127 protein-coding genes, 4 tRNA genes and 1 pseudogene (1 of these 132 running past the window's edge) are annotated in these 115343 nt (G+C 31.2%); 121 read left to right on the plus strand and 11 right to left on the minus strand.

Going from position 1 to position 115343, the window contains the following annotated elements; translation table 11 throughout:
* Positions 1 to 242 precede the first annotated feature (242 nt).
* The 3 genes from RH915_RS00005 to RH915_RS00015 all read left to right on the plus strand — a co-directional run bounded on the left by RH915_RS00005 (position 243) and on the right by RH915_RS00015 (position 1865).
* Complete coding sequence (locus RH915_RS00005) at positions 243 to 674, plus strand: NUDIX hydrolase (protein ID WP_310477154.1); 432 nt, start codon at positions 243 to 245, stop codon at positions 672 to 674.
* 132 nt (positions 675 to 806) lie between these two features.
* Complete coding sequence (locus tag RH915_RS00010) at positions 807 to 1469, plus strand: YigZ family protein (protein ID WP_310477155.1); 663 nt, start codon at positions 807 to 809, stop codon at positions 1467 to 1469.
* 12 nt (positions 1470 to 1481) lie between these two features.
* On the plus strand, positions 1482 to 1865 hold the full coding sequence (locus RH915_RS00015; protein WP_310477156.1) for a CoA-binding protein: 384 nt from the start codon (positions 1482 to 1484) through the stop codon (positions 1863 to 1865).
* Between the two features lie 120 nt (positions 1866 to 1985).
* Here the strand turns inward: RH915_RS00015 and RH915_RS00020 are convergent, their stop codons facing one another.
* On the minus strand, positions 1986 to 2339 hold the full coding sequence (locus RH915_RS00020; RefSeq protein ID WP_310477157.1) for a sulfite exporter TauE/SafE family protein: 354 nt from the start codon (positions 2337 to 2339) through the stop codon (positions 1986 to 1988).
* On the minus strand, positions 2336 to 2701 hold the full coding sequence (locus RH915_RS00025; protein WP_310477158.1) for a sulfite exporter TauE/SafE family protein: 366 nt from the start codon (positions 2699 to 2701) through the stop codon (positions 2336 to 2338). Before RH915_RS00025 ends, RH915_RS00020 begins: the two co-directional genes overlap by 4 nt.
* A gap of 154 nt (positions 2702 to 2855) precedes the next feature.
* Here RH915_RS00025 and nadE point away from each other — a divergent pair, with 154 nt between their 5' ends.
* From nadE to RH915_RS00040, 3 genes are read left to right on the plus strand one after another with little or no spacing between them, the layout of a single operon-like run.
* Complete coding sequence (gene nadE / locus RH915_RS00030; RefSeq protein ID WP_331618220.1) at positions 2856 to 3602, plus strand: NAD(+) synthase; 747 nt, start codon at positions 2856 to 2858, stop codon at positions 3600 to 3602.
* A 43-nt stretch (positions 3603 to 3645) separates the two neighbouring features.
* Positions 3646 to 4359, plus strand: a complete 714-nt coding sequence (locus tag RH915_RS00035; RefSeq protein WP_310477159.1) for a YebC/PmpR family DNA-binding transcriptional regulator — start codon at positions 3646 to 3648, stop codon at positions 4357 to 4359.
* Positions 4360 to 4402: 43 nt separating this feature from the next.
* Positions 4403 to 4855 (plus strand): S-ribosylhomocysteine lyase, encoded by a 453-nt coding sequence (locus RH915_RS00040; RefSeq protein ID WP_310477160.1) that lies wholly within the window; start codon positions 4403 to 4405, stop codon positions 4853 to 4855.
* 16 nt (positions 4856 to 4871) lie between these two features.
* Here the strand turns inward: RH915_RS00040 and RH915_RS00045 are convergent, their stop codons facing one another.
* Complete coding sequence (locus RH915_RS00045; RefSeq protein ID WP_310477161.1) at positions 4872 to 5438, minus strand: lytic transglycosylase domain-containing protein; 567 nt, start codon at positions 5436 to 5438, stop codon at positions 4872 to 4874.
* Positions 5439 to 5528: 90 nt separating this feature from the next.
* On the opposite strand from RH915_RS00045, the gene RH915_RS00050 reads away from it, so the two are divergent.
* From RH915_RS00050 to RH915_RS00360, 63 genes and pseudogenes are all read left to right on the plus strand, one after another.
* Positions 5529 to 6449, plus strand: a complete 921-nt coding sequence (locus RH915_RS00050) for a hypothetical protein (RefSeq protein WP_310477162.1) — start codon at positions 5529 to 5531, stop codon at positions 6447 to 6449.
* Positions 6450 to 6469: 20 nt separating this feature from the next.
* Positions 6470 to 6823, plus strand: coding sequence for a hypothetical protein (locus RH915_RS00055; protein ID WP_310477163.1), 354 nt, complete (start codon positions 6470 to 6472; stop codon positions 6821 to 6823).
* A 12-nt stretch (positions 6824 to 6835) separates the two neighbouring features.
* On the plus strand, positions 6836 to 7255 hold the full coding sequence (locus tag RH915_RS00060) for an ATP-binding protein (protein ID WP_310477164.1): 420 nt from the start codon (positions 6836 to 6838) through the stop codon (positions 7253 to 7255).
* Between the two features lie 31 nt (positions 7256 to 7286).
* Positions 7287 to 7622 (plus strand): DRTGG domain-containing protein, encoded by a 336-nt coding sequence (locus RH915_RS00065; RefSeq protein WP_310477165.1) that lies wholly within the window; start codon positions 7287 to 7289, stop codon positions 7620 to 7622.
* A 2-nt stretch (positions 7623 to 7624) separates the two neighbouring features.
* The gene (locus RH915_RS00070; RefSeq protein WP_310477166.1) at positions 7625 to 8335 is read left to right on the plus strand and encodes a PHP domain-containing protein; all 711 of its coding nucleotides are present in this window, start codon (positions 7625 to 7627) and stop codon (positions 8333 to 8335) included.
* A 31-nt stretch (positions 8336 to 8366) separates the two neighbouring features.
* Positions 8367 to 8912 (plus strand): ATP-binding protein, encoded by a 546-nt coding sequence (locus tag RH915_RS00075; RefSeq protein WP_310477167.1) that lies wholly within the window; start codon positions 8367 to 8369, stop codon positions 8910 to 8912.
* A gap of 141 nt (positions 8913 to 9053) precedes the next feature.
* Complete coding sequence (gene rsxC / locus RH915_RS00080; protein ID WP_310477169.1) at positions 9054 to 10382, plus strand: electron transport complex subunit RsxC; 1329 nt, start codon at positions 9054 to 9056, stop codon at positions 10380 to 10382.
* 25 nt (positions 10383 to 10407) lie between these two features.
* Entirely contained in the window at positions 10408 to 11349 is a 942-nt protein-coding gene (locus RH915_RS00085; protein ID WP_310477170.1) for an RnfABCDGE type electron transport complex subunit D, read from the plus strand.
* A 1-nt stretch (position 11350) separates the two neighbouring features.
* Positions 11351 to 11920 (plus strand): RnfABCDGE type electron transport complex subunit G, encoded by a 570-nt coding sequence (locus tag RH915_RS00090; RefSeq protein WP_310477171.1) that lies wholly within the window; start codon positions 11351 to 11353, stop codon positions 11918 to 11920.
* Positions 11921 to 11937: 17 nt separating this feature from the next.
* Complete coding sequence (locus RH915_RS00095) at positions 11938 to 12540, plus strand: electron transport complex subunit E (protein ID WP_310477172.1); 603 nt, start codon at positions 11938 to 11940, stop codon at positions 12538 to 12540.
* Between the two features lie 11 nt (positions 12541 to 12551).
* On the plus strand, positions 12552 to 13130 hold the full coding sequence (gene rsxA / locus RH915_RS00100; RefSeq protein WP_310477173.1) for an electron transport complex subunit RsxA: 579 nt from the start codon (positions 12552 to 12554) through the stop codon (positions 13128 to 13130).
* Positions 13131 to 13142: 12 nt separating this feature from the next.
* Positions 13143 to 13958 carry an RnfABCDGE type electron transport complex subunit B gene (locus tag RH915_RS00105; RefSeq protein ID WP_310477174.1) on the plus strand — a complete coding sequence of 272 codons (816 nt, stop codon included), beginning with the start codon at positions 13143 to 13145 and terminating at the stop codon, positions 13956 to 13958.
* Positions 13959 to 14144: 186 nt separating this feature from the next.
* The gene (locus RH915_RS00110) at positions 14145 to 14666 is read left to right on the plus strand and encodes a Gx transporter family protein (protein ID WP_310477175.1); all 522 of its coding nucleotides are present in this window, start codon (positions 14145 to 14147) and stop codon (positions 14664 to 14666) included.
* Positions 14667 to 14684: 18 nt separating this feature from the next.
* Positions 14685 to 14933: a DUF4321 domain-containing protein gene (locus RH915_RS00115; RefSeq protein ID WP_310477176.1), complete on the plus strand. Its 249-nt coding sequence runs from the start codon at positions 14685 to 14687 to the stop codon at positions 14931 to 14933.
* A complete protein-coding gene (locus RH915_RS00120) occupies positions 14934 to 15518 on the plus strand; it encodes a Maf family protein (protein ID WP_310477177.1) in 585 nt (194 codons plus the stop codon).
* A 24-nt stretch (positions 15519 to 15542) separates the two neighbouring features.
* Positions 15543 to 16238 (plus strand): RadC family protein, encoded by a 696-nt coding sequence (gene radC, locus RH915_RS00125; RefSeq protein WP_310477178.1) that lies wholly within the window; start codon positions 15543 to 15545, stop codon positions 16236 to 16238.
* Between the two features lie 21 nt (positions 16239 to 16259).
* Complete coding sequence (locus tag RH915_RS00130; RefSeq protein WP_310477179.1) at positions 16260 to 17288, plus strand: rod shape-determining protein; 1029 nt, start codon at positions 16260 to 16262, stop codon at positions 17286 to 17288.
* Positions 17289 to 17302: 14 nt separating this feature from the next.
* Positions 17303 to 18130, plus strand: a complete 828-nt coding sequence (gene mreC, locus RH915_RS00135) for a rod shape-determining protein MreC (RefSeq protein ID WP_310477180.1) — start codon at positions 17303 to 17305, stop codon at positions 18128 to 18130.
* A 28-nt stretch (positions 18131 to 18158) separates the two neighbouring features.
* On the plus strand, positions 18159 to 18650 hold the full coding sequence (mreD, locus tag RH915_RS00140) for a rod shape-determining protein MreD (RefSeq protein WP_310477181.1): 492 nt from the start codon (positions 18159 to 18161) through the stop codon (positions 18648 to 18650).
* Positions 18651 to 18667: 17 nt separating this feature from the next.
* A complete protein-coding gene (locus RH915_RS00145) occupies positions 18668 to 21619 on the plus strand; it encodes a penicillin-binding transpeptidase domain-containing protein (protein ID WP_310477182.1) in 2952 nt (983 codons plus the stop codon).
* Positions 21620 to 21727: 108 nt separating this feature from the next.
* Complete coding sequence (gene minC, locus RH915_RS00150; protein ID WP_310477183.1) at positions 21728 to 22372, plus strand: septum site-determining protein MinC; 645 nt, start codon at positions 21728 to 21730, stop codon at positions 22370 to 22372.
* Positions 22373 to 22396: 24 nt separating this feature from the next.
* Positions 22397 to 23191, plus strand: a complete 795-nt coding sequence (minD, locus tag RH915_RS00155) for a septum site-determining protein MinD (RefSeq protein WP_310477184.1) — start codon at positions 22397 to 22399, stop codon at positions 23189 to 23191.
* 16 nt (positions 23192 to 23207) lie between these two features.
* Complete coding sequence (gene minE / locus RH915_RS00160; protein WP_310477186.1) at positions 23208 to 23495, plus strand: cell division topological specificity factor MinE; 288 nt, start codon at positions 23208 to 23210, stop codon at positions 23493 to 23495.
* 146 nt (positions 23496 to 23641) lie between these two features.
* Positions 23642 to 24283 carry a M23 family metallopeptidase gene (locus RH915_RS00165; protein ID WP_310477188.1) on the plus strand — a complete coding sequence of 214 codons (642 nt, stop codon included), beginning with the start codon at positions 23642 to 23644 and terminating at the stop codon, positions 24281 to 24283.
* A 129-nt stretch (positions 24284 to 24412) separates the two neighbouring features.
* On the plus strand, positions 24413 to 25207 hold the full coding sequence (locus tag RH915_RS00170; protein WP_310477189.1) for a M50 family metallopeptidase: 795 nt from the start codon (positions 24413 to 24415) through the stop codon (positions 25205 to 25207).
* On the plus strand, positions 25204 to 27036 hold the full coding sequence (locus RH915_RS00175) for a TIGR03960 family B12-binding radical SAM protein (RefSeq protein WP_310477191.1): 1833 nt from the start codon (positions 25204 to 25206) through the stop codon (positions 27034 to 27036). Before RH915_RS00170 ends, RH915_RS00175 begins: the two co-directional genes overlap by 4 nt.
* Positions 27036 to 27749 (plus strand): TIGR03936 family radical SAM-associated protein, encoded by a 714-nt coding sequence (locus RH915_RS00180; RefSeq protein WP_310477193.1) that lies wholly within the window; start codon positions 27036 to 27038, stop codon positions 27747 to 27749. Before RH915_RS00175 ends, RH915_RS00180 begins: the two co-directional genes overlap by 1 nt.
* A gap of 34 nt (positions 27750 to 27783) precedes the next feature.
* Entirely contained in the window at positions 27784 to 29274 is a 1491-nt protein-coding gene (locus tag RH915_RS00185) for an Rne/Rng family ribonuclease (protein ID WP_310477194.1), read from the plus strand.
* A 122-nt stretch (positions 29275 to 29396) separates the two neighbouring features.
* On the plus strand, positions 29397 to 29708 hold the full coding sequence (gene rplU, locus RH915_RS00190) for a 50S ribosomal protein L21 (protein ID WP_310477195.1): 312 nt from the start codon (positions 29397 to 29399) through the stop codon (positions 29706 to 29708).
* A 10-nt stretch (positions 29709 to 29718) separates the two neighbouring features.
* The gene (locus tag RH915_RS00195) at positions 29719 to 30051 is read left to right on the plus strand and encodes a ribosomal-processing cysteine protease Prp (RefSeq protein WP_310477196.1); all 333 of its coding nucleotides are present in this window, start codon (positions 29719 to 29721) and stop codon (positions 30049 to 30051) included.
* 3 nt (positions 30052 to 30054) lie between these two features.
* Entirely contained in the window at positions 30055 to 30357 is a 303-nt protein-coding gene (gene rpmA, locus RH915_RS00200; protein ID WP_310477197.1) for a 50S ribosomal protein L27, read from the plus strand.
* A 251-nt stretch (positions 30358 to 30608) separates the two neighbouring features.
* On the plus strand, positions 30609 to 31499 hold the full coding sequence (gene spoIIGA / locus RH915_RS00205; RefSeq protein ID WP_310477198.1) for a sigma-E processing peptidase SpoIIGA: 891 nt from the start codon (positions 30609 to 30611) through the stop codon (positions 31497 to 31499).
* 24 nt (positions 31500 to 31523) lie between these two features.
* Positions 31524 to 32258 carry an RNA polymerase sporulation sigma factor SigE gene (sigE, locus tag RH915_RS00210; RefSeq protein WP_310477199.1) on the plus strand — a complete coding sequence of 245 codons (735 nt, stop codon included), beginning with the start codon at positions 31524 to 31526 and terminating at the stop codon, positions 32256 to 32258.
* Between the two features lie 219 nt (positions 32259 to 32477).
* The gene (gene sigG / locus RH915_RS00215) at positions 32478 to 33251 is read left to right on the plus strand and encodes an RNA polymerase sporulation sigma factor SigG (RefSeq protein WP_310477734.1); all 774 of its coding nucleotides are present in this window, start codon (positions 32478 to 32480) and stop codon (positions 33249 to 33251) included.
* Between the two features lie 140 nt (positions 33252 to 33391).
* Positions 33392 to 33712, plus strand: coding sequence for a YlmC/YmxH family sporulation protein (locus tag RH915_RS00220; protein ID WP_310477200.1), 321 nt, complete (start codon positions 33392 to 33394; stop codon positions 33710 to 33712).
* A gap of 68 nt (positions 33713 to 33780) precedes the next feature.
* The gene (gene nrdR, locus RH915_RS00225) at positions 33781 to 34239 is read left to right on the plus strand and encodes a transcriptional regulator NrdR (RefSeq protein WP_310477201.1); all 459 of its coding nucleotides are present in this window, start codon (positions 33781 to 33783) and stop codon (positions 34237 to 34239) included.
* A gap of 143 nt (positions 34240 to 34382) precedes the next feature.
* Positions 34383 to 35123: a DUF1614 domain-containing protein gene (locus RH915_RS00230; RefSeq protein WP_310477202.1), complete on the plus strand. Its 741-nt coding sequence runs from the start codon at positions 34383 to 34385 to the stop codon at positions 35121 to 35123.
* Positions 35113 to 36273, plus strand: a complete 1161-nt coding sequence (spoIIP, locus tag RH915_RS00235; RefSeq protein WP_310477204.1) for a stage II sporulation protein P — start codon at positions 35113 to 35115, stop codon at positions 36271 to 36273. The genes RH915_RS00230 and spoIIP (RH915_RS00235) overlap by 11 nt, the downstream gene beginning before the upstream one ends.
* A 16-nt stretch (positions 36274 to 36289) precedes the next feature.
* Positions 36290 to 37183, plus strand: a complete 894-nt coding sequence (locus tag RH915_RS00240; RefSeq protein WP_310477205.1) for a YIEGIA family protein — start codon at positions 36290 to 36292, stop codon at positions 37181 to 37183.
* A gap of 11 nt (positions 37184 to 37194) precedes the next feature.
* Complete coding sequence (locus RH915_RS00245; protein WP_310477206.1) at positions 37195 to 37389, plus strand: capping complex subunit for YIEGIA; 195 nt, start codon at positions 37195 to 37197, stop codon at positions 37387 to 37389.
* Positions 37390 to 37404: 15 nt separating this feature from the next.
* The gene (locus RH915_RS00250; protein WP_310477207.1) at positions 37405 to 37662 is read left to right on the plus strand and encodes a hypothetical protein; all 258 of its coding nucleotides are present in this window, start codon (positions 37405 to 37407) and stop codon (positions 37660 to 37662) included.
* A gap of 22 nt (positions 37663 to 37684) precedes the next feature.
* Positions 37685 to 38149 (plus strand): DUF3189 family protein, encoded by a 465-nt coding sequence (locus tag RH915_RS00255; protein WP_310477208.1) that lies wholly within the window; start codon positions 37685 to 37687, stop codon positions 38147 to 38149.
* 77 nt (positions 38150 to 38226) lie between these two features.
* A complete protein-coding gene (locus tag RH915_RS00260; RefSeq protein WP_310477735.1) occupies positions 38227 to 39600 on the plus strand; it encodes a DUF512 domain-containing protein in 1374 nt (457 codons plus the stop codon).
* Positions 39593 to 40915, plus strand: coding sequence for a ribosome biogenesis GTPase Der (gene der, locus RH915_RS00265; protein WP_310477209.1), 1323 nt, complete (start codon positions 39593 to 39595; stop codon positions 40913 to 40915). Before RH915_RS00260 ends, der begins: the two co-directional genes overlap by 8 nt.
* 3 nt (positions 40916 to 40918) lie before the next feature.
* On the plus strand, positions 40919 to 41512 hold the full coding sequence (gene plsY, locus RH915_RS00270) for a glycerol-3-phosphate 1-O-acyltransferase PlsY (protein ID WP_310477210.1): 594 nt from the start codon (positions 40919 to 40921) through the stop codon (positions 41510 to 41512).
* A gap of 17 nt (positions 41513 to 41529) precedes the next feature.
* A complete protein-coding gene (locus tag RH915_RS00275; RefSeq protein ID WP_310477211.1) occupies positions 41530 to 42561 on the plus strand; it encodes an NAD(P)H-dependent glycerol-3-phosphate dehydrogenase in 1032 nt (343 codons plus the stop codon).
* Between the two features lie 168 nt (positions 42562 to 42729).
* The gene (gene spoIVA / locus RH915_RS00280) at positions 42730 to 44205 is read left to right on the plus strand and encodes a stage IV sporulation protein A (protein ID WP_310477212.1); all 1476 of its coding nucleotides are present in this window, start codon (positions 42730 to 42732) and stop codon (positions 44203 to 44205) included.
* Between the two features lie 116 nt (positions 44206 to 44321).
* Positions 44322 to 44398: transfer RNA gene (locus RH915_RS00285), tRNA-Pro, on the plus strand.
* Between the two features lie 73 nt (positions 44399 to 44471).
* Positions 44472 to 44726, plus strand: coding sequence for a TIGR03905 family TSCPD domain-containing protein (locus RH915_RS00290; protein ID WP_310477213.1), 255 nt, complete (start codon positions 44472 to 44474; stop codon positions 44724 to 44726).
* A 792-nt stretch (positions 44727 to 45518) separates the two neighbouring features.
* Positions 45519 to 45998: pseudogene (locus RH915_RS11475) on the plus strand (M15 family metallopeptidase); the annotation flags it as partial.
* 644 nt (positions 45999 to 46642) lie between these two features.
* A complete protein-coding gene (locus tag RH915_RS00300; RefSeq protein WP_310477217.1) occupies positions 46643 to 47902 on the plus strand; it encodes an HlyD family efflux transporter periplasmic adaptor subunit in 1260 nt (419 codons plus the stop codon).
* A 7-nt stretch (positions 47903 to 47909) separates the two neighbouring features.
* Positions 47910 to 48596 (plus strand): YggS family pyridoxal phosphate-dependent enzyme, encoded by a 687-nt coding sequence (locus tag RH915_RS00305; RefSeq protein WP_310477219.1) that lies wholly within the window; start codon positions 47910 to 47912, stop codon positions 48594 to 48596.
* A gap of 18 nt (positions 48597 to 48614) precedes the next feature.
* Entirely contained in the window at positions 48615 to 49046 is a 432-nt protein-coding gene (locus tag RH915_RS00310) for a cell division protein SepF (protein ID WP_310477220.1), read from the plus strand.
* A 14-nt stretch (positions 49047 to 49060) separates the two neighbouring features.
* On the plus strand, positions 49061 to 49330 hold the full coding sequence (locus RH915_RS00315) for a YggT family protein (RefSeq protein ID WP_310477222.1): 270 nt from the start codon (positions 49061 to 49063) through the stop codon (positions 49328 to 49330).
* An 8-nt stretch (positions 49331 to 49338) separates the two neighbouring features.
* Positions 49339 to 50124 carry a YlmH family RNA-binding protein gene (locus RH915_RS00320; RefSeq protein ID WP_310477224.1) on the plus strand — a complete coding sequence of 262 codons (786 nt, stop codon included), beginning with the start codon at positions 49339 to 49341 and terminating at the stop codon, positions 50122 to 50124.
* A 13-nt stretch (positions 50125 to 50137) separates the two neighbouring features.
* Positions 50138 to 50593, plus strand: a complete 456-nt coding sequence (locus tag RH915_RS00325) for a DivIVA domain-containing protein (protein ID WP_310477226.1) — start codon at positions 50138 to 50140, stop codon at positions 50591 to 50593.
* Positions 50594 to 50680: 87 nt separating this feature from the next.
* Positions 50681 to 51379, plus strand: coding sequence for a 5'-methylthioadenosine/adenosylhomocysteine nucleosidase (locus tag RH915_RS00330; RefSeq protein WP_310477227.1), 699 nt, complete (start codon positions 50681 to 50683; stop codon positions 51377 to 51379).
* A gap of 98 nt (positions 51380 to 51477) precedes the next feature.
* Positions 51478 to 51771: a DUF5665 domain-containing protein gene (locus RH915_RS00335; protein WP_310477228.1), complete on the plus strand. Its 294-nt coding sequence runs from the start codon at positions 51478 to 51480 to the stop codon at positions 51769 to 51771.
* 10 nt (positions 51772 to 51781) lie between these two features.
* Positions 51782 to 52429: a TraR/DksA C4-type zinc finger protein gene (locus tag RH915_RS00340; protein ID WP_310477229.1), complete on the plus strand. Its 648-nt coding sequence runs from the start codon at positions 51782 to 51784 to the stop codon at positions 52427 to 52429.
* Between the two features lie 89 nt (positions 52430 to 52518).
* Positions 52519 to 52968, plus strand: a complete 450-nt coding sequence (lspA, locus tag RH915_RS00345) for a signal peptidase II (protein ID WP_310477231.1) — start codon at positions 52519 to 52521, stop codon at positions 52966 to 52968.
* A gap of 5 nt (positions 52969 to 52973) precedes the next feature.
* Complete coding sequence (locus tag RH915_RS00350; RefSeq protein WP_310477233.1) at positions 52974 to 53882, plus strand: RluA family pseudouridine synthase; 909 nt, start codon at positions 52974 to 52976, stop codon at positions 53880 to 53882.
* A gap of 23 nt (positions 53883 to 53905) precedes the next feature.
* The gene (gene pyrR / locus RH915_RS00355; RefSeq protein ID WP_310477235.1) at positions 53906 to 54442 is read left to right on the plus strand and encodes a bifunctional pyr operon transcriptional regulator/uracil phosphoribosyltransferase PyrR; all 537 of its coding nucleotides are present in this window, start codon (positions 53906 to 53908) and stop codon (positions 54440 to 54442) included.
* An 84-nt stretch (positions 54443 to 54526) separates the two neighbouring features.
* Positions 54527 to 55729, plus strand: a complete 1203-nt coding sequence (locus RH915_RS00360; protein ID WP_310477237.1) for a uracil-xanthine permease family protein — start codon at positions 54527 to 54529, stop codon at positions 55727 to 55729.
* Positions 55730 to 55794: 65 nt separating this feature from the next.
* Here the strand turns inward: RH915_RS00360 and spoVB are convergent, their stop codons facing one another.
* Positions 55795 to 57333, minus strand: coding sequence for a stage V sporulation protein B (gene spoVB, locus RH915_RS00365; protein ID WP_310477239.1), 1539 nt, complete (start codon positions 57331 to 57333; stop codon positions 55795 to 55797).
* Between the two features lie 168 nt (positions 57334 to 57501).
* Between spoVB and RH915_RS00370 the strand changes: the two genes are divergently transcribed.
* Both RH915_RS00370 and RH915_RS00375 read left to right on the plus strand, forming a co-directional pair.
* Positions 57502 to 58131 (plus strand): GGDEF domain-containing protein, encoded by a 630-nt coding sequence (locus RH915_RS00370; RefSeq protein ID WP_310477240.1) that lies wholly within the window; start codon positions 57502 to 57504, stop codon positions 58129 to 58131.
* Positions 58132 to 58171: 40 nt separating this feature from the next.
* On the plus strand, positions 58172 to 58852 hold the full coding sequence (locus RH915_RS00375; protein ID WP_310477241.1) for a hydrolase: 681 nt from the start codon (positions 58172 to 58174) through the stop codon (positions 58850 to 58852).
* Here the strand turns inward: RH915_RS00375 and RH915_RS00380 are convergent.
* Positions 58847 to 59647 (minus strand): histidinol-phosphatase HisJ family protein, encoded by an 801-nt coding sequence (locus tag RH915_RS00380; protein WP_310477243.1) that lies wholly within the window; start codon positions 59645 to 59647, stop codon positions 58847 to 58849. The genes RH915_RS00375 and RH915_RS00380 overlap by 6 nt on opposite strands.
* Before the next feature lie 155 nt (positions 59648 to 59802).
* Between RH915_RS00380 and RH915_RS00385 the strand changes: the two genes are divergently transcribed.
* Together RH915_RS00385 and RH915_RS00390 are read left to right on the plus strand one after the other, a co-directional pair.
* Complete coding sequence (locus RH915_RS00385; RefSeq protein WP_310477245.1) at positions 59803 to 59991, plus strand: hypothetical protein; 189 nt, start codon at positions 59803 to 59805, stop codon at positions 59989 to 59991.
* Positions 59992 to 60121: 130 nt separating this feature from the next.
* Complete coding sequence (locus RH915_RS00390) at positions 60122 to 65506, plus strand: diguanylate cyclase (protein WP_310477247.1); 5385 nt, start codon at positions 60122 to 60124, stop codon at positions 65504 to 65506.
* Between the two features lie 61 nt (positions 65507 to 65567).
* On the opposite strand, the gene RH915_RS00395 is transcribed toward RH915_RS00390, so the two are convergent.
* Positions 65568 to 65852: a hypothetical protein gene (locus tag RH915_RS00395; protein ID WP_310477248.1), complete on the minus strand. Its 285-nt coding sequence runs from the start codon at positions 65850 to 65852 to the stop codon at positions 65568 to 65570.
* Positions 65853 to 66098: 246 nt separating this feature from the next.
* Here RH915_RS00395 and RH915_RS00400 point away from each other — a divergent pair, with 246 nt between their 5' ends.
* From RH915_RS00400 to RH915_RS00425, 6 genes are all read left to right on the plus strand, one after another.
* The gene (locus RH915_RS00400; RefSeq protein ID WP_310477250.1) at positions 66099 to 66911 is read left to right on the plus strand and encodes a hypothetical protein; all 813 of its coding nucleotides are present in this window, start codon (positions 66099 to 66101) and stop codon (positions 66909 to 66911) included.
* Positions 66912 to 67059: 148 nt separating this feature from the next.
* Positions 67060 to 67230, plus strand: coding sequence for a DUF896 domain-containing protein (locus tag RH915_RS00405; protein ID WP_310477251.1), 171 nt, complete (start codon positions 67060 to 67062; stop codon positions 67228 to 67230).
* A gap of 14 nt (positions 67231 to 67244) precedes the next feature.
* Positions 67245 to 67697 carry a chemotaxis protein CheW gene (locus RH915_RS00410; protein WP_310477253.1) on the plus strand — a complete coding sequence of 151 codons (453 nt, stop codon included), beginning with the start codon at positions 67245 to 67247 and terminating at the stop codon, positions 67695 to 67697.
* A gap of 118 nt (positions 67698 to 67815) precedes the next feature.
* Positions 67816 to 68280 (plus strand): hypothetical protein, encoded by a 465-nt coding sequence (locus RH915_RS00415; RefSeq protein WP_310477254.1) that lies wholly within the window; start codon positions 67816 to 67818, stop codon positions 68278 to 68280.
* 80 nt (positions 68281 to 68360) lie between these two features.
* Positions 68361 to 69509, plus strand: coding sequence for a sensor histidine kinase (locus tag RH915_RS00420; protein ID WP_310477256.1), 1149 nt, complete (start codon positions 68361 to 68363; stop codon positions 69507 to 69509).
* 17 nt (positions 69510 to 69526) lie between these two features.
* Positions 69527 to 70171, plus strand: a complete 645-nt coding sequence (locus RH915_RS00425) for a response regulator transcription factor (RefSeq protein WP_310477257.1) — start codon at positions 69527 to 69529, stop codon at positions 70169 to 70171.
* Between the two features lie 17 nt (positions 70172 to 70188).
* On the opposite strand, the gene RH915_RS00430 is transcribed toward RH915_RS00425, so the two are convergent.
* Complete coding sequence (locus tag RH915_RS00430) at positions 70189 to 71112, minus strand: cation diffusion facilitator family transporter (RefSeq protein WP_310477259.1); 924 nt, start codon at positions 71110 to 71112, stop codon at positions 70189 to 70191.
* Positions 71113 to 71233: 121 nt separating this feature from the next.
* Here RH915_RS00430 and RH915_RS00435 point away from each other — a divergent pair, with 121 nt between their 5' ends.
* Positions 71234 to 71674, plus strand: a complete 441-nt coding sequence (locus RH915_RS00435) for a hypothetical protein (protein ID WP_310477261.1) — start codon at positions 71234 to 71236, stop codon at positions 71672 to 71674.
* 201 nt (positions 71675 to 71875) lie between these two features.
* Here the strand turns inward: RH915_RS00435 and RH915_RS00440 are convergent.
* Positions 71876 to 71962: transfer RNA gene (locus RH915_RS00440), tRNA-Leu, on the minus strand.
* A gap of 432 nt (positions 71963 to 72394) precedes the next feature.
* Between RH915_RS00440 and polA the strand changes: the two genes are divergently transcribed.
* The 7 genes from polA to RH915_RS00475 all read left to right on the plus strand — a co-directional run bounded on the left by polA (position 72395) and on the right by RH915_RS00475 (position 79623).
* Positions 72395 to 75082, plus strand: coding sequence for a DNA polymerase I (gene polA / locus RH915_RS00445; RefSeq protein WP_310477262.1), 2688 nt, complete (start codon positions 72395 to 72397; stop codon positions 75080 to 75082).
* Between the two features lie 13 nt (positions 75083 to 75095).
* A complete protein-coding gene (gene coaE / locus RH915_RS00450; protein WP_310477264.1) occupies positions 75096 to 75701 on the plus strand; it encodes a dephospho-CoA kinase in 606 nt (201 codons plus the stop codon).
* Between the two features lie 14 nt (positions 75702 to 75715).
* Positions 75716 to 76294 (plus strand): lytic transglycosylase domain-containing protein, encoded by a 579-nt coding sequence (locus RH915_RS00455; protein WP_310477266.1) that lies wholly within the window; start codon positions 75716 to 75718, stop codon positions 76292 to 76294.
* A complete protein-coding gene (locus RH915_RS00460) occupies positions 76294 to 77895 on the plus strand; it encodes an ABC transporter substrate-binding protein (protein WP_310477267.1) in 1602 nt (533 codons plus the stop codon). The genes RH915_RS00455 and RH915_RS00460 overlap by 1 nt, the downstream gene beginning before the upstream one ends.
* A gap of 193 nt (positions 77896 to 78088) precedes the next feature.
* Positions 78089 to 78173: transfer RNA gene (locus RH915_RS00465), tRNA-Leu, on the plus strand.
* A 6-nt stretch (positions 78174 to 78179) separates the two neighbouring features.
* Positions 78180 to 78255, plus strand: a tRNA-Val gene (locus RH915_RS00470).
* A 282-nt stretch (positions 78256 to 78537) separates the two neighbouring features.
* Positions 78538 to 79623: an ATPase gene (locus RH915_RS00475; RefSeq protein ID WP_310477269.1), complete on the plus strand. Its 1086-nt coding sequence runs from the start codon at positions 78538 to 78540 to the stop codon at positions 79621 to 79623.
* A 20-nt stretch (positions 79624 to 79643) separates the two neighbouring features.
* On the opposite strand, the gene RH915_RS00480 is transcribed toward RH915_RS00475, so the two are convergent.
* Complete coding sequence (locus RH915_RS00480) at positions 79644 to 80636, minus strand: hypothetical protein (RefSeq protein WP_310477271.1); 993 nt, start codon at positions 80634 to 80636, stop codon at positions 79644 to 79646.
* A gap of 168 nt (positions 80637 to 80804) precedes the next feature.
* Here RH915_RS00480 and RH915_RS00485 point away from each other — a divergent pair, with 168 nt between their 5' ends.
* Together RH915_RS00485 and RH915_RS00490 are read left to right on the plus strand one after the other, a co-directional pair.
* Positions 80805 to 81083 (plus strand): ACT domain-containing protein, encoded by a 279-nt coding sequence (locus RH915_RS00485; RefSeq protein WP_310477273.1) that lies wholly within the window; start codon positions 80805 to 80807, stop codon positions 81081 to 81083.
* Between the two features lie 11 nt (positions 81084 to 81094).
* Positions 81095 to 82465, plus strand: a complete 1371-nt coding sequence (locus tag RH915_RS00490) for a PFL family protein (RefSeq protein ID WP_310477275.1) — start codon at positions 81095 to 81097, stop codon at positions 82463 to 82465.
* Positions 82466 to 82549: 84 nt separating this feature from the next.
* On the opposite strand, the gene RH915_RS00495 is transcribed toward RH915_RS00490, so the two are convergent.
* Positions 82550 to 83428, minus strand: coding sequence for a ComEC/Rec2 family competence protein (locus RH915_RS00495; RefSeq protein ID WP_310477276.1), 879 nt, complete (start codon positions 83426 to 83428; stop codon positions 82550 to 82552).
* A 111-nt stretch (positions 83429 to 83539) separates the two neighbouring features.
* Between RH915_RS00495 and RH915_RS00500 the strand changes: the two genes are divergently transcribed.
* The 5 genes from RH915_RS00500 (at position 83540) to holA (ending at position 88542) form a co-directional block, all read left to right on the plus strand.
* Positions 83540 to 84796: a tetratricopeptide repeat protein gene (locus RH915_RS00500; RefSeq protein WP_310477277.1), complete on the plus strand. Its 1257-nt coding sequence runs from the start codon at positions 83540 to 83542 to the stop codon at positions 84794 to 84796.
* Between the two features lie 62 nt (positions 84797 to 84858).
* Positions 84859 to 85596: an MBL fold metallo-hydrolase gene (locus tag RH915_RS00505; RefSeq protein WP_310477279.1), complete on the plus strand. Its 738-nt coding sequence runs from the start codon at positions 84859 to 84861 to the stop codon at positions 85594 to 85596.
* A 72-nt stretch (positions 85597 to 85668) separates the two neighbouring features.
* Complete coding sequence (locus RH915_RS00510; protein WP_310477281.1) at positions 85669 to 85956, plus strand: hypothetical protein; 288 nt, start codon at positions 85669 to 85671, stop codon at positions 85954 to 85956.
* 275 nt (positions 85957 to 86231) lie between these two features.
* Complete coding sequence (locus tag RH915_RS00515) at positions 86232 to 87521, plus strand: ComEC/Rec2 family competence protein (protein WP_310477736.1); 1290 nt, start codon at positions 86232 to 86234, stop codon at positions 87519 to 87521.
* Positions 87511 to 88542, plus strand: a complete 1032-nt coding sequence (gene holA / locus RH915_RS00520) for a DNA polymerase III subunit delta (protein ID WP_310477282.1) — start codon at positions 87511 to 87513, stop codon at positions 88540 to 88542. The genes RH915_RS00515 and holA overlap by 11 nt, the downstream gene beginning before the upstream one ends.
* Before the next feature lie 73 nt (positions 88543 to 88615).
* On the opposite strand, the gene rpsT is transcribed toward holA, so the two are convergent.
* Complete coding sequence (gene rpsT / locus RH915_RS00525; protein ID WP_310477283.1) at positions 88616 to 88879, minus strand: 30S ribosomal protein S20; 264 nt, start codon at positions 88877 to 88879, stop codon at positions 88616 to 88618.
* Between the two features lie 331 nt (positions 88880 to 89210).
* Between rpsT and gpr the strand changes: the two genes are divergently transcribed.
* From gpr to era, 27 genes are all read left to right on the plus strand, one after another.
* Positions 89211 to 90182: a GPR endopeptidase gene (gene gpr / locus RH915_RS00530; RefSeq protein WP_310477284.1), complete on the plus strand. Its 972-nt coding sequence runs from the start codon at positions 89211 to 89213 to the stop codon at positions 90180 to 90182.
* 66 nt (positions 90183 to 90248) lie between these two features.
* The gene (gene spoIIP / locus RH915_RS00535; RefSeq protein WP_310477285.1) at positions 90249 to 91430 is read left to right on the plus strand and encodes a stage II sporulation protein P; all 1182 of its coding nucleotides are present in this window, start codon (positions 90249 to 90251) and stop codon (positions 91428 to 91430) included.
* Between the two features lie 45 nt (positions 91431 to 91475).
* Positions 91476 to 91703, plus strand: a complete 228-nt coding sequence (locus RH915_RS00540; protein ID WP_310477286.1) for a hypothetical protein — start codon at positions 91476 to 91478, stop codon at positions 91701 to 91703.
* Positions 91704 to 91937: 234 nt separating this feature from the next.
* The gene (gene lepA / locus RH915_RS00545; protein WP_310477287.1) at positions 91938 to 93743 is read left to right on the plus strand and encodes a translation elongation factor 4; all 1806 of its coding nucleotides are present in this window, start codon (positions 91938 to 91940) and stop codon (positions 93741 to 93743) included.
* An 84-nt stretch (positions 93744 to 93827) separates the two neighbouring features.
* Positions 93828 to 94967 (plus strand): radical SAM family heme chaperone HemW, encoded by a 1140-nt coding sequence (gene hemW / locus RH915_RS00550; RefSeq protein ID WP_310477288.1) that lies wholly within the window; start codon positions 93828 to 93830, stop codon positions 94965 to 94967.
* A 103-nt stretch (positions 94968 to 95070) separates the two neighbouring features.
* Positions 95071 to 96102 carry a heat-inducible transcriptional repressor HrcA gene (hrcA, locus tag RH915_RS00555; RefSeq protein WP_310477289.1) on the plus strand — a complete coding sequence of 344 codons (1032 nt, stop codon included), beginning with the start codon at positions 95071 to 95073 and terminating at the stop codon, positions 96100 to 96102.
* A gap of 74 nt (positions 96103 to 96176) precedes the next feature.
* Positions 96177 to 96725, plus strand: a complete 549-nt coding sequence (gene grpE / locus RH915_RS00560) for a nucleotide exchange factor GrpE (RefSeq protein ID WP_310477290.1) — start codon at positions 96177 to 96179, stop codon at positions 96723 to 96725.
* A gap of 41 nt (positions 96726 to 96766) precedes the next feature.
* On the plus strand, positions 96767 to 98605 hold the full coding sequence (gene dnaK / locus RH915_RS00565; protein ID WP_310477291.1) for a molecular chaperone DnaK: 1839 nt from the start codon (positions 96767 to 96769) through the stop codon (positions 98603 to 98605).
* A gap of 66 nt (positions 98606 to 98671) precedes the next feature.
* Entirely contained in the window at positions 98672 to 99805 is a 1134-nt protein-coding gene (gene dnaJ / locus RH915_RS00570; RefSeq protein WP_310477292.1) for a molecular chaperone DnaJ, read from the plus strand.
* 169 nt (positions 99806 to 99974) lie between these two features.
* Positions 99975 to 100928, plus strand: coding sequence for a 50S ribosomal protein L11 methyltransferase (gene prmA / locus RH915_RS00575; protein WP_310477293.1), 954 nt, complete (start codon positions 99975 to 99977; stop codon positions 100926 to 100928).
* Positions 100921 to 101682: a 16S rRNA (uracil(1498)-N(3))-methyltransferase gene (locus RH915_RS00580; RefSeq protein WP_310477294.1), complete on the plus strand. Its 762-nt coding sequence runs from the start codon at positions 100921 to 100923 to the stop codon at positions 101680 to 101682. The genes prmA and RH915_RS00580 overlap by 8 nt, the downstream gene beginning before the upstream one ends.
* Entirely contained in the window at positions 101683 to 102981 is a 1299-nt protein-coding gene (gene mtaB, locus RH915_RS00585) for a tRNA (N(6)-L-threonylcarbamoyladenosine(37)-C(2))-methylthiotransferase MtaB (protein WP_310477295.1), read from the plus strand.
* Positions 102982 to 103058: 77 nt separating this feature from the next.
* On the plus strand, positions 103059 to 103406 hold the full coding sequence (locus RH915_RS00590; RefSeq protein WP_310477296.1) for a histidine triad nucleotide-binding protein: 348 nt from the start codon (positions 103059 to 103061) through the stop codon (positions 103404 to 103406).
* 129 nt (positions 103407 to 103535) lie between these two features.
* Positions 103536 to 103718: a 30S ribosomal protein S21 gene (rpsU, locus tag RH915_RS00595; protein WP_310477297.1), complete on the plus strand. Its 183-nt coding sequence runs from the start codon at positions 103536 to 103538 to the stop codon at positions 103716 to 103718.
* Positions 103719 to 103750: 32 nt separating this feature from the next.
* Positions 103751 to 104194, plus strand: coding sequence for a GatB/YqeY domain-containing protein (locus RH915_RS00600; protein ID WP_310477298.1), 444 nt, complete (start codon positions 103751 to 103753; stop codon positions 104192 to 104194).
* 97 nt (positions 104195 to 104291) lie between these two features.
* Entirely contained in the window at positions 104292 to 105590 is a 1299-nt protein-coding gene (locus RH915_RS00605; RefSeq protein ID WP_310477299.1) for an NfeD family protein, read from the plus strand.
* 19 nt (positions 105591 to 105609) lie between these two features.
* A complete protein-coding gene (gene floA / locus RH915_RS00610; RefSeq protein WP_310477300.1) occupies positions 105610 to 106599 on the plus strand; it encodes a flotillin-like protein FloA in 990 nt (329 codons plus the stop codon).
* A 30-nt stretch (positions 106600 to 106629) separates the two neighbouring features.
* Positions 106630 to 107142: a hypothetical protein gene (locus RH915_RS00615; RefSeq protein WP_310477301.1), complete on the plus strand. Its 513-nt coding sequence runs from the start codon at positions 106630 to 106632 to the stop codon at positions 107140 to 107142.
* Between the two features lie 120 nt (positions 107143 to 107262).
* On the plus strand, positions 107263 to 107535 hold the full coding sequence (gene yqfC, locus RH915_RS00620) for a sporulation protein YqfC (RefSeq protein ID WP_310477302.1): 273 nt from the start codon (positions 107263 to 107265) through the stop codon (positions 107533 to 107535).
* Positions 107536 to 107550: 15 nt separating this feature from the next.
* Positions 107551 to 108762: a sporulation protein YqfD gene (gene yqfD / locus RH915_RS00625; RefSeq protein ID WP_310477303.1), complete on the plus strand. Its 1212-nt coding sequence runs from the start codon at positions 107551 to 107553 to the stop codon at positions 108760 to 108762.
* The gene (locus tag RH915_RS00630; RefSeq protein WP_310477304.1) at positions 108759 to 109721 is read left to right on the plus strand and encodes a PhoH family protein; all 963 of its coding nucleotides are present in this window, start codon (positions 108759 to 108761) and stop codon (positions 109719 to 109721) included. The genes yqfD and RH915_RS00630 overlap by 4 nt, the downstream gene beginning before the upstream one ends.
* A gap of 34 nt (positions 109722 to 109755) precedes the next feature.
* Positions 109756 to 111870 carry an HD family phosphohydrolase gene (locus RH915_RS00635; protein WP_310477305.1) on the plus strand — a complete coding sequence of 705 codons (2115 nt, stop codon included), beginning with the start codon at positions 109756 to 109758 and terminating at the stop codon, positions 111868 to 111870.
* Entirely contained in the window at positions 111854 to 112300 is a 447-nt protein-coding gene (gene ybeY / locus RH915_RS00640; RefSeq protein WP_310477306.1) for an rRNA maturation RNase YbeY, read from the plus strand. Before RH915_RS00635 ends, ybeY begins: the two co-directional genes overlap by 17 nt.
* A 15-nt stretch (positions 112301 to 112315) precedes the next feature.
* Entirely contained in the window at positions 112316 to 113014 is a 699-nt protein-coding gene (locus RH915_RS00645; RefSeq protein ID WP_310477307.1) for a diacylglycerol kinase, read from the plus strand.
* Between the two features lie 18 nt (positions 113015 to 113032).
* Complete coding sequence (locus RH915_RS00650) at positions 113033 to 114091, plus strand: DUF3048 domain-containing protein (protein WP_310477308.1); 1059 nt, start codon at positions 113033 to 113035, stop codon at positions 114089 to 114091.
* A gap of 23 nt (positions 114092 to 114114) precedes the next feature.
* Complete coding sequence (locus RH915_RS00655; RefSeq protein WP_310477309.1) at positions 114115 to 114522, plus strand: cytidine deaminase; 408 nt, start codon at positions 114115 to 114117, stop codon at positions 114520 to 114522.
* A protein-coding gene (era, locus tag RH915_RS00660) for a GTPase Era (RefSeq protein ID WP_310477310.1) crosses the window boundary here: on the plus strand, positions 114522 to 115343 show its 5' portion. The gene runs 66 nt beyond the window's last position; only the first 822 of its 888 coding nucleotides appear in the window; the start codon lies at positions 114522 to 114524; its stop codon lies beyond the right edge, outside the window. Before RH915_RS00655 ends, era begins: the two co-directional genes overlap by 1 nt.

Here is a 115343-nt window from a genome sequence, read left to right on the forward strand (position 1 = left end):
GGTATTTTCAATAAGTGCATTATTTTTTGAATAAAAAATGCTGGAGTGTTAACCACCCCAACATTTATTATAGAACCAGAAGTAATTGCTTTTCTTATATTACTATTTAAATCAAATAAATTAAATAAAAATAAGGATAGCTTCATAGTTTTTGCTATTTCTATAAATAAAAATCGGAATTTATTGTTAAATTTATGTTAAGCGCATATAATAATTGTAAGACAATGGAAGGGGGTTTTCCAATGATATTTAGAAATTGTGCTGGTGGAGTAGTATTTTATGCTAACCAAGTGTTTTTACTGAAAAATGAAAAAAATGAGTGGGTATTACCTAAAGGGAAAATTCGTAATAGTGACCTATCCAGTGATGTAGCATTAGACCGTGTTAAGTTTGAAGGCGGTGTTGATGCAAAAATACTATCAACTGCTGGCGGTACTTGTTACGAATTTTTTTCTATTTCTAGGAATCAACCAGTTTGCAACTCTATAACATGGTATATAATGTGTGCAGATTCTAAACAATACAAAATAAATGAAAAGGCTGGTTTTAGGGATGGAGGCTTTTTTTTAGTAGATGATGCATTAGATATGATTACTTACAGTCAAGATAAATCTCTAGTAAAGCTGTCTTATAAACGATTTAAACAAATGATGAAACAAAAACTAGCAGTCTAAATTTAAAGAAAAAATATAAACCAGCTGGACCTCAATCTTACAATTGAGACTAGCTGGTTTAACATTATTAAATTTGAAATTTTAATAGATTTATGGTTCACTAGGAAAGAGAAACATTTAAAGGAGAAAAAAATGATACTAGAATATAAAACAGTTCATATGGATGGAGAAGTAGAAATTATTATAGAAAAGTCTAAATTTATTGGTTATGTACGACCAATCAAAACTGAAAGTGAAGGGAATAATTTTATAGAAGAAATAAGGACAAAACATCATAATGCTACACATAATGTAACAGCATATATGCTTGGATGGAATGATGAAATACAAAAATATAACGATGATGGTGAGCCTACGGGAACTGCTGGAGTACCAGTATTAGAGGTAATAAAGAAGGAAAGTCTTAAAAATGTTGCAATTGTAGTTACACGTTATTTTGGAGGCGTAAAGCTTGGTAGCGGTGGGTTAATTAGAGCTTATACGAAGACAGCCAAACAGGCCCTAGATGCAGGAAGAATAATAACCAGGTATTTATTTAAACTAGTAGCTATTCAAGTGGAATATACACTTAGTGGGAAATTACAAAATGAATTAATTAAGTACCAATATTTAATTAAGAATATAGAATATACGGAGAACGTAAAAATTTATGTTTATGTTAAGGCAGATCGGGTAGAAAATTTAAAGAAACATGTTATTGATTTTACAAGCTCAAGGTGCACATTTACTACAATAAAAGAAGAATATTTAACAGAATTAGATGGAAAGATAATGATGGATAAGAATATTAAATGAGGAGGGTATAACATGCAAAATAATATAAAAGAAATGTTAGATCAAAAAGTTTGGACGGTAATTGGTGTAACTCCAGATAAAAATAAGTTTGGATATAAAATCTATAACAAATTAAAAAATCATGGCTATACTGTTTACGGAGTCAATCCAAAATATAATGAGGTAGACGGTGAAAAAATATATAGTACACTAGACGAGCTCCCAGAAAAACCAACATGTGTTAATATGGTTGTTTCACCCCATATATCAATACAAGTTTTAGATGAGATAAAAAAACAGGGCATTAAATACGTTTGGTTTCAACCAGGCACATTTAATAATGAAGTAATTGAAAAAGCTGAAGAACTAGATTTAAATATTGTGCATCATGCTTGTGTATTAGTTGAATTAGGATAAGTGTATTACATAGTTTTTTGATTATGCAAAATCTATTTTTAAATATAAGTTTATAAAAACCTAGCTAAAAAAGCTAGGCTTTTTATATAATAGGTAAGTTCTCTTTCCTGTTATATAAAACTATGACTTTTTCTTAAAGAAAAGCTCGTAACAACCCATAAACAAAAGAAAAACACCAAAAAGCTTGCGAAGTAAATCAGAAGAAGTAATAGAAGCAATTTTTGAACCAACAAATGCACCTAATAACCCAAAAACAACAATAGGGATAGTAAATTTTAGTAGTACATTTTTGTTTTTAAAATGGATAAAAAGCGCGATGAATGCTACTGGTATAAAAGATAAAAGGTTAATACTCTGTATAGTCTGTTGTTTAAGGGAAGTAAAGAATACTAAACCGGGTATTAGAATAGTTCCACCACCAATACCCATCCCGCCAATGATCCCTGCAAACAAACCTAAAAGAAATAGTATCAAGAAAACACCATCCTTATTGCTGCAATAATCATAAAGGTACCAAAAATCTTTCTAAGTGTATTATCGGAAAACTTAGTAAGAGATTTAGAACCGATATAGCTACCTATAATGCCACCAATAGCAACCTTAAATGTTGTTGGTAAGTCTACAAATCCTTTTGTATAATAAACAATACTACTTAATATTGCAAAAGGCAAAATAATTGAAATAGCAGTAGCTTGTGCTTTGTGTTGTGGTACATCAAAAAAATTGGTAAGGGCAGGAACAACGATAATTCCGCCACCTGCACCAAAAACACCGTTGATTAAACCTGCGATAAAACCTATAATAATCATTTTAGACCATGAACGAATATTTCTCATTTTAGTTTCCTCATTTGTAATTTTTAAATATCATACATATAATTAATTTAACCACCATGAAATAAAGTATACACCAGTAATTGATACGCTTGACTCAAGTAAAATTTATAGATATAATTCACACATAATATAAACCAAAAGGAGTGATACATTAGTGGATGAAATCAATAAAAAAATTGATAAAACAGTAAATTGGCTACGAGATCAAGTGGAACAATCTAAAACTAACGGATTGCTTGTAGGGATTTCCGGAGGAATAGATTCTGCAGTTGTCGCTTGTCTGATTAAAAAAGCTTTTCCGGAAAATTCTTTAGGAGTTATATTGCCGATTAAGAGCAACAAAACAGATGTTGAAGACGCACTAGCTTTAATAGAAGCATGTGGAATATCCTATATAAGTGTTGATGTTTCTGAAGAGCATACAGGCATTCAAAATAAAGTATTAAAAGAACTAAAAAATAAAAAGCTATACAAAAACAAAAATGATAAATTAACCGATGCAAACTTAAGAGCAAGATTAAGGATGAGTACATTGTATACAGTTGCTAATAATATAAACTATTTAGTGGTTGGAACAGACAATGAGGCCGAGATCTACACAGGATACTTTACAAAATATGGTGATGGTGGTGTGGATGTATTACCTATCGCATCCTTAAAGAAATCAGAGGTTTATCAATGGGCAGAGGCATTGGGTGTACCTAGGCAAATTCTAGATAGGCCTCCGTCAGCTGGTTTATGGGAAGGTCAAACAGATGAAGCAGAGATGGGAACAACTTATAAGTATATCGATGATTTTTTATCAGGTAAGGAAATTCCAGATAAAGATCGAGTTTTAATTGAAAGGTTACATAGACAAACGAAACATAAGCGAGAAACGCCACCTATGTTAAAACTATAATTAAGTAAAAACAAATATAGAGTATAAATTAGGAGATGGAATTATGGGACGGATTGGAAATATTAAAGACAGAAAAGCTAAGCAAGATTCAAAAAGAGCTAAGATATATACTAAGCTTGCTAGGTTAATTACGGTAGCAGCTAAAGAGGGTGGCATAGATCCTGAATATAATGCCAATTTAAAAAATGCTATCGATAAAGCCAAGTCACAAAATATGCCGAATGATAATATAGATAGAGCGATAAAAAAAGCTTCTAATGATAGTGAAAGCAACAAGTTTGAAAAAATAACTTATGAAGGTTATGGACCAAATGGCGTTGCTGTTATTGTTGAAGCCTTAACAGATAATCGAAATAGGACTGCTGGGGATGTTAGGCATGCCTTTGATAAAAATGGGGGCAATCTAGGAACAACAGGTTGTGTTGCCTTTATGTTTGACCTGAAAGGACAAATAATTTTGGAAAAGAAAGCAGCTATAGATGAGGACACCCTAATGATACAAGCCTTAGATGCTGGAGCAGAGGATTTTATTTCTGGAGAAGATGCTTATGAAATTATAACTGCACCTGATGATTTTACTCAAGTTAAAGATACGTTACTAGAAGAAGGGTATGAATTTATAAACGCTGATATTGTAAATATTCCTCAAACAGAGGCAATATTACAAGGGGAAGAGATAAAAAAAATGAGTCGGTTAATCGATATGTTAGAGGACAATGACGATATACAGGCTGTGCACCATAACTGGGTAGAATAATAAATAATTAAAAGGTATAAAATTTAATTGGGGAGGAATAGAAATGAAAGTGATCGTTGAAAGTTTTACGATGGACCATACAAAAGTTAATGCACCCTTTGTAAGAAGGTGTGGACATGTAACAACCCCAAAAGGAGATATAATAACAAAGTTTGACTTAAGATTCACTCAACCCAATAAAGAAAGCATACCTACTGCAGCTATACATGCAATAGAACACTTAATGGCAGGATATATAAGAGAGGAATTAGAAGATGTTATCGACATTTCCCCAATGGGTTGCCGGACAGGATTTTATTTAATTGTATTAGGGGAAAGGGAAGAAAAAGAAATTCTTAGTGTATTGATTAAAGTGTTAGAAAAAGTAATTGAATCTAAAGATGTTCCAGCGGCCAATCCTATTCAATGTGGTAATTATAGGGACCTATCCTTACATGGAGCAAAAGAATATGCAAAGGATGTATTAAAAAAATTAAATAAAAGCTATAAAAAATGACTTGATTATAATCAAGTCATTTTTTATTATACATTTTATAACGTTCTGTGACGGTTTTTACATAGTTTTGTGTTTCAGAAAAGGGAGGAATACCATTATATTTTTGTACATTTCCTGGACCTGCATTATAAGCCGCTAAGGTAAGGCTAAGATCTCCGTTATATTGATTCATTAGTTGTCTTAAGTATTTTGTTCCGCCCTCTATATTTTGAACAGGATCCCATACATTTGTAACCCCTAAACCTCTAGCTGTTCCAGGCATGAGTTGCATTAAACCCTGGGCACCAGCGTGAGAAACTGCCCTTGGATTAAAACTAGATTCAGTATGAATCACCGATTTAATAAGTGCAGACGGAATATTATATTTTACAGATGCCTTATTGATGATATCATCAAAGTCTCTTCCCTCCGTAGTGGGCTGGAGTATACTAGACGGATGCGTGCTAGTTTGAGCAACATGCTTACTTAGTATTTCTTCGAAATTATTGCGTTCAACAGGGGTTATATTTAGTTTTACTGGAATTTTTTTTTCGATAGCAGATATTTTAGCTGCAAAAATTTGATCCACATAATTCCTAACCATAAAATCACCCTTCAAGGAATATTTTTACTTTAATCTATTATATATATATTATAGCTAAAATGCAATAAAAGAAAAACGGGGGGATTTTTGATGAGAAGAAGAAAAGGATTTAAATCGCGCAGGAAAAAAGTACAGTTTAATCAAGGAATTATTATAGGAATTATTTTTTGTATTGCATTACCTTTTAGTGCCATTTATCTTGGACTAAAGATTACTGAAAACTTTATCGTTCCAGTTTTTAATACAAGCCTAGTGTTCGAAGAAGAAGGCTCACAAAAAGAAGAAAGTTCGGAAGAGTCTATGATATTTAATGAAGATGAAGAAAATCAAGAAGGAATAAAAGAGGAGAATCAAGAAGAAATAGAAGAAATAAAAGAAGCATATGAAGCATCTGATAACATATCTAACTTAACCGTATATCTAATTCAGATAGCAAGTGTTACAGATGCATCAAACATTAATACTTTAATAGAAGCGCTTAATGAAAACGATTTACCCCATGCTATATACGAAGAAAATGACCAATCAAAAGTATATACATTTGGTTCTACTAAACGCGTACATGTTGAAGAAAAGATTGAGATGGTTCGTGAGTTTTACCCTGAAGCCTTTATTAGTGAATTTAATCTACCCCAACAAGAAGTTGGTTTTAATTCAAGTGAGGAGGAGTATGTTGTTAAGCTAATTAACGACATAAACAACATTGTAGAACTAATAGATAAACAGTCTCAAGCATGGTATAATAATCCTATAAATGAAGAGAAAGAGTTACATATTAATTTATTAAAGGAGCATAAAAATTTGGTAGAAAATCTAGAAGAAAAACTAGGGGAAAAGAAATTAAGTGACACTACTTTAAGCAAAGAACACATTGAAAAATTTGTTTTATATCAACAGAATAATATTAATACATCCCTAGAATTAATAGATGATGAAAAAGAGCAATATCGCTTACATGGGCTTCTATTAGATAGTTTATTTAAAGTTGCTGAGTTGACAAATTCAAATTGATATCAAGTGGGGGTGATCAGGTGAACTTAAGACAAGTTGTAGCACTACTAAATGCAGATGTTTTAACGGGAAAAGATTTTCTAGACAGAGAAGTACATACGGCTTTTGCTTGTGATTTGATGAGTGACGTACTTACTTTTTCGGAGAATAGCACCATACTTTTAACCGGATTAGTTAATACCCATACCGTAAGAACTGCTGAAATGATGGATATAGGTGCTATTGTTTTTGTAAGAAATAAAAAGCCAGATAAAGAAACCTTAAAATTAGCCGAAGAGATCGGAATTGTGACCATGACCACAGAAAAAATTCTTTATACTAGTTGTGGTATTTTATTTAATCAAGGCTTAAAAGGTGCTTATATACATAGGTAGATAAGGAAGGAAGTGAGAATTATTAAATTATTATACGAAATTGAAAAGGAAGATTTTGTAAAAGCCGGACAAGCCTCAAGTGAAGTAAAAAAGGTATTAAAACAATTAGGCGTGTCATCGGAAATAACAAGGAGAGTTTCAATTGCTACTTATGAAGCCGAAATGAATATAGTAATTCATTCCTTCGGTGGCAAGATTGAAGTTGAAATAGATATAAATAAAATTATTATTACTGCTAGAGATCGGGGACCAGGAATTGAAAATATTGATTTAGCTATGCAAGAAGGATATACAACAGCCTCTGAAAAAGTGCGTGAATTAGGTTTTGGTGCTGGCATGGGACTTCCTAACATAAAAAGGTGTGCTGATGAGTTTTACATTAATTCCATAATTGATGAGTATACTGAACTAAAAATTACAACTTATCTGTAATAAATATATGTATTAAAGGGGGAATACAAAAGTGATAGATGTAAAACAGTTAATAAAAGAATTAGATCTTGAAATAGTAAGCGGAGAAGACGGTCTTAGTAATATTATAAAAGGTGTTTATATAGGAGATTTACTTAGTTGGGTAATGGCAAAGCTTAAAGAAGGGGATATATGGATTACAATACAAACACATGTAAATGTAGTAGCAGTAGCGTCACTAGGAGAAGCTGCCTGTATAATAGTGCCAGAAAATGCGCAAATAGATGAAAATACAACTGAAAAATCTAATGAACAAAATATACCTATATTAAGAAGTGATCTTACAGCGTATGAACTTTCTTTAAAACTAGGTCCGTTGGTTGATTAATAATGGAAGTTGCTGTAGACTTACATATTCACAGTGGGTTATCACCATGTGCAGACAATACTATGACCCCAAATAATATTATAAATATGGCATTGTTAAAAAAGCTTGATGTTCTTGCAATTACAGATCATAACTCCACAAAGAACCTATCTGCTTTTTTAAATATTGCAAATAAAAAAGGCATTATATGTATACCAGGTATAGAAATTACCACGAAAGAGGAAGTACATCTAACAGCGCTATTTCCCAGCTTAGATAATGCACAAAGATTTCAAAAAATAGTAGACGCTCACTTACCCAGAAGAAAAAACAATGCAAGTTTTTTCGGAAATCAATTAATATTTAAGGAGGATGATAGTGTTAAAGAGGAAGAAGAAATTCTTTTGTCTAACGCATTAACATTAAGTATTGAAGATTCAATAGATGAAATAAGAAAAGCAGAGGGTATACCAATAGCAGCCCATATAGATAAAGACAAGTTTAGTATAATTAGCAACTTAGGATTTATTGATAAACATTTAGAACTAAAAGTTATTGAATTTGGAAAGAATACTGAGAGTGACATCTTTGTTAATAAACATGCTTATCTTTCTGCTTATACACAGATTAAAAGTTCTGATGCACATTACTTAGGAGATATACTAGAAAGAGAATTTTTCTTAGATGTTGAATCTAAGTCTATAGAAGGGGTATTAAATGCATTAGAAGTGTAGGTTTGCAATAAAATATTGGGGTCGTGATACTGTGAAGGAATTGTCACTTCATATACTAGATATTATTCAAAATGCAATAGCAGCAGAAGCCGTAGAAGTACATATAGAAATCAATGAAGATCTAAGTAAAGATTTGCTAGAAATTATCGTGTCTGATAATGGTTTTGGAATGGACGAGGAGTTTGTAAGAAATGTTACGGATCCTTTTACAACAACAAGAAAAACAAGAAAAGTTGGATTGGGAATACCCTTATTTAAAGCAAGTGCACTACAGTGTGATGGAGACTTTAAAATAAAATCAAAATTAGGTCAAGGAACTACAGTCCATGCTATGTTTAAACATAGTCATATTGATAGACCTCCAATTGGAAAAATTACAGATACAATTATTACATGTATACTTTCAAATGATAATATTGATTTTAAATATATACATAGGTATAATCAGAATCATTTTATTTTTAATACGAAGCAAATAAAAAGCTATTTAGATGGTGTGTCAATTTCAGACTATGCAGTTATAAATTGGATGAAAGATTACATCGAAGAAAACCTAACTCAACTTGTTAAATTTTAAAATTTATAATATGATTATTATGGTTGTTTTATGAGTATTAGATTAATGGAAGTGATCGATGTACATATGCTTGTTAACGAAATAACTTTCCATTTAAGAAGAATCCTAGGATAAAATTTAAGAAAATAGAGGTGAATCATTATGAAATTATTAAGTTTTAAGCTTGGTATTCATCCTCCAGAAAGGAAAGAATCAACAGAACATCTGAAGGTTGAAAAAGCAGTTGAACCGAAAATCGTAACAATACCACTTCAACAGCATATAGGTGCTGCCTGTGAGCCCCTAGTAAAAGTCGGTGATATTGTTAAACTTGGGCAAAAAATCGGAGAACCACAAGGTTTCGTATCTGCAGCTGTTCACTCAAGTGTTAGTGGTACAGTAAAAGCAATAGCTGAAAAACCTGCAGCTTCTGGTGGTGAAGTTTTATCAGTTGTGATTGAATCTGATGGTAACAACGAAATAGATCCATCTATTCAGCCAAAAGGAGATATAACATCTCTTGATCCAAAAGAAATTATTAATATTATAAAAGATGCTGGGATTGTCGGTATGGGTGGCGCTGCATTTCCAACTCATGTAAAACTATCACCTCCACCAGATAAAAAAGTAGACTTAATTATCTTAAATGGTGCGGAGTGTGAACCATATTTAACTGCAGATCATCGACTTATGTTAGAAAACCCAGAAGACATTATTTATGGACTAAAGGCGATGATGAAAGCAACTGGTGTTAAGAATGCAATAATTGGTATAGAAAACAATAAAATGGATGCAGTTAAAGTAATGCATGAAGCTGTTCAAAAAGAAGAAGGTATTAAAGTAGCAGTACTACAAACAAAATACCCACAAGGTGCAGAGAAGCAACTTATATATGCTTGCACAAAGAAAGAAGTACCCTCTGGCGGATTACCTATGGATGTAGGAGTAATTGTAAACAATGTTGCAACTGCTGCTCAAATAGCGAAAACAATCAAAACAGGGATGCCTTTAATTGATAGAATTACAACAGTTGCAGGAAAATGTATAAAAAATCCTAAAAACCTACTTGTAAAAGTTGGGGTATCTATTAAAGAAGTTATTGATCAGTGTGATGGTTATAAGGAAAAACCCGGAAAGATTATAATGGGTGGACCAATGATGGGACTTGCTCAATATACGGATGAAGTGGCACTAACAAAAGGATCATCAGGGGTAATTGTATTTGATGAGAAAGAAGCTACAACACCGGACCCTTCAAATTGTATTAGATGTAGTAGATGTATACAAATATGTCCAGCATTTTTAAGGCCGGTACAAATTGCTGAAAACTCAGCCCACAATATGATGGAAAATGCAGAGAAGTATCGTGCATTAGATTGTATTGAATGTGGTTCATGCTCATATATCTGTCCTTCTAAGCTTCCATTGCTACACTCAATTAGGGTAGCTAAAAGAAGTATTTTAGCTAAAAAGAGACAGCAAAAAGGTTAGAAAATACGTTTATGGAGGTAAACTAATGGATGAAAAATTAATTGTTACGTCGTCTCCTCATTTTAGGGACGATAGTACAGTTCACAAAATTATGTTGGATGTCATTATTGCTTTATTACCTGCTACTTTAGCAGGGATATATTATTTTGGTATGAACGCAGCAAGAGTGCTATTTTTAGCAGTCATAACTGCGGTGATAACAGAAGCAGTTATACAAAAACTTCTTAAAAGACCAGTTACGATTAACGATATGAGTGCGGCACTAACAGGTCTACTACTAGGATTAAACTTAGCACCTTCGGTTCCATGGTGGATACCTGTAGTTGGTTCAGCTTTTGCCATTGCATTAGTAAAACAGCTCTTTGGTGGGATTGGTCATAACTTTATGAATCCAGCTTTGGCAGCAAGAATTTTTCTTACGATTTCTTGGACAGGTAATATGACTGACTGGAGAGCACCAGGTGTTGATGCTGTATCTACAGCAACACCATTAAGTTTTGTAAAAGGGGCTACAGAGGTACCAAATGCAGCTCCATCCTTATTTGATGCTTTTGTAGGAAATATTGGAGGATCATTAGGTGAAACTTCAGCAATTTTACTTATATTAGGTGGGGTGTATTTAGTATATAGAGGTGTTATATCAGCTAAAATACCACTAATTTATGTAGGAACTGTAGCGGCAGCTACTTTAGTATATGGTGGATTTGATCTATACTTTATGGCATACCATGTATTTTCTGGTGGATTGATGATTGGCGCAATTTATATGGCTACTGACTATGCTTCCGGCGCAATAACACCAAGAGGTAGAATCATTTTTGCATTCGGTTGTGGTGTTCTAACCTCGATAATTAGGTTGTTTGGTGGTTATCCAGAAGGTGTTGGTTTTTCAATATTACTAATGAATGTTGCTGCGCCACTAATTGACAAGTATACAAGTCCTCGAGTATTTGGGGAGGTGAAGTAGTATGAAAGACATGTTAAAAATGGGTTTAATACTATTGGCTTTCACAGCTGTATCTGGGATGATACTAGGATTAACCAATGATGTGACACAGGGCATCATTCAAGAAAGATTAGAAGAAGAAAATATACAAGCAATAGCGGGGCTACTACCAGAAGCAGAAGATTTTAATAATTTAGAGGACGAAGCTATTTTACAGCGGGATTTAATCGTTGAAGTATATGAAGGCCAAAAGGAAGATGAAACTGTAGGATATACAGTTAGAGCTAATCCAATAGGATATGGCGGAAGAGTGGTTGTAATAACGGGCATATCGGTTGACGGTGAAATACTTGGTGTGGAAATCGCAGCCCAATCTGAAACGCCAGGATTAGGGGATAAGATTACAGATAATGAATACTTAGATCAGTATGTAGGGAAAAGTACTGAAGAAGAGCTAGTTACAACAAAAGGTGGAGAAACAGGGGAAAAATATATCAATGCGATAACCGGTGCAACCGTATCATCGGAAGCCGTTACAGATGGCGTAAATGCTGCAAGAGCATTGTATGAAGAAGTACTAAAAAGTCGTTAATTCCGGAGGTGAACATATTGAAACTAAATAGGATTTTTATAAAAGGGTTACTATTTGATAATCCGGTATTTATACAATTACTAGGGATGTGCCCTGTACTTGCTGTAACAAACACTGCGGAGAATAGTTTATTTATGGGTATGGCAACCACAGCTGTATTATTAGGATCTAACATTGTTATTTCATTGTTAAAGAAGTTTATTCCGACGAAAATTAGAATACCTATATTTATAGTCGTAATAGCAACCTTTGTTACGATAGTAGGAATGGTATTAAATGCCTACTTCCCAGCTATTCATGCGAATTTAGGGATTTTTATTCCACTAATTGTTGTAAACTGTCTAATACTAGCAAGAGCAGAATCTTTTGCATCAAAAAGCTCAACAGTAGGATCAGTCGTCGATGGTTTAGGAATGGGAATAGGATTTACTATAGCGTTATTTGTCCTAGGGTCAGTAAGAGAGGTATTAGGATATGGAACATTTTATAACATTGCCTTATTTGGTGACGGTTTTCAACCTGCTACAATAATGGCTATGCCACCTGGTGCATTTTTAGCATTAGGGCTATTAATGGGATTGTTTAATAAAATTATTTCAAAAAATGTTAATGAGCTGTAGGGGGTGAAGACTTGAGTTTAGAATCAATATTTATCATACTTATAAGTGCAATTCTAGTAAACAACTTCATATTATCAAGATTTTTAGGTATTTGCCCTTTCTTTGGTGTTTCTAAACAAGTAGAAACTGCCTTTGGAATGGGTATGGCAGTTACTTTCGTTATGACTTTAGCTTCAATCATAACATATGTGGTATATGGGCTATTAGACCACTGGAATATAGAGTATATGCAAACTATTGCATTTATTCTTGTAATAGCATCACTGGTTCAACTAGTAGAAATGATTATTCAAAAAACGAGTCCAACTTTATATCAATCTTTAGGTGTGTTTTTACCACTAATAACTACAAACTGTGCGGTGTTAGGCTTAACGATTCTAAATATTGATTATGATTATAATATGGGTAGTTCAATTGTACATGCTATCGGAGCTGCAATCGGATTTACTTTAGCAATTGTTTTATTTGCTGCAATACGTGAAAGACTTGAATTAGCAGCTGTCCCAGAAGTTTTCAAAGGATTTCCAATAGCTTTGGTTACTGCGGGATTAATGTCTTTAGCTTTTCTAGGTTTTGCAAATCTAGTATAGAGAGGTGATTATATGAATATAGAAAGCGTACTTTATCCTGCTCTTCTTTTAGGGGGATTAGGGTTACTATTCGGTATAGGACTTGCGTATGCATCAAAGAAATTTGCAGTAGAATTAGATCCAAGAATTACAGCTATTCGTGATGTATTACCTGGAGCAAATTGTGGAGGCTGTGGAATCCCTGGGTGTGATGGATTTGCCAAAGCAGTTGTAGACGGCGAAGCAGGAGTAGGGGATTGTCCAGTAGGTGGACCAGACTGTACAAAAGCCATTGCAAAAATAATGGGTGTTGAAGCAGATACAAAAGAAAGACAAGTAGCAAAGGTTATATGTAACGGAGACACGCATAAATGCAAAGAAAAATATGAATATCAAGGGATAAATGATTGTGTTGCTGCTTCACTAGTTTCGGGGGGGAGTAAAGCCTGTGACTATGGATGCTTAGGGTTAGGAACATGTGTAAGGGCCTGTCAATTTGATGCAATTGAGATTGTTGATGGAAGAATTGCTAAGATTATTCCTGAAAAGTGTACGGCCTGTAAAAAATGTGTTGAATCCTGTCCTAAGGACGTAATTGACATGGTTCCTTATGAACAATCTGTTGTAATAACATGTAATAATAATGAAACTGGCAAAGTTGTAAGACCAAAATGTAGTGTGGCATGTATAGCATGTAAAATTTGTGTAAAAGCTTGTCCTTTTGATGCAATTGATTTTGAAAATAACTTAGCGTTTATAGACTATGAAAAGTGTACAAATTGTTTTGTATGTGTGGAGAAATGTCCAACCAAAGCAATAGAAGGTCGGTTGGAGAAAAAGGAAGTATAGTATAAATTAAAAGTATAAGCGTAAAGGCGACCAATAGTGTCGTCTTTACGCTTGTTTATTGAAAAATATTACTACTTGTAAGTTATATTTTTTAATGATAAACTTTTAATGATAAAAGTATGTGTTGAGTTAGAAGAAATGTAAATACTATATTATATACTCATATTATATTAGGAATGTGGAAAAATGAAAATAAAACAAATTATATATTTAGCGTTATTAACAACTATAGGATTGGCTCTGCATATTTTAGAAGGAATGATTCCTAATCCATTTTTAGGAATAGCACCAGGAGCAAAGTTAGGTCTTGCGAATATCATTGGATTAATTACATTAGGAATATTTGGGCTTAAATACGCATTAATAGTTAATGTATTAAGATGCATAATTGCTGGGCTTGTAATAGGTGCAATAACTTCTATGTTTTATAGCATAGCAGGGGCTGTTGTAAGTACATGCCTTATGTGGATTATATATAGGTATTTAAGTAAATATTTTAGTCTAATTGGGGTTAGTGTGTTTGGAGCATTGGGGCATAATATTGCCCAGTTACTGGTTGCTGCAGCGATAATCAATAATATAAGAATATTTGTTTATTTACCTGTTATGATGTTAACAAGTATATTTACAGGTATTTTTATTGGGATAACTGCTAATTACACATTAGAAAAAACAAGAATACACATGAAGAATATTATAAGTAATTAACTTATTAAGGGGGCACATATGAGTAAATATCGTAGTTCTTTTTTATTAATTTTGATGATTTTTACTGGTGTGATTTTGGGTAGTTTGATAGGATCTTTTCTAGGCAATTCAATACCAATACTTGCCTATGGACCAGAACCCTTTGGAATAAAAGGTTTTCAATTGGATTTGGGAATAATAAGGCTAAGCTTGACATTACTTATAGATATAAATGTCGCAAGTTTATTAGGCTTAATATTTGCAGTAATGATATTTAAAAGACTGTAGGTGAAAAATTTGAAACAAATCATTTTAGCATCAAAGTCTCCTAGGAGAAAAATGCTTCTAGAAAACTTAGGAGTAAGCTTCGATGTCGTAGAAAGCAATATAGATGAAAAACTAAACTGTGTAGGATCCGCAGATAAAATAGCAAAAGAATTAGCTTTGAGAAAAGCCAAAAAAGTTGCTGAATTGCATAAATCTGCTATTGTTATTGGCGCGGATACTGTTGTTGTTTCAGATGAGATACTAGGAAAACCTGAATGTAAAGATGATGCAAGAAAAATATTACGTTCCTTATCTGGTAAATCACATGAAGTAATTACGGGTCTCGCCCTAATAAATAAGGATAATAACAAAACTGTCATAGCTGCTGCAAAAACGAGAGTGTACTTCAAATACCTAACTAATGAGGAAATTGAAAAGTACCTATCTCATGATGAGTATAAAGATAAAGCGGGATCATATGCTATCCAAGGAAAAGCATCGTTATTTATAGAAAAAATTGAAGGAGATTATAACAATGTTGTAGGTTTACCATTGTTTAAACTTGAACAGTTACTACGGGAAAATTTTAATATAACATTAATTTAAGTAGTTATTTTCAGGGGGATAGGAATGAAACAAGATTACTGTATTACGATAAAAAAAATGCCCGAATGTGAGAGACCGCGAGAAAAAATGGTAAGTGTGGGTCCTGAAAGACTGTCCAACGCAGAGCTTATGGCAATTATTCTTTCTACAGGAACAAAAGATATGACTGCAATAGATTTAGCACAACAAGTATTATACCATTCAAAAGAAGGTTTAACTTTCTTAGCAAATGCCTCACTAGAAGAGTTAAATGAAATAAAAGGAATTGGCTTGGCTAAAGCTTGTCAGTTAATGGCTTCAGTAGAGCTAGGAAAACGTATATCCTTAACAACAAAAGCAAATAAATATAAAATAACAAGTCCAGAAGATGCTTCAAATTTAATGATGGATAGGATGAGACTTTTAAAAAAAGAACACTTTGAAATAATTTTGTTAAATACAAAAAATGAACTGATAGGCATAGAAAATATTTCAATTGGTAGTCTTTCAGCTTCAATAGTACATCCTAGAGAGGTTTTTGTTACGAGTATCAAAAGAAGTGCTTCATCAATAATACTTGTTCATAATCATCCTAGTGGAGATCCAAGTCCAAGTAAAGAAGATGTTGAAATTACAAAAAGATTAGTTGAAGCTGGAAAAATAATAGGGATTCGTGTTTTGGATCATATTATAATTGGAGATAATGTTCATTATAGTTTAAATGAAATGCAGATGATGTAATTTTAGAGGAGGAAAGTATAGATGGGGATTTTTAGTTTTATGTCTAGAGATATGGGAATAGATCTAGGTACTGCAAATACATTGGTATTTAAAAAAGGAAAAGGGATAGTATTAAGGGAGCCGTCAGTAGTAGCGATACAAAATGATACAAAAACAGTTTTAGCGGTAGGAGAAGAAGCAAAGAGAATGATCGGCAGAACTCCAGGAAATATTGTAGCAATAAGACCTATGAAAGATGGTGTAATTGCAGATTTTGATGTTACTCAGAGTATGTTAAAATATTTCATAAAAAAAGCCTATGCTCGCAAATCAATGATACGTCCAAGGGTTGTTGTCTGTGTACCTTCAGGAGTAACTGAAGTTGAAAAACGAGCAGTAGAAGAAGCAGCTTTGCAAGCAGGAGCAACTGAGGCTTATTTAATCGAAGAGCCGATGGCTGCAGCTATTGGTGCTGGGCTACCAGTTGAGGAGCCTACTGGTAGTATGGTGGTAGATATTGGTGGTGGAACTACAGAGGTAGCGATTATATCATTAGGTGGTATTGTAACTTCTAAGTCTATAAGAATTGGTGGCGATGAATTAGATGAATCCATTGTCCAACACATAAAAAAAGCTTATAATTTAATGATAGGTGAAAGAACAGCTGAAGAGATTAAGGTTACCATTGGCTCAGCTTATCCTAAATCTACAGAACAAAAAATGGTTGTAAGAGGTAGAGATCTAGTTTCAGGGCTACCAAAAACCCTTAATATCACATCTACAGAAATAATGGATGCTCTGAAGGAGCCAGTTATGCAGATTGTTGAAGCAATTAAGTTTACTTTAGAGAAAACACCACCAGAGCTGGCGGCAGATATTATGGAAATAGGGATTATGTTAACAGGCGGAGGCGCACTACTAGATGGCCTTGACAAACTTGTAAAAAAAGAAACAGGTATGCCCGTAAGAATCGCAGAAAATGCATTGGATTGTGTGGTACTTGGAACCGGAAAAGCACTAGAGGGCATTGAAACAACCAGAGTGTTAATCACCCCAAAAAAACTCAAATAAAGATGGTGATATAGATGAAAAAAAACACCAAAAATCGTTCTTTAATTACTGTAGTTATTGTGGCAATTATTCTAATAGGTACTATTGGATATACTGCAGAACAAAGAGAAGAAATAACCATGTTAGAAAACTGGGTTGGAGGGATTTTAACTCCAATCCAAAGTGTAATAAGCTCGGGAACTTCTTTTGTTGGTAACCTAGCAAATCCTATTGTAAATTATTCTAAGGTAGTTAGAGAAAGTGAACGTCTTAATGAAGAAGTAAGTGATTTAAGAGATCAATTAATAAAGGCAAGGCTTACACGGGATGAGCTAGAAGAATTACGGAGTTTAAAGTATGCATTAAATTATGTAGAGGAAGAAGCAAAATATAATACAAAGGCAGTAAAAATAGTTGGAAAAAGTCCAAGCAATTGGTTTGATACGTTTACAATTGATGCAGGTAAAAATCACGGCTTATCTGTTGATAATATTGTTATTTCATCAAATGGTCTAGTTGGAACTATTTATGAGGTTGGAGATACATGGGCTAAAGTTGTTAGTATTATTGATAGTAGTAGTGCTATAAGTTTTCAAATACTACGTAATAATGACTTTAAAGGAGTTGTATCAGGTAGTATTGACCACGAACTTTCAGGATATTTATTTGATCCTTCAGCCGAGGTAATTGTTGGAGATAAACTCATTACATCTGAGTTAGGAAAACATCCAAAAGGAATTTTAATAGGAGAAGTAACAGAAGTTGGATACACAGCAGATCGATTACTTAGAACTATTGAAGTTGAGCCTTCAGTAAACTTTAGAAGACTAAACACGGTATTAGTAATAATACCTAATAACTAAATAAAATAACAACTAAAGGGGACAAGAAATGAATGTTTTTATCATTTCTCTTATTATAATTTTAAATTTTATATTTCAAAGTACACTATTGCAATATTTAAGTATAATGGGCGTTATACCCAATACAGCTTTAATATTGGTTGTTTGTTTTTCTTTATTTTTAGATAAAAACAAAGCTGCTACCTATGGCTTCGTGACAGGAATGTTACAAGACATATTATATAGCGGCTTTTTAGGCATGTATAGTTTAATATATTTAATATTAGGATACGTAGTGAGTAGCTTTAGTTATAAAATATTTAAAGAGAATATTTTTATATCTTTTACACTAACAGGAATGTCAACAATTTTCTATATTTTAATGAATATAACTATTCTATATCTGTTTGGATTTGAAACAGATAGTGGTTATATTTTCAGAATGAATACCTTATATCAAATTATTTATAATGCTATTTTATCCATTTTGATTTACATGTATGTATTAAGATTGTATAAACGAAAATTTTTTAATTACTAGAGAGAATGGTGATAATAATGTTTGAAAAGTTACAAGACAGATATAATGTTGCTATTCTTGTGTTTTCTATAATTATTTTAATAATTTCTTTAAGGCTTGTTTCGCTGATGATTGTGCAAGGAGAGGATTATAGAGTTCGAGCTGCGAATAGCATACTACGAGAAGATAATATTATAGCTCCTAGAGGGCCAATTTATGATAGGTATGGTCGATTATTAGCAGGAAATAGACCTAGTTTTACTGTGCAATTAATTAGAAATCAAGTCCCAGATGACCAAATCAATGAGGTTTCACTAAATCTTATTAATATTTTAGAAATGAATGAAGATACCTATAATGATAAGTTTCCAATTGTTATAACGAGTGAAGGGGAGTATATATTTACTTATGATCAAAATATAGAAAGATGGAAAGAGCGAAATAATCTTGAACACGTAGAGACAGCTAAAGAAGCATTTGAAGCAGTTAAATTACGTTATAACATTCAAGAATCAGATCCCCTGGAAGCACAACGAAAGATGATAGAAGAAGGGGTTAATCCTCCTATATCTATTCATAGTTGGAAATTTACTGAACAGCTAAATAAAGAAAGATGGCTTGAAAGTTATAGAATTACGGATGAAAGTATTAGTGCAAAAGATACCTTTCAATTATTAAGAAATCAGACTTTTAATATCCCTACCATGTATAATAATACTGATGCTAGAAAGATTATGGTTGTTCGGGATTTAATGCGACAGCAAGGATTTCTACAGTATAGACCATTAACAATTGCACAAGACATTTCAGAAATATCTGTGACACAATTAAAAGAAAATGTATCTGGGTTACCAGGAGTAGATGTTGTTGTCGAACCTGTTAGGTATTATCCCAATGGGCAACTTGGAGCACATGTTCTAGGATATATGGGTAAAATCGCTACGCAAGCCGAGATAGACTACTTTGTAAATCAGTTAGGGTATATGCGGAGTGATATGATTGGGAAAACAGGTATTGAACAAATATTTGAAGAACACCTTAAAGGCCAAGATGGTTATAGGAGAGTTACTGTTGATTCTAGAGGTAGGTTAGTAAACAAAATTGATGAAGTAGACCCTACACCTGGAGGGGAACTTCATTTAACGATTGATGCAAATTTACAGAAAGTTGCTGAGCAAACGTTAGAAGACGTACTTAAAACAATGCAAGTAGGTGGAATTTACGAAACAGAATGGGGTTCAGACAGACTAACTTACAATAACCGAGCTTTACAAAATGCAGCATCTGGAGCTGTCGTTGTGACAGATATAAAAACTGGAGAAGTACTTGCTTTAGCAAACTATCCATCTTATGATCCAAATTTATTTTCAACAGGTATTAGTGGAGAAGACTGGCAAAGTATTCAGTCTGCTAATCCAAGGGACTCCTTAGCGCCAAACCCTCAAAGAAGTATAGCAACAAGAACCGCTGTACAACCAGGGTCGACCTTTAAAATGGCCGTCGGTTTAACAGCATTAGAAGCAGGTTTAAGTCCTGATTATAGAATTAGAGATACAGGATTTATAACGGTAGGAAATAGAGTGTTTAGAAACTGGTTGTATGGTCGTAATGGTGGAACATTAGGATGGCAAAATATCCATGAAGCCATAGCTGACTCAAATAATGTTTATTTTTACTCATTAGTACATGGTCATGATTATGGGTTAAACAGATCATTACCACATAATGCAAAAATTGATGATTTTGTAGAATATGCCCGTAATTTTGGATTAGAAGGGTCGACGGGGATTGAAATTGGAGATGCGCCAGGAAGAGTTCATAGTCCAGATAGAAAAGTTAGTTTACACAGAGGCATCCTGCGAAACTATCTATTAAATGAAGAAACCGAAGGACACTTGCGAATATCAGATATAGATGAGGTATATCTAGAATCCCTTATGGATGAACGAATAAATTTAGAGGAATTTGAAAATCTTGAAGAGAGGGCCAAAGACGAGTATCTAAATGATGTAAAAGAACAAATAAGAAGAGAAAAAGTTAGTGAAATTGTAAGTTGGTTAAATGTAGGGGAAGTTCCTAATAATAGAGAAATACGAGGTAAATTAATCAATTTAGGTCTTACAGAAGATAAAGTGAATTATTACACTAGAATAAGAACAAGTGGCGATTTAGAACACTCTATTTTATGGGAACGATTTAGAGATGCACAGTGGACAAGAGCAGATGAGGCGAACTTTGCAATCGGTCAAGGAGAGCATGCCTTCACACCATTGCAAATGACAAATCATATGGCGATGATTGCAAATGGAGGAGAGCACTATAACTTAAGTTTAGTTAGAAGAACTGTAGATGCAGAAGGGACGGTTGAAGCGTATCTGCCAGAACTAGTAGAAGTAGTAGAATTAAAAAACCCTGATAACTTAGAGCATATCCGTTATGGCATGTACGAAGTAACAAAAACTGGTTCCGCAAGAAGTTACTTTAGAAATTTTCCTGTTGACGTAGCTGGTAAAACGGGTACTGCAGAAAGGTCCGGGACGATACCACCAAAGGATGAAGTAGAATATCTTGAAACCAACATGCGTAATTTTGGACTTAATTTAGCAACAGTACAAGAATTAACAGAGCAAAAAATGCAAGAGGTCATATACGTAGAAAATAATGATGAAGAAGAAGATGAAGATCAAGTGCAGCCAAAGTACAGAGATAAAGCAGCAGCAATGAAAAGTGCTATGCGAGAACTGAATCCTTCATTAAGGGTTAGAAGTGGCGAAGATCCTATTGATCGATACAAAGAGAGAAACGATAACTTCTCATGGTTCACAGGATATGCACCATACGAAGACCCACAAATAGCTATTTCTGTTCTTCTTGTTCGTGGCGGTGGTGGTGGTCTATCAGCACCAATATTTAGAGAAATAGTAGCAGAATATATGGGTTTAAATGGAACAGTCGATGATTTAACAATAGAAAACAAGCTATCTAGATAACAGATAGCTTGTTTTTTTGTAAATTTAAATTAAAAGAAGGATTTACATAATTAGTGGAGAATATTTTAATAGTATATTAATTTGCTTAATTCTTTGGAGGAACAATGAATGATTGGAAAAGACATAATTGAATTCAAGGGCACTAAAAATGGTATATATATTCATATTAAGCCCGATTTAAAATTTGAAAAAATAGAAGCAGTACTCATTGAAAAAATGGAGAAAGCTAAATGTTTTTTTAAAGGTGCAAAAATTTGTGATATTAAGTGCGATACGTTATCTGAAGAAGAAAAAAGATTATTGAAAAACATTATGGTATCACAGTATGAGATGGATATTGAAAATAAAACCCCAGATATAATAGAGGAAGATATAAATCAAAGGGGCAATGATGAAATTTTCACTGGTATTACTGAAGGAAAGACCAAGTTTATAAAAGGAACGGTTAGGTCAGGTCAAAGGCTTTATTATGAAGGAAACATCGTTATTCTTGGTGATGTTAATCCTGGAGCACAAATTATAGCATTAGGAAATATAATTGTTATGGGAACATTGAGAGGTATAGCACATGCTGGAGCAAATGGAAATCAAGAAGCAGTTGTAGTAGCCATACATCTTGATCCGACACAACTGAGAATAGCAGATTTTATTGCTCGACCACCGGATGGAGACTATGAAAAACCCAGTGTTCCAGAACTTGCAAAGATTAAATCAGATACAATATATATTGAGCCATATTTACTTAAAAAATAGGAGAAGGAATAGGAGGCAAATTAAATGGGAGAAGTAATTGTTATAACATCAGGAAAAGGTGGCGTAGGTAAAACAACAACAGCTGCAAATATAGGAACAGGTTTAACGAAACTAGGTCATAAAGTAGCCATTGTTGATGCGGATATTGGCTTACGTAATCTAGATGTAGTTATGGGACTAGAAAATCGTATTGTTTATGATATTGTAGACGTTGTAGATGGGGTATGTCGTCTTAAGCAAGCGCTTATTAAAGATAAAAGATATGATGGATTATACTTATTACCTGCTGCTCAAACTAGAGATAAAAATGCGATCAATCCAGAGCAAATGCAGAAGCTAACAAATGAATTAAAAGAAACATTTGACTTTGTACTTATAGATTGTCCAGCTGGAATTGAACAAGGGTTTAAAAATGCAATTGCAGGAGCAGATAGAGCTATTGTTGTAACAACACCTGAAATTTCTGCAGTACGAGATGCAGACAGAATAATTGGTTTACTTGAAGCAGCCGAGCTATCAGATCCAAAACTAATTATAAATCGAATTAGAGTTGATATGGTTAAAAAAGGTGAAATGATGAACATTGAAGATATGATTGATATATTAGCCATAGATCTAATAGGTATTGTACCTGATGATGAGACAATTGTTATATCGACTAATAAAGGAGAACCGGTTGTAACCGTACAAAATTCTTTAGCAGGACAGGCTTACAGAAATATAACAAGGCGTATAACAGGAGAAGAAGTACCGTATATCAATATGGAAGAAGTAGATGGATTTATAACAAAATTAAAAAAGATATTTAGTTTTAAATAATAAGGGAGGGATTGAGATGGATTTTTTTAAGTTCTTTAACAGAAATAACGGGACAAGTAAAAACTTAGCTAAAGAAAGACTAAAACTTGTGTTAGTACATGATAGAACGAACTGCTCTACTCATTTTCTCGATATGGTAAAAGACGATATGATAAAAGTAATTTCTGACTACATGGAAATAGATGAGAGTGGACTAGAGATTAAGTTAACAAAAACAAAAAGAGATCATGATGATGCTAGTATACCTGCTCTTGTGGCAAATATACCGATTAAAAAGATGAAAGATCGAAGTCGTATAGACTAGAAGACTGTGAAAGCAGTCTTTTTTTATTGTCTTATTTAGTCTCTATATTATAAAACTTAAGTGGATAATACTTTTACTTTATGTATAGGGAATAAATTAAAATAACAATCAATATATTGTAGTAAACCCTAAATGGAGGGAACTAAATGTCGATTCGACCTAATTATTATAAAAAACATACCATTTACAAACTATTTTTAAATAAAATTAATATTAAGTTTTGGGTTAATCAAACCTTACGCAGGATATTTATATGTGTAAGTATTTTTATAGTGATTTTTTCCATGAGTACAATTAACGTTAATAGTACAAACGATATTATTAAAGTGGTGAATAAAAGTATTAATAGCAATTTTGAATTAGCTGACTACATACTTATAGGAAATAGTATTAAAACTTTTATTTTTGAAAAAGGACAATTAGCATTACAACCATTAGAATTTTTCAGTAATACTGAGTATAGTTTTGCTATGCCAGTAAATATGGATACTACTACTTATATTAATACAAAAAGTGGAGTAGTATTTCTTACTAATATGCAGCATAAAGTGCATGCTAGCCAGGCTGGCGTTGTGATAGACTTGGGAAAAGACAAAGAATATGGTAAGTATATTGTTATAAAACACAAGGGAAACTGGTTAAGTGTATATAAGCATATAGATAAAGTTGAGGTGGAGCTAAACAAGCGTGTAGAACAAGGGCAGTCTATTGGAAAAATTAAAAAAAAGTTAGTATTTGAGTTATGGAATAATAATGAGTTAATTGACCCATTAGAACTTCTAAAATAATAAAATATCTAATTAAGGTTTGATATAATGATAAAGATAATAAGACTCTTTAATATTGACATACAAATTGGATATTCTCTATTACCTATATTTGCTTTAGCAATATATTTTAATTATTTAAGTCGTTTTTTGATAGTAATATTAGTTATAATAATTCATGAACTTGCACACTGTATGGTATCAATTTTTTTTAGTGTGAAGGTAGAAAACATTGAGTTGTTTTTTTTCGGTGGAGTAATAAAAAGTGAAAAAACCTTCGTAGTAAATCCACAAAAAGAAATACTAATCTCTATTGCTGGACCTGTATCTAATTTATTAATGTTTTTAGTAGCTTACGTTATCAATTGTTATATATATACACATGAATTGATTTACTTTTTTATAACTTTAAATTTATCTATAGGAATTTTTAATATGATCCCAATATTACCTTTGGATGGAGGTAGGATTTTAAGAGCACTCATAAATATAGTGTACAATAGAAATAAGGCTACGTATGTAGCTGTTGTAATAGGAAAAGTTTTATGTCTTGCTTTTCTTGTAATAGGTATATTTATAATGGTAGAATCATATGTGGGGTTTATAATAATAATTTTTTCCATATTTTTACATACAAATTGTCATAACGAAAAAAAAATGGCGCCATATACGCATATGAGGGACATAATAATGAAACAAATAAATTATGACAATTTAACTATAAGAAATATAAGGGAATACGAGTGTGCTACTGTGGTTTCTGTTTTAAAAAAAATAACAACAGGTAATTACTGTATAATAAGTGTATTTAGTAAAAGAGGTAGATACCTGGGAGAATTAACCGAAAAACAGATTTTGGAGGCTATTATAAACCATGACAGTATGCTAACACTTGGTGAATTAATAAAGATGAATAATACATTAAGAACTGGAGGAAAAAAATGAAAGTTGATATACAAGATATACTTTATAACGTAGAAAAGCCTGCTCGATACTTAGGAAATGAAATTAATAGTATACACAAGGAAATCGATGAAAAAACAATACGATATGCTTTTTGTTTTCCAGATGTGTATGAAATCGGTATGAGTCACTTAGGGATGCAGATTATGTATCATTTGCTAAACAGCAAAGACAATATTTTTTGTGAAAGAGTGTTTGCTCCAGCACTAGATATGGAAGAACAAATGAGAAAAAATAAAATACCTCTTTTTGGTTTAGAAAGTAGACAAGCATTAGACAAATTTGATTTTATAGGCTTTACACTACAATATGAACTAAGTTACACAAATATTTTAAATATGCTTGATATGGCTAATATACCTTTATATAGTTCGGAAAGAAAATCAAGGGATCCTATAATAATGGTTGGTGGGCCATGTGCATATAACCCTGAGCCAATAGCTGACTTTGTTGATATTGTTATATTAGGTGAAGGGGAAGAAGTTACATTAGAATTGATGGAATTATATGAGCAAGAAAAGAAACTTAATTACAGTAAAGAAGCTTTCTTAGAAAAAGCTGCCTTGATAAGGGGCGTATATGTTCCATCCTTATACAAGGTTAGTTACACCGAGGAAGGATGTATAAGTGAGTTTAAGCCACTAAAAGATAGCATACCGACACAAATAAAGAAAAGAATCATTCACGATCTGGATAATGTATATTATCCAGAAGCGCTAATAGTTCCTTATTTAGACGTAGTACATAATCGTATTATGTTAGAAATATTCAGAGGTTGTATGAGGGGATGTAGATTTTGTCAAGCTGGCATGATTTATAGGCCTGTTCGTGAAAAATCGGTTGATAAACTAACTGAATTAACTAAAAAATTGATTGATTCTACGGGATATGAGGAAATTTCTTTAGCATCTCTAAGTACAAGTGACTTTACACAACTAGAAGAGATTGTAAGGCATCTAATAGATACCTATAGCAAAGACAAGGTTGGAATTTCACTACCTTCCCTAAGGCTTGATAACTTTTCATTGGAAATTATAAAAGAAATACAAAAAGTTAGAAAAACAGGATTAACCTTTGCTCCTGAAGCAGGTAGTCAAAGACTAAGGGATGTCATAAATAAGGGATTAACTGAAGAAGATTTAGTTAATGCTGTAGAAAAAGCATTTGCATCAGGGTGGAGTAATGTAAAGTTGTATTTTATGATGGGATTGCCAACAGAAACCGATATTGATTTGCTTGGAATAAAACAAATGGCGCAAAAAGTTTTAGAAGTTTTTAAGAACACGCCAAAAGAAGTTAGAGCAAAAAGTATCAATGTTACTGTTAGCACATCTACCTTTGTACCTAAGCCTTTCACACCTTTCCAATGGGAACCACAAATATCACAAGAGGAAATTAGCCGTAGACAAGCTTTACTTTCTGATGAACTTAAAATTAAAAATGTAAAGTATAATTACCATGATTCACAGACCAGTTTCCTTGAGGCAATATTTGCAAGAGGGGATAGAAGACTAAGTAAGGTCCTTGAAGCAGCATATAGGTTAGGGTGTAAATTTGATGGATGGGGAGAACATTTTAATTATAGTAAATGGATGGAAGCGTTTGAAAGCGTTAATTTAGATCCAGACTTTTATATTAGAAAAAGAAGCTATGAAGAAATATTACCCTGGGATCATATTAGTGTAGGCGTAACCAAAAAGTTTCTTATTAAAGAAAATGAGAGAGCAAAAGAAGAAAAATTAACGGAAAATTGTAGAAAAAGCTGCTCTGCATGTGGTATAAATCAGAATTTTACAGGGGGCGTTTGTTAATGTTTAAAATTCGTTCTAAATTTTATAAAAAAGATGATATGGTATTTATATCGCATTTAGACCTGTTAAGAGTTTTTGAAAGAGCTATGAGAAGAGCACAAATTCCTATTGCATATAGCCAAGGATTTAATCCACACCCTATAATGGCGTTCTCATCAGCCCTTAGTCTTGGAGTATCAAGTGATTCGGAATATGTAGATATAACATTACTTGAAAGTTTACAAGAAGAAGATTTTACAAAAAAACTAAATGAAGTATTACCACCCGGACTTAAAATTATTTTTAGCAGAAGTGTAGGAATAAAGGAAAAAGCTTTAATGGCGGAAGTATGTAGTTCTATATATTTCACCCGGTTTTTATTAACAGAAAAATATTCAGAAGATAATTTTAGTAAAAATTTAAAAGAATTTATGAGTTTAGATGAAATTATTATAAAAAAGGAAAAGAAAAAACGAAAAGGTCGAAAAAAAATAAGTATAGTAAAAGAGATTGATCTTAGAAAATTAGTTTTCGATATGGAGTTATCAAAATTAGAATCAAATGAAGTTATTTTAAAACTAGTATTATCTGCAGGTGAAAAGGGAAATGTAAAACCAGAAACTGTGATTAATGAGCTAATAAATCGGTTTGAAATGCCAATTGAATTAAAATCACTCAGAATCCACCGAGGTGCTTTATTAAATGAAGAAGGACAAGAACTAATGCAGCCTTAAATAACTAAAATCGTTTGAAAGTTAGGTGTGCCAAATGAAACAAATACTTGTAGATGTTGGAGTTAGTGAATCAAGACTAGCCTTACTTGAAGATAATAATCTTGTAGAATTTTATATTGAGAGAAAAAATAATAAAAAGATTGTAGGCAATGTATATAAAGGTCGAGTTATAAATGTTTTGCCGGGTATGGAAGCAGCCTTTGTTGATATTGGTTTAGAAAAAAATGGATTTCTTCATGTGAAAGATGCAATACCAGAATTTAGTGAATCAAATAATATTAATTATGAAAACATTCACATAAAAGATTACATTAAACAGGGACAAGAAATAATTGTACAAGTAATTAAGGATCCAATAGGATCAAAAGGAGCTAGATTGACCACGCATATCACTTTGCCCGGACGATTTATTGTCCTCATGCCAACTACAGACTATATTGGTGTTTCTAGACGTATAGTGAGCGATACAGAAAGAGATAGGCTTAGAGAAGAAATAGAACAAATTAAGCCCAATAACATGGGTGTTATAGTTCGAACTGTTGCAGAAGGAAAGACTAAGGAAGATTTTAATGATGATATAAAATTTTTATTGAAGCTTTGGCAAAAAATTGAAAAAGAAAAGCTTCTCGGTTATGCACCAAGAAGAATTTATAAAGAATTTGACCTTATTAGTCGAAATATAAGAGATAAACTAACCACTGAAATCGATGAGTTTATAATTAATGATGAAGATGAATTTAGCCAAGCCCAGGAGTTAATTGAGCTACTTTCCCCATCTTTAAAGAATAGAATAAAGCTTTATAGCGACGACATGGAACTATTTGAAAATTATACAGTGGAATCACAGTTAAGCAAAAACTTAAATAGAAAGATATGGCTAAAAAGTGGCGGATATATAGTTATAGATTCAACAGAAGCACTTACAGTTATAGACGTGAACACAGGGAAATATGTAGGCAGTACAAATTTATCAGAAACCATATTAAAGACAAATATTGAAGCCGCTCAAGAGATTGGAAAACAATTAAGATTAAGAGACATCGGCGGGATTATTATCATTGATTTTATTGATATGATTAAAATAAAAGATGGAGAAGTTGTATTATCAGAGTTAGAAAAAGTTTTATTAAAAGATCCAACAAAAACGAAGATTTTAGGATTAACGCAACTAGGATTAGTAGAACTAACCCGTAAAAAAGTTCGAGAACGATTAGAGTCTGCTCTGAAAAAAGATTGTATATGTTGTGAGGGGACAGGTAAAGTATTATGTGAATATGTTGGTATTCAAAAAATTGAAAAAGAATTAGTGCGATTAAAAACCCATACAAATGCTGAAGCAGTGATTTTTGAAGTACATACCGATACCCTCAAATTAATAAATAAAGACACACATATTTTATCTGACATTGAGAATAAAACTAAAATTAAAAGTTTTTTTCTAATAAATGACAAACTACGGCTTGATGAGTTTAAAGTAAAATTAATTGGAAGATATGAATTTATTAAAAAGGAGTTAAGTAAGTAAAAAGCCTATGTTGACATGAATAAATAGATATGATATTATCTATATCTGTAGGTAGCCGCACAAATAAGGTTTTAAAACATAGTACCTATATTTGGCGAGACTGGTTTGAGGAGGTGTAAGACATGTATGCAATAATTGAAACAGGCGGGAAACAATATACAGTAAGAGAAGGTGACACAGTTTTTGTTGAAAAAATTGATGCTGTAGAAGGTGACGTTGTTACTATTCAGAATGTATTAGCTGTTTCTAAAGATGGTAACTTACAAGTAGGGAACCCACAATTAGAAGGTGCCAATGTTGAAGCAAAAGTTGAAAAACAAGGCAAAGGCAAAAAAATTATAGTTTTTAAGTACAAGCGTAAAAAAGACTATCGTAGAAAACAAGGTCATCGTCAGCCATTTACTAAGTTAGTAGTAGAAAAAATTAACGCTTAGGAATAAGACAATGATAAAAATTGAAATATTTCGAAACAAACAAAAAGAAGTAAATAAATATGTAGTTTCAGGCCATGCTCAGGCAGCTGAATATGGGCAAGATATTGTTTGCTCGGCAGTTTCTGTATTGAGTCAAACAACATTATTAGGGCTGTATGAAGTTGCAGAAATCAAAGTAGATTATGAAATTCAAGATGGTTACTTGCGATGCAGTGTACCAGAAAGTATTTCCAGTGAGGCACGAAAAAAGGCTAATCTATTAATTGACACAATGATTATTGGCATGAGGAATATAAGCGAAAGTTATTCTAAATATATCGATTTCCATGACAAGGAGGTGTAGGTCATGTTACTAAAAATTAATTTACAGTTATTTGCTAGTAAAAAAGGAGTAGGTTCTACTAAAAACGGACGTGACAGTATAGCAAAAAGACTAGGCGTTAAAAGAGCTGATGGTCAATTTGTTACAGCTGGAAATATTTTAGTTAGACAAAGAGGAACTAAAATCCATCCAGGGACTAATGTTGGGATTGGTGGAGATGATACACTATTTGCATTAGTTGATGGAGTTGTGAAGTTTGAAAGAAAAGGCAGAGATAAAAAACAAGTAAGCATTCAACCAAAAGAATCAGAAGTTGTTGCTCAATAATTAAAATAAAAAAAAAGTGGCTATAGAAATATTTTATTTCTATAGCCACTTTTTTTATTTTATAAATAATGAAAAGTACTGGATTTCATAAGGTTGAGTATAGATTTAAAACAAATTTAATCTTAGAAATATAAACTTCGACTTCATGAAATGACAAAAAAATTAATACACTTTATATATAATATACATAAGTTGCAAGTTTTTAGAATATAACTCATATAAAATTGATGTCCCAGTTAGGGTGATGGAAAGTGATTGTTTATGCAGAGTATGTATTGTTAGAAAATTTTATAATGAACTATATAATATTACATATGACTAGTAAGTTTAGTAAATACCCGTCAAAGAAATATAAGTTATTAATTGCTGCATTTATTAGTGCGTTATACGCTTTTATAATTTTTATCCCATCATTACACTTTTTGTTTACCGTAATTATGAAATTAGCTTGTTCAATGGTTATAATTGTGCTAGCTTATACACCTCATAAATTTAAAGATTTTTTTCGGTTACTGGGGATATTTTATTTAATTACTTTAATATTTGGAGGTGCAGGTTTTGCAATATTTTATTTTACAAATTTTAATGGAATAATAAGCAACGGGATTTTTTATACTACAGATGTCTCAGCTAAAAATATATTTATAGCTGGTGGAACAGCATACTTACTTATACATTTTGTCTGGGGATATATTACAGACCAAGTAAAGAAAGATAAAATTTTTTTAAAAGTAAAAATACAAATAAAAGATACTATTGTTGAATGTGTTGGTTTAGTTGATACGGGTAATGCATTGAAAGATCCACTTACTAATTATCCTGTTATGGTTGTAGAGTATAAGGCTTTAGAACATATTTTACCACTTGAAATAACAGATGTATTCTCAAGTTCTAAATATCCAAGTTTAGAGCAATTATCAGAGATATTTAATCACAATGAATGGATTACAAGAATAAGGATGATACCATTTAAGGCGCTAGGAACAGAAAATGGAATGTTAATAGGCATAAAACCGGATATGGTCTTTATTGAAAAAGACCAGGATGTTAAAAATATAAAAGATATTATTGTAGCAGTATATAATAATGAACTTTCGAAAGATGGGAATTATAAGGCACTACTTCATCCGGACTTATTATAGACCACATTATTAGGAGGTAGAAAAATGGTTGTTTTTTTAAAAAAGCTTAAACTTGTAATAAGATACAATGCAGTGAAGTTACTTAAAAAGTTTAATATATCTACTGAAGATACGATTTATTATATTGGTGGTAGTGAGACATTGCCTCCTCCATTGTCTAACGATGAAGAAAGTTATTTAATACAAAAATTAAAAGATGATAGGAGTACAGCACGTTCAGTACTAATAGAAAGGAATTTAAGATTAGTAGTGTATATTGCAAGAAAATTCGAAAACACTGGTATAGGAGTTGAAGATTTAATATCTATTGGTACAATTGGTTTGATTAAAGCAGTGAACACATTTAATCCAGATAAAAATATAAAATTAGCTACTTATGCTTCAAGGTGTATAGAGAATGAAATTTTGATGTATTTACGAAGAAATAATAAAGTAAGAATGGAAGTTTCTTTTGATGAGCCATTAAACATTGATTGGGATGGAAATGAGTTACTGTTATCAGATATTCTTGGTACAGAAAATGATGTAACCTATAGGTTGTTAGAGGAAGAAGTGGATAGGAATTTATTAAAAGATGCATTAAGTAAATTAAATAATAGAGAGAAAAAGATTATGGAGTTAAGATTCGGTTTAAGTTCAGGAAAAGAGCGGACACAAAAAGAAGTGGCTGACCTATTAGGCATTTCACAGTCGTACATATCAAGGTTGGAAAAAAGAATCATAGTAAGGTTACAAAAGGAAATAAATAAGTTAATATAAAATCTACATGGAGTTTCGTTGCATTGGTATAAGGCGTATTTGAGTATAACTCGAATATGCTTTTTTATATTTTTTTGTAATTTTAATATATAAAATAAACTAGGAAATGTTGTTAATATTTTCTGTTTATTTTAGTGTTAATTACAGTATAAAAATAACTAACAGGTCAATAATCTAAGTATACTAAAGGGGTAATTCATAGTGAAAGGACGAAATACAATGCATATTAACAAAGTTGAAATCTGCGGAGTTAACACATCCGAATTACCAGTATTGACAAACAAAGAAATGAGAGGATTATTTGACTTAATAAAAGCAGGGGACAATGAAGCAAGAGAAAAATTTGTTCAAGGAAATCTTAGATTAGTTTTAAGTGTAATACAACGCTTCAATAATAGAGGGGAGCATGTAGATGACTTATTTCAAGTAGGATGTATTGGATTAATCAAGGCTATAGACAACTTTGATTTAAGTCATAATGTTAAATTCTCAACATATGCAGTACCGATGATTATCGGAGAAATTCGGAGATACTTAAGAGACAATAACTCTATACGAGTAAGTAGATCTTTGAGAGATACAGCCTATAAAGCTTTACAAGTTAGAGATCAGCTCATTAATCAAAATTCAAAAGAACCAACTATATCAGAAATTGCTTCAAAACTTGATATGCCAAGAGAAGATGTTATTTTTGCTTTAGATGCCATCCAAGACCCAGTATCATTGTTTGAGCCCATTTACCATGATAGTGGAGATACAATATATGTAATGGATCAGGTGAGCGATAAGAAAAGTGAAGATGAAACTTGGATAGACGGTATTGCTTTAAGTGAAGCAATGCGTAAGTTAAATGAAAGAGAGAAACTAATTCTTAACTTAAGATTTTTTCAAGGAAGAACACAAATGGAGGTTGCCGAAGAAATAGGAATTTCACAAGCTCAGGTATCTAGACTTGAGAAAACAGCAGTAAGACATATGAAAAAGTATGTATAATAACGTAAGAGCTCTAATTTTCAGAAGATAACTTATTAAAGTTATCTTTTTTTTCTGAAAAAGTAATAATATCCTATTATATCTAATAAATTTAAACTAGGGTTTGTACAAGAATATTAATGATTGTTAGGAGGAAAATAATGATTAAAGCAACTGATTTAACACAGAAAGAAGTTATCAGTCTTAGTGATGGACGTAGGCTGGGTTTAATATCAGACTTAGAAGTAGATTTAAAGAGAGGAAGAATTAATGCGATAATTGTACCTAGTGAAGAAAAAGGATTTAACTTTCTAAATAAAGAAGCAGATCAAGAAATAAGATGGGGGCAAATTAGAAAAATTGGTTTTGACGTTATATTAGTGGAGTTAATAAATAATACAGATGTAAATAAAGAAGATAGCGCTTTATTAATAAAAAGTGAGAAACATATAATAGATATAGAAGATGATGGTAAAGAATAAATTATTTAGACATCAAGTTAGAACTATATTATAATAATGATACAAAGAGAACAAAAGGAGGAGATTCAATGAATTGTCCTTTTTGTGGATATTCAGATTGTAAAGTAGTGGATTCAAGACCAACAGAAGAAGGACAGGCAATTCGACGAAGAAGAGAATGTATTGATTGTAACAAAAGGTTTACAACTTATGAAAAAATAGAGCAAGTTCCTCTAATTGTTATTAAAAAAGGTGGAAATAGAGAGCCCTTTGATAGTAATAAAGTAATTAATGGTATTATAAGATCTTGTGAAAAAAGACCCGTATCATTAAAAGACATTGAGATGATTATAAGTGAAATTGAAAAAGAAGTATATAATTCTCTAGAGAGAGAAATTACAACAGAGCTAATCGGTGAACTAGTAATGATTCATCTAAAAAAACTTGATGAAGTCGCTTATGTTAGATTTGCATCTGTATATAGAGAATTCAAAGATATTAATACCTTTTTAGGCGAATTAAAAAAATTATTAGATGAAAAACATTAACGTTAAAATACTCTATCAAAGAGTATTTTTTTTTGTTGCTTAAAACCTTTAAAGCTTTGGAATATATTGTTGTTCATATATTTATTTTCTAAAGGGAATGATAAAAACAACTAAGACAAAATAATTTTAAGGAGGAAAAAATTATGTCTTTAGGTATGATTCTATTAATGATCGTCACAGTTTTAATTTTCATGGGTTTAGCAGAACGTGTTCTAGATAGATTAAGATTAAGTGATAAAGCTGCTATTGTAATTATAATAGCAATGGTTTTATCCACTATATTTATACCAGATATAAATATTACAGAAAACGTGTCATTTAATATTGGTGGTTTTATAATACCTGTTGCATTAGGGATATATTTATTTATAAAAGCAGGTACAAACAAAGAGAGATTCAGAGCAATAATGGCAGCAATTGTAGCAGGAGCAGTCATTTATATTACGCAAAGATATGTATTGCCAGCAGAACCTGAGGCTCAATACGTTGATCCAAACTATGTATATGGAATTCTCGGTGGCTTGATTGCATATGTTATGGGCCGATCAAGAAGGTCAGCTTTTATTGCTGGAATTTTTGGGATTGTAATAGCTGATGTGATCCAGCTGATAATAAATACAATAAATAATGTTCCAGCCCCTACAAGATTTGGTGGTGCAGGTGCTTTTGATACAACAGTTATGGCGGGTATATTAGCTGTTATAATAGCAGAGGTAGTTGGTGAAGCGAGGGAAAGATTACAGGGGGGAACAAGTAAAAAAAATATGCATTTTGAAAATGGAGAATTTGTGAGTTCCTTAGGAAAAAAGAAAGATGAAAAAGACAATAAGGTTATTGATATTAAGAAAGATAAAGACGATGGAGGTGACTTAGATGAAAAATAAAAGCATATTTGTCATAATTATGACTGTACTTTTAATAGTGACATCGATCCCTCTGAGTTATGCAGATGATCTATATAGAAATTCAAATGGTTATTACACAGTCTTTGATGAAAATGATAATTCAGTTATTTTTAAAACTGCACATGAAGTAAAAGAAGGAGATCAATATCTTAGCGGGGATAATAAATTATACAAAATAACTAGAGTAGACAAAGAACAGAGAAAGGCATACGCAAAATATATAGAAGATGTACAATTACCAAAGATAAACGAAGATGCACTAACATCATTTGTAGATAAGCTAAATAGTGGTGAGAGTTTGGCCATGGTTTTACAAGCACAAGCAGATACTGAAGGTGAAAATGGTGGAGTAGGACTTTATTGCACCCATAGTTCTGAATCATACGTTCCAACAGATGGTTCAGAGAGTATAGAGGGTAGTGGAGGGATCTTACAAGTAGCAGAAAGAATGAGTGAGTCATTTCAAGAAAATGGAGTTGAAGCAGTATTTGATAATACATCTCATGACCCTCATGATTCAGGTGCTTATAAAAGGTCGAGACGTACTGCTACTCAACTTTTAACTGAGCACCAACCAACAGCACTACTTGACGTTCATAGAGACGCAATTCCAGCGGAAGAGTATTCAACTGAAATAAACGGTGAACCTGCTTCACAGGTGAGATTGGTAATAGGAGGTCGAAACCAAAATTTTAGTGCAAATGAAGAAGTTGCATTACAGGTAAAGGCAGTTGCAGACAAAATGTATCCTGGTTTAATTAAAGATATATTCTATGCCCAGGGTGATTATAATCAAGATCTAACTCCGAGGGCAATGCTTCTTGAAATGGGGACTTATGAGCAAGAGAGGGAGTTAGCAGAAAAAAGTGCAGGGTATTTTTCAGAAGTTTTAACAACATCTCTATTCGGGGGAACTTTCGAAGATCAAACAGATGGTGGTACAGAACAAGCACAGCCAGTACAGGAAAGTAATAGGGGTTCTGGTACAGGAATTATAGCTATAGGTGTAGTTGTTGGATTAGGAGCATTGGCATTCTTGTTCTTAAGTAGTGGTGGAAAAGAGTGGAAATCAAAATTAGGAACTTTTAAAGAAGAATTTAATAATTTCTTGGGGAGAAAAAAGAAATAAGATAGGTGGTTATAAAGTGGAAAAGGATTTTTTAATAATATTAGTATCCTTTATTATGGGAATAATTGCGCGAACATTTATGATAAAAGTAGATTATAGGCAATACCCTACTTATCCCCAATCTTATTTATCACATATAACTTTAGGTATTATTGCTGCCGGCTTAGGGGCAGTAGTAATACCTGCAATAGCAAATAAAGAGTTTGTTGCCGTAACATTTTTAGCTATTGCAGCACAACATTTTAGAGATGTAAGAAGTCTTGAAAGAGAAAGTTTAGATAACATTGAGCCAACGGAACTCGTTCCTAGAGGGACGGCATATATAGAAGATATTGCAAAAATTTTTGAAGCCAGAAATTATATGGCAATCCTTACGGCAACGGGTACGGGTGCTACATTGTACTTAGCACTTTACTTTGAATTAAATAGATACTTTAGTATAGCTTTAGGTATTATAATAGGGTCTATTATCATAACAGCTTTAAATAGACTATTAAAAATGAGTACAATAGAAGAAATAGCAGATGTTCAATCAGCTGAAATAGAATTTGATGGTCCTTTATTAAAAATTGCAGGTACATTTGTAATGAACATAGGCCTTAAAGATTCAAGAGAAATTTTTAAAAAACAAGGAGTTGCTGTAGAAATTATACCAAAGGATAAATATGCTACAGCAATTCTTTCTAATATCGGACAAAGACAAGCAATACAACATAATGCTGCAATACAATTAGGCATTCGAAAAGATGTCGATGAGCCAGATTTTACACCAATAGCTAGAATTAACACGGCTAACGGCAATGTAGTTATGGCAATTGTTGTAAGAGATGCAGATATAAATAAGTATATTGAGGCGGTTAAAGGTACGCCAATTTTAGAAAGTGCAAAAAGAAAACCAATTGATATATAAGGATGAGAGCGATGGATTATGGCATAAAAGAGTTAATTATTGCAATAATAACAACAAACAGGGAACTTGTTTCAGGAGGAACAGCACCCATATTTTATGTTGAAAATGATGAAAAAAAAGAAGAAAAAGCACTTCTAGTTTCAAAAACAACAATGGGCATGGTTCATGATATTGGCGATGGAACTTATATTGTTGTAAAACATTAGTTAGGATGGGGTTTTATGAAAATTATTTTTACATCTAAGGCTAATAGCTATAAGACTATGAAAGAAGCATATAAGCATATTGGTTTAGATGAAAAACTCATAGACCCAAATTGTGATTTAGGTAAAATGAAATTACACTATTTAGGACTAGACAGTGAAAGTAATGAAGTGTATGTTTCTAATTACTATAAAAATAAGCATATATTTTCTAATATTATTAGTGGGTTAGGAAGTGTTTTCAAAGAAGAGATAATAATACTAGACATAGATTAAAGCGATTAGTAGGTGGTAAGGTATGAAAATAATATACTGCTGTTATGGTGGGGCACATACATCAATAGTTGCCTCGTCTATCCATATGGGATATCTTCCCACAGATAAAATTCCAACGTCTGAAGAGATTCTCTCTGTGCCTTACTATGATCAAAGTGCAAATAATAGTGTAGGTACTCCTTTGTTCATGGGTGTAGATGAATACACAAATGAAGTGTATGTCATGGGGATGGGACATCATAGAGATTACTATGCAGTAATGACATATGAGTATGCACATATTCTTGCGTCAGATAAAGGAACTTCTATAAGAATAATAAATGCACTTTCATGTATCAACAATTACATCCGTATTGGTGGTTTTCTATCAAGGCGAGCTAACCTAATATCGATAGGTAGACCATTAACGGTGTTTGGTATACAAAGAAATTATAAATATTTTGTTGAACTTGTCTCAAATCTAAAGAAAGCAATAAAAGTTGACTGATTGTTAGCATCAGTGCTAATATAATAATTGGTATTGTTTATTTTTATGATATAATATTAGTATCAGATACCAATAAAATAAGAGTAGGTGCTTTATTGGAAGGAATAAAAAATAAGAACATAATAAGTAAAGTTTTTGCGGGAAGTATTGCAGAAGAAGTTGGGATAGAGGCAGGTGACTTTCTCTTAAGCATTAATGGAGAAAAAATTGAAGATATTATTGAATACAGGTTCTATATGTCAGATGAATATTTAGAAGTGGCCATAGAAAAGCAAGATGGTGAACTATGGGAAATTGAAATTGAAAAAGATTATGATGAAGATCTTGGTATTGAATTTGAAAATCCAATTATTTCGGAAGCAAAAAGTTGTAAAAATAAATGTATATTTTGCTTTATAGACCAGCTTCCTAAAAATATGAGAGAAACTTTATATTTTAAAGATGATGACTCAAGATTATCTTTTTTAACGGGGAATTATATCACACTTACTAATATGAAATCGGAAGATATTGATAAGATAATAAAATACCGGATAAGTCCAATTAATATATCAGTACATACTACAAATAGTAAGCTTCGTGAAAAGATGCTTAATAATCGTCATGCTGGGGACATATTATCTATTATTCATAGGTTTGCGGAGAATGGTATTTATATGAATTGCCAAATTGTACTTTGTCCAGATGTTAATGATAAGAAAGAATTAGATAATACAATAAAAGATTTAGGTCATTATAGTAATTTTATACAAAGTTTAGCTATTGTCCCGGTAGGCTTAACTAAATATAGGGAAGGACTTTTTAAATTAAGAGCATTTGAGAAAGAAGAAGCGCTAAAAATAATTGAGCAAATAGAGGGTTTTCAAAAAAAATTCAAGCAAGAAACAGGAAGAAACTTTGTGTACTTAGGAGATGAGTTTTATCTTTTAGCTAATAAAGCTTTTCCTATATACGAAGACTACGATCACTTTACTCAACTTGAAAATGGTGTTGGACTAGTGACGAAATTTAAAAAGACATTTTATGATTATCTAGCCACAATAGAAAAAAAAGAACTTATTAAATCAAAGAAGATTACCGTTGTTACCGGAGACCTTGCATTTAATATTATAGAAAGTTTAACCAAAGACTTAGTAGAAAAGATCGAAGACGTAGAAATACAAGTAATACCTATTAAAAATAACTATTTCGGCGGACATGTGAATGTAAGTGGCCTAGTTACAGGTACTGATATAATTGATACACTAGAAGGAAAAGACCTAGGAGAAAAAGTTATTATTCCAGAGTCAATGTTAAAATCAGGTGAAACCATATTTCTTGATAATGTAACAATTGAGGATATAGAAAATAAATTAAAAACCCGTATATCTGTTAGCGAAGTTGACGGGAGTAGTTTTATTAAAGAAATACTAAGGAATGAAAGTGAAGAGAGGGGTGCAGGCTATGCCTAAACCGATAGTAGCAGTAGTGGGAAGACCAAATGTAGGAAAATCAACTTTTTTTAACAAGATAGCAGGACGAAGAATATCTATCGTGGAAGACAAACCAGGTGTGACAAGAGATCGTATTTATACCGAAGTAGAGTGGTTGAATTACAGCTTTACAATGATCGATACTGGTGGAATTGAACCTGATTCAGAGGCTATTATACCATCACAAATGAGAAGACAAGCAGAACTAGCCATTGAAACAGCAGATGTAATCGTATTTATGTTAGATGGTCGAGAAGGGTTAACGGCATCTGATCGCGATATCGGCGATATGCTAAGAAAATCTAATAAACCAGTTGTTCTATCTATAAACAAAGTAGATACTAAAGAAAAGAGTGAGCACTTTTATGATTTTTATGAATTAGGACTAGGAGAGCCTAATGAAATATCTGCTTCATTGGGATTAGGTATCGGAGATTTACTAGATGAAATTGTAAGACATTTTAGTTCAATTGATATTATTGAATATGATGAAGAAGTTATGAAAGTTGCTGTCATAGGAAAACCAAATGTAGGTAAATCATCTATTATTAATAGAATATTAGGTGAAGACCGTGTTATTGTAAGTGATATTGCAGGAACAACTCGAGATGCTATTGACACCCCTTTTTCTGATGGGGATGATCACTATGTACTTATTGATACCGCAGGTATTAGAAGGAAAAGTAAAGTAACAGAAAATATAGAACGTTATAGTGTTATAAGATCCATAGCAGCAGTGGAAAGAGCTGACGTTTGTTTGCTTGTTATTGATGCAACAGAAGGAGTGACTGAGCAAGATAAAAAAATTGCTGGGTTTAGTCATGAAAACGGTAAAGGACTAGTTATTGTTGTAAACAAGTGGGACTTAATTGAAAAAGATACACATAGTATGAATAAATTTACAAAATTAATTAGGGATGAGCTTTCTTACTGTATGTATGCACCAATCTTATATATATCAGCATTAACAGGACAGAGAACCAACCAGCTACTTGAAAAAATTAAGTATGTAGCCAATCAAAATGCAATGCGTCTGCAAACGGGTACACTAAATGAAGTAATTGGAGAAGCCACACTTTTAAATCAACCACCATCTGATAAAGGAAGACCATTAAAAATTTACTATGGTACCCAAGCCGCAGTTAAACCACCAACCTTTGTTTTATTTATTAATGATAAAGAACTAATGCATTTCTCCTATGAGAGATATTTAGAAAATCGTATAAGAGAATATTTTAATTTTGAAGGGACACCTATTAGATTTATATATAGGGAAAAATCTGGGGGCGAATAAAAAATGGTGGATGTTATCATTGTTTTGGTTGCATATGCATTAGGTAATTTTTCAACTTCTTTTATAGTGGGAAAACTAATGGCTAATATTGATATAAGACAGTGCGGAAGTGGTAACGCTGGGTCTACAAACGTGCTAAGGACATTAGGTAAAAAGGCAGCAGCTTTTACACTTTTAGGAGATAGCATTAAAGGAGTTGCAGCTGTTTTGATCGCAACATATTTTGGTAATGCAGAAAATATAGAACTGATTACAGGAATAGCCGTTGTACTAGGACACAATTATCCTATACTACTTAAGTTTAAAGGTGGAAAAGGAATTGCTACAACAATAGGAGTAGCAGTAATAACAAATTATATAGTAGCGTTAATATGCATAGGCATTGGCTTAATAGTATTAATAAAATATAAATATGTATCCCTAGCATCTTTAGTTGCTATCATTTTATTTGCAATAATTTTATCAATTCATAGCATTGAGTATTTTTTATTTGGAGCAATACTATGTCTATTAGCAGTGTATAGGCATAAGGATAACATACAGAGATTACTTAATGGGACAGAAAGAAAAATTGGTGAGAAACTAAATTCATTGTAAGGTAAGGGGGAACTGGAATGAAAAAAGTAAATGTTACAGTTTTGGGAGCGGGAAGTTTTGGAACTGCTTTAGCGTATTCTCTTGGTAATAGTGGACATAATGTTAAGCTTTGGATGAGAAATGAAAAGCAGTATGAAGAGATGAAAGCAACAAAAATAAATCGAAAATACTTACCGAATATTATGCTACCACATACTGTAGACTATATGCTAGACATAGAGAAAGCACTAGCAAATAGTGATATAATTTTACTAGCAGTTCCAACACAGAAGGTAAGACAGCTTTTAATAAAAATCAAACCCATTGTTAAAAAAGAACAAATCCTAGTTAATGTTGCTAAGGGTTTAGAAGAAAATAGCCATTTGCGTATATCAGAGGTTATAAAAGAAGCGTTAGATAATCATCCTTTTGCTATTCTTTCTGGACCTTCGCATGCAGAAGAGGTAGGAAAAGATATGCCAACAACACTTGTTGTAGCTGCAGAAAATAAAGAAATTGCAGAATACGTACAAATGGTATTTATGACGTCTGTGGTTAGGGTTTATACAAATCCAGACGTAATTGGTGTTGAGTTAGGGGGCGCATTAAAAAATGTTATTGCATTTGGTGCAGGTATAGTTGATGGACTGGGTTTTGGTGATAATGCAAAAGCTGCCTTAATGACCCGAGGCATTAGAGAGATAGCAAGACTTGGAGATTCTATGGGATCTAATGTATATACATTTGCTGGATTATCCGGGATCGGAGACCTGATAGTAACATGTACAAGTATGCACAGTAGAAATCGTAGAGCGGGTATATTAATTGGAGAAGGAAAAACACTAGCGGAAACTTTAGAAGAAATAGGGATGGTAGTTGAAGGAATAACAACAACTAAAGTGGCATATGAACTAGCAAAGAAGAGAAATATTGATATGCCAATAACTGAGCAAATTTATAACGTTTTATATAATAATCATGATGTTAAAGAATCAGTAATTAAATTAATGTCCAGAAATAAAAAACAAGAGATAGAGGAAATTTATGAAGAAGAAAAAATAGAATGGTAAAAATCGGAATGCCTATATGCTAGGCATTTTTTTATACCCTAATAACTCCCCTTATATATTTAACCTAATGTTATAAAGAAGATTGTCATATTATTATGTTGTAATCATATATTTATAGTGTTAATAGTATGGATGTCTAATTATATCCAGACAAAAGGAGGGGATTTTATGGAAAAATATAGTATTTACAGCGATATAGCACAGCGAACGCAGGGAGATATTTACATAGGCGTTGTAGGACCAGTAAGAACAGGAAAATCAACTCTTATAAAAAGGGTGATGGATTCCTTGGTACTACCCAATATAGACAATGCCTATAAAAAAGAAAGAGCGAAAGATGAGTTGCCACAAAGTGGTGCTGGTAAAACGATTACTACAACTGAACCTAAATTTGTTCCCAATGAAGCAGTGGAGTTATTTCTAAAAGATAATGCCACCTTTAAGCTAAGATTGATCGACTGCGTAGGATACCTTGTAGACGGAGCATTAGGGCATCAAGAAGAAGGCATACCAAGAATGGTTAATACACCATGGTTTGAAAAACAAATTCCATTTGAGGAAGCAGCTGAAATTGGAACAAGAAAGGTTATACAAGAACACTCAACAATTGGGCTTGTTGTAACTACTGATGGTTCTATTACAGAAATAGATCGGGATAGCTACGTTGAAGCTGAGGAACGTGTTATAAATGAGTTGAAAGAAATTAATAAACCATTTGTAATTGTACTAAACTCTAAAACCCCAACATCTGAAGAAGCAATTAATTTAAAAGAGGAGTTAGAAAATAAATATCAAGTACCCGTAGTAGCAAAAGATTGTGCCATAATGAACACAGCTGACATAAATGAAGTTCTAGAGAGTGTTTTATTTGAATTTCCAATTAATGAAATAAATATAAACTTACCAGCTTGGGTTGAAAGCATAGAATCCAGCCATTGGCTTAAAAGCTCTATTATTAATGGAATAAAGGATATTGTAAGTAATATAAGAAAGCTTAAAGATGTAAGTATACTAGTAGATGGGTTGAAAGAAGTTGAAAATGTTGAAAATGTTGATTTAAAAAATATTAGAATGGGCGATGGCTCAGCTCTAATTGACTTGAAAACCAATTATAACTTATTCTACGATATTTTAAATGAAAAAACAGGGTACACAATAGAGGGAGAACATCAATTAATTGGTTTAGTAACTGAGCTAGCAAAGGCTAAGAAGGAATATGATAAAATAGCAAAAGCGCTAGAAGATGTGAAGACAATTGGATATGGGTTAGTACCACCATCATTTGATGAACTAACTTTAGAAGAACCAGAGATTTTTAAACATGGAAATCAATTTGGTGTAAAATTGAGAGCAAATGCACCTTCACTGCATTTTATGCGAGCGGATATAGCTACAGAGGTATCTCCAATAGTAGGAACAGAGAAACAAAGTGAAGAATTAGTACGTTACTTACTAGAAGAATTTGAACAAGATACAGATAAGATTTGGGAGACAAATATGTTTGGAAAATCCCTTCATGATATGGTAAAAGAACAACTGCAAAATAAATTATTCTTAATGCCTGAAGATACAAGAATAAAACTGCAAAAAACATTACAGAAAATAATTAATGAAGGTAATGGTTTGATTGCTATAATACTATAGACTCAAAAGCATTAAAAAAATTTGAGAAGAAAACAAGCGAAGTAATTTATTTGTTTGTTTTCTTCTCATTTGTTGACAATTATTGAAATTACAATTAAACTATAATAGGAAAATATCTGGCTGTGGCGCAGTTTGGTAGCGCGCCAGAATGGGGTTCTGGAGGTCGCAGGTTCAATTCCTGTCAGCCAGACCATTTGTAAAACCTGTAGTCTTACTAGATGCAGGTTTGGTTTGTTTTATATTACCTGATATTAGGAGGATTCGCAATGTATTCGTATACACCAAGAGGGGTTTGTGCTCAAAAAATTAATTTCACAATTAGTGAAGGTATAGTTAAAGAAGTTTCATTTTTAGGAGGCTGTTCCGGTAATTTAAAAGGAATAAGTCAACTTATAGAGGGCATGCATGTGGATGAAGCTATAGCAAGACTAAAAGGAATAGAATGTGGACCCAGAGCTACATCATGTCCAGATCAACTTGCAAGTGCATTAGAAGTTGCAGTACAAAAAGAAGTATCATAACATATAAAAACAGCTATCCAAGCTGTTTTTTTAGCTGTAGAAAATGACATAAGTCATCACTGATGTTTTTCAGAAAATATAAGTCAAGTTTAAAAAATTATATGCTTATTAATTTCCTAGAGTAGTTGTTATATTAGTATGAATGATTTCATAAACAAGTGTCGAAAAATATCTAACTATGTTATAATTAATTCAAAATAAGTATCATAGGAGGATATTATGTTTGATCTTGGAAAAGAGAATTCTGTAAAGGTAATTGCAGTTAGTGTTATAGCGCTGTCCATATGGCAAGCACTTAGTATGCCAAGCCCTTTTGACTCAGCCATAAATAATGGACAAGAAAATAAAAATGAAATATCAGTATTTTACCAAATATACCAAGGTGATACTTTAATAGATAGTGTTGAAACAGTTGAAGAAGCATTAGAATTTGATCGTTCGTATGAAAATATTTCAGTGAAAAAAAGCACCACAAATGAAGAAGTTTTTAACAATTACAAACAATATACATTATACACTGATTCAGGGTTTATAAACTCTTTTGATGAATTTGAAAAAGCAAAGACAGAAGCTAAAAATATAGACCATTCATTTGTATATGATAATACATTAAATAGGTTGATATATTCAAATTTTGATCGAAAATTAGAATGGACTGATGATACAAAACAAGGAGATGTTTTTTTAGTTAATAGAGAGTATCCCCTAGATGAAGGTTATGAACCTTTAGATATTATAAATCTAACAGCTGTAAAAAATGAGTATATTTTAATACAAACGAATAACATGATTATGGATAGAAATGCTTTTGATGCATATTATAAAATGGCTAAAGATGCCTATGACCAAGGAATTAGGGGTATGATTATGGCTAGTACTTTTAGATCATTTGCAAGACAAGAACATTTATTTAACCAAAGAGTACAAAGATTAAAACAAACTTATGATTATGAAACAGCATTTAAAAAAGCAGCCACAGTAAATGCAATACCTGGTACAAGTGAGCATCAAACTGGTCTAGCTGTTGATATTACAAATCTAGATGAAAATGGAAGGATGTTAAACTTAAGCCAATCCTTTGAGTCTACAACAGTCGGAAGCTGGTTAAGTAAGAATTCATGGAAATATGGTTATATATTACGCTATGAAGAAGAAAAAATGGATATAACCGGCATTATATATGAGCCATGGCATTTTAGGTATGTAGGAAAACCCCATGCAGAAATTATATTTAATAACAATTTAGCATTAGAAGAATACATTGATTTCCTTAAGGATGAGAATGAAATTAAATTTACTGATTATAACAATAAAACCTATGCAATTTACTACTTTGATAGCCTTAAGTCAGATGGGTTAATTAGAACTTTAAAAACAGAAAATATATCTGCAATATCAGGAGATGGTCATAAAGGTATTATATTAACCGTAAAGAAATAACTGATAAAATATAAAATCATATTTAAACAATTTAAATAATATATTATAGTATAGCACCTTAAATAACAATTATTACAATAATAAAGGGTTGATATACTAATGAATACTTTGCCGTCCAAAGTTAAAAAAAATACCATTAATGACATAAAGGATAATGAATTACGTTTTAAGAGAAATGTTTTATATAATGTCGTAACATCAATTTTAGAAATATCTCTAATAATTGGCTGTATCTATGGCCTATTAATGTTATTAGTAGAAGTATAGATTCAGTATAAAGATTATATTCTGAGAAGCGATTCTATAAATAGTGATCAAAGACTATTTCTATAGAATCTTTTTTTTTATAAAATTAAATATAAAGAAGTGATAAACAGCTTCAGAATTTTTATTAAAATAATAAAAATATCGTTTAAAATAAAGGAATTTAAACGCAAGTGAAGAATATTATAAATGGGTAGTAGGAAGGTGATGAAATGAAAAAAAGAAATTTACGTAAGCGGCGAATTAGAGGAATAGGGATTGTTATAGCAATTATATTTTTCATTTCTAGATTATGGCCAATCTTAGGTACAAATAAACAAACTCATATAGCAACTTACGGAAAGGTTGAAGAAACAATCTCAGTAGAAAGTTTTATTGTTAGAAACGAAAAGGTAATAACATCAGGTATGGGCAAAGCGGAATACTTTATAGCACCAGGTGAAAAAGTAGCTAAAGGACAAAAGATTGCTAAGTATATACTTTCTGAAGAAGACCAAAGCAAAGCAAAGCAACAGTTAAATGTGATTGAATCAAGGATTAAAAACATTGAAAATTCACAAAAAGAAAATAGTCTACTTAAAAGTGATTTAACAAAAATAGACAACCAGTTAACACAACATATAGATTTGATACAAACTGCTATTAATGAAGAGGACTACGAAACAGCAGATAATCTAAAAAGAGAACTGGATGATATACTTGATAAAAAGAATGTTATCTCTGGAGACCAAAGTTTTTCAGGTGGAAATTTATCAAGTTTAGAACAAGAAAAAAAACTACTAAAGGAGCAAATATCAAACACCACAAAAATGATACATGCTAATTATGCTGGTTACATTGGGTTAGGAAAAGATGGACTAGAAGAAATCTTAAATATGGACACTGTTAAAGAATTGCAACCAAGTGATGTAAAAACGATCAGAAATATATTGAATGATAATAAAAAATATAAAGATGAAGAAGGCAATAGTGCATTAAGAATAATCACAAGTCACAGGTATAACATAATTATTCCTTTGGATAAAAACGAAGTTAAAGGTCTAACTATTGGACAAACATTAAACATAAGGGAACCAGGCGATGAGCGTGAATACAATGCGCAAATAAAAAAGATTATAAATGATAAAGAAGCAAACAATTCACTTTTAATTTTAAATGTAAGTGAGCATTTGCCAGGATTCCACTATAAACGGCATATAAGCTTAGAATTAATAAAAGATACCCGTGATGGGATTGTTATCCCTACCGAATCCATTGTTGAACAAAATGGGAATCTAGGTGTTTTTAGAGTTAATAGAATAGGATATATTAGATTTATACCAATTAACGTATTAAGTCAAAATGATAAAGACACAGTTGTACAAAATACATTTTTCCTTAATGACAACAGGGAGAGAATATCTACTATAACCTATTATGATGAAATTGTTCTTAATCCAAGTCAATATGAAGATGGTCAAAAAATACGATAGGGGGAATATGGTGGAGATTAGACAAAAAATAGAAGATGTTAATAAAACAATACAAGATGCAGCAAATAAAAAAGGTCATGATCCGAGTAATATTAATTTGATAGCTGTGACTAAGACAGTAGATATGCACAAAATTGAAAAAGCCATTGAGTGTGGAGTTACAGATATAGGTGAAAACAAAGTACAAGAATTATTAGAGAAATATGACCATTTAAAAGATAAAGTTAAGTGGCACATGATTGGACATTTGCAAAAAAATAAAGTTAAATATATAGTAGATAAAGTAGATTTAATACACTCTTTGGACTCCTATGAATTAGCTTTGGAGATTAATAAGAGAGCTAAAAAAATCGATAGAAAAGTATCTTGCTTATTACAGGTAAATGTATCCAATGAGACAACAAAGTTTGGAGTAAAAAGTCATGAGGCAGTTGACTTAATGTATGTATTAGATAAATTAACTCATGTAAAAATAAAAGGACTTATGACTATGGCACCATATGTTAAAGATAAAGAAGATACACGAAAATACTTTAAATCATTAAAAGAATTATCAAAAGAGATTTCTAAACACAAGTTACAAAATATAGAAATGGAATATTTATCTATGGGAATGTCTAATGATTTCGACATTGCTATAGAAGAAGGTGCAAATCTAGTTAGAGTAGGTAGCGCAATCTTTGGAAAACGATAATACTAAGGGGGAAAAGTGATGGCAAAGATTATTGATAAAGTAAAATATTTCATAGGTTTGGATGTTTTTGAGGACGAAGAGGAAATGGATGATGAACTTCAAGAGGATGAGAACTACGCAGTAGTGAATAGCAAGAAAAATAAGGTTGTTAACATTCATACGACTACTCAAATGAAAGTGTTAGTCTATGAACCTGCTGCCTTTGAAGAGGTAACTGGAATTGTTGATAATTTAAAGAATAGAAAACCTGTTATTATTAACTTAGAAAGTTTAGATCCTGAGTTAGCAAAAAAATCTTTTGATTTCTTAAATGGAGCAATATATGCCTTAGATGGTAACATACAAAAAGTTTCTTCTGGCATATTTATACTTGCACCTAATAATGTTGAGATAGCAGGGAATATTAAAGAAGAATTAAAAAATAAAGGTGTATTCCCTTGGAATAAATAAAGGAGTGATTATTTTTGCCTAATGCTTCGACGGTTAGATTAGCACTAATGCAGTTAAGCAGAGTAATAGAATTTTTAATTTTAGTTAGGGTGCTATTATCTTGGGTAAGACCAAACCCTTATAACCCTATTGTTCAATTTATTCATACAACAACTGAACCAATTTTAGCGCCAGTAAGAAAATTAATTTATGGCTTAGGTTACAATGGAATGATAGATTTTTCACCGATTATTTCTTTGTTTTTAGTAAGATTTATATTTAATCAAATTTTACAATTTATTTAGGTGATAAAGTGATAGACAAGGAAAAGTACTTAATACATATAAAAGATTTAAAGATTAGACAATTAACAAATAGGGTGTTAGATATAGTTCATATTGTTTTAAAAAAGCATGAGGTTAAATATACACATTTTTTAAATCCATATGAAAAGAAATGTGTAATTCAGTTGATTAACGCTTTTCCTGACTTAGCATATAAAAGCTTTGGTGGCTTTGAAGACGCTGAAAGGGAGATTGTTGCAATATACCAAGATTATTTAGATGACAATTCAATTGAAGTACCAATTAGTGCAATAGAAATTACATCTAAGTCAAGAAATGAAATAAATCATCGAGATATACTGGGAGCTGCTTTAGGACTTGGTCTAAAAAGAGAAAAACTAGGTGATATATTAATACATAAAAATAAATATCAATTAATAGTAGACAAAACCTTAATCGATTTTCTAATCTTCAACTTAACCCATGTTGGAAGTAATGAAGTGAAACTGAAAAATATTTTATTAAGTAACATTCAAATTCCAATACAAGAATATAAAGAGATTCAAGGTTTCGTAGCCTCACTAAGACTCGATGCAATTATAAGCTTAGCTTTTAAACTTTCCCGTGGAGATGCACAAAGTGTTATTACTAAAGATAAAGTTACAGTTAATTGGGAAACAGTTAATAAAAACAATTCCTTATTAAAAGAAGGAGATATAATTTCATTACGAGGAAAAGGACGTATAGAAATTAAAACTATTGGAAGAAGAACCAAGTCAGATAGGACACAAGTTATAATTAAAAAACCATTATAAGGAGGCCAGATATATGCTAACACCATTAGATATTCAGAACAAAGAATTTAGCAGAGGGTTACGGGGATATCGCGAGGATGATGTAGATGAGTTTCTTGATCAAATAATGATTAGTTATGAGAAACTTTATAAAGAAAACTCAGAATTAAAGGAAAAAATTGAAAAAATTCATGTTGAAATTGATAAATATAAAAATATTGAAGAAACACTTAAAAATACCTTAATTGTTGCACAAACATCTGCAGAAGAGGTAAAAAATAATGCTATAAAAAAATCTGAATTAATTATTGAAGAGGCAGAATTGAGAGCAAAGCAAATTATTGAAAAGTCAAATAAAGAAGTAGATAAAGTTAACCAAGAATTTGAAAGTATGAAAAAAGAAATGCAAATATTTAAAACCAGATTTAAGACTTTGTTAGAATCTCAATTAGAATCAGTTTTAAATGGATTCGAAGAAGTTGAAAAATAAGATTATAACACTATTTCTTGGGAAATACTACTACTATCTCGTTCTATAAAAAGAGCGAGATTTTTAAATTCTAAAGGAGGCATAATGATGAGTAGAGTAGGGATCATTGGAGCTATGGAAGAAGAGGTAAATATATTAAAGGATGAAATGAAAATATTACAGCATATTAATATTGCGAGTATGGATTTCTATATAGGTAAATTAGAAGAAAAAGAGATTGTTCTTGTTAAGTGTGGGATAGGTAAAGTTAACGCTGCTATTTGCACTCAAATCTTAATTGATAAATTCAATGTAACAGTTATTATAAATACAGGTGTTGCTGGAGCAGTTCACAATGACTTAGATATTTTGGATGTTGTTATCTCTGAAGATGTGCTACAACATGACTTTGATGTAACAGGATTTGGGTACAAAATAGGTGAAATTCCAAGGATGGAAACATCAATTTTTAATGCTGATAAATCTTTAGTTGCAGAAGCAATAGAAGCTTCAAAGAAGGCTTTAAAAACAGAAAAAGTGCTTAAAGGAAGAATTGTATCCGGAGACGTTTTTGTAAGTAGTAATGAGCTAAAAGAAAAAATTAAGAATACATTTAATGCATTTAGTACAGAAATGGAAGGAGCTGCCATTGGGCATACCTGTTATTTGAATAATATCCCATTTGTCATTATTAGGTCTATGTCAGATAAAGCAGATGGTAGTGCACACAATAATTTTAATGAGTTTGTCGAAAAGGCATCTAATAATTCGAAGAATATTGTGAAGGAAATATTAAAACATAGATAATTATAACTATATATTTCAAATAAAAGTAGAATACTAATTACAATTTAACCAAATAAATTTTTTTACAAGGGGTAAAATATTTTCAAGGAGATTTATAGATGTCCAGAAAAAATAAAGGAACAAAAGATATTGATAAGATTGATGTTTTATCAAGAAAAATGGACAATATAAGAATAGCAGAATATATTGAAATGCTCTCAAATCCCAAAAAACTTATATTAATGAATTTTGTTATGGGATTAATACGTGGAATAGGTATGGGACTAGGATTTACAGTATTAACTGCTTTATTTGTAGGAGCATTAGTCTATTTAATGAGAGGGTGGGTAAATCTACCCTATATTGGAAAAATAATTGCTGAACTTCTTGAAGTAATAGAAACCTATAGATAGGAGGATTTATTTGGAGTCTAATAAATTACAATATTTTAAACGTCGATTGCAAAATGAAAAAAATGAAATATTAGAAACATTAAAGAGCATGGAAGATCGACAACCTAATAGTGCTTCTATGAGAGAGTATACCGAAGAATTGTCCGCATATGATAATCATCCAGCTGATTTAGGAACTGAAATGTTTATGACTTCTATGCAGGCCAATCTTGAAAATCATGAAAGATATCGAATTACAGAAATAGATAGAGCCATTGAAAAAATAGAGAATGGGACTTATGAAGAATGTACTTTATGTAACAATACGATACCAGAGGAAAGATTAGAAGCACTGCCAGAGGCAAATATATGTATGGAATGTGCTAAAGAAAAGTTGCCTATACAAGATACTGTTGAAACAAGACCATCTGAAGAAGATTTATTATATCCTGCTTTTGGACGTACAAGTAACATAAATGATTACACAGGATTTGATGGAGAAGATGCATATCAAGAGGTTGCAAAGTTTAATCAAGTAAAAAGTGACCCTTCATTTTCCACAGGCGATCATTTAGGTATTTTTGATGATGATTCAAGAGAGGTTCAAGATGTAGAGAATATTTCTAATGAACAATACATTGAACAACTGCCAGATGGTCATTATGATGAACATGTTTAATAGTAAATTGTTAAAAAAAGATACATAAAGTATCTTTTTTTAGTTTATTTTATGTTATAATCATAAAGACATTGAGGGGAGCTGATTTTATGTGGATTTTAATTGCACTTTTTATAATTATATTTGATCAAATAACCAAGACTTGGGTAGTATCTTCTTTGAAAGAAATAAGACAAATGTATATAGTAGAAAATATTTTACACTTTACTTATGTAGAGAATAGAGGCGCAGCTTTTGGTATAATGCAAGACCAAAAACTATTTTTTATTATCGTCACATTTATAATACTAGCGGTTATGATCTATTATCTACTTACTATAGATAACTTGAAAAAATCGGTTATAGTCAGCTTAAGTTTAATTATCGGTGGTGCAATTGGAAATTTAATTGATAGAATTCGGTTTGGCTATGTGATTGACTTTATTGATTTTAGAGTTTGGCCTGTATTCAATATCGCAGACATAGCTATTGTTATAGGGCAAATCATCTTGATTTATGTGGTCTTGAAATATGATAACCTAAAGCAAAAGGAGTTGTAACAATTTTGGAGAGTTATGTGTTTGAAGTTGAAGACAGAGAAGGCTTAAGATTAGATGTTTATTTATCTGAGCAACTCAAACAATATAGTAGAAATTATATACAGCAGATGATTAAAGATGGATTAGTTACAGTAAACAAAAAAAGTGAGAAGCGTAAATATATTATAAAAATTGGTGATGAAGTTAGTGTACAGGTTCCGGTACCAAAAGAACTGGATGTGAAAAGCCAAAACATACCTCTAGATATTGTCTTTGAAGATGAAGACCTATTAATAATAAACAAACCACAAGGAATGGTTGTACATCCCGGAGCAGGTAATTATGAAAACACAGTAGTAAATGCAATTTTATATCATTGTCGTGGACAATTGTCGTCAATTAATGGTATAATTAGACCCGGAATTGTCCATAGAATTGATAAGGACACATCTGGATTACTCATGGTGGCTAAAAATAATTTTACTCATCGGTCTTTAGCTCAGCAGTTAAAAGAACATTCGATAACAAGGCAATATCATGCAATTGCTGTTGGAAAAATAAAAGATCATAAAATTAAAATCGATGCACCAATCGGTAGGAATCCAAACAATCGCCTAAAAATGGCTGTTGTAGAGTCAGGTAGAAATGCGATCACTCATGTAAGTGTAATTAGTCCATTAAAAGATCATACCTATATTGAAGCACAGCTAGAAACGGGTAGAACGCATCAAATAAGAGTTCATATGGCTTATATTAAACACCCATTACTGGGAGATGAAGTTTATGGGAAAGAAAGTTTGAAATTTAACTTGGAGGGGCAAGTGCTTCATGCAAAGACACTTGGGTTTATTCACCCAAGAAACAATAAATATATTGAATTTAATTCTGAAATTCCAAATTACTTTAGTAAGCTGTTAAATATCCTTAAAACTTAATATAAAAACGTGGTGGTGGATTTATGAGTAAGATAGTACAAATTTTGGATGTTAAAGGCATTAATCGGGCAATTACTAGAATAGCCCATGAAATAACAGAAAAAAACAAAGGTGCAAAAGATGTCATACTAATTGGCATTAAAACAAGAGGTGTTCCTTTAGCAAATAGACTTGCAGAAAAAATAAAAGAGATTGAGGATTTAAATGTACCTGTAAGTATAATTGATATTACTTTTTACAGAGATGATTTACAAAAATTAGAATCAACACCGAAAGTTAAACCTACAGAAATAGACTATGATATAGATAATAAAACTGTAATACTTGTAGATGATGTACTTTTTACTGGAAGGACAGTTAGAGCTGCATTAGATGCGGTTATAGATTTAGGACGCCCAAGTAAAGTACAGCTAGCAGTGTTGATTGATAGAGGTCACAGAGAACTACCAATAAGAGCTGACTTTGTTGGTAAAAATGTACCAACCTCAAAAGATGAGTTAGTGAAAGTAAAGCTTGATGAAGTCGATAATGACAACTTAGTTGTTATTGAAAATAAATAACCTTTAAATTAGTCCAGAGAGGCTAAAAAGGGAAATATACATTTAAGGTATATTTCCCCACAATAAACCAAGGGGGAATAAAAAATGACAGAAGAAAAAATCGGAATTAAAAAATGGGTACTTGCATTTCAGCATTTACTAGCAATGTTTGGTGCAACAGTCTTAGTACCGGCAATTACAGGACTTAATCCTGCAGTTGCTTTGTTATCAGCTGGAGTAGGAACACTTATTTTTCATTTGTTAACAAAGGGTATGGTTCCAGTATTTCTCGGATCAAGTTTTGCTTTTATACCAGTAATTTTAGCAGTAAAAGACAGATTTGGTGATTTAGCTTATGCCCAAGGTGGAATTATGATTGCTGGTTTACTGTATGTAATTTTAGCATCGCTTGTAAAAATTTATGGCATTGACAAAATCAAATCATTTTTCCCACCAATCGTAACAGGACCAATGATCGTTGTAATAGGTTTAAACCTAAGCCCAGTTGCAATTGGAATGGCTTCAAGTAATTGGTTAATTGCAGGTGTTGTTCTTATTACGTTAGTTAGTATTTCTGTTTACACAAAAGGATTTATCAAACTACTACCAATCTTAATTAGTATTCTTGTTGGTTATGTATTATCAATGGCGTTAGGAGTAATTAATACTACAGAATTAATTGCAGAGCTACGCGAGGCAAGTATGTTTAGAGTTCCTGGGATGACATTGCCTAAATTCGATTGGACCGCTATACTATTAATCGCACCAATTGTACTAGTTGTATTTATGGAACATATTGGAGATATTACAACTAATGGTTCTGTAGTAGAAAAAGACTTTTTTAGTGAACCAGGATTACATCGTACACTGTTGGGAGATGGTGTAGCAACACTATTTGCAGGTCTAATAGGTGGGCCAGCTAATACGACGTATGGTGAAAATACAGGTGTACTAGCTGTAACAAAAGTTTATGATCCTAGTATATTAAGGGCTGCAGCCATTATAACAATTTTCTTAAGTTTTATGGGGCACTTCGAAGTTATTCTTGGTTCATTGCCCGATCCAGTTAAGGGTGGAATCAGTATTGTTCTATTCGGTATGATTGCTAGTGTAGGTATGAGAACAATGATTGAAGCAAAATTAGATTTCTCAGATAGTAAAAATCTGTTGATTGCAGCTTTAATTCTTGTAATAGGAATAGGAACAGAAGCAGCTGGAGGAATTGCTATAACAGAAGGGATACAATTAGAAGGATTGAGCTTAGCTGCAATTGTAGGAATTGTTTCTAATAAATTATTAAATAGATAATAGAATAAAAAATGCAGAAAACAAGTGCTTATACCAGCACTTGTTTTTTTTTATTTAAATAGTGTCTATGAATTAGGTTTTATACTGTTAAAATTAAATGTTTTAGTAACGCTAAGTAACAATAAATAAATTAATCCACCAATAGCACAAGATATTAAAGTACTTAGGTTATTACTTTTTGTTATTGAAAACATCAAATTAAAAGAAAAAAGAATACTAGTAATCATAATCAGAGAGCAAAATAAGGGTTTAATAATTGTTTGAAATAGTGGTAGATTTATTTTAATTGATCTTGAAAGTGTAACTATATTCAGTGTTGCGATAATAAAAGTAGAAAGTAAAAATCCAATAAAAAATCCATTAATACCGTATTGGGGATTTGGTATTAAAAAATAAGTACAATATAACTGTATTCCCATGCCACACAAATAATTGAGCGTAGTAATAACTTGCTTTCCCATCCCATGTAAAATTCCTGAACTTGTATGCTGTAAACAAAGAAATAAAGTAGCGTAACTTACAAATGAGAGGAAATTTCCTACTTGAGGATCATTATATACAAGAGAAGCAATGTGTTGACCAAAGACAACAAATACAATGGTAACGGGTAGGGCGATTAAAATTGTTACTCTTAGTGCGAGGCTAGATTGATATTCGACCTCTTTATAATTCTTAACTGCTAATTGCTCTGAAATATTTGGAATAATATTAATAACAAGTGCGGTAGTTACAGTGAAAGGTAAAAATAGTAATGGCATAGCCATGCCAGATATCTTTCCAAAAACCTCAATTGCTGCAGCAGAAGATAAACCAGCAGCTACAAGTCTTTGAGGAATTAGTATAGAATTAACTGACTGCATTACTACTGAAACTAAACGACTCAAAGTAATAGGTACTGAAATATATAAAAGATCACTTAAGATATTCAATGAAGAAATTTTTTTGTACTCAAATAAATACTTTTTTTTGGTTATTTTTTTAAGATTAAACTTTAATACTAAATAAAGCAAACTAAAAAACTCACCTATACTAATACCAACGATTGCAATATTAGCTGCCATAACTGGATTGTCAGGTTGGGTATAGTAGATATAAGTCAGTACAAAAGCTATTCTAAAAATTTGTTCAAGTATTTGAGCGTTTGCAGCTGGTTTAATATCTTTTAAACCATAGAAAAAACCTCTAAGGATACTTGAAAAAGTAATAAAAGTAATAGCTGGTATAGTAAAAATAACGGGATAGTAAAGGTTTGGATTTTTTAAAATGTTAAATGTAATGTATCTAATTTCTAAAGAAATTATAATAGTTAGTACAAATGATAAAACCCCACCAAATAAAAGTGCCATTCCAAGCACCTTATATACACCATTTTTATTGTTTATACTATTTTCTTTTGCTATCATTTTTGACACTGCTATAGGAATTCCTGCGGTGGTAATAGTAATAGCTATCATAAGAAAGGGGTAAACCATTTGATACAATCCAATAGCTTCAGCTCCAATAAGCCTAGAAAGTATAATTCTATAAATAAATCCAAGGGATCGAACAATAAGGTTCACAGCTGCTAAAATGATTGTACCAAAAACAAAAGATGACTTTTTCAAAATACCACCTCATTAGAACAAGATAGTAAATTAATATTCTGTAACAAATATCTTTATTACAATTAGTAGAAGTTACAAAAAACTTTATAAAATTGGGAATAATATGTTAATATGGGTACATATATATATATCAAATAAAATGGACAAACGTTAAGGTGGTGTATTGTTATGATAGAAAAAATTGAAGGGATAATGCAGAAAGAAGAATTTACTGAATTAATGGAAAAGAAAATCCAAAATTCAATGGAGAACTTTACTTTAGCAACAATTGATATTGACAATTTTGAAAAAGTTAATAGCTATTACGGTGAAATTGTAGGGGACCGAGTGATAGAAAAGATTGCTTCTGTCCTAAATCAAAATTTAACAGGCGAAGACAGTGTATGTCGTTACAATAAAGATGAGTTTAAAGTTCTATTTAATAATACTTCAGCTGAAACTGGATTTATAATGATGGAGGAAATAAGAAAATATTTTGATAAGAATGCTTTTTCATTAGTAAACGATGGTAAAAGAGAAATAAATATAAGAATTAGCGCTGGTATAGCAAATTTTCCTAGGCATGCCAAAAATGCTATAGAATTGTTTAGAGCGAGTGATAGTGCACTCTTTAGAGCGAAAAGAGAAGGTAAAAATCGTGTTTGTATTGCCGAAACTGAAAACATGATACTCAAATCTAATTACTACACAAAGACTCAACTTGAAAGATTAACTGAGTTATCAAAAAAATCTGATAAGACAGAGGCATTTTTGTTAAGAGAGGCTTTAGACGACTTGTTTGAAAAGTATAGTAAATAATTAATAAGATATACTAACGGTAAATGAGGCGAAAAGTAATATGGAATCAAAAATTAAAAAGACAAAATATGTTCCTGAAATTAAAGGGGTATTTAGAAGTAATTATATTGAATTACCTAAATGTATTGCAGAAGCCAGTGGGATAAAAGTTTTTGGAAGGAGAATAAAATCCGTACTTTTTAGTACAGATGTAGCAATTATAAAAAATACGAATGCTGATTCAGTAATCGCTGTTTACCCTTTTACACCTCAATTGGTAATCAATCAAGCACTTTTGCTAGCTTCTGATGTCCCTGTATTTTGCGGTGTAGGTGGAGGACATACAACAGGAAATCGTGTGATAAATATTGCTTTACATGCAGAATTTCAGGGTGCAATAGGTGTTGTTGTTAACAAGCCTACACCGAACGAAATTATAACAGCACTAAAAGATACTATTGATATACCAATAGTTGTAACGGTAGTTTCAGAAAATGAAGATGTTTTATCTAGGCTAAGAGCTGGGGCTGGAATTATTAATGTTTCAGGAGCTAAAAATACACCTAATATAGTTAAAAAGATACGACAAATAGACAGTACAGTTCCAATTATTGCAACAGGTGGAAATACAGAAGAGACAGTTCAAAAGACAATTGAGGCGGGTGCAAATGCCATCACTTTCACTCCGCCAACAACCGCAGATATTTTTGCTATATCTATGAATAAATACAGAGAGTTATAATTTATCTATTTCATGGAATTTTGGTTCCATCTTATCAAAAGTTGCTATGTATTTAAATCCAATATCTTTAAGACAGTTCAAAGCCCTCTTAAAATCAAAAGCAATATCTTTAGCTACATGTGCATCCGAGCCTAATGTTATCATTCTCCCTCCTAGATCATAATAGTGTTTAATGATATCCAATGAAGGATGGTAATCACCAAGCTTATAACGAATACCCGATGTATTCAATTCGATTCCTTTATCATTGCTAATAATTTCTTCCAATATAGTGGTTGTAATTTCCTTATATTCTTCTAATGGAAGAATTACATCAAAACCTCCGTAGCGCTTAATCATATCTAAGTGACCAAATACATTATAAGCCTTAAAGTGTTTAATTACATATAACATCTCTTCAAAATATTTCAAATACGCTTGTTTTTGCGTTTTACTATCAAAAAAATTTCCAGAGTAGAGATCATTTTTTTCAACACTATGAACAGAAGCGATTACAAAATCAAAGGGTGATGATAAAATATCCTCTTCGCATTGATTAAGGATGTGTGGCTGTAGTCCTACTTCAACACCCTGTTTAATAATTATTTTATTTTTATATAAATCTTGATAGTGTTCTATACCTTGAAAATACTCTGAAAAGCTAAATTTTATGTCATTGTGTCCATCGAAAACATAGTCTAAATGATCTGTAAAGCATATTTCAGACAGCCCAAGATGAATAGCTTGTTCAATAGCTTCTTTCATTGTCATATATGCGTCTGGTGAAAACTGACTATGCATATGATAATCAAACATAGAATATCCTCCTAATCATATTTTTCTTTACTCAGTTATTTTATAACTTATAATTAAATAAGTCAAAATCTTCAGTAGTGATTTAACTATATTTTAATTGATGGTACATAATTTGCCTATCAAATACTCAAAATAGGTAAAAGGAGGTGCAAAATATGAATCTAGATACAAAAGATATGATAACTAAAAAGCTATTAGACGCACAGGAAATGGTTAGAGATTATGAAATGTTCTCAAAACATACAAAAGATGAAGAAGTTCAAGAAGCATTTAAAAATTTTGCTGAAGAGAGTGGTACACAAGCTCGTGCTTTACAAAATTTGATAGATAAGTATAGTAAATAAAACAGGCCTCCGGGCCTGTTTTTTTATTGATTAATCATAAAATGTTAAAAATTTAGTAAATATATGTTAAAATATATATAAGTATGTTTAGAAGCAGAAATAAAATTGAATGCAGGAAAGAAGTGAGTCTATGAAATTAGTAAATAACAGGTATAAAATTATAGAATGCGTTGAACAAAATCATAATTTTAGTAAATTTGTTGTTACTGATCTTATTAAACAAGATACAAATATCTTACTATATGTTATTAACGATACAGAAATTATGAAAACATTTATAGACTATTGTACGAAAAATTTTTATAAATTTTCGTCATTTTCTCATCCAAATATAATATCGATATATAGCTATGGTGTTATCGAAAATATTGATGGTAAATTTGTAAATGAATTAAAGTTCTATTATACAACTGAGTATATTGATAAAAAATTGATTTATAACACTGAAGAGCCTTTGGCTAGAAAAACATTACAAGATTTATATGTTCAAATTTCAAGAGCAATAGATTTCTTGCATTTCCATGGAATTGTGTATAGATATCTTAGCATAGACTCGCTAATAATTTATAAAGATCATAATCAGTTAAAGGTACAGTTACTTGATCTTATAACATTAAAGAACAATTCATTATGTAGAAACTATATAAATTCACATGAAATTAATTTTAATAGTTTTGCCCCTGAATTTTATGATGAAAGTGAAATTGGAAGGTATACCGATGTATATTCTATAGGTTCAATCCTATACTATTTCTTAAATAAAAAGCTATTAAAACACGCAGATTTAATTAGAGAACTTAAGCGATATAACAATAGTGATAATTATGAATACCATATTTATAGATTAATTGAAGAAATGACAAGACTTGATTATATAAAGCGCATACAAACAATTCATGAGGCGAACGAAAGAATTGAAAAAATCTTTAAAGAAAATATAACAATTAAAGATAAATCAACAATTGAAAAACTAAATTTCCGTACTCCCATTATTGGTCGTAAAAATGAGTTACAAAAGATTGAGAGTGTTATTAGTTCAAATAAATCTAAAGAAGTATTTAATAAAGATATAGTTTTAATACATGGGGTTAAAGGGATAGGAAAGACGCGATTAATTACTGAGGCCCTTTATAAAATGGAGCTAAAAAAAATAAATACAGTTAGAGTTAAATTAACTGAAAAAAATTCAAGCTTTAAAAAAGTAATGCCTAACCTATTAAAACAATTCTATAAAAGAGCACCGATAGAGTTAGTAGAAAAGTATAGCAGTGAATTAGTTAAATTAACTCCAGAAATTGTAAAAAACAGTCTAATCACGCCTTCGAAAGAATTATCTCAAGATAAAGAAATTTTACGTTTATATGATAGAGTGGCAAACTTTATTATAGAATTTTCATCAAAAAAACCCACTGTAATCTCAATAGATGATTTTCAATATGCGGATCATTCATTATTAGAGTTTTTTGACTATCTATTGAACAGTAATAGGTTAAAGAAGTCTCCGATTTTGAATGTGTTATCGTACTGTGAAGAAAGCAAACTAACTAAAAATCTAAAAAGATGGATTAAAAAAGATAGCACACTTCATATAAAGTTAAGTAGATTATCTGTAGAAGAGTCTGCATTATTAATGAAGCATATCTTAGGATATTACAGGGTACCGATAGAATTTGCTTCAAAACTAATGACACAAATTGAAGGATTGCCAGGTAATATTGAAGAAATATTGAGACATTTATTTACAAATAAACTCTTAACAATTAAATATGATAACGATAATAAATCTTTTTATTGGAGTATCAATGAAAGAGGTTATAGTCAGGTAGTAAAATTATCACAAAATTATGATGAATCTATTTTAACCGAAATAAGTTCATTTGATACATATCATCGAAAAGTCTTAGAAGTTGTATCTACATTTAGTACCTCTGTATCTCGGAGGATAGTAAAACAAATATTAGGCCCAGAAGATGAGTATATTCGTGCTTTAGAAAATTTAACAAGAGACAGAATTTTAAATGAAAAGCTTGAAGATTGGGGATATACATACGGCTTTATGAATAAGCAAATAAAAAACTATATTTATGTAAATATTCCAGAACATCAAAAAATAAATCTACATATAAAAGCAAGTAAAATACTGGAAGATTCCTATTTAAGAGAAGGTAGAGGAAATAAAGATGAGTTAATATATCATCTTACTCATTCAAATCAAATTAGTAAAGTGATAGATTATTATATTGAGTCGGGAAATAATATGCTAAATCATAGAATTTACTCGCAAGCTTTGGAGTTTTATCAAAAAGCTAATGAATTATTGGTAGATATAAATGATCATAGAAAACAAAGACTTCGTATGAATATTGCTAAAATATATCAGAAACAAGGAAAAAATCAAGAAGCTATAGAAGTATACACTTTAGTAAAAGATTACGCTATCGAAAATGAATTAAAAGAATTGATGATTGATGTACAGAATAAAATTGCACAAAGTAACCTGAACAAGAATAATATTGATGCTGCAGTTGAACTATTAAATCATAATATAAAAAAAGCTGAACAGTTTAAATATAAAGAAGGGTTACTTGAAGCAGGACATTATTTAAGTAAAGCATATATACTGCATAGGAAAACATCTGAATTAGGGCAAGTTTGTGATAAATTTTTAGAACTAGCATATAGCCAAAATAATGACACTTATATAGGAATATTTCTGAGTCAAAAAGCCACAGAAAGTTATCTAAAAGGCAAACAAAGCCAAGCTATAAAATTATTGGAGGAAAGTATTCAATATTTAGAAAAAGCAAAGCTAATGCATAAAACAGCAGATCCAATTAATAGTATAGGTTTAATATATTTGGAGTATTATCAAGACTTTAAAAATGCTAAACGGTATTTCAAAAAAGCACTTACTATAAGTCAACAATATCATAAAATGGAAGACATGATCACAGCATATAATAATATTGCCGATGCGTATATCTTAAATGGGAATTTTGAAGCAGCTGTAGAAGTACTAAACAATAATATTTTACCTGCGGTAGAATATGAGGACGACATTGTTAGATTTGTCGTTTATATAAAGCAGATCACATGCTATTTATATTTAGAAGAATATAAAAAAGCTTATTTATGTTTAAACAAGGCACAAAGCACAGTAGCAAAGCTTCCTATACAAAGTGTCCATAGTGCATCTTATTTTGAAGCTGCCGCGAAATTTTATAATGTTATGGGTTGCTATGATCTAGTTGAAAACACAGTAAATTATTTCAATGATACGTACAGACATGTGGATCAGAGAATTAAGTTAAGAATGGATACAATAAAATTTGTTTCTAGAAATAGTACCAAACAAGATGTAACAAACTCAGAAGTATTTGAAATATTAAACAAGTATGAAGAAACTTCGTTCGGAAGAGATAAAAGAGTATTTCTATTTATTGCTATACTATATTTCTATGATAAAGGAGATATTTCTACTGCAAAAAAATTATATAATGAATTCTTAGAACTCGTCACAGTTATTGATAATGAGTTTTTTCAGATAAGAAGCAAATACTTAAAAGGGATTTTATTAAATAATAAAGAAGGCATACTAGAACTAGAAGATTTAATTTCATCAGATGTTCATATTGTAAATGAAATGAAGTGGCGTATTTATGATAAATTAGGGGATCTTTGTTGTAAATCAAATGAATTATTTAAGGCAACAAATTATTATATAAGTGCATTAGATACTTTAAAAGCAACTTATTTTAAGACCCCAGAAGAGTTCCAGTACACGTATTTATTAAATGAAAAAAAATATGAAATAAAAGCAAAGCTTTTAAATATGAGGCAATTAATTAACAAAGACCACTCACCAATTTTAGATAACTTTATAAGAGAAGAAAATAAAAACTTATTTTTTGACTTAACTCCATTACAATCTCTTATGGGACATCCAAAGTTTTATAAGCTAGCGTTAGATGAATATAAGTCTAACTTTTCTTTTAAAATTGACAACGTAGAAGAATTAATTGAATCCTTAACAACCGATGAATTATCAAATTTAGACTTAGTTCTTAGACTTTTAGGTCAATATACACTAGCAACAACTGGAATGATTATAACCAATGAAAATGCTAATTTTGAAAAAATTGTCTCCTTTGGTAAAGAGGTAGAAATATCAGACGCATTAAATATAATTAAAAAACCTACCAAAATTAAAAACTTTATAATCAACCCAAATATGCTTATTGAAAACGAAAAGTTTAGTAATAGTAAAGAAGCAAAGGTAGTTATATGCATACCAATACAAAGTTCTAGTAAAAAACCATACACCAATATAGAGAATGAAAAAAGACAATTTAGCAGTAAAAAAATGGATCAAATACTAGGCTATATTTATTTAGAAACTGATAAATTTATTAATAATTTTACCAATAAAGCATTAGATCAATGTCAAAAGACTGTACCATTAGTATCAATTTTGTTAGAAAGTCATAATCTAAAAGTGTATTCATCAACTGATAAACTCACAGGTGTTTATGTTAGAAAGCACTTTGAAAAACTTTTAGAAGAACAAGTAGTAAATTCAAATGACTCAAATCAACCCTTTTCTATTGTTATGTGTGATATTGATCATTTTAAAACTGTGAATGACACTTTTGGGCATCAAAGAGGAGATAAAGTTTTAGCGGATGCAGGCGAAATAATACTTAATAATCTAAGGGAAACAGATGCAGTAGGCCGATATGGAGGAGAAGAGTTTATTATCTTATTGCCTGGTACATTAAAAAAAGATGCTTATAAAGTTGCAGAAAAGGTTAGAAAAAGTTTTAAAGAGGAAAATCTTTTAGGTGTAGACGGTGATTTAACAATCAGTTGTGGTATATCAACTTTTCCAGAAGATGGAACCGAAAAGGACATTATAATTGAAAAAGCAGATCAAGCGTTATATAAAGCGAAAGAAGAAGGACGTAACCGAACAATTTCATGGGAGAAGGGATTGTGTTTTACTGATAAAAGAGTTGATAAATTAGCTGGTATAATAACAGGTAATATTGTTCAAGATCAAAGAAATGTGCTAGTTTTAACAGAAGTTATAGAATTAATGACAAAAGAAGTTTCTATAGATGAAAAAATATTTGAGTTAGTTGGAAGACTAATAGAAAACTTAGAGTCCAGTGAAGGTTTGTTATTAGCTGTTGAAAAAGAGAAAGTGACGAAAATGTATGGGCGTAGAAGATTTAATGATTCCTGGATAAAGAATTTAAAATATAATGAAAATCTTATAGAAAAGATTATAAGGACAAACCAAGGCGAATATCTAATTGATTGGGAGGATACGAGCAATATTGATGTATTTACAGGAAATCCAAATTGGAAATCAGTGATTGTTTGTCCTATAATATATGATGGGATATTAAAAGGCATAATATATCTATCAACTTTTGCTAAAGAAAAGGAATTTGATTATAATGCTTATAACTTAGTTAAAATAACAGGAAATATTATAGCACCGTTACTTTAATTCCTTACAGCTTATTTTCAGAAAAAAGTGTCGCTAGCTATAGCGACACTTTTTTCGGATTTTACTCATTATCTAAAGTTTCAAGCACCTTTTGTAATTTAATTTTTTGCTCTTCATTAAGAAATGGTTGTATTCTTTCAATGATTTCTTGTTCATTACTCACAAATTGCCTTAACATTTTTAGCTCCTGCATTATTTCTTCCTCTGACTTTTGACCATATTCTTCGAAAAGATTAACTGCTTTCTGATAATCCTCTTCGGAGACCATATCTTTTACCTCTTCAAGTTTCGAGTAATCCCCTCTTTTAGCTGCATTCATAAGTTCATTAATTTTTTTAAAATCCATCAATCTGCCCCCTTAATATACAATTAAAATTTTTCTCTATATAGACTATGCTGATGATTTTGTTTTTGCTACAAAAATCCTAAAGTTTTAATATTTCTACTAACCGTGAATATATTTAGTAGTAGTTGAGGAAATTGCAAATATAAAAGTTAAATTAAATGTTAGATGTGATCAATTGATATTTTATTTTACTTAAAAATTTTAATGTTATTATATCTTCAATTATTAAGTTGTGGGAGGGAAAGTATGGAACATAAAAAAAGCAATCTAAATCCTTTAAATCACAATAAGTTAAATGTAGGGTTACTAATTTTTTTCCTTGCTGTTATTTTAGGAAAAGATAACAGGAAATTAAGTTTAAAAGGACTACAGATTAGTGAAGTAGAGAAAAAAACAAAGTTACTTAATAGAATAAAAGGATATATGTCACCAGACGAACAAAGAATTATTCATAAGGCTGAGATCGTACTTCAACTGTTAGAAAAGGCAAAAATGTTATTTGATGTAGATGAGTTAATTAGTACAGAAGTACAGTACAGCGCACTTTCCACTGATGAACGAAAAAGAAATATGCTTATGGATTTATGTGAGTTCGTACATGAGGAGAAAAGAGACGTTGTTCACAAAGCTATAGAACTAGATATAATGGCTAAAGACCTTGGAGATAAAATAAAAGATATTCAATCTATTAATACAAATAATAGTGGGTTAACAATAGATCACATTGAGAAATATTTTGATTTATTTGAACCTTTTCTTGATCAACAAATAAAAGAAAAGGTGGTAGAGGGAAAAAAGTTGTTATCTATGATGAAGTTGTATAAATCTATTGAACAAAAAGGAAAAATTAATGAGGCAGATATTATGACAATGATTGAACCATACATACCGGATGATCAAAAAGATTCCCTTTATAGAATGATAAATATTGTAAAAGTTTTATCTGAAATGAATACAAATGAAAACGATAGAACAGTAGAAAAAAAACAATCTGTACAAAAGCCCGAGTCAAAGGATGATTTAACGGTTGTAAAAAGCGATTCTAAAAAAGAAACTTAGAAAGTAAAAAAACGATTAATCAAGATAATAATGATTTATAAATCCCTTTATTTATAAATTTTTTAAAATATGTTATAGTTTATGGTAAACATAGAAGTAATAACAGTTAAGTATAATAACTGATTAAAAAGTATAAGGAGTGATCGTCGTGATTACAAAAGATATGATTAATGAAATAAACCGTTTATCAAAAATCTCAAAAGAGAGACCGTTAACTAAAGATGAAAAGGCTCAACAAGAAAAATTAAGGAAAGAATATATTGTGTCTTTTAGAAAGAATTTTAAAAAACAATTAGACAATATAGAAATAGTTGATTGACTGGAGGGAAATCCGTGTCTGAAAAACAGTACGTTATACTAAAAGTTAATGAAGAGGCTTATGGGGTAGACATTAAAAAGGTAAAAGAAATAAGCGAAATTAAAGAAGTAATAAAGGTACCAAGTGCACCAGAATTTGTGGAAGGAATAATTAATTTACGAGGTGAGATTACACCAATTATAAATTTAAGTAAAAGGTTAGGTCTGTTAAATAGTATTGAAGGTGCTAAAGATAAAAGGATTATAATTGTAAATTTAACTCAAGGAAATGTAGGTTTTTTAGTTGAAGATGCATCTTATGTACTCAATATTAAAGGTGATCAGATTGAAAACCCCCCTGAAATGCTAATTGATGAGGATCAACAATATATTCAAGCAATAGCTAAAGTGGGAAATAGTATGGTTATTATATTGGACCTAGATAAAATTTTGAAAGATGATGAAAAAGAAGAATTAAAATCGATATAACAATTAATCTAGAAATTAATGTAGTTGAAAAGTTAAGGTTTTCCGCAAAAAAAACTAAAAAATTTAACCCCCTTTGATTATAATGAAACTCATGAAATAACAATAGGGGGATTTTTTTATGAGAAAAATAATTGTATTTGTACTAGTTTGTATAACAGCAATCAATGTTTATGGGATGGATATTAAAAGTAAAGACAATCTTACTGTAAACCAACTAGAAGAAGTGGTTGTAGAATTATTTATAAAACGGGCAGAAATTCTCAATAATTATTTAATTGGTGAATACACTATCGAAGAAGTAAATCATGAATTAAGAGATATAGTAACGGGTGCTTTATTAAAAGATGACTTAGAAATAATTAATTATATTAATATAAGTCCAACATCTTTTGAAATTGTAGAACATATTAAAGTTAATGATATAAAGTTATTAAGAAAAGATGAAACAAGTAGTGAGTTTAAATTAGGTGTAGAATGGAATATGAAAAATAAAGATTATAATCTTGTAGAGGATGTTACATACCAGGTTGATGTTAAAAAAAGAAAAAGTAATTGGCTTTTGTCAAATATTAATGTAACTTAGGCAAATACTCTACATAAAGCGTATGCAAAGATAATATAAGAATGTTATAATATAATAAAGCTTATATTTGAGGTGCATTGATGAAAACAACTATTATAAATTCAGAAAAAATGAATGAGATATTACAAAAAGTAACAATAGCTATTGATGAAAGTAAAAAAGAGGTTTTTGATATCGCCGAAAGTGCTCGTAAAGAGTATAATGATATAAAAAATGAGCTGAATGAACTTCAACAAAGTGTTTTGAATTTAATTAATGATGTGGATAAGTTAGAACTTTTAGAAAAAAAAAGTAGAAAAAAACTACTAGAAGTAAGCAAAAATTTTATGCACTTTACAGAGAAAGATATAAGAGAAGCCTATGAGCAAGCTAATGAATTACAAGTAAGCTTAGTATTAAAAAAGGAACAGGAAAAAGACTTAATTAATAAGAGGACAGAACTAGAAAAGCGACTGAAGAATGCGACTCGAACTTTAAGCAAAGCAGAAGGACTAACATCTAAAATGGGAATTGTTCTAGAGTTTTTAAGTGGTAATTTACAAGATATAACAAATACACTAGAAGATATACAACAAAAACATGTGGTTGCAAAAAGAATAATAGAAGCCCAAGAGGCAGAACGACAGAGAATTGCCAGAGATATACATGATGGACCAGCACAATCACTATCAAATGTCGTCATTAAGTCGGAGGTATGTGAAAAGTTAATGGTTCTAGATCCAGGTAAGGCAAAACAAGAAATAGTAGATCTAAAGTCAAGCTTAAGGGAAACAATAAAAGATATTCGTAAGATAATTTATAACTTAAGACCCATGTCCTTAGATGATCTGGGTTTTATACCAACTGTTCAACAGTATGTGAAAAACTTTGAAGAGGAAACAAAAACAGAAGTTGATTTTATGATTTTATCCCAAGAAGGTTGGGAAGATAGCGAAATAAGTCTGTGTATTTTTAGAGTTATACAAGAGGCACTGAGTAATATAAGGAAGCACGCAGAAGCAAGTCTAGTTAAAATAAAAATGGAGATGTCTAAAAGTTACATAGCTGTGAGTATATTTGATAATGGAAAAGGATTTGATTTAAAATCCGAAAAGACAAAAGAAAAAATCGATAGTGGTTTTGGCTTGATGAGCATGGAAGAAAGAGTAAAACTACTTAATGGTAATTTAGAGATTAAAAGTGGAATAAATAAGGGTACAAAAATTATTATACGTGTATCTAAAGACTAAAATAGGGGGGCTATGCTTTGGAGAAGATTAAAATTCTATTAGCAGATGATCATTCTTTAGTAAGGCAGGGTTTAAAACAGATACTTGAACTAGAAGAGGATTTAGCTGTTGTTGGTCAAGCTAGTAATGGAGAAGAGGCACTAGAAAAAGTACAAATATATAAACCAGATATCGTATTACTCGATATTAATATGCCTAAATTAAATGGAATCCAAACTTTAAGAAGATTGAAGGATATAAACAGAACGATAAAAGTAATTATGCTGACTTTTCATGAAGATAGGGAATATTTATTGGAGACGATCAATTTGGGAGCAAATGGATATGTTTTAAAAGATTCCGAAAGTACCAGCTTAATAAAAGCTATAAGAGATGTAAATAGTGGGGCTTCATATATTCATCCAAATGTAGCCAATGAAATTGTAAAAGAATTAAATTATAAAGAAAAAGATAATAACTGTCTAAATGAATTAACTCGCAGAGAATATGAAGTTTTGACATTAATAGCAGAAGGAAAAAATAATAAAGAAATATCAAGCGAACTTTTTATAAGCGAAAAGACTGTGAAAAACCATGTATCAAGTATATTAAAAAAAATCAATGTTAGTGATCGCACCCAAGCAGCCATTTTTGCATACAAACATAACTTAAAGAAAATATAAAAAAACAAAAAAAGCTTTTAAAAGCTTTTTTTGTTTTTTTTGCAAAAATCGCAATCCTTTTCTTCATAGTTAAAACAAGGATTAACATGAATAAGCACGTCTTGAATAAATTCGTTACTTTGAAAAATATTTTCCTTAGCCCTAGCAGCTGCTGCGTGTCCTTCAATTACTGTGATTTCTCCGTTTACACAAATTTTCATATCTACAAACAACTTTGACCCATGCTTTCGCACCTTAACATCTTGGACACCTTCCACACCAGTGGCTTCGATAGCGGATTTTCTTATCTTATTTAGAGTATCATTTGTTGGTGACTTATCCATTAAATCATTTATTGCTTTAATATATATACTTATTCCAGTTTTTAAGATTAAAATTGATACAAATAAACCTGCTAAAGGATCTAAAGCAGGAAATCCAAGTATAGCCCCACCAACACCGATTAAAGCAGCAATCGATGAGAAAACATCCGAACGATGGTGCCATGCATCAGCAATAACAGCATCACTTTTAATTATATTACCGATTCGAACAGAGTAACGAAACATGGCTTCTTTAACAACAATAGATAAGATAATAATGTATATAGCTATCATATCAGGCGCTTTGGGGTCAGGTGAAGAGATAGCTCTAAATGAGCTATAACCAATTCCCAATGCTGTTATAATTAAAATGATGGCTAAAATTTTAGAAGTAATCGTCTCAGCTCTATGATGACCATATGGATGGGATTCATCAGGTGGAATATGAGCAATTTTTAGTCCCTGTAACAAAATAACTGTACCGATTAGATCAGTAGCTGAGTGAAAAGCATCCGCAAATAATGCGATACTACCAGCGAATAATGCTACAGCTGCTTTTAGAATAGTTAAAATGATATTCCCAATAATACTTATGATTGAGGCTCTTCTTGATAATTCATATCTAAATTTATCATCCAATAAACATCTTCCTTTTTTAGTATTATAAATAATGTAATTATATATAATCTTATTTTGTAAATTTACATATTATCTTATGTACATGTTAAAAATATTTTTAAAGACTTCAGGAGGTCAATATATGGCACAGGTAATTCAATTAGAAAATTATAGGGTTTTAAAACAATCAGAAATAATTGTAAAAATTTATTCTACTATAAATATTAACATGAATAATAAACTTGACCAAGTTGTTTATGAATTTGAAGATGAATTTTATAAACTTTGTGAGCAAAATAATATGGATTTAACATTAGTTAAGTATTTTCGTATACCTATGATTACATTTATCGTGACAATATTTTTAAGAAATAGTAAGATGAAATTTTATTTTGACGATAGTTTATTATTAAATAATCGAGAAAATAAAATTTTATTAAAAAATACGTTGTTAAAAATAATAAATGCTTATAACCAGGATTATAGTAATGGAATAATGTTAGAATCTAATATAAAGAAAATAGTGGAAAAACAATTTGCATTATTAGTAAATTTAATACCCGAGAAAATTAAATTGATTTGAAAATCACTGTGTTGGAGAAGGGACAGTTGCTAATTCATATATAGCATTTTAGCAAATAATTTCTTTCGACTAAATCAAAGCTGTCTGAGCACCTTCAATACAACGATAGGGTATTCAATCCTCTACATCCCTATTGTTATACAGTAGAAAAGTAGAATTTTTCTACTATATAAAAAAACACTTCGTTTGAAGTGTTTTTGTTGGTGCCGTGGAAGGGAATCGAACCCCCACGATGTTGCCATCGGCAGATTTTGAGTCTGCTGCGTCTGCCAGTTCCGCCACCACGGCCTATTAAGCTACAAAATCTATAATAACATATACAATAATAAAAGTCAATTACTGTGAGGTCTACGCAACAAAGAGGTGTGTTTGTCTTGTAACATACCTTTTTGTTATGCGATATTAGGATTCGGTATGTTCTATCTATTACTATCACGAATCCACGGTCAGAAGACAGATGCTTACAACAGCACTCTGGATTAAGTCAGCTAGAATAATATTTTCTCTACCACGACTATCAAATGTGGATAAAAATTTAGTTTTTCTTTGTACATATCTAGAAAAATAATAAAGGAAAGAGATAAAATCAAGAAATTGAGTAGTAAAATTAATTAAAGTTGTTTATTTTAGTATAATAAGCATATCAAATAACGTTTAATTTACTTGAAACATAAGAAATGCTAAAATAAAGACATTATAAAAAAAGAGAGGAAGAATAGGATGATAGAAAATCGTTTGATAATTATAGATGGTAATAGTTTAATAAATAGAGCATTTTATGCATTACCACCTTTAACAACAAAAGAGGGTTTACACACAAATGCGGTATATGGGTTTGTTACAATGTTAGTTAAAATATTAGAGGATTACTCACCAGAGTATATCAGTGTTGCTTTTGATAAGAAGAAGCCTACATTTAGGCACAAACAATATGATCAGTATAAAGCAGGAAGAAAAAAAATGCCTTCAGAATTAGCAGAGCAAATTGAACCACTAAAAAAACTTTTAGATAAAATAGGGATAAGTCGTATAGAGTTAGAAGGGTTTGAAGCAGATGATCTTATAGGAACAATTGCAAAAGATGCAGAACAACATGAAAAAGAAGTGCTTATCGTTACTGGTGATCGAGATGCACTCCAGCTTACTTCAGATAGAATAAAAGTTTTGCTTACAAAGAAAGGTATATCTCAACTTGAGATATATGATCGCAAGAGGATTATAGATGAATATGAAGTAACACCAGACCAATTAATAGAAGTGAAAGGATTAATGGGAGACCAGTCAGATAATATCCCTGGAGTCCCAGGTGTGGGAGAGAAAACTGCTTTAAAATTAATTAGAGAATATAGTTCTATCAATAATTTAATACAAAATATCCAAAATATATCTGCTCCTAAATTAAAAGAAAAATTAGAAACCTACACAGAACAAGCTGTATTAAGCAAAAAACTTGGGACCATTATGACAAATGTTCCAATTGATTATGAGCTAGATGGTCTAAAAAGAGCTTATGGTGATTCAAAACAGATTATTTCTTGCTTTAATGATTTTAACTTTACTAGTCTTGTTAATAAAGTACATATCTTAGCAAATAATAAAATAGAAATAGTAGAACAGGAAAGCAAAGAAGAGGTTGAAATTCAAAACATTACTCAAATGAAAAAATTATACAATAAAATATTGGAAAATAAGAAAGTTGCGGTTAAATCTTTAACAGAGGGAATAAACTTAGTAACAGATCAAATAATAGCAATAGCCTTAGATATTAATGATGGGAAACAATATTTTGTTGATTTCAGAGAACTTGATAAAGAAAATAGGAATGAAATTTTAAATTGCTTAAAGGACTTACTTGAGGATGAGATGATTTTAAAAATAACCCATGATGTAAAAAATGAAACTATTAATTTTTTATCTCAAAACATTAACGTCAAAAACTTTGGATTTGATATTATGATAGCCGAGTATTTGATAGACCCATCTAAGGCAGAATATGGTCTGAAATCCTTAGTATTAAAATACCTATCTATAAATATTACTGATGAAGAAGAGTTAGTAGGAAAAGGGAAAAATAGAGTAAAGTTATCTGAGTTATCAAAAGATAAATTAAAAGGTTTTCTTTGTGGCCAAGTTGATTTTATAAATCAGCTAGAAGGCAAATTAAAGTTAGAATTAGAAAGTATGGATCTTAATTCATTATATTTTAATGTAGAATTACCATTAACAAAAGTGTTGGCTAATATGCAATTAACCGGTATAAAAGTTGATAAAAATATGTTAACAAGCTTAGAGAAAGAATATGATTTATTAATCAAAGATTTAAAAGATAAAATATATAACTTAGCTGAGGAAACCTTTAATATAAATTCACCAAAGCAATTAGGCGAAGTTCTCTTTAATAAACTGGGATTACCTGTTATAAAGAAGACAAAAACTGGATTTTCGACTAATGTCGATGTTCTGGAAAAACTAAAAGATAAGCATGAAATTATTCCATCTATTCTAGAATACAGACAAATTAGCAAAGTAAAGTCGACTTATATCACAGGGCTCCTTAATATTATAAATCCTAAAACAAATAGAATTCATTCAAACTTCAATCAAACAGTTACAACAACAGGTAGAATATCAAGTACAGAACCAAATATGCAAAATATACCTATAAAACTGGAGATGGGAAGACGTATTAGAAAAGTTTTCGTTGCCTCACCGGAGTATAAACTTATAGATGCAGACTATTCTCAAATAGAATTAAGAGTATTAGCCCATATTTCACAAGATAAAAATTTATTAGAAGCATTTGAAAAAGGACAGGATATACATACAAGAACTGCTTCAGAAATTTTTGGTGTCAGTATGGAGGATGTTACTTCAGCAATGAGAAGTGACGCAAAAGCAGTCAACTTTGGCATCGTATATGGAATAAGTGATTTTGGTTTATCAGAAAACTTAAAAATAAGTAGAAAAAAAGCTAAAGAGTACATTGAAAATTATTTAGATCGTTATCCTTCTGTTAAAGCGTATATGGAGCAAACAATTAGATTAGCAAAAGAGAAAGGCTATGTTACTACAATACTAAACAGGAGAAGATATTTACCAGAAGTAAACTCTAAAAATTTTAATTTGCGTTCTTTTGGTGAGCGTATGGCAATGAATACACCGATTCAAGGAAGTGCGGCAGATATAATAAAAATAGCAATGATTAAAGTTTATAATAAATTAGAACAACAAAAGCTTAAAGCCAAGCTTTTGTTACAAGTTCATGATGAATTAATAATCGAGTGTCCAACTGAAGAAGCTGAGATTGTGTCAAAAATAGTTCGTGAGTCAATGGAGGAAGCTATGGACTTAGATATCAAATTAAGTGTAGATTTATCCGTAGGCGATAGCTGGTATGATACAAAGTAAGGAGCTGACTTGAATGTTTAAAGTAATTGGGTTAACAGGGAGCGTAGCTAGTGGTAAGAGCACAGTATCCTCAATATTATCACAATTGGGTGCTATTATTATCGATGCAGACAAAGTCGCTAGAAAAATTGTAAATAAAGGCGAACCAGCATTACAACAGATTATTAATACATTTGGATCAGATATAGTAGATGAGCAAGGAGAGCTTAAAAGAAAAAAATTAGGAAATATTGTGTTCAATAGTAAAGATGAATTAGAAAAATTGAATCAAATAACCCATCCTAAAATAATTGAAGAAATACAAAATGAAATAAATTGGTATAAACATAGGCATATAGACTCTGTTATAATAATAGATGCAGCATTACTAATAGAATTAAACATGCATACCATCGTAGATGAAACTTGGGTGGTATACGTACCATTAGAAACTCAAATTCAAAGATTAGTAAATCGAGATGACATAAGAAAAGAAGATGCGCTTAGACGGATAGACACCCAAATGACAAATCAATCAAAACTACAATATGCGGATAAAGTCATAAATAATGTAGGAAGTATTGAGGAGTTAGAAGATGAAGTTCGCCAGTGTTGGGATTCAGTTATGAAATCAAAATAGAGGTGGTCTGTTTGGTGTTTATCATTACTAAGAAACTGCGAAAAATATTTATGGTATTAGTACTCTTTGTAGCAATATTTATTGCGATTCAAAGTATAACTTGGGTTGGCAAATTAGCATATCCAACCCATCACTATTCTACCGTAATGGAAAACGCAGAGATGTACAATATAGATCCTTTACTAATATATGCGATTATTCGCAACGAAAGTAGATTTAATACCAATGCCATATCCCGAACAGAAGCAAGAGGATTAATGCAGATAGCACCAATTACAGGGCAGTGGGCAGCTGAAACCTTGGAAATAGAAAATTACACAAAACAATTACTACATGATCCAAAAATAAACATTGAAATTGGTGCATGGTATTTAGATCGTCTTAATAAGCAATTTAATAATAATCTAGAGTTAGTAATTGCAGCATATAATGCCGGAAGTGGAAATGTAACGAATTGGCTTAATAATCCAGAACTAAGCAAAGATGGTAATGAGCTTGATTACATCCCATTTGGGGAAACTAGGATATATTTACGAAAGGTATTAAGAGACTACGAAATTTACAAAAGAATATATAATAGGGGGACGCTGTAATGAAAAAAGCTAGATATCTCATGCTTTTATTGACGTTAAGTTTAATCGTTGTTGTAAGTGCTTGTACAAGTGAAAATCCAAATGAATTAAACTTAAATGATCATAACGAGATTGAACAAAATTATCAGCCTACTGAGGGTGGGACATTAAACCTTTCTGTTACAAGGTTTAATACTTTAAATCCTCTATATAATCAGAACTATAGTGTATATCAATTACAGCATATGGTATACGAGAGTTTAGTAACCTTTAATGAGGATATGACTATTGAACCACAAATAGCCGAAAGTTGGATAGTATCAGAAGATGGGCAAAGTATTGAGTTCACATTACGTGAAGGGATTACTTGGCATGATGGAGAACCTTTTACTGCAGATGATGTAATCTACACAATTAGTCTAATTAAAAATAATACTCAAGTTCGAAATCCATCTATATTTAAAACAAGCCTGAGGCAAGTATCTGATATTAGAGAAACATCTGAAAATACGATAGAAGTTACATTTACAAGACCTTTTAGTAATGGATTGGAAGTTATGACTTTTCCAATATTACCTAAGCATATACACGAAAATAACATAGAAGATGATATTATGATTGGAACAGGGCCGTTTAAATTAACAAACTATGAAACAATGAGAAGTTTAACACTAGAGAGAAATTTAGAGTATTGGGGAAAGACGCCGTATATTGATAAAATTAAGGTGGAAGTTGTTCCAGATGCAGAAGCACAACTATCTTTATTTGAAAATGGAGACATTGATCTGGCTCAACCTATATCAGTTGACTGGGATAAATATTCAAGAGATAAAAGTGTGAAAATATATGAATATGTGTCTAATCATTTTGAGTTTTTGGGATTTAACTTTAGGAATCCGTTATTACAAGACCCTCTAATGCGAAAAGCAATTGCTAGGAGCATAGATAGAAATAAAATAGCAAATGATATATATTTAGGTCATGGAGCAGTAACAGATACACCAATTATGCCTGGTTCTTGGCTTGAAGATACAAATGTTTTATCAAATAGCTTCGACTTAAGTGCAGCAGAAAATTTATTAGAACAAGGTGGATATTTATTAGATGATGCAAATGTAAGGAAAGGTATGAATGGTGAAAATATTAATTTAAACCTTATAACGAGCAAAGGGAATATACTCAGAGAGCAAAAAGCCATGTATGTACAAAATAATTTAGAGAAATTAGGAATTAATGTCCATGTCAAACTTTTGGATTGGGATGACTTTGAACAAGAAGTTACAGCAGGAAAATTCGATTTAGTAATTGCTGGATGGGAGTTATCATATGTACCCGACTTATCTTTTGCTTTTCATAGTACAAATGTGCCAAATACTAATTTTATTAATTATCAGAATGAAGAAATGGATCAATTACTTGAAAAAGCCTTTAGCGCAAGTAGTCGATCATTAAAAAATGAAGTCTATAGTCAGATACAACAACACATTGTTGATGAAGTTCCTTATCATACCTTATTATTTAAAAATGCATCTGTAATTATGAGAAATAATATACAAGGTGAAATCAAACCAAACGCATACAATATTTTTAAGGGAATTGAAGAATGGTATATTATACAATAATATAAGACTTGAAAACATATAAAAAAATGAGGAAATTGCTGTATTATATTACAATGAATAATGAAGTACAATTTCCTCAAAGTATTAACAAGAAAGCAGTACTATTAAAAGCAAAATTTAGGGTATTTACATTTTAAAATTATTTGACACAATATAGTGAACATATTATACTATGAAAGTAATATAATTATGGGCGGATGTGCTGGAATCGGCAGACAGGCACGTTTGAGGGGCGTGTGTCAAAAGACGTATGGGTTCAAGTCCCATCATCCGCACCAAATAATGCGAGATTAACTCAGCTGGTAGAGTGCTTCCTTGACGTGGAAGAAGTCAGGGGTTCAAGTCCCTTATCTCGCACCATAAAAAAACAGTCAGTTTATAACTGACTGTTTTTTTTATGTAATAGGAAAGTTCATGTATCGTTATACAAAAAAATAGGGATACACTTCTTCCTTCCTCCTTATATAAAATCTAAATGTGCAAATATAAGCTACTTTATTAGACTTCTGTATAAAATTTAAATATATATTGAATAATAGAAAATGGTACTAATTCTATATATTAATATACATGCACAAATGAGTTTGCTTATTGATAATATATACTATGGATCAAATTCCATTGCTACAAGGAGGAATTTTCATGAGAAAAAAGGGACAAATTAAAAGACTATTTCCTGGTGGAAATACATCTGTAGGATTCTATTCATACTACGAGTATGTTATTGATGTAAAAAAAGCAAAAAAAGTATATTATTTAAAAGGGGGACCAGGTCTAGGAAAGTCAAGTATGATGAAGCGTATCGGACAAGAGATGCTTAATAATGGATTCAATATTGAGTTACACCACTGTTCCGCCGATCCAGATTCTATAGATGCCTTAGTTATTCCTGAAATTAAAACTGCATTTATTGATGGAACAGCACCTCATACTTTAGATCCTAAATTTCCAGGAGCTGTTGAGGAAATTATAAATTTAGGAGAATTCTGGGACGAAGAAGGAATAAGAAATAACAAAGATCAAATCATTCGCTCTATTGAAGACAATGGAAATATATATAAGAGAGTGTATAAGTACTTAGGAGCTGCCAAGCTAATACGTGATGATATTGAATGGATTCATTCTAATGCAGTCGATAAAGCTTTATTAAAAGAAAAAAGTTTTGAGTTTATTAATGAAATTTTTAAAGATGCTAAAAAAATTAGCAAAGAATCTACTGTTAGACGATTATTTGGAAGTGCGTATACACATAAAGGTCATATAGATTATGCAGAGACGTTTATTTCAGAAAATAAAAAAATATATTTTATAGAAGGTAAAATTGGAACAGGACGGTCAGATATCTTAGACAAAATTTTAAGAAGAGGAATAGAAAACGGATACGATTTAGAGGTATATCATGAACCGTTAGACCCATTGAAAATAGAAGCACTAATTATAAAAGATCTAGGAGTGGCGATAACCACAAATGATAAATATGACGATAGTAGTTTTAGAATGAATATTAATAGCTTTTTAAAGAAAGATTTATTAGACAAATATGAACAGGGTTTAGATGATAGTATAGAAATTTATAATCAACTACTCCAAGATGCAATGGATACATTAAAAAAGGCAAAAGAAAATCACGATATAATAGAAAGCTATTATATACCAAATATAAGGTTTGAGTTAATAGATGATTTAACAACAAAATTAATCAAAAGAGTCTTAGAAATAAAAAACTAAAATGGCTGGTGTAAGCCATTTTAGTTTTCCATCATATATCTAAATCCTTTATCCATATGAAAATATTTTCCATCTAAAGAAATAACACGATAATTATTGTTACTCAAGCCTCTCAATGCATCTATACTATTCTCCATATCTTTTATTATTCCAATATTTTTTAGAAAATTCTCTTCTGTAATTTTGCCAATTATAAACTTCTGATGATCAGGGCTCCAATGATAGGACGAGTTAAACTCCTTGCTTTCTAATAAATTAAAGTCATTATTTTGGGGTGGAATAAAACTAGATTTAGCAGTGAATTTATCCAGTTTTGTGTAAGTATTAATAAACAAATCTTCTTCTTTTAGAATTTTAAATTTTATACTCTCTTCAACTCTACACCATCTATCACGATCAGAATTATTATAAAGCCAGCTCTCATTATAAACCTCTTCTAAATAAATTGTTTGATCCCAGACTACATTAAATTTTTCATCATGATAATGATAAATCTCTAAAAACTCTTTGTAGAGCATTGCACCAAGTGACTCATCTAAGGTTTGATAAAGTAACATCATATGATGAGATTTATCAGGACATTCGATAAAATCTATATTAGAAACAGGAAGGATGTTTTTTATACTCTTTTCAAAGATATATTCTTTACCAATTTGATTATAAATTGCAACTACTGCAAGATCTTGTGATAAGTTAAGGTTAATAATTAGCTGCTCAGCATCATTAGGTATAATATTATCCTTATATACAGATATGTCGATAAAATCAACATAATCTAACCACTTTTGATAACCTAAAGTACTTAATACCGATCTTTTAACTTCTCGTTCTATATCACTATTTATGTAATCATTATCAAAAAAATAAGAAATAGTACTAGAATTAAGTTTATATTCGGAAGAAGTGTACTGAATAAAAGTTGCTACATCATCAGGGGACTTAAATAATGTTTGGATAAAAAATGATAACAAAGCTAATACAATAAAACTAATAAGAAACAATAAATTTTTCAAAAGAATCACCTCTTTAGAAGTATATGGTAAAAAGATATATATTATTTGTTTTAACTAAAAATTATAAAAATAGATAAAAAAACTTTGAAAAGATTTCTATTGCTGGTATAATAGAAAGTATTATAAAAAATTCTACATATATTGACAATTTACTTAAGGAGGAAGAAAATGAAAGATAATAAAGCTATTGTTACAGTGTTAGGGCAAGATCAAGTGGGAATTATTTCTACTTTAACTAATATTCTTGCAGAAAGTGATGTAAATATACTAGATATTAGTCAAACAATTTTACAAGATTACTTCACAATGATTATGGTAGTTGATGTTTCAAAATGCAAAGTTGGATTTGGAGAATTAAAACAGAGCTTACTTGAAGCAGGAGAAAAAATAGGATTACAAGTAAATGCACAAAAATCAGAAGTATTTGATTTTATGCATCGAATTTAGGAGGAGATAAGATGCCTATATCATCAGCAACGGGACAAGAAATTTTAGAAACAATAAGAATGGTAGAAATGGAAAATTTAGATATACGAACAGTAACCATGGGAATAAGCCTTCGTGATTGTGGACATACAGATCCAAAAGTATCACAACAAAAAATTTATGATAAAATAACAAAGTACGCAGAGAATCTTGTGTCAGAAGCAAGTAAAATTGAGTTAGAATATGGTATCCCAATAGTCAACAAAAGAATTTCAGTGACACCGATGTCTATGGTTGCAGAATCAAGTGATATCGATACATATGTTGACTTTGCAAAAGTTTTAGATAAAGCTGCTAAAGAAGTAGGTGTTAATTTTATTGGCGGGTTTTCAGCATTAGTTCAAAAAGGTTTTACAAAAGGGGATATGAACTTAATACGATCAATACCACAGGCGCTTGCTGAAACAGAAAGAGTATGCGCATCGGTGAACGTAGCAAGTTCAAAATCTGGTATTAATATGGATGCAGTTTATGAAATGGGAAAAATAATTAAAAAGACAGCAGAGTATTCAAAAGATCAAGATAGTTTAGGATGTGCTAAATTAGTTGTTTTCTGTAATGTGCCAGAAGACAACCCATTTATGGCCGGTGCTTTCCACGGAGTAGGAGAAGCAGAGTGTGTAATTAACGTAGGCGTAAGTGGTCCAGGAGTAGTATTAAATGCCATTAAAAAACATCCGACAGTTGACTTTGGCGAATTATCTAATGTTATTAAAAAAACAGCTTTTAAAATAACTAGAATTGGGGAACTTGTTGGAAAAGAGGCTTCAAGTCGCCTAGGGGTACCTTTTGGTATAATGGACTTATCTCTAGCACCTACACCAGCAATAGGTGACAGTGTTTCAGATATTTTAGAAGCAATAGGCGTTGAAAGAACAGGAACGCATGGGACAACAGCAGCACTAGCAATGTTAAATGATGCAGTTAAAAAAGGCGGTATTATGGCCTCTTCTCATGTTGGTGGTCTAAGTGGAGCCTTTATTCCAGTTAGTGAAGATGCAGGAATGATAGAAGCAGTAGAGGTTGGTGCATTAAACATAGACAAACTTGAAGCTATGACCTGTGTATGCTCCGTAGGATTAGATATGATTGCAATTCCAGGAGCAACAGAAGCAGAAACAATAGCGGCTATCATAGCTGATGAATCAGCTATAGGAATGATTAATAAGAAAACCACAGCTGTTAGAATTATTCCGGTTATAGGTAAATCAGTTGGTGAAGTAGTAGAGTTTGGAGGCTTATTAGGACGTGCTCCAATTATGCCAGTAAACAAGTATAGCTCTACTGCCTTTGTAAAAAGAGGCGGAAGAATTCCAGCACCATTACAAGCTTTTAATAATTAATAAAAAACCAATCAGTATTTGATAAAAATATTATCAAAACTGATTGGTTTTTTATTTGGTAAAAATTTGCGGGGGTAGGGCTATTTATTTATTAGTTGGTAAATAATAAGGTTTTTTCTTGGACCAGATTTCATGACCATCACTATAAAACACTAAATTTCCTTGTTTATCAGTACGATATATTGAAGCATTATATTTTTTTAACCGTTTTAAAACATTTGCATCCGGGTGACCATATGGATTATTGGTACCACAAGAAATAGCGAATATATCTACTTTTACAGTATCTAAGAATTCACTTGTCGATGATGTGCTACTACCATGGTGAGCAACCTTTAAAAAATGTGATTCCAAAAAAGATGGTGGATAGTAGTTAATAATGTCCATCTCTGCTAGAGATTCAATATCACCAGCAAATAAGAAAGTGTTGTTTTTGTACACAACTTTACAGACTATACTCCATAGGTTTAAGTCATCGCCATAGTTCCTTAATGGCCCTAAAAAGTAGAGCTTTAGATCGTCATCAACTAAAATAGGAGCATTAATAATTGGGGGATTTATTTTAAGATTATACTCTGCTAAAGAAACCAAAACATCTTCAAAAACCTCCGTTGTGTGACTTTTTTCAGTCATATAAAAATCATTAATTTCAAAGTTATTAATAACTTCAGGGATTCCACCGATATGATCAGAATGAGGATGAGTAGCAATTAAAATATCAATTGTATCAATTTGCAGATTTTTTATGTAAGAAACGACATTTGGTCCTTGATTGGGTTCGCCAGCATCAATTAATATTGTATTTTGATTGGGAGTAACAATAAGTATGCTGTCTCCTTGTCCAACATCAATAATATGTATACTGAGAACATCTGAGCTGGTAGGGAAAAAATACATAAAAAATAAAACAATTATGCATAGAAAGACAACTGATATCATTGTTTTTTTATTTTTTATAAACATATAGAATCATCTCCCTTTGGATGTATAAACAAGTTAATATTTGGTTGCTGTTATAAATATATTATAGTATTATATATAAAGTAAACATTGCTTTCAAGAGGAGTTGTTAAATTGTATAGTTTGAATATATTTTTTCCTACTCAAGATGAACGAGAATTTTTTCTAAACTACAACGAGTTGGAAATTAAAATGATAGATGGTAATAAAAAGTATTATTCTAATATAGATGAGATAAATTTAATAAAATGCAAGTCAGTATATAAACATATTCCAGGTTATTGGCTTGAAGTACAAATTAGCAATACAGATCAAGGAAACAAACTTTATAATCAAATTTTTAACATGGTACCATCTGATCGTATTAATGAAGAAGTATTTTATCCAAAACACTTAACGGGATCAAAATGCTTAAATAAAGGATGGCTAAAAAAATATGATCTTTTAAAAAATCGGTTTAAAGATGATGTATGGAAAATATTCTTTCAAGAAGTAAAGAACCATTTATTATCCGGAAGGGAAGAAATAGCTTATTATGGTTTATTATTAATTTTTAAGCTTAATCCATTTTTTCTAAAGAAATATAAGCGTTTTTATATTTTCGAAGAGTTTGCTTACTACTTTGAGGACGTTGGAAACTTAGGTAAAGCTATAAAAAGTTTGAAAATGCAAGCTGTATTATGTCCAGAATCAGTTGAACCATATTTGAACATGAGCAGTTTTTATATTGTAAATGGAATGGAAAAAGATGCAATAAACACTTGTGTGAAAGGCTTAGAAAAAAATCAAAACAATCAATATTTAGTAAGTAATTTAATTATAGCAGCCACAAACATGGGTGATTTTGAATATGCTATAGCATATTTACAGAGTACTTTGAATGATGATCCGAACAACCCATTTTTTCTAAAACTTCTTGGGGATGTATTTTATGAATTAGAAAATAATAATAGTGCAATAGATTGTTACAAGAAATCCTACGAACAAATAAAAAAAGAAACAATTGATGATTTACAAGCAGATATATGCAGTTCTTTAGCCAATTGCTACTATGACAACGAGAATTATAAAGAAGCAGTGGCATATTATAGGAAATCGTTAAAGTATACACCTTCTGATTCATTTATTTTGCTAACTTTATCTCAAATTTATTTTGATAAATTAAAAGATGTTAAGAGTGCACTAAAATTTACTAGGTTATTAGTAGAAAAGATCCCGGAAAATGGGTTAGGTCAGCTTCAATTAGGTTTAATATATTCAGATATGAAAAATATTGAAAAAGCAAGGTGGCATTTATATAGGGCAAGACAATTAATGCCATATTACTTACCTGTGCAAGAAGCAATAAACTCATTGAAAAAGATAAAATAAGTATACGCGTCAATATATATAATAAGGAACCTATATTTTAGTCAAGTAGAAGGAGTGATAATTTGAAACTAACTGTGTTAGGTTGTTATGGACCTTATCCAAAGGCTAACGGGGCTTGTTCTGGATATTTGTTAGAAGATGACAATACCAAGATTTTAATTGATTGCGGTAGCGGTGTTTTATCAAAATTATTTTCACTTTGCAATGATCTTAATAAATTAGATGCTATTTTTATAAGTCATTTACATGCAGATCATATGTCAGACCTACTTGTTCTTAAGTATGCAATTGGAATAGGACAGATGATGGGAAAAGTAAAGAATTCAATTCAAATTTATTTACCAGCTAGTCCAAAAGATGAATATGATAAGATTCAATATAATAGTGCTTTTGTACGTAATATTATAAATGAAAGTTCAAAAGTTCAAGTAAAGGGTATAGAAGTTACATTTAAAAAAACAAATCACCCAATCGAATGCTATGCAATGTCATTTGTAAAAGATGAAAAAAAATTTGTTTATTCAGGAGATACGAAGAAGTTCAATGGTTTACCTGATTTTGTTAACGGAAGTGATTTATTTCTTTGTGAGGCAAGTATGTTAGAAAAAGACAGAACAGAAACGGTTTATCATCTTTCAGCAAAACAAGCAGCAGAAGTAGCATTAGAAGCAGATATAAAAAGAGTGCTATTAACTCACTTACTACCTGAAATAAAACAAGAAAGTCTATTCAATGAAGCAAGGGATATTTTCCCCTATATTATTGAAATAGCAGAAGAAGGTAAGACATACTTTATTTAGTATAAATAATATAAACCACATCATGAGAAAATAATAAAAAGTTACATTATTATTTAGAATTGAGGTGGTTTAATGATTGATAGTATTTTTGAAAGAAGAATAAAGGAACCAACTTGTTATAAATTGAGTTTAGAAATACCAGAGAAGGAGTACTATAACGTTTACGATGAAGTTACGCAAGATGCAGCTAAAGAGATCTTAAATAATTTTTTGCAATATCATCAAGATGATGGAAGACCTACTGATATTGACATCAAGCATAGTAAAAATGATCACATTGTACAAATTAATTCAAAGTTAGATTATTTAGGCAATGATCACACAAAAGAAAGAGATATACCTGATTATTTAAATCATTAAATAAATCGTATTTTTCTACTTTAATAAATTATAAACCACAAAAATAGAAAGTCATGATGACTTTCTATTTTTCTTTTAGTATAATTTATACAATGATTAATATTTTGGAGGAAAATGTGAGAAGACCAATACCATTAATTTTTGTATCATTTATTTTGGGAATTTTGTTTAGTTTTCACACGGATATATTCATTTATCCAATATTCATTTTTATATTATGCCTCTTTATATGCTTAGAAATTAGGCTTAGAAGTAATGTGGTCATATGCTTGTTAATGACTTTATTCTTTCTTACTGGTGTTGTTGTTATGGATTACCATTCGAATAAAGTAACAGTCTTTACGGATGAAGCGTTTGAAGGTGTACCTATAGATGCAAAAGTGTTAAGCCAGGGAATAAAAAGGAAATATTCTACTGAGTTTACAGCGTCGAATGCTTTTGGCGAGAAAATTTTATTGCGAGTTTCAGACCTAGAAGAAAAATTTAAACCAGGAGATAGAATAAGAATAAATAGATATAGAATAGAACCTATTGATGTAGATGCTAATGATTATTTTATGTATGTGAGAAGTCAGAATATATATTCTATCATTAATACATATCAAAAGGATATAGGGTTAATAAAAGAGGGAGAACGTTCACCAGCTGGAATAGCTTTTACTACTAGAACTTATGCAGAAAGTTATTTAGATGAATCTTTTAAAATTAACCAAAGCAATTTTTTGAAAAGCTTAATATTTGGAAATCAAGGTTATTTATCTCCGGAATCCCGTGAGGTTTATAGTAAAAGCGGTACCGCACATATTATTGCAGTGTCCGGATTACATGTAGGTCTATTAATTCTTTTTATACATTATGGTTTAGCCGCAATAGATATAGGGAAGAAAAAAATAAAAATGATAACGGTGTTTTTCCTATTATTCTATGCTTACATAGTAAATTTTCCAGTATCAATTCTAAGAGCAATGTCTATGTATTATTTGTATATCCTTGCCTATTTAACTGAAAGAAAATATGATCCAATTAATGCTTTAGCATTGATTGCCTTTGTTTTGGTATTGTATAATCCTTACGTTTTATTTTCTGTATCTTTTCAACTTTCTTTTATGGCTACATTATCAATTTTATTATTCTACAAACTGATTGAAGTGTACTTAGAGAAGTTTATACATAATCCTAAAATAAAATCGTTACTTGCAGTTACATTATCGGCGCAACTAGGTACAATGCCAATTATAGCATTTCATTTTAACTACATATCTTTTATTTCTATTATAGCAAATTTATTAATAGTACCAGTAATTGGTGTATTGATAGCACTTGTACTTATGAGTATTATAATAGGGGTATTATCAAGCCAAATTGCTTCATTATTAAACATTGTAATTTCAGCTTTTGTATCTTATATCCATATTATCGCAACAATATGTAGTAGATTTTTTTTGGCGGGAATAAATATCGATAACTTTCAAGCGAAATACGCTTTATTTTATTATTTAATACTATGTTTTTTATACAATATATTAAATAAAAAACATATTGATGGAGGAAAAAATGAGCTATAAAGAAATTGTAGAAGACATAAAAAAAAATACATTTGAAAAAGTATACCTGTTTTATGGCGAAGAAGTATATTTAGTTAAGCATTTTGCAAACGAGTTGCGTAAAAAGGTTGTAAAAAATGAGTTTGAAGAATTAAACTATATAGAAATGGATGAAAAAGAGTTTTCAATAGATGATTTTGTGAATGCATCAGAGACATTGCCATTTATGTCAAATAAAAAACTTATTTTAATTAAGTACCCAGAGCTATTCAGCAGTAAAAAGAAACAACTTACTGATGAAGAAGAGGAACAGATAATATCTCAAATCAATAATATACCTGACACCACTTGTTTAGTATTTATTGCACAAAATGTAGATACTAGAAGAAAATTAACAAAAACCATTAAAAAAAATGGAAAGATAATAGACTTTCAAAAATTACAGATTAGTGAATTGAAAAGGTGGATTGAAAAAAAGCTAAAAATTAAAGAAAAGATTATCTCAAAAGATAATATTCAGTATTTAATTGAAAACCTAACCTACGTTCAAAAAAATAGCGAACAAACCTTATATGATGTAGATAATGAATTAAACAAACTTATTGCATATGTTGGCGAAAGAAAAGAGATAAACAGGGATGATATTGATAAGTTATATGTATCCTTATTACAAAACAATATTTTTATGCTTTTAGATCATATTGAAAGAAAAGACATACATAAGGCGATATTAGCACTAAATAATATCATTGTAAATGGTGAACCAATTATAAAAATTTTAGTTATGATGAGTAATCATATAAGAAATTTATTAAAATCTAAATTATTATTAGAACAAGGTTACTCTTCGAAAATGATATCAAGTGAACTAAAATTACATCCTTTTGTCGCAAGCAAATGTGTAAATCAATCGAAATTATTTAAAATAAAAGAGTTAAAAAATTTAGTTGCTTTATCCTTGGATTTTGATTTTAAGATTAAACAAGGGCAAATTGATTCTGAATTAGCTTTAGAATTACTCATAATAGAAATGTGTAAATAATTTTAAAAAAGCGTACATTATTTAATGTACGCTTTGTCTATGAAAAACCTGAGACACGGTTTTGTGTTATTTACTATACAGCTTGGTTAACTCTTTTTGCAAATCTAGATACTTTTCTAGATGCTTTAGACTTATGAATAACATTTTTTGCAGCAGCTTGGTGTAACTTCTTCTCTACAACTTTTAACCTTGCTTGTGCATCTTCAAAATTTCCATTTGCTAATGCATCTTCAAATCTTTTGATTGCAGTTTTAAGTTGAGATTTGATTATTTTGTTTCTTGCTGTTTTCTTTGCAATAACTTTAATTCGCTTTTGAGCGGATTTAATATTTGCCAATTGATTCACCCCCTTATGTGGTCATTAACACAGTAATTCTACCAAAAAAACCTGCTGAATGCAATAAGAATTTATATATATATCTAATTTATTTCCGTTGGGCTGCTTAATTATACAGAATAGCTTTTAAAATAAAATGCTTGATTGTTAAGTTGCGCAATTAAATCACTTTAAATTTGACAAATAAGTAGTGCAAAATTTTTCATTCATCATTTTTTGGAATGCTATATTCTGTTCTGAAAAAGAAAATATATATTAGATATATATAATTAATAAATATGGCTATTTTGTCACATAATATACAATAAATTATGAAATGAGGTGAACTACAGTGATACAGATAAGAACGGACCTTGCCATGGAAGCTAGAGAGTTGTATCAGGAAAAAAACAATAAAGAAGTTGAAGGTGTGGCTGTAGATAGAGATGAACTAAACAATGCAACCATTACTCGAGTGGAGATTCTAGATGAACATGGTGTAGAAATCATGGGTAAAGAAAAAGGAAAATATATAACGATAGAATGTCCTTCACTACGAAAAGCCGATGCAGACCTTAAAGATGAAATAAGTAAACTATTAGCAAAAGAAATAAATCAATTGATTAATAAAAAAAATTTAAAAGCGTTAGTAGTTGGCTTAGGAAATTGGAATGTAACACCCGATGCATTAGGCCCTAAAGTTGTATCTAAAGTTTTTGTGACAAGACATCTATTTAAAATGTATAACAAAGATTCGGACAATGATATTAATGAAATAAGTGCAATTTCTCCTGGTGTAATGGGCACTACAGGTTTAGAAACAAGTGAAATAATAAAAGGAATAGTCGAAAAGTCAAAACCCGATTTAGTAATTGCAGTTGATGCTTTAGCGTCAAGAAAAATGGAAAGGGTCAATACGACAATTCAGATATCAACATCGGGTATTAGCCCTGGATCTGGAGTTGGAAATAATAGAAAAGCGTTAAATGAATCCTACCTAGGAGTTCCGGTGATTGCTATAGGAGTTCCTACTGTTGTTGATGCAGCAACACTCACAAATGATACAATTCAGCTTGTAATATCATCTATGACAAAAGAATCTAAACCAGGAACTGAATTCTATAATATGCTAGGACAACTTAAAGAAGAAGAAAAGTACCAATTAATGAAAGAAGCACTTGATCCATATGGAGCCAACTTGGTTGTAACACCTAAGGAGGTAGATGAAATTATAAATAATATGGCACAAATAATTTCTAATTCAATAAATATAGCAATTCATCCATCAATCGATCTTAAAGATGTCAATCGATACATTAATTAGTTAGAATAAAAATCTTGTACCTTTCATATAAATTCGTAAGCAACTAATGAGAAAGGTGGGAGATTTTTGAATAAAATAAAAGAATTTATTACTAAGGACTACTATAACCTAATAATTGTTTTGTTAATTATAGTTATTTTGTTCCTGTCATTAAAAATTGTTATTGATCAAGGTGTGAGTTATTTTACCACAACAGAAAATAGAATAGACTTTCTTGAAACATCAATTAATCATACTTTTCCAGCAACACGAGATGAACAAAAAGAACCAATTATAAAAAAAGTTCAATCAAACCTATTAGGAATATTTTTCGGTATAGATGTTCAAGATCCAATAACCTATGCCCAAGTACAATTTCCGGCCTCGAGTTTACATCAGAACAATGAGAGTGTGAATGTTGCAAGTAGAAGTGGAACTAGAAAAAGTGAATTTAATATAAGAGAAGAAGCTGAGTTCGTTTTTGAAGAATTCAAAATTGAATCGGATACAAATACCGAAAAAAATATAGAAAATAATGAAGAAAGCAGTGAAAGTGGAGAAGAATTAGTGATAGATAGTCGAAAAAATATAGATTTACCAGATGTTAGAAAACCAGAAAAAATAAATTTTAAAGCTGATAAACCTCAAATACTTATATACCATACTCATACTACAGAATCATATAAACCAGCCTCAGAAGGGAATTATCATTCTTTAAGAGAAGAATATAATGTCACGACAATTGGTAGGATTATAACTGAAGAATTAGAGAAAAGAGGATTTAATGTCATACATGATACAACTTATCATGACTATCCATCCTATGGAGGTTCCTATGGAAGATCCTTAGAAACAGCTAAAGGAATACTGAAAAATAATGACTCTATTCAAGTTGTATTGGATGTTCACAGAGACGGGTATAATCATATTGACACCAACCCGAATAGAGATCGTATAATTGAAAGTAATAGAGCTAAAATAAATGGTGAAACTACAACGAAATTTCAGTTTGTAGTAGGTCCTGATGCAGAAAATAGAACTCAAATTGAAACTTTTGCAAATTTTATTACAGCCGTAGGCGAAGAAATGTATCCTGGATTTACTAAGCCTGTTTTAGTAAAACCCTATGGACGATACAATCTGTTTTTGACAGATTATACTGCATTATTAGAGTTAGGAAGTAATGCTAATACAATAGAAGAAGCCAAAAGAAGCGCTATATATTTTGCAGATGTACTAGCTACGTCATTAGAAATCTTAGGTGAATAGTTTAAAATAGCAAAAAATAGTAAACACTGTTAACTGGTGATGAAAATGTTAAGAATGGAAAGAAAAAGGTTAATAAGAAAAAGAAAAAGAAGAATTAGATTGGTTATCACATCAATTTTTATCATGTTAATCGTAGGGATTGTTGCCGTAGACCAATCTACAGAAACAAATAGACGAATAGTCCGTATTGAAAGAAATAATAATGAAATAACCTTGTTTATGTTAGGAAATGAAATTGATTTAAGCTTTATACGAATACTTAATAATTTATAAACGCAAATCAATGTAATTTTACTATACCTTAAACTCGGGTAATTATAGTTAGCAATTACACAACTATACAATATCCATTTAAAAATGCCGAAAATATTTCGGCATTTTTAAAGTTATATATATAAATAATTATCGACTTTTTTGCTTAACAACACTAAAACCTACCAACAAAGTATATAATGTGATATAATTTAAAAGATTGTTTATACGTATTAAAAAAGGAGCGATTTTTACATGCCAAGTGATAAACAAAAGCAAATTAGAAACTTTTCAATTATTGCCCATATAGATCACGGAAAATCTACCTTGGCTGATAGACTTATAGAATCGACAGGTTTAGTAAGTGAACGAGAGATGCAAGAACAGTTACTTGATAATATGGATCTTGAGAGAGAACGTGGTATTACAATAAAACTGCAAAATATTAGATTAATCTATCAAGCCAAAGACGGTGAAGAGTATTATTTAAATTTAATCGATACTCCTGGGCATGTAGACTTTAACTATGAAGTTTCAAGGAGTTTAGCTGCGTGTGAGGGTGCGATATTAGTTGTTGATGCAGCTCAAGGAATTGAAGCACAAACATTAGCAAATGTTTATTTAGCATTAGAACAAGATTTAGAGATAATACCCGTAATAAATAAAATAGATTTACCAAGTGCCAGGCCCGATGAAATTAAGAAAGAGATTGAAGATGTCATAGGACTAGAAGCAGATGATGCACCACTAATTTCAGCAAAAGATGGTTTAAATATTACAGATGTATTAGAAGCAATTGTAAAAAAAGTTCCAGCACCTGCGGGAAATGTAGATGAACCATTAAAGGCACTGATATTTGATTCTTACTATGACAACTACAAAGGTGTTGTAGCATACGTAAGAATCAAAGAAGGAACATTGAAAAAAGGGACAAAAATCAAAATGATGGCTACTAATAAAATTTTCGAGGTAACAGAAGTAGGAATAATGTCGCCTAATCAAATAGAAGTAGATACTTTAAATCCTGGAGATGTCGGATATGTAGCCGCTAGTATAAAAGACGTAAGAAACTGTAGAGTCGGTGATACAATTACTGAAGCGGATAATCCAACAGATTCTCCATTGCCAGGGTATAGAAAAGTCTCATCAATGGTGTATTGTGGAATATACCCTGCTGAAGGAGAAAAATATGAAGATATCAGAGATGCACTTGAGAAACTACAGGTAAATGATGCTGCACTAGTGTTTGAACCAGAGACTTCAGCAGCCTTAGGCTTTGGTTTTAGATGTGGATTTTTAGGTCTACTACATATGGAGATTGTTCAAGAAAGACTAGAACGAGAATTTAATTTAGACTTAGTTACAACTGCACCAAGTGTTATTTATAGGGTAACAAAAACCAATAATGAGGTTATAATGATACAGAACCCAGCAAACTTACCAGATCCTCAAGAGATATTAAAAATGGAAGAACCTATTGTAAAAGCAGATATAATGGTTCCAACTACATATGTAGGTGCTGTGATGGATCTTTGTCAAGATCGACGGGGGCAAATGAAGAATATGGAGTACATAGAAGAAACAAGAGTTGTTCTTCACTATGAACTACCATTAAATGAAGTAATATATGATTTTTTTGATGCACTTAAATCAAAAACAAAAGGTTATGGGTCATTAGATTATGAGTTTATAGGCTACAATGAGTCTAAACTTGTTAAGTTAGATATTTTAATTAATTCAGAACAAGTTGATGCCCTTTCATTTATCGTACATGATACTAAAGCTTATGCAAGAGGTAAAGCTATGTGTGAAAAGTTAAAGGATGAAATACCGAGACATCAATTTGCAGTACCAGTACAAGCATCTATTGGCAATAAAGTTATTGCAAGAGAGACAATTAGAGCTTTACGAAAAGACGTGTTATCTAAGTGTTACGGAGGAGATATCTCCAGGAAGAAAAAATTATTAGAAAAACAAAAAGAAGGTAAAAAAAGAATGAGACAAGTGGGGAATGTAGAAGTACCACAAAAAGCATTTATGTCAGTTTTAAAATTAGATTAACCAAATGGACCAGTCAGTGGGCAATGTTTTATAAATTCCCGTTTGACTGGTTTTTATAAAAAGATTATAGAAAAGGTGTTATTTATGGAGAAGATTGGGTTATATGTACATATCCCATTTTGTGAGAAGAAATGCTATTATTGCGATTTTAACTCTTTAATCGCACATGATAAGGATATTAATAAGTATATAACTGCTTTAACTAAAGAGATGGCCTTAATGAAGGAACAATATCAAAATAAATACAAGATGGAAACAATATTCATTGGTGGTGGTACACCTTCTCTACTTACAAATGAGAATATAGAAATAGTAATAAACAATATTCATAAGTATTTTACAGTTTCTTCAGATGCAGAGATTTCAATTGAAGTGAACCCAGGAACAGTAACAAAAGAAAAATTAATGCAATATCTGAAATTAGGAATAAATAGACTTAGTTTTGGGTTACAATCTACTAATAGTAAAAGATTAAAAGAAATTGGACGCATACATACTTTTGAACAATACTATAATAACGTCCATAACGCAAAACTAGTAGGGTTTAAAAACATTAATACAGATTTAATATTTGCATTGCCTAACCAAACCATAGAAGAATGGACTTTGGGTCTGAAACGTATAGTAGATTTAGGAATACCTCATATATCTGCATATAGTCTAATTATAGAAGAAGGAACACCATTTTATATGTGGAGGGAAGATGGCAAACTTTATCAGCCCGACGAGGATGTAGAGTTAAACATGTATAGAGAGGCAATAGCTCTACTAAAAGACAAAGGATATATACATTATGAAATATCCAATTTTGCTCTGCCTGACTTAGCGTGTCGGCATAATATAAATTATTGGCGCAATGGACAATACTTAGGTCTTGGCGTAAGTGCCCATTCTCACATTAATAACCAGCGATTTAGCAATAAAAATAATATAGAAGAATACATTCACGATATTGATTATGGAATTGCACCTTTAGAATCTTGTGAGAAAATTACTGTAAACGATCAAATAAGTGAAACAATGTTTTTAGGGCTACGTTTGCTATCGGGGATACAAATTAGCGAATTTAAGAATAGATTTGGTAAGAGCCCTTTTGAAATCTACGAAGACAAGTTAACAATACTCCAAAACAGAGGACTGGTTAACATCAGTGAGGATAAAATATGCCTAACACACGATGGTGTTTATTTATCTAATGTTGTATTTCGAGAGTTGCTATTATAAAAATATATAAAGTGACTTGACAAAAATTATATGAAATGATATTTTATAGTCATAATAATTAGCACTCATTTAAAGTGAGTGCTAATAATGTAAGGTGATTCTAATGAAATTAAATGAAAGAAAGACTTTAATCTTACAGGCTATTATACAGGATTATATACAGTCAGCGGAGCCAGTAGGTTCCAGAACCTTATCCAAGAAGTATGAATTGGGTGTTAGTCCTGCAACAATACGAAATGAAATGTCGGACTTAGAAGAATTAGGTTATTTGAAACAACCTCATACCTCATCAGGAAGAATTCCATCTGATAAAGGATATAGACTGTATGTTGATAAACTTATGGAGACGCAAAAAAATGCAGTGCTCCATAACCAACAAATTAATACAGATATAATGCGTAAATTTGGTGAAGTAGAACAGTTGCTTGAATATAGTTCTAAAATTATATCTCAGCTAACAAACTACACTTCAATTGTTTTAGCACCACAAATACAAGAAAATAAAATAAAACACATTCAACTAATACCAATTGATAGCAATAGTATATTGGCTGTGATCGTAACAGAAACTGGTGTTATAAGAAATCCAATTTTACGAATTAGAGAAAGGATTTCACCGGATACTTTAGAACAAATTTCAAACTTCATTAATACCAAGGTTCAGGGAAAAACAATAAAAGAAATAGAAAAGGTTCTTTTAACTGAAATACAATATGAGTTAAGACAATATTCAGATGTCATTGAAACATTAGTGCCTGAACTAGCTAATGTGATAGAAGCAGTTAACGACTACGGGTTATACCTTAGTGGCACAACCAATATTTTTAACTTTCCAGAATTTAATGATTTGTTCAAAGCAAAAGCATTCTTAACAATGCTTGAGGAACGACAGCTTCTAAGCAGTCTAATTACAACAGCTAATGACAATAAATTAAACATCTCAATTGGTAGTGAGAATATGCATAAAGAAGCAAGCGAATGTAGTTTAGTAACAGCTACTTATGAAATTGAAGGTAGTGTTGTAGGTTGGTTAACTGTTATAGGCCCGACGAGAATGGACTATTCAAATGTAGTAAGTTCGATGATTCATTTAAGTGGGCATATTAATAGTTTATTAACAAAAAGGTACAAATAACATATAAAGTGCGAAGTGCTTAGGCGTTTTGCACTCTATCTTTGTTTTTATTATAAAAGGGTAGGTGATCTAAAATGAATCAAGAAAAAAGTAAAGAAGTGATAGAAGAGGAAGTTGAGAGTGAGTTAGAAGCAACTGAATCTGAAATTCAAGAGCAACAAGAAGATCAAGAAGACAATAAACTTGAAAAATTATTAGAAGAAAAAGAAAAAGAAAACATAGAATTAAACAACAAGTATCAAAGACTACAAGCAGATTTTATCAACTTTAAAAAGAGAACAGAGAAAGAAAAGAGTGACATATACCTATACGCTGCAGAAGATATGGCTCTAGAGCTTTTAGGTATTATCGATGGATTAGAAAGAGCTATTGACTCACAGAAGGAAGAGACTAGTTTCGGTGAGGGAATAAAGATGATACTTAAACAGTTAAAAGATATCCTACATAAGCATGGCATTAAGGAAATAGAGGCAATGGGACAACCGTTTGATCTTAACTTTCATCATGCAGTTATGAAAGAAGAATATGATGGAGAAAAAGACATCGTAATAGAAGTTTTTCAAAAAGGTTACACAATACATAAAAAAGTATTGCGTCCAGCTATGGTTAAAGTTTCTGAATAATAATTTTAAATATAAAACAATAAATTTGGAGGAGGATATATATGAGTAAAGTAATAGGAATTGATTTAGGAACAACAAACTCATGTGTTGCTGTATTAGAGGGAGGAGAACCTGTTGTTATACAAAATTCTGAAGGAAATAGAACAACCCCTTCTATAGTAGCATTTGGAAAAGATGGAGAGAGAATTATTGGGGAACCAGCTAAACGACAAGCTGTAACAAATCCAGAAAAAACGATAATGTCAATAAAAACACATATGGGATCAGACCACAAAGTTAAAATTGATGATAAAGATTATACACCTCAAGATATATCTGCGATGATTTTACAAAAACTAAAAGCAGATGCTGAAGCATACTTAGGTCAAAAAGTTACCGATGCAGTAATTACAGTGCCTGCATATTTTAGTGATAGTCAAAGACAAGCGACAAAGGATGCAGGAAAGATTGCTGGATTAAATGTACAAAGAATTATCAATGAGCCTACTGCCGCATCATTAGCTTATGGACTTGATAAAGGTGACACACAGCAAAAAGTTCTAGTATACGATTTAGGTGGTGGAACATTTGATGTATCAATACTTGAATTAGGTGATGGTGTATTTGAAGTTTTAGCAACAAGTGGAGACAATAATCTAGGTGGAGATGACTTTGATAAAGCTGTTATTGATTTCTTAGCTCAAGAATTTAAGAAACAGGAAAACATTGACCTAAGAGAAGATAAAATGGCACTACAAAGGTTAAAGGAAGCTGCAGAAAAAGCGAAAAAAGAACTTTCAAGTACAATGACAACAAATATTAATCTGCCTTTTATTACTGCTACAAATACTGGACCAAAGCACTTAAATATTGATTTAACAAGAGCAAAATTCAATGAATTGACTGGTCATTTAGTTGACAAAACTATTGAACCGATGAAAAAATCATTAAATGATGCAGGACTTTCACCACAGGATATTGATAAAGTGATACTAGTAGGGGGATCTACACGTATCCCAGCAGTTCAAGAAGCGGTAACAAAAGTAACAGGAAAAGATCCTCATAAAGGTATTAATCCAGATGAATGTGTAGCTGTAGGAGCATCTATACAGGCAGGTGTATTAACTGGTGAGGTTAAAGATGTATTATTACTTGATGTTACACCACTTTCTTTAGGGATTGAGACATTAGGTGGCGTATTTACAAAATTAATTGAAAGAAATACTACAATTCCTACCAAGAAAAGCCAAACTTTCTCAACAGCTGCTGATAATCAACCAAGTGTAGATATCCATGTATTACAAGGGGAAAGATCAATGGCTGCTGATAATACGACAATGGGTAGATTCGAATTGTCTGGAATACCACCAGCACCAAGAGGAGTGCCTCAAATCGAAGTAACTTTTGATATCGATGCAAATGGTATTGTAAACGTATCAGCTAAAGATTTAGGTACTGGAAAAGAACAAAAAATTACAATTACATCATCTACAAATTTATCAGAAGAAGAAATAGAAGCTAAAGTTAAAGAATCTGAAAAGTTTGCAGAAGAAGATAAAAAGCGTAAAGAAAAAATAGAAGTAACAAACCAAGCCGATTCTTTAATTTATCAGACAGAAAAGACTTTAAAAGAACTTGAAGGTAAGATCGCAAAAGAAGAAGAAGAAAAAGTAACTGCAGAAATAGAGAAATTAAAGAAAGCACTTGAATCTGATAATGTAGAAGAGATGAAGAAAGCTATAGAAGATTTAACAAATGCATTCCATGCTATTTCTCAACAAATGTATCAACAAGCTGGTCAAGAAGAGGGAGCAGCTCCAGATGGTACGCAACAAAATAGTGAAGATAATGTAGTTGATGCAGAATATGAAGAAGTACAAGATGAGGAAGAAGAAAAGTAAAGTAAATGTATGAGGACACCCTAAAGGGTGTCCTCATAATTAGCATATTAGTTGGGCGGTGAAAAAGTGAGTAAAAGAGACTTTTATGAGGTGCTGGGTGTTGATAGAAATGCAGCGCCAGATGAAATAAAAAGAGCATATAGAAAATTGGCTATGAAATATCATCCCGATAAAAACAAGGGAGATCAGACTGCTGAAACAAAGTTTAAAGAAATAAATGAAGCATATGAAGTTCTTGGAGATCAAGAAAAGAAACAAAGGTATGACCAGTTTGGTCACGCTGGAGTAAATGGCAATGGGGCTAGTGGATTTGAAGGCTTCGGTGGTGGCGGATTTGAGGACATTTTTGGTGATATATTTGACATTTTTGGCGGTGGTGGCTTTTCATCCTCAAGAAGGCAGAGAGGTCCCCGTAAAGGTGCTGACGTAAAGTATGAGCAATCTATCACATTTGAAGAAGCAGCTTTTGGAGTAGAAAAAACGATAAAATTCCATAAAGAAGAAGACTGTAAAGATTGTAATGGAAGTGGGGCTGCTTCTGGCTCTACTTCAAAAACTTGTCCTGACTGTAATGGAAAAGGAGAGGTGCGTTTTGCACAACGAACTCCTTTAGGCCAAATAGTTAATGTTAGACCTTGTACAAAATGTGCTGGTGAAGGAAAAATTATAGAAAAACCTTGTCCTAAATGTAATGGTAAGGGGACAGAAAGAAAGCTAAAGTCTATAAAAGTTAAGATTCCAGCAGGAGTAGATACTGGATCTGTTATATCAATAAGAGGTGAAGGAGAGTTAGGACAGCAGGGAGGCCCTCCTGGAGACCTATATGTTGTTATTAATGTAATGCCTCATAAGATATTTGAAAGAGACGGTTTAAACGTATATTGTGAAATTCCGATTACTTTTGCCCAGGCAGTTTTAGGAGATGAATTAGAAGTCCCGACATTAGAAGGACGAGTAAAGTACAAAATTCCTGAAGGTACACAAACTGGCACAATTTTTAGACTTAAATCTAAAGGTATTTCCAGTCCAAGAAACTATGGAAAAGGGGATCAGTTCGTTAAAGTTGTTGTTGAGGTGCCAAAGAAACTGACAGAGAAACAAAAAGATATTATTAAACAATTTGCTTCAGAGGGTGGAGAAGATATCCACGAACAAAGAAAAACTTTTTTTGATAAAGTAAAAGATGTTTTTGGGGTTTAAATATTAAAAATCACTTCGCCACTTGTGAAGTGATTTTTTAAAGTGTAGCCTGAGCGAATACGTTATATATTTGCTCTTAAAAATATCAATGGAAATGTAGATGAATGAGATACCATTTGTGTTATAACTTTTTAAAAATAACACATATTATTTTAAAGGATGTGATCGTTTGAAATGGATTGAAGTGTCAATAAAAACCACTACAGAGGCAGTAGAGGCAGTTTCAAACATTCTATATGATGCAGGAGTTACAGGCGTAGTTATTGTGGATCCACACGACCTTACTGTAAGTAATACTAGCAACCATACTTGGGATTATATTGATGAGAGCATATATAACCTAGAATATGAAGGGGCAGTAATTAAAGGGTACTTATCACAATCTTCGGATTTAAACGATAAAATCAAGTTAATTGAAGATCTAGTTAATTTACTACCAAGCTATGGATTGGATATAGGAATTGGAGAAGTTACGACCCTTGTCGTAGATGAAGAAGAGTGGGCTACAGCGTGGAAGCAATATTATAAAACAACAAAGATTAGTAAAAACATTGTAATAAAGCCCTCTTGGGAAGAATATGAAAACTTACCTAATGAACTAGTTATAGAGTTAGATCCTGGAATGGCTTTTGGAACAGGAACTCATGAAACGACTATAATGTGTACTCAAGAACTAGAAAAACACATTAAAGAAAGATCAACAGTATTTGATATAGGTTGTGGTAGTGGTATTTTATCTGTTGCAGCTGCAAAATTAGGTGCTGAAAAAGTAATCGCTGTAGATCTAGATGAAGTAGCAGTTAATGTGACTAAGGAAAATATTCAAAAAAACAGTGTTGGTAATCAAGTTACTGTTAGACATGGCGATTTAATGAGTGTTGTTGATGAAAAAGCAGATATTATAGTTGCTAATATTATAGCGGATATTATTATAATACTAAGTAAAGATATTAAACCATATTTAAACCAGGAAGGGATATTTATTGCTTCTGGAATCATACTAGATAAACTACAAGATGTAAAAAAAGCACTGACAACAAATGGGTTTGATATTTTAGATATAAAAACAAAAGGGGAATGGGCAGCTATAGTATCAAAAGTTAGGGATGAACGACATGAATAGATTTTTTGTTCCCATAAATCAAGTTAATGATGAAGAAAAAGTAATAAAGATACTAAACGAAGATGTACACCATATCTCAAAAGTACTTAGGTTGTCTAATGGGGATCTAATAGAAGTAAGTGATGGACAAAAAAATGTGTATTATGGTAAAATCATTTCTATTACAAAAGAAGAAGTTTTAGTAGAGATAGCTAAACATGAATCCTTAAATACTGAGCCTAGAGTTAACATAACCTTATTTCAGTCCGTACCCAAAAGTACAAAAATGGACTGGATCACCCAAAAAGCAACAGAATTAGGTGTCAACAAAATTGTACCAGTAATTACAAAACGAACAGTGGTAAACTTTAAGACTGACAAAGATAAAGAAAAGAAAAAACAAAGATGGACAAAAATTGTAACAGAGGCAGCTAAACAGTCCAAAAGAGGAAAAATCCCAGATGTAGACATGCCAATATCATTTCATCATTCAATAGAAATGAGCAAAAACTACGATCTTAATATTTTAGCATATGAAAATGAAAAGCAAATAGGAATTAAGAAGTTATTACGTGATATTAATAACGAAGAGATAATAAACATTGGAGTATGGATTGGACCAGAAGGTGGATTTGACCATAGTGAAATTCAAATGATAGAAGATAAGAATATAGAAATGATTACTCTTGGACCTCGTATTTTACGCACTGAAACAGCTGGAGCGGTTTTAATAAGTACAATTATGTACGAGCTAGGAGATTTAGGAGGATATTAATTGAAGACAGTAGCTTTTCATACACTTGGGTGTAAGGTTAACCAATATGAAACACAAGCTATGAGTGAGTTGTTTGAAAAGAATGATTACACCGTAATTGAAGATACTAAAAAGTCTGATGTTTATGTCATCAATACGTGTACAGTTACAAATATGGGTGATAAAAAGTCAAGACAGTTTATTAGAAGAGTAAAGAGAATAAATCCAGATGCAATTATAGCAGTAGTAGGATGTTATGCGCAAACATCACCTGAAGAAGTTGAAAAAATCGAAGGTGTTAATATTATAATAGGCACAAATCAACGAAACAAAATTGTTGAATTAGTGGAAGATGCGTCTATTAAACAAAAGATTAATGTTGTAGACGATATTATGAAGGTAGATCAATTTGAAGAGATGTCTATACAAGAAATAAAGGAAAAAACAAGAGTGGTTTTAAAGATACAAGAAGGTTGTAATCAATACTGCTCCTATTGTATTATTCCTTATGCAAGAGGAAGAATACGTAGTAGAAATAAGGAAGAAATAGTTAAGGAAGTAGAGAACTTAGTCAAAAATGGTTTTAAAGAGATTGTTTTAACGGGAATACATGTTGCTTCCTACGGAAAAGACTGGAATGAAGAAAATTCACTATTATCTTTACTTTTACATTTAAATAATATAGAGGGTTTAAAGAGATTGAGACTAAGCTCATTAGAACCAACACTATTCAATGAACACTTCACAATCAAACTTTCTCAACTGGAAAAAGTTTGCCCTCACTTCCATTTATCTTTACAGAGTGGATGCAATAAAACACTAAAGGATATGAATAGAAAATATACAACTCAACAGTATAGAGAAATCGTTAAAAGGATTAGAAAAATTTATCCAGATGTATCCTTAACAACCGACATTATAGTAGGGTTTCCTGGAGAAACAGAAAAAGACTTTGAAGAAACATATGAATTTGTAAAAGAAATGGAATTTAGTGATGTTCATGTATTTAAGTTTTCACCAAGAAATGGAACTCCAGCAGCAGAATTTAAAGGACAAGTAGATGGCTCATTGAAAAATGATAGAAGTGTTAGATTGATAAAATTAGTAGAGAATATGAAGAGAGCGTATTTAGATAAATTTATTGGCAAAACAGTAGAAGTTTTAATTGAAAATGACTCAAAGGATAAAAAAGGTTATGTGGAAGGGACTACAGATAATTATATAAAAGTAGTTTGTAAAGCAGAAGGACAAGATGGTCAGCTAATAAAAGTGTGCTTAAAAAGCATCAAAAATGGCTATATTGAAGGCGAGATAGTTTAATTTTAGTAATTAAGATTAAAGGAATTTTTGCTTTTTTGTGGAATATGCTTTATATAGGTTAAAGAGGAGGTGTACAAATGAGTGAATGTATTTTTTGTAAAATTCTCAATAAAGAAATACCATCTGAAATTGTTTTTGAAAACGATGAAGTCCTTGCGTTTAATGATGTAAATCCTCAGGCACCTACCCATATTTTGATTATTCCTAAAAAGCATATTAGTTCTTTCTCAGACTTCAGTGAAGAAGATATGGGGAGTATTTTGCCCAAAGTTTTTCTAGCAGTAAAATATATCACAGAAAAACTTGACCTTAAAAAAGAAGGTTATAGAATAGTAAACAATTGTGGAAAAAATGGTGGGCAGACTGTAGGGCATATACATTTTCATTTGCTTGCCGGAAGACAACTTCAATGGCCACCAGGCTAAAAAAAAACATTGCATAACTAGTTATTTTGAGGTATAATAACGAAGTATTGTAAAGATCCCACTTGCACATCGAACTTATATTTATTATAAATAAAGTTCAGCAGGTGCTCGCGGAGGGAGGGAGAAATAATGTCAGAGATTAAAATAAAAGATAATGAATCTTTAGATAATGCTCTACGTAGGTTTAAACGTCAATGCGCTAAATCAGGCGTACTTTCCGAAGTAAGAAAAAGATCGCATTATGAAAAACCAAGCGTAAAGCGTAAGAAAAAGGCTGAGGCAGCTCGTAAGAAAAACACTAAAAGATTCTAAATCTAATAATATAAGATAAAAGAGGTGAATAAATGACCCTCAAAGAGCAGTTAACAAATGATTTAAAAGAAGCCATGAAATCTAAAAATAAGCTACAAAAGAATGTAATAACTATGATACGTTCTGATATAAAGCAAATTGAGGTAGATAAGCGTATAGAGCTTAATGATGATGAGGTAATTGAAATTATATCTCGCCAATTAAAGCAACGTAGAGACGCTGCTGATGAGTTCTTAAATGGTGGAAGAGAAGATTTAGCTCAGCAAGTAAAAGAAGAAGCAGAAATTTTACTTAATTACTTACCTGCTCAAATGACAGAAGACGAAATAAAAGAAATAGTTAAAAATACGGTTAGTGAGCTAGGCGCTGTATCCATAAAGGATATGGGTAAGGTAATGGCGGCTGTGATGCCCAAACTTAAAGGCCGAGCAGATGGCAAAATCGTAAATCAAACAGTAAAGCAAATGTTGACATAAAAATTAACCCGATTTATGGGTTAATTTTTTTTATTTTAGTTTAAATTAGAAGAAAGGTTATATATATTATAGTATACTAAATTTAGGAGGTGTTACTGTGGCAAAAAAACTTGTGAAATTTATATTAATTATAGTTGTTGTTTTTTCTATTATGGTACCTAATACATATAGTGAACAAGATGAACAAAGCGTATATATAATTCCTATTCGTGGTGAAATAGGGCCTGCAATGAGTCGATATGTAAAAAACTCGATTGAAGAAATAGAAAGTAACAATAATGTAACAGCTATAATTTTTGAAATTGATACTTATGGTGGTAGAATTGATTCTGCGGAAGAAATTAGTATGATGATTAAAAAATCAAATATTCCTACAATAACCCTTGTTAACACAAAAGCAGAATCCGCAGGTGTACTATTGACGATCTCGGGAGATAATATAGCAATGGCACCCGGAAGTACAATAGGCTCAGCTGAAACTATTCCAAACACAGAAAAGGTTTTATCTATGTGGGTTAGCATGCTAAGAAGTGTAGCTATTGAGCAAGGGAGAGATCCAGATATTATTGCTTCAATGGCAGATAAGAGCATATATATACCTGAAGTTATAGAAGAGGGACGATTACTTAATTTAACAGCAAGAGAAGCATTAGACTTAAATATAACTGATATAGTTGCTAGTGAGTATGATAAGATATTAGATGAATTCAATATTGAATATACAATAGTGAAAGAAATGGATATTGCAAGAAGTGTTCTTATATCACAAATTCTTTCAAGTTCAACAGTAGCACCAATATTATTAACTTTAGGATTTATTGGATTAGTTATAGAAATATTTACAGCAGGTTTTGGTTTAGGGGGCACAATAAGCTTAGTTTCCTTTGCCTTATATTTTGGAGGAAGCATACTGGCAGGAAATGCTAGTTTTGCAGTATTGTTAATATTTGTTGTAGGGCTTATTTTGTTAGGAATAGAGGCTATAGCACCCGGCTTTGGGATTCCTGGGGTTGGTGGAATAACAGCTATTGTTATTAGTATCATTTTAGCTTCAAGTAGTACTACCACGGCTGTGATTTCCCTTATAGTTGCGTTTACTCTATCGATTGTAACATTTATTATTTTATTAAAGTATGGACCCAAAAATATCTATTTTAATAAAATAATTTTAAATGAAAACCTAGATAAAGAAAAAGGCTATTCTTCATCATCAGATCAAAAAATATTACTAAATAAAACCGGTATAGTTGTAAAAACTTTACGGCCATCGGGAAAAGTAGAAATAGATAACGAATTAATTGATGTTGTAGCTGAAGAAGGATTTGTTGATATAGATAGCGAAGTTAAAGTTGTTAAAGTAGAAGGAAGTAAAATTGTAGTAAGAAAAATTAACTAAATTAAAAGGAGGATGTTTTATGCCAGAATTAGTAGGATTAATTATTGTATTAGCTATTATTTTTATAATTGGCTCAATAATTTTAAGCCTAGTTCCAGTAGGTTTATGGTTTACAGCATATTTTTCAGGGGTAAGAATAGGAATATTTACTTTAATAGGAATGCGTTTTAGAAGAGTAAAACCAGCTAGAATAGTAAATCCCCTTATTAAAGCAACAAAAGCAGGTTTAGAATTTAATATTGACAAATTAGAAGCGCATTATTTAGCAGGTGGGGATGTCAACAGCGTAGTAGATGCATTAATTGCTGCACAAAGAGCAGATATTAGTTTAGAATTCGAAAGAGCTGCTGCAATTGACTTAGCAGGACGACAAGTTTTAGAAGCAGTACAGGTTAGTGTAAATCCTAAAGTTATTGAAACACCTAAAATTGCAGCTGTAGCAAAAGATGGGATTGAGGTTATGGCTAGGGCACGTGTAACAGTAAGAGCCAATATAGAAAGGTTAGTTGGGGGTGCTGGAGAAGAAACTATTATTGCTAGAGTTGGTGAGGGTATAGTAACAACAGTAGGGTCCGCTTCTTCACACAAGGCAGTACTAGAAAATCCTGACCTTATATCCAGAACAGTCTTAGGAAAAGGTCTTGATTCAGGTACTGCATATGAAATTTTATCTATAGACATTGCTGACATTGATATTGGAAGAAATATCGGTGCCCAGCTACAGACAGACCAAGCAGATGCAGACAAACGAATTGCTCAGGCAAAAGCTGAAGAAAGAAGGGCAATGGCTGTAGCAAAAGAACAAGAAATGAAAGCATCTGTAGAGGAAATGAGAGCCAAAGTAGTTGGAGCAGAAGCAGAAGTACCTTTAGCTTTAGCTCAAGCATTAAAGGATGGAAAATTGGGAGTAATGGATTATTACAATATGAAAAACATATTAGCGGATACCTCTATGAGAGAATCTATTTCTAACGTCTCACAAACTGATATGGAGAACGATCAAGAATAGGATTCAATAAAAAGGAAGTGAACAATAGATATGGAATCCATATTAATATTTATTGCCATAGCTGTAATTACATCTTTGTTTAATAAAGATAAAAAAGCACCTGAAAGAAAACCATTAGATAAACCGACATTAGATCGTGATCTAACAGATATAGAGCCTTTACAAAATGAGGATATACAATCAGAGTATGATATCCCAGATAAGACAACCAGAGCAGATTACGACAAAGATATTTCCGATGATTATAATTATGTTGATTACGAAGTAGAGTTAAACCAAGAGGTTATTCAACGCTACGAACCAAATAACACAGATATTCATCAAGAGTATAATCAAACAACAACCATAGATACTGATTTAAAGGATGTTATAAAAGAAGAAGTCGTTAAGAAACAATCGAACAAGAAACCATCAAAAGTTGTTGATAAAAACTATGTAACAAAACAAAGAGTGAAGACTTTTAATGTTAGTAGAAATGCGTTAATTCAAGGGATAATAATGTCAGAAATTCTTGACAAACCAAAAAGTCTCAAAAATAAATAGTCAAATGTGCAATTAACAGAAATGAGTCTGAAAATACTTTCAGACTCATTTTTCATTTCCCAAATAGGTCTATATACATATAAAAATGCATAGAAATTGAATATATAGGAGGTGAGCCATGTGAATAAATCTGAAGAAATTAAAAAAAGTTTAGCAGAATTACTAGAACTACCAAAAGATGTAATGTTAGATCTCCCAAAAATAACCTTAATTGGCCAACTCCAGGTTTACATAGAAAATCATAAAGGAATTTTAGAGTATAGTACTACTAGAATAAGAATTAACACAAAAAATGGAATCTTAAGAGTATCCGGTAAAAATTTAACAATAAAAAATATAATTGTTGAGGAAATTGTAATAGTTGGAGAAATTTCACAGGTTGAATTTGACTAGCTAAGGAGTGGAATAATGATAATTGTTTCTTTATGGAATTATTTAAGAGGCTATGTTATTATAAAAATAGAAGGACTGGCATTAGAACGTTTTATTAATACTTGTATAGGTGAACAAATCTACCTATGGGATATTAAAAGAATTAACTATACAACTTTAGAAGCAAAAGTTGGTCTGCGTGGCTTTAGGCAGATGAGAAAGATAGTAAAAAAAACAGGGTGTAAAGTTTATATATCCAATAAAAGTGGGTATCCTTTTTGGTATAGTAAAGTAAAAAAGAGGAAAATGCTTTTCTTTGGGGCATTTTTTTCTTTAATTTTTATAACGATTATATCGAGTTTTATATTTAAGATAGAAGTGATTGGTAACGAAAAAATAAGTGATGAAGAGATTTATGCTGTATTAAAAGAATCAGGACTTAAAATTGGAAAGAATAAATACCAGATGGATATACGAAGTATAGAGAACGATCTATTATTAAATATAGAAAATTTAGCTTGGGCCGGTGTTGATATTAAGGGAACCACGGCTAGAGTAGAAATTGTAGAAAGAACTGAAACACCAATACAAATAGATAAAGAAACTCCCTGTAATGTTGTTGCATCGAAAAATGGTGTAATTAAAAGTGTCATAGCACGTAATGGTGAATCTATAGTATCCGAGGGTGATATTGTTCGGCCCGGAGACATAATAATATCAGGAATTATAGAAAGAGAAACTCTAGAAGAACCTGTACTAGTTCATGCTTATGGAGAAGTTTATGCAAAAACATATTATGAAACAACAAAGTTTATGAAATTAATAGAAACAAAAAAGCAAAAAACAGGAGAGAAGATATCGAGAAGAACAATTAAATTAGGTGATATGAGTTTAGCGATAAGTAGAGGCAACATTCCCTATGATACATTTATAGTAGAAAAAAATGCCAAAAGACCATTGAGTTGGAGGAATTTAAGTATTCCTGTAGAAATTATAACAGAAGAATACTATGAAGCAACAGAGACTAAAGAAGAGCTAGATATTAATGTAGCAAAAGCAGACTTACATGAAAAAGCAGTCAGAGAGTTAGTAAAAGAAATACCAGAAGATGCTGAACTACTTGACTCAATTATTTCTTTTGAACAAAAAAACAACGTGCTATATATAGATTTAATTATTGAAACATTAGAAGAAATCGGTAAAAAAAGTGCACTAGTAGAAAAGGATTATGAGGAGGATAATACTTGAAAGAAGAGCAAAAAAAATTAACCATTGATAATGAAGCGTTTTTAAGGGAACTTTTTGGTGATTTTGACGAAAATAAAAAACACATTAAAAATATACTTGGTGTAGATTTTGTATTAAGAGAAAATGAATTAGTTTTAATTGGGGATAAAAAAAATCTAGTTTTAGGAGAGCAACTAGTTAACACCTTATTAAAAGTAAAAGAACAAGGAGAAAGCTTAACTAGGCAAAAAATAGATTATATAATGAACTTATTACTAGAAGGAAGTCCAAATACATCTGATATTTTAAATGTGGATACAATCCTAGTAACCCACAAAGGGAAGCCTTTAAAGGCCAAAACCTTGGGACAAAAAAATTATCTTAATGTTATTAAAGATAAAGATTTAACCTTTGGAATAGGGCCTGCAGGAACCGGAAAAACATACTTAGCCGTAGCTATGGCTTATAAAGCTTTTAAAGAACAGTTAGTTAATCGCATTATATTAACACGCCCAGCCGTAGAGGCTGGTGAAAGTTTAGGTTTTTTGCCCGGTGACCTAAAAGATAAAGTAGATCCTTACTTAAGGCCATTGTATGACTCCTTATATGATATGATGGGACAAGAAAAATTTATGAAGTACATGGAACGGGGTGTAATAGAAGTTGCCCCATTAGCGTATATGAGGGGACGAACCTTAAATAATGCTTTTATAATTTTAGATGAAGCGCAAAATACAACACAAGAACAAATGAAAATGTTTATGACCCGACTAGGTATCGGTTCAAAAGCTGTAGTAACAGGAGATATTACTCAGGTAGATCTTCCAAGAGGAAAATTTTCAGGTTTAAAAAATGCTATAGATGTATTAAAGGGGATCGATGATATAGGATTTTGTTATCTAACGGATAAAGATGTGGTACGTCATCAATTAGTTCAGAAGATTATTAAAGCATATGAACAGCATGATATGCATAATTAAAATAGCTAATGAATAACTCTCTGGGGGTTAAATTATGAACATTCGAGCTGTATTTAAGGACAAGTTGAGCAATAACTATATTACTAAATGGTTAAGTAAAGCTTATGTAAAACAATTACTTGTCGCTATGTTCTTTTTCGTATCTGTTGTAGGTATATTATTATATAATCTTATGCCTGATAAATATGATTTAGATATTGGACAAAATTCACCAGTGGATATATATGCGCCAAAGGATATCGAAAATAGGTGGGAGACGGAGAGACTAAAGGCAGAGGCAGCAGAATCCGTTGATCTAATTTATACAGTTAACTTAGGGATTCATGGAGAAGTTAAAAGTGACATTGAGGAATTTTTTAACTTCTTTATTAAAGTACAAGAGGATGAAGATTTAGAGTATGAAGAAAAAGTAGAACTTTTAATCAATGAAAATCCCTTAGGATTACAAGGGGAATACTTCCAGGATATTGTTAATGTTGAAAAGGAAAGATTAAGTTATCTCCAGGATTATATAACCGAAATTACAGCTCAAAGAATGAATGATGGTATAAAAGTAGAAGATATAGATTATCAAAAATCAGTTATAAATGAATATATTTCCACGTTCGATGACTTTGATCAGGAATTAAAATATTTAGCCTATGACATAGTTAATACGACTATTCGCCCTAATCAATTTCTTGATTTAGAGATAACACAACAGTATAAAGAAGAGGCTATTCAAAATATTGATAGAGTGATGATTAGAAAAGATGAATTAGTAATAAGAGAAGGCGAAGTAATAACCTTTGAAAAATATAGACTACTAGGTGAATTGGGAGTATTAGAAGAAGATGGAAAAATTGACCTTATGCTGTATTTAGGGGTTATGGCAATTAGTATTATTTTATTATTATTAATAATAGCTTACATCTATGTATTTAATAAAAGCCTACTAGAGCGAGTAGATTTGCTAATAATGATTACGATCATTTTTATAAGCACATTACTTATAGCAGAAGCAATTTCTACTATATCTATTTATTTGATCCCTTTAGGTGCATCTGCTATGTTATTATCTATTTTGATTGAACCAAGACTTGCTTTATTAATAAATATATGCTTGACAATATTAATTGGCATATTAATTGGCAATGATATTATATTTATTTCTATGGCAATAGTAGGAGGTACAGCTGGTGTTTTTAGCGTATTAAATACACAACAAAGATCTTATATAATAATTTCAGGATTAGCTATAAGCATAGTTAATATTATTACAATAATAGGTATAGGATTTATATACAGTCATGAAGTTTCAAAAGTTTTAACTTTTGGTATGTATAGTTTTATAAATGGTATTTTATGTGCCATCTTAACAATCGGCACATTACCGCTTTGGGAAAACCTATTTAATATTGTAACACCATTGAAGTTATTGGAATTATCAAACCCAAATCATCCGCTGTTGAAAAAGCTACTTATAGAAGCTCCTGGGACCTATCATCACAGCATAATTGTTGGGAACTTGAGTGAATCTGCAACAAATGCCCTTGGCGGAAATGCACTTTTAGCAAGAGTTGGTTCATTTTATCATGACATAGGAAAAACAAAACGCCCTTACTTTTTTAAAGAAAATCAACTTACTTCTGAAAATCCACATGATAAAATTAATCCAGCTTTAAGTAGCTTAATCATAACTAGTCATGTAAAGGATGGAGTAGAATTAGCTAAGAAATATAAATTACCAAAGGAAATAATCGATTTTATAGCACAACATCATGGTGATACCCTTGTCGCATATTTTTATCATAAGGCTAAAACAAGTGAAGAAGACATCAGAATAGAAGAACATCGATTTAGATATAATGGTCCTAGACCTAATAAAAAAGAGACTGCAATAGTAATGTTAGCTGATTCTGTAGAAGCGGCAGTAAGAAGCCTATCTAGTCACTCTAAAGAAAAAATTGAGACTTTAATAACCAAAATTATTAATGAAAAGCAAGAAGCTGGTCAATTAGATGAAAGTGATCTAACACTAAAAGAAATATCAATAATTAAAGAAACATTTATTAAAGTTATATTAGGTATTTTTCATGAGAGAATTGAATATCCGGAGTTAGATATAAAAGAACTGAAAGGAAAAAAAGCATATGAATCTAGAAATTAGCAATAGACAAAACATCGTAGAGTTAGAGGATAACATGATAGCTATGTTTAATGAGTTAGCTATAGAGAGTCTTAAATATGAAGGCTGGGATGAAGATTTCGAAATAAGTTTGTCATTAGTAGATAATGATGAAATAAAAGAATTAAATAAAACATTCCGTGGAAAAGATTCATCTACGGATGTTTTATCTTTTCCGTTATACGAAGCGTCAATGGAAGAAAAGCTACTTGGAGACATTGTAATTTCAATTGAAAAGGCAATAGAACAAGCAAAAGAATATAATCATACAATTACAAGGGAGTTAGGATTTCTTTTTGTGCACAGCATGCTACATCTTATGGGATATGACCATAATGATGAAGAAAATACTAAAAATATGCGAAAAAAAGAAGAAGCAATATTACAAAATCTAGGGCTAATAAGAAAGTAAAAGAGGTAACTAGCTATGAAAATGCGAAAGCTAATTGACAGTTTTAACTATGCCTTTGAAGGCATAATATATGCGTTGAAAACCCAAAGAAATATGAAGATTCATTTCCTTGCAGCTACTGCTATTTTAGTATTGAGTTTATTTTACAACTTGACTAGGGTAGAAATGATACTACTAGTGTTTACTATATCATTGGTTATTATAACTGAGATGATTAATACATCTATAGAATCGACAATTGATTTAATAACGGATCGATACCATATATTTGCAAAAATTGCCAAAAACGTAGCAGCTGGTGCGGTTTTAATTGCTTCAATTAATGCGCTCATAGTAGCTTATTTAATTTTTTTTCATAGGATAAATCCCTATACACACATTGTTTTGAACAGAGTAAGACAGTCACCAATACATATAACTTTTATTACATTTATAATTGTTGTTTTCCTGACAATTGCACTAAAAGCACACTTTGCAAGAGGTACAGCATTGCAGGGGGGCATGCCTAGCGGACACGCAGGAGTTGCGTTTACCTTAGCTATATCTATTACATTCATATCAGAGAATATGTTTATAGCTACTTTGGCAATACTAATGGCACTACTAGTATGCCAGAGCAGAATTGAATCAAAAATACATACTGTATATGAAGTAATTGCAGGAGCAATACTAGGAACACTAATAACCATTATATTTTTTCAAATATTTAATTAATATAAATGAGGTGATAGCTTGAAAAAACTTAATTTAAAGATAGGGATTATAATAGTGATTTTATTAACTACAATAATGTTTGGTTGTTCGGATAAAGAGATTGTTCAATATGATGGTCAGAAGGATCATGCGTCAACGGAGATAGAGAGTACAAAAGAAGGTAAAGCTCCGAGCCCGCTAACCGGCGAATGGATTGATGAAAAAATAGCCAATAGAAGACCCGTAAGTATTATGATTAACAACCATCGTGTTGCATTACCCCAAAGTGGAATTTCACAAGCAGATATACTCTATGAAGCAATAACTGAAGGTGGTATTACAAGATTAGTAGCTGTATTCCAAGATTTTGATGCTGAAAAGATTGGACCTATTAGAAGTGCTAGACACTATTTTTTAAATATTCCTTTAGATCATGATGCAATGTATGTACATCATGGAGGTAGTAGAGAAGCAATGGATGCAATTCAAAAGCTTAAACCAGCCAGTTTGAATACACTTTCTAGTCTCGAAAGCATAATGACATGGCGTGATCCTAAGCGAGCAAGTCAGAGTGGAATGTTAGAACATAGTCTTTATACAAGTGCAGAAAGAATACACAATGGTTGGGAAAATATCGGATTTAGAAAAGAATTATCAGAAGACACTCCAAGGGTTTTTTCATTTACAGATGAGTTAAATGTGATTGGAGAAGAAGCAACAAGTGTGACTATACCATTTTCTCAAAGCTATACTTCGGTATTCGAGTATAATATTGAAAAAGGAATTTATGTAAAAAGTCATCATAATCAACCTCATATTGATGATAACAATAACGAACAATTAACTTTTAAAAATATAATTATACAATACACAGATACTAACTTAATTAATAATGGACCAAGACTAGATATGAAATTAGTTGGACAAGGTGAAGGCATATATATAACTGATGGAAAGGCAACATCAATTTCATGGAAAAAAGCAGATACACATACGCCAACACAGTTCTTTGATTGTGATGGAAATAGATTGAAGTTAAATAGAGGAAAAACTTATGTTGCTTTATTTCCTAGCAATAGATCAGTTAGTTATAAATAGACAATCAGGAGGATTAAGACAATATGGAATATAAGTTACTTGTAAAAAAAGCAATAGAATCAAGAGAAAAAGCATACACACCTTATTCAAATTTTAAAGTTGGTGCAGCGCTTCAAACAAAAAGTGGGAAAATCTATACCGGTTGTAATATTGAGTGTGCTTCTTATGGGGCAACAAATTGCGCGGAAAGAACAGCTATTTATAAAGCAGTTTCAGAAGGTGATAAAGAAATACTTGCAATTGCAGTTGTTGGTGCACCAGAAGAATACACATATCCATGTGGAATATGTCGTCAGGTAATTGTTGAGTTTGGTAAAGAAATAAAAATTATTATTGCACAGACGGAAGAAGATTATAAAGTTTATAATATAAAGGAATTACTACCTAATTCCTTTTCACCAGAAGACTTGACAGAAAGGGAGTGTACCTAGTGGCGTTTAAATCAGGGTTTGTATCCATTATTGGTAGGCCAAATGTCGGTAAATCAACTTTAATGAATTATATAATTGGAGAAAAAATTGCTATTATGTCTGATAAACCGCAGACAACTAGAAATAAAATACAAAGCATTTACACAGATGAAGAATTACAGATTATTTTTATCGATACACCAGGCATGCATAAACCAAAACATAAACTTGGCGAATACATGGTAAATACAGCAACACAAACATTAAAAGATGTAGACGTAGTTTTATTTGTAGTTGATAATTCAAAAGAGATTGGTCCTGGAGACAGGCACATTATCGAACAATTAAAAGAAACTAGAACACCAGTTATTCTTGTAATGAATAAAATAGACTTAATGAATCCTGAATCATTTAAAAACCTTTATAATTTGTATGAACAAGAAGGTGTATTTAAAGATATAATTGGAATATCTGCCCTCGAAGGTGCAAATATTAGTTCATTAATACATAAAATAAGTGATTATTTGGATGAAGGACCTAAATATTTTCCAGACGACATGATTACAGATCAACCTGAAAAAGTAATTGTTGCAGAAATAATAAGAGAAAAAGTTTTGCACTATATTGATCAAGAAATTCCTCATGGTGTAGCAGTTGAAATAACATCTATGAAATATAGAGAAGAAAAAGATATTGTAGATATTAATGCCACAATATACTGTGAAAAAAAGTCACATAAAGGAATTATAATAGGAAAAAATGGAAGAAAGCTAAAAGGAATAGGAAAAAGTGCTAGACAAGATATTGAAACATTGCTTGGTTCAAAAGTATATCTAGAGTTA

Source organism: Serpentinicella sp. ANB-PHB4, assembly GCF_031432315.1.
Classification (GTDB): Bacteria; Bacillota; Clostridia; order Peptostreptococcales; family Natronincolaceae; genus Serpentinicella.

Excerpts from the sequence above, each read along its gene's own strand:
- RH915_RS00005 (WP_310477154.1), top strand. The coding sequence starts at position 243 with ATGATATTTAGAAATTGTGCTGGTGGAGTAGTATTTTATGCTAACCAA.
- RH915_RS00010 (WP_310477155.1), top strand. The coding sequence starts at position 807 with ATGATACTAGAATATAAAACAGTTCATATGGATGGAGAAGTAGAAATT.
- RH915_RS00015 (WP_310477156.1), top strand. The coding sequence starts at position 1,482 with ATGCAAAATAATATAAAAGAAATGTTAGATCAAAAAGTTTGGACGGTA.
- RH915_RS00025 (WP_310477158.1), bottom strand. The coding sequence starts at position 2,701 with ATGAGAAATATTCGTTCATGGTCTAAAATGATTATTATAGGTTTTATC.
- RH915_RS00035 (WP_310477159.1), top strand. The coding sequence starts at position 3,646 with ATGGGACGGATTGGAAATATTAAAGACAGAAAAGCTAAGCAAGATTCA.
- RH915_RS00040 (WP_310477160.1), top strand. The coding sequence starts at position 4,403 with ATGAAAGTGATCGTTGAAAGTTTTACGATGGACCATACAAAAGTTAAT.
- RH915_RS00045 (WP_310477161.1), bottom strand. The coding sequence starts at position 5,438 with ATGGTTAGGAATTATGTGGATCAAATTTTTGCAGCTAAAATATCTGCT.
- RH915_RS00050 (WP_310477162.1), top strand. The coding sequence starts at position 5,529 with ATGAGAAGAAGAAAAGGATTTAAATCGCGCAGGAAAAAAGTACAGTTT.
- RH915_RS00070 (WP_310477166.1), top strand. The coding sequence starts at position 7,625 with ATGGAAGTTGCTGTAGACTTACATATTCACAGTGGGTTATCACCATGT.
- rsxC (WP_310477169.1), top strand. The coding sequence starts at position 9,054 with ATGAAATTATTAAGTTTTAAGCTTGGTATTCATCCTCCAGAAAGGAAA.
- RH915_RS00085 (WP_310477170.1), top strand. The coding sequence starts at position 10,408 with ATGGATGAAAAATTAATTGTTACGTCGTCTCCTCATTTTAGGGACGAT.
- RH915_RS00090 (WP_310477171.1), top strand. The coding sequence starts at position 11,351 with ATGAAAGACATGTTAAAAATGGGTTTAATACTATTGGCTTTCACAGCT.
- RH915_RS00105 (WP_310477174.1), top strand. The coding sequence starts at position 13,143 with ATGAATATAGAAAGCGTACTTTATCCTGCTCTTCTTTTAGGGGGATTA.
- RH915_RS00110 (WP_310477175.1), top strand. The coding sequence starts at position 14,145 with ATGAAAATAAAACAAATTATATATTTAGCGTTATTAACAACTATAGGA.
- RH915_RS00115 (WP_310477176.1), top strand. The coding sequence starts at position 14,685 with ATGAGTAAATATCGTAGTTCTTTTTTATTAATTTTGATGATTTTTACT.
- radC (WP_310477178.1), top strand. The coding sequence starts at position 15,543 with ATGAAACAAGATTACTGTATTACGATAAAAAAAATGCCCGAATGTGAG.
- RH915_RS00130 (WP_310477179.1), top strand. The coding sequence starts at position 16,260 with ATGGGGATTTTTAGTTTTATGTCTAGAGATATGGGAATAGATCTAGGT.
- mreC (WP_310477180.1), top strand. The coding sequence starts at position 17,303 with ATGAAAAAAAACACCAAAAATCGTTCTTTAATTACTGTAGTTATTGTG.
- mreD (WP_310477181.1), top strand. The coding sequence starts at position 18,159 with ATGAATGTTTTTATCATTTCTCTTATTATAATTTTAAATTTTATATTT.
- RH915_RS00145 (WP_310477182.1), top strand. The coding sequence starts at position 18,668 with ATGTTTGAAAAGTTACAAGACAGATATAATGTTGCTATTCTTGTGTTT.
- minC (WP_310477183.1), top strand. The coding sequence starts at position 21,728 with ATGATTGGAAAAGACATAATTGAATTCAAGGGCACTAAAAATGGTATA.
- minD (WP_310477184.1), top strand. The coding sequence starts at position 22,397 with ATGGGAGAAGTAATTGTTATAACATCAGGAAAAGGTGGCGTAGGTAAA.
- minE (WP_310477186.1), top strand. The coding sequence starts at position 23,208 with ATGGATTTTTTTAAGTTCTTTAACAGAAATAACGGGACAAGTAAAAAC.
- RH915_RS00165 (WP_310477188.1), top strand. The coding sequence starts at position 23,642 with ATGTCGATTCGACCTAATTATTATAAAAAACATACCATTTACAAACTA.
- RH915_RS00175 (WP_310477191.1), top strand. The coding sequence starts at position 25,204 with ATGAAAGTTGATATACAAGATATACTTTATAACGTAGAAAAGCCTGCT.
- RH915_RS00180 (WP_310477193.1), top strand. The coding sequence starts at position 27,036 with ATGTTTAAAATTCGTTCTAAATTTTATAAAAAAGATGATATGGTATTT.
- RH915_RS00185 (WP_310477194.1), top strand. The coding sequence starts at position 27,784 with ATGAAACAAATACTTGTAGATGTTGGAGTTAGTGAATCAAGACTAGCC.
- rplU (WP_310477195.1), top strand. The coding sequence starts at position 29,397 with ATGTATGCAATAATTGAAACAGGCGGGAAACAATATACAGTAAGAGAA.
- RH915_RS00195 (WP_310477196.1), top strand. The coding sequence starts at position 29,719 with ATGATAAAAATTGAAATATTTCGAAACAAACAAAAAGAAGTAAATAAA.
- rpmA (WP_310477197.1), top strand. The coding sequence starts at position 30,055 with ATGTTACTAAAAATTAATTTACAGTTATTTGCTAGTAAAAAAGGAGTA.
- sigE (WP_310477199.1), top strand. The coding sequence starts at position 31,524 with ATGGTTGTTTTTTTAAAAAAGCTTAAACTTGTAATAAGATACAATGCA.
- sigG (WP_310477734.1), top strand. The coding sequence starts at position 32,478 with ATGCATATTAACAAAGTTGAAATCTGCGGAGTTAACACATCCGAATTA.
- RH915_RS00220 (WP_310477200.1), top strand. The coding sequence starts at position 33,392 with ATGATTAAAGCAACTGATTTAACACAGAAAGAAGTTATCAGTCTTAGT.
- nrdR (WP_310477201.1), top strand. The coding sequence starts at position 33,781 with ATGAATTGTCCTTTTTGTGGATATTCAGATTGTAAAGTAGTGGATTCA.
- RH915_RS00230 (WP_310477202.1), top strand. The coding sequence starts at position 34,383 with ATGTCTTTAGGTATGATTCTATTAATGATCGTCACAGTTTTAATTTTC.
- spoIIP (WP_310477204.1), top strand. The coding sequence starts at position 35,113 with ATGAAAAATAAAAGCATATTTGTCATAATTATGACTGTACTTTTAATA.
- RH915_RS00245 (WP_310477206.1), top strand. The coding sequence starts at position 37,195 with ATGGATTATGGCATAAAAGAGTTAATTATTGCAATAATAACAACAAAC.
- RH915_RS00250 (WP_310477207.1), top strand. The coding sequence starts at position 37,405 with ATGAAAATTATTTTTACATCTAAGGCTAATAGCTATAAGACTATGAAA.
- RH915_RS00255 (WP_310477208.1), top strand. The coding sequence starts at position 37,685 with ATGAAAATAATATACTGCTGTTATGGTGGGGCACATACATCAATAGTT.
- der (WP_310477209.1), top strand. The coding sequence starts at position 39,593 with ATGCCTAAACCGATAGTAGCAGTAGTGGGAAGACCAAATGTAGGAAAA.
- plsY (WP_310477210.1), top strand. The coding sequence starts at position 40,919 with ATGGTGGATGTTATCATTGTTTTGGTTGCATATGCATTAGGTAATTTT.
- RH915_RS00275 (WP_310477211.1), top strand. The coding sequence starts at position 41,530 with ATGAAAAAAGTAAATGTTACAGTTTTGGGAGCGGGAAGTTTTGGAACT.
- spoIVA (WP_310477212.1), top strand. The coding sequence starts at position 42,730 with ATGGAAAAATATAGTATTTACAGCGATATAGCACAGCGAACGCAGGGA.
- RH915_RS00290 (WP_310477213.1), top strand. The coding sequence starts at position 44,472 with ATGTATTCGTATACACCAAGAGGGGTTTGTGCTCAAAAAATTAATTTC.
- RH915_RS00300 (WP_310477217.1), top strand. The coding sequence starts at position 46,643 with ATGAAAAAAAGAAATTTACGTAAGCGGCGAATTAGAGGAATAGGGATT.
- RH915_RS00305 (WP_310477219.1), top strand. The coding sequence starts at position 47,910 with ATGGTGGAGATTAGACAAAAAATAGAAGATGTTAATAAAACAATACAA.
- RH915_RS00310 (WP_310477220.1), top strand. The coding sequence starts at position 48,615 with ATGGCAAAGATTATTGATAAAGTAAAATATTTCATAGGTTTGGATGTT.
- RH915_RS00325 (WP_310477226.1), top strand. The coding sequence starts at position 50,138 with ATGCTAACACCATTAGATATTCAGAACAAAGAATTTAGCAGAGGGTTA.
- RH915_RS00330 (WP_310477227.1), top strand. The coding sequence starts at position 50,681 with ATGAGTAGAGTAGGGATCATTGGAGCTATGGAAGAAGAGGTAAATATA.
- RH915_RS00335 (WP_310477228.1), top strand. The coding sequence starts at position 51,478 with ATGTCCAGAAAAAATAAAGGAACAAAAGATATTGATAAGATTGATGTT.
- lspA (WP_310477231.1), top strand. The coding sequence starts at position 52,519 with ATGTGGATTTTAATTGCACTTTTTATAATTATATTTGATCAAATAACC.
- pyrR (WP_310477235.1), top strand. The coding sequence starts at position 53,906 with ATGAGTAAGATAGTACAAATTTTGGATGTTAAAGGCATTAATCGGGCA.
- RH915_RS00360 (WP_310477237.1), top strand. The coding sequence starts at position 54,527 with ATGACAGAAGAAAAAATCGGAATTAAAAAATGGGTACTTGCATTTCAG.
- RH915_RS00370 (WP_310477240.1), top strand. The coding sequence starts at position 57,502 with ATGATAGAAAAAATTGAAGGGATAATGCAGAAAGAAGAATTTACTGAA.
- RH915_RS00375 (WP_310477241.1), top strand. The coding sequence starts at position 58,172 with ATGGAATCAAAAATTAAAAAGACAAAATATGTTCCTGAAATTAAAGGG.
- RH915_RS00380 (WP_310477243.1), bottom strand. The coding sequence starts at position 59,647 with ATGTTTGATTATCATATGCATAGTCAGTTTTCACCAGACGCATATATG.
- RH915_RS00385 (WP_310477245.1), top strand. The coding sequence starts at position 59,803 with ATGAATCTAGATACAAAAGATATGATAACTAAAAAGCTATTAGACGCA.
- RH915_RS00390 (WP_310477247.1), top strand. The coding sequence starts at position 60,122 with ATGAAATTAGTAAATAACAGGTATAAAATTATAGAATGCGTTGAACAA.
- RH915_RS00395 (WP_310477248.1), bottom strand. The coding sequence starts at position 65,852 with ATGGATTTTAAAAAAATTAATGAACTTATGAATGCAGCTAAAAGAGGG.
- RH915_RS00400 (WP_310477250.1), top strand. The coding sequence starts at position 66,099 with ATGGAACATAAAAAAAGCAATCTAAATCCTTTAAATCACAATAAGTTA.
- RH915_RS00415 (WP_310477254.1), top strand. The coding sequence starts at position 67,816 with ATGAGAAAAATAATTGTATTTGTACTAGTTTGTATAACAGCAATCAAT.
- RH915_RS00420 (WP_310477256.1), top strand. The coding sequence starts at position 68,361 with ATGAAAACAACTATTATAAATTCAGAAAAAATGAATGAGATATTACAA.
- RH915_RS00435 (WP_310477261.1), top strand. The coding sequence starts at position 71,234 with ATGGCACAGGTAATTCAATTAGAAAATTATAGGGTTTTAAAACAATCA.
- polA (WP_310477262.1), top strand. The coding sequence starts at position 72,395 with ATGATAGAAAATCGTTTGATAATTATAGATGGTAATAGTTTAATAAAT.
- coaE (WP_310477264.1), top strand. The coding sequence starts at position 75,096 with ATGTTTAAAGTAATTGGGTTAACAGGGAGCGTAGCTAGTGGTAAGAGC.
- RH915_RS00460 (WP_310477267.1), top strand. The coding sequence starts at position 76,294 with ATGAAAAAAGCTAGATATCTCATGCTTTTATTGACGTTAAGTTTAATC.
- RH915_RS00475 (WP_310477269.1), top strand. The coding sequence starts at position 78,538 with ATGAGAAAAAAGGGACAAATTAAAAGACTATTTCCTGGTGGAAATACA.
- RH915_RS00485 (WP_310477273.1), top strand. The coding sequence starts at position 80,805 with ATGAAAGATAATAAAGCTATTGTTACAGTGTTAGGGCAAGATCAAGTG.
- RH915_RS00490 (WP_310477275.1), top strand. The coding sequence starts at position 81,095 with ATGCCTATATCATCAGCAACGGGACAAGAAATTTTAGAAACAATAAGA.
- RH915_RS00495 (WP_310477276.1), bottom strand. The coding sequence starts at position 83,428 with ATGTTTATAAAAAATAAAAAAACAATGATATCAGTTGTCTTTCTATGC.
- RH915_RS00510 (WP_310477281.1), top strand. The coding sequence starts at position 85,669 with ATGATTGATAGTATTTTTGAAAGAAGAATAAAGGAACCAACTTGTTAT.
- RH915_RS00515 (WP_310477736.1), top strand. The coding sequence starts at position 86,232 with ATGACTTTATTCTTTCTTACTGGTGTTGTTGTTATGGATTACCATTCG.
- holA (WP_310477282.1), top strand. The coding sequence starts at position 87,511 with ATGAGCTATAAAGAAATTGTAGAAGACATAAAAAAAAATACATTTGAA.
- RH915_RS00540 (WP_310477286.1), top strand. The coding sequence starts at position 91,476 with ATGTTAAGAATGGAAAGAAAAAGGTTAATAAGAAAAAGAAAAAGAAGA.
- lepA (WP_310477287.1), top strand. The coding sequence starts at position 91,938 with ATGCCAAGTGATAAACAAAAGCAAATTAGAAACTTTTCAATTATTGCC.
- hemW (WP_310477288.1), top strand. The coding sequence starts at position 93,828 with ATGGAGAAGATTGGGTTATATGTACATATCCCATTTTGTGAGAAGAAA.
- hrcA (WP_310477289.1), top strand. The coding sequence starts at position 95,071 with ATGAAATTAAATGAAAGAAAGACTTTAATCTTACAGGCTATTATACAG.
- grpE (WP_310477290.1), top strand. The coding sequence starts at position 96,177 with ATGAATCAAGAAAAAAGTAAAGAAGTGATAGAAGAGGAAGTTGAGAGT.
- dnaK (WP_310477291.1), top strand. The coding sequence starts at position 96,767 with ATGAGTAAAGTAATAGGAATTGATTTAGGAACAACAAACTCATGTGTT.
- RH915_RS00580 (WP_310477294.1), top strand. The coding sequence starts at position 100,921 with ATGAATAGATTTTTTGTTCCCATAAATCAAGTTAATGATGAAGAAAAA.
- RH915_RS00590 (WP_310477296.1), top strand. The coding sequence starts at position 103,059 with ATGAGTGAATGTATTTTTTGTAAAATTCTCAATAAAGAAATACCATCT.
- rpsU (WP_310477297.1), top strand. The coding sequence starts at position 103,536 with ATGTCAGAGATTAAAATAAAAGATAATGAATCTTTAGATAATGCTCTA.
- RH915_RS00600 (WP_310477298.1), top strand. The coding sequence starts at position 103,751 with ATGACCCTCAAAGAGCAGTTAACAAATGATTTAAAAGAAGCCATGAAA.
- floA (WP_310477300.1), top strand. The coding sequence starts at position 105,610 with ATGCCAGAATTAGTAGGATTAATTATTGTATTAGCTATTATTTTTATA.
- RH915_RS00615 (WP_310477301.1), top strand. The coding sequence starts at position 106,630 with ATGGAATCCATATTAATATTTATTGCCATAGCTGTAATTACATCTTTG.
- yqfD (WP_310477303.1), top strand. The coding sequence starts at position 107,551 with ATGATAATTGTTTCTTTATGGAATTATTTAAGAGGCTATGTTATTATA.
- RH915_RS00635 (WP_310477305.1), top strand. The coding sequence starts at position 109,756 with ATGAACATTCGAGCTGTATTTAAGGACAAGTTGAGCAATAACTATATT.
- ybeY (WP_310477306.1), top strand. The coding sequence starts at position 111,854 with ATGAATCTAGAAATTAGCAATAGACAAAACATCGTAGAGTTAGAGGAT.
- RH915_RS00645 (WP_310477307.1), top strand. The coding sequence starts at position 112,316 with ATGAAAATGCGAAAGCTAATTGACAGTTTTAACTATGCCTTTGAAGGC.
- RH915_RS00655 (WP_310477309.1), top strand. The coding sequence starts at position 114,115 with ATGGAATATAAGTTACTTGTAAAAAAAGCAATAGAATCAAGAGAAAAA.